Here is an 84,606-nt window from a genome sequence, read left to right on the forward strand (position 1 = left end):
ATGTTTTTCATATGAAGTGGAAGGGCGACAGTAAGCTGAGTAAACATAATATAGAAGAAAATCATGATAAAGGAAAACAGAAGGAAAAACTTGTTTTGTAAGATGGCCTGTATTCCTAATGTAATAGACGTGTTTTCAGTAGTGACTTGGAAGTGATTTTTAAGTAAGTAAAAGATAAAAGCAAATAACAGCATAAGAGATCCTGTTAGAGAGAAAGCGTAGAGTGGATCGAGTAAGAGTAAGAACCCTCCTGCAATTGGTCCGATTATTGCACCGCAATTAAAGCTAAGGTTTAAATATGTAAATAAATTTTTTCTCAAATGAGCTGGCTGTGAGCCAAATATAGCGCGAGCGGCAGGTTCGTAAAATGCAGTTCCGAAGCCAATAAGTGCAAAAGAAATAGAAATTGTATAGAAATCAGACCATATTCCTAAAGCGATAAATCCGATTCCTCTCAAAAATAAACCGGCTATCATCATAATGATATAGCCTATTTTGTCAGCAATTAACCCTGAGAATAATGGGATAACTCGTGATGTAATTGTCATAACCGTCAACACTGTTCCTACTTGGACAGCAGAAAAATGAAGAAAGGTTAATAGATAAATAGCTAAAAATGCGTATACTGCAAAATACCCAAAAGACATAAAAAATGAAGAAATAAGCATGAAACGTATCGGTGTTGAGAAACTTTTCATAGAAATCCTCCTAATTATGTAACCAGTAAAATTATTTGATGGTTAACTATTTTATACTATAATTATACATAAAGTCAGAAAAAAGTAAATTTTAAGAAGAAGGTGGATCGAATTGAATCAAAACGCTCCAAATGAACTAGAATATATTCGGGAATTTTTAAATACATGGAGAATACCAAACGATACGAGAGAGCCAATTGATTTGCTGCAAACAAAAGAAGATATAAAGCTCTTTATGAAAGAATATTTTGATGAAGAGTTTCCATTTCATACGATAGAGGAATTAAGAGGTTTTCGAGAAGATATTCGGATGACAATTGAAGGCAAAGGATCATTGCAAAAATGGTTAGAGAAATACCCATTTCATGTACATATAAAGGATGATATGAAAGGTATTACATATGAACCAGTATATGAAGAGAATGTGTATACAAAAGTGTTAAGCATTGTATTAATGTCAATTCAAGAAAATGTGTGGGGACGGTTAAAAGCATGTCCAGATTGTCGCTGGGTATTTTATGATCATTCGCGAAATGGAAGTAAAAGATGGTGCGGTATGTATGCTGGAGAAGAAGGAGGAAGAGCATGCGGTACGATTGCGAAAGTGAAAAACTACCGGGCGAAGAGAAAAGGGCGATCTGGTTATGATATGTAATTAATATTAGAGAAAGAAAAATGGATGGGGGAATGTAGAATATGAAAGGTACGCAAATGTTAGCTTTAAATAAAAAGTGTTGGGATACAGTTGCACCTTATTTCTTTCAAGTGGATTGTTTACCTAAATATGGTCCGTATACGGCGTCTGAAGATGAGATTCGTTTGTTTGATTCAATCAGAAAGAAAAAGGTTCTTGATATTGGCTGTGGAAGTGGGCATTCGTTGCAATATATGGCGGAACAAGGGGCAGAGGAATTATGGGGGCTTGATCTTTCGAGTACACAAATTGAAATAGCGAATAAGACGTTAAAGGAATGGAATCCAAAGTTAGTATGCGGAGCAATGGAAGAAGAAGGAGATATTCCGAAAGGATATTTTGATATTGTATATTCCATTTATGCATTAGGTTGGACTTTGGATTTAAGAAAAACGTTGGAACTGATTTATTCATATGTAAAGCCAGGAGGAAGTTTTATTTTTAGTTGGGAGCACCCGGTATATTCAAACTTACAGTATGGTACGGAAGAAGTTGCTATAAAGTCTTCTTATCATAAGGAAACGCCCATTACGTTTGAAACATTTAAAGGAGAAAATGTACAAGCGACATTATATAAGAGAAAAATAAGTACATACATAAATGAGTTAAATAGAGCGGGATTTAAAATTGAGAGAATAGAAGAGCCTGAACCATCAAGCTCGTTTGATGGAGAACTAGCTGAGCCGTCTACGAAGTATTATTCTTTATATAAAGCTAGAATGGTGCCGACTACTTTTATTATTAAAGCTAGAAAGTAAAGTGTTTTTATAAAAGAAGCCTATGATTTCAAATAGATGAAATGATAGGCTTCTTTATTTTAAAAAAATGAGGTCAAAGGTGTACTTTTCTTATAAAAATGCATTTCATATAAAAGGTGTAATTATTTTGGGGAAGGGGGATTGTTGTGCGTCATCATAGAAAGTGCAAAAAATTTGGAGTGGCACTGCCTCTTCCGTTTATAGGAGCAACGGGTCCGACAGGTAATAGTGGTCCAATCGGTCCAACTGGAGGGCATGAAGGTCCTGTTGGTCCTACAGGGGTGACTGGACCGACGGGAGCAACTGGGCCCCAAGGTCCTCAAGGTATCAGGGGAATACAAGGTCCCCAAGGGACAACAGGAGCACAAGGAATACAAGGGGCTATTGGTGATACAGGAGAGCAAGGTATAACTGGCCCGACTGGTCTCCAAGGTGCTCAAGGATTAATCGGTAACCAAGGTCTAATTGGTGATATTGGAGTACAAGGATTAGAAGGAATACAAGGAGCAACGGGTCCTGCTGGTAGTCAAGGTATACAAGGCACACAAGGAATACAAGGGGAAATAGGCGAGCGAGGACAAACAGGGGCACAAGGAATGCAAGGAGAGAGAGGCATAACTGGAGTCTCGGGTGTAACTGGTCCACAAGGCCCTCAAGGTGTTCAAGGAATACAAGGAGAGCAAGGGGCTATTGGTATACAAGGAGAAGACGGCTTCCAAGGTATACAAGGAATTACTGGAGAGGAAGGCCCGCAAGGAGCTCAAGGAATACAAGGGGAAGTGGGTCCAACTGGTTCTACTGGAATGCAAGGTGCCCAAGGTATAAGTGGAATAAAGGGGATAACAGGTGCAATAGGTTTACAAGGACCACAAGGTGTGCAAGGAATACAAGGTATAACGGGAGCAACAGGTTTTCAAGGGATAAAAGGAATAAGAGGTATAACGGGAGCGACAGGTAGCATTGGTATTCAAGGCTCAGAAGGACCACCGGGCGGTCCGACGGGAACAACTGGTCCAATTGGTCCATCTAGTGGGGTGACTGGACCAGCTGGACCACCCGGTCCACCAGGAGGTCCAACAGGTCCAACGGGTGCGACTGGTTCAACAGGTGTAAGCGGTGGGATAGGACCAATTGGAGCGCAAGGAGTGCAAGGTATAACCGGTCCAACAGGTCCTCAAGGTGTAAGAGGAGCGCAAGGTTCCCAAGGTGTAGTTGGAGCAGTTGGAGTACAAGGGGCACAAGGTCCTCAAGGTAACCAAGGTATAACCGGTCCAACGGGTGCAGAAGGTTCTCGAGGAATACAAGGTCCGCTGGGAGTAATCGGTCCAACAGGTGCAGAAGGCCCTAAAGGTATTCAAGGTATTCAAGGTGTAATCGGTCCAACAGGTGCACAAGGAATGGTGGGAATCCAAGGTGTAGCTGGTCCAGCTGGTGTTACAGGAGCGGAAGGAGCTCAAGGTGCACAAGGAATCCGAGGAGTAACCGGTCCTGCTGGATCACAAGGTATACAAGGAGTTCAAGGGATACAAGGAGAAACAGGAGCAGCTGGAATACAAGGTCCTCAAGGTGTTCAAGGGATACAAGGGACTACCGGATTGACAGGCACACAAGGTGCACAAGGTCCTCAAGGAGTGCAAGGAATAATAGGACCGACTGGAGCTATTGGCTTGCAAGGTTCTCAAGGATTACAAGGAATAACGGGTCCAACAGGAGCGCAAGGAGTGCAAGGAATACAAGGAGTGCAAGGAATTATCGGTCCAACAGGTGCACAAGGAATTAGAGGTCCCCAAGGAAGTGCAGGGGAAGTCGGTATAACAGGCCCACAAGGAGTCCAAGGAGCGCAAGGTAGTCAAGGCCCACAAGGCCCACAAGGAAATGTTGGAATTACAGGTGCAACGGGTGAAACTGGGGCTACTGGAGCAACCGGGGCAACTGGACCACAAGGAGTGCAAGGAGTGCAAGGGATTACGGGAATACAAGGAATAACGGGAACGACAGGCAATACAGGTGCAACGGGTCCGCAAGGAATACAAGGTATACAAGGGATTCAAGGGTTGCAAGGCCCAATTGGAGCAAGTGGGGTGACAGGTGCTAGTGGTAGTATAGGCCCAGTTGGAGCACAAGGTAGTCAGGGCCCAAGTGGTGTGGTGGGACCGACAGGAGCAACTGGTAGTGCAGGTTCAATAGGTTTCTTGGGAATAGCGGGAGCGACAGGAGCGACTGGCTTACCTAGCGGGGGGGGTTATTTCTTTTCTACTTCAACGAGTACAATTGCAGCGAATGCGTTAATACCAATTAATTCTGGATCTACAGTTTTTGGTTCTGATGTCAGTTTAACAAATGCAACAACTGTAACGTTAAGTACGCCGGGAATTTATTTAGTAAGCTATTATTTTCAAGGCGATCCAACTGGGGGGAATGAAACGATTTCAGTGAGGCTTACTTTAAATGGAACACAAGTCGCAGGGAGTTTTATTTTTTATGTTACAGGAGGTACTTTTATATTAGAACCAGCAGTTTCGAATACGATGGTCATTGAAGTTACTTCTTCAAATGCTACTTTATCTTTACAAAATGGCCCATTAGCTATTGGGCATGTAACGACATTATCTGGTGTGATAACAGCTAGTTTAAATGTATTAAAAATAGTTTGATACGTTAGTTATAACGGGGGGAGCTGCTTGTGAGGGATCAAGATAAGTGTAGTAAGTTTCAAGCACCTATTCCTTTTCCGGCGTCAGGTATTACGGGACCGACTGGTCCAACGGGTCCGACAGGTTCTTTAGGTGGACCAACTGGACCGCAAGGAATACAAGGCGTACAAGGGCCAATTGGTCCAACAGGTCCGACAGGAATACAAGGAGTGCAAGGGGTGCAAGGAGAGATTGGACCAACAGGTCCGACTGGTTTAACAGGACCACGGGGTGCTCAAGGTAATCAAGGGCCTATGGGAGAACGAGGCCCACAGGGAATACAAGGTGTTCAAGGAATACAAGGAGAAAGAGGTCCGACTGGTCCAACTGGTATTCAAGGGATACAAGGAATTCCTGGCCCAATCGGTCCGACCGGTCCAACAGGAATACAAGGCATACAAGGAATGCAAGGAGAAATCGGTCCAACCGGCCCAACAGGAGTACAAGGAATACAAGGAGTGCAAGGGGAAATTGGTCCGACTGGACCAACTGGAAATACTGGTATACAAGGTGTGCAAGGTAATTTAGGAGGTAGTGGTTTACAAGGTGTAACCGGAATACAAGGAATACAGGGTCCGATTGGTCCAACAGGGCCAACTGGTTCTCAAGGAATTCAAGGGGAGCAAGGACCAATGGGTCCACAAGGGGAAACTGGTGTTCAAGGTTTACAAGGTCCCCAGGGAGAAATGGGGCAGGTAGGTCCAACAGGAATACAAGGAATACAAGGAGTGCAAGGTGTAATCGGTCCGACTGGTCCAACCGGTTTACAAGGTGATCCAGGTCCAACCGGCCCAACAGGAGCCACTGGGATAACTGGTCCGACAGGTTCTGCAACTGGCCCGACTGGAGCAACCGGTCCAACTGGTCCACCAGGAGGTCCAACTGGTCCAACCGGTCCAGCAGGATCACCAGGGGGTCCAACGGGTCCGACTGGAGCAACAGGGGCAACAGGAGCGACCGGAGCAACAGGAGCGACTGGAATTCAAGGGGTACAAGGAATCCAGGGACCGACCGGAGCAACTGGTGTAACAGGTTTGCAAGGAGTACAGGGACCAATGGGGGCAACGGGTCCAACGGGTGATCAAGGCATTCAAGGTCCACAAGGGATACAAGGAGTAACCGGTCCGACTGGTCCGCAAGGTCTACAAGGAATCCAGGGACCGGCAGGAGCAACCGGTCCGACTGGTCCACAAGGAGTGCAAGGAGCACAGGGGCCAATCGGTCCAACCGGCCCTCAAGGTCTACAAGGCATACAAGGTGAGCAAGGAGTAAGGGGAGCGACCGGTCCAACTGGTTTACAGGGGCTACAAGGAATCCAAGGTCCGAGTGGTCCAACCGGTCCTCAAGGAGTGCAAGGCGTACAAGGTCCGAGTGGCATAACCGGTCCAACTGGTCCTCAAGGAATACAAGGTATTCAGGGACCACAAGGAAGTATAGGCCCAACCGGTCCTCAAGGAATACAAGGTGTGCAAGGTCCACAAGGCCCAACCGGTCCGACTGGTGCAACTGGTCCTCAAGGAATACAGGGAATTCAAGGACCACAAGGAGTAACGGGTCCACAGGGAATACAAGGTATACAAGGAATTCAAGGTGTAATCGGTCCAACCGGCCCAACTGGACCGCAAGGAATTCAAGGGATAACCGGTTCGACGGGTCCAACAGGAGCAACAGGAGCAACCGGACCTACTGGTGCAACGGGTCCCCAAGGTCCTCAAGGAATTCAAGGACCACAAGGAGAAACTGGTCCAACAGGAGCAACCGGAACTACTGGAGCAACGGGTCCTCAAGGTCCACAAGGAATCCAAGGTCCACAAGGGGTAACGGGGCAGGAGGGAGCGACCGGCCCTACGGGAGCAACAGGTCCACAAGGAATCCAAGGAATCCAGGGGCCACAAGGTGTGACGGGAGCAACAGGAGCAACCGGAGCGACTGGAGTGACTGGTGCAACAGGACCGACCGGAATACAAGGCATACAAGGAATAACTGGAGCAACAGGGGTAACGGGGATAACGGGCCCAACAGGTGCCACAGGTCCAACAGGCTTAACTGGAGCAACAGGATCATCTGCTATATCGACAGGTGGCGGATATTTCTTTTCTACATCAACAAGCACAATTGCAGCAAATGCCAACATCCCAATTAATTCTGGATCCACTGTATATGGAACTGGTGTATCTTTAACTAGTGCTACGACAGTCACAGTAACGACGCCAGGAATATATTTAGTAAGCTACTATTTTCAAGGGGATGCAAATGGTGGGAATGAGACAGTATCTGTTAGATTGCTATTAAATGGAACGCAACTAACAGGGAGTTTTATACAAAACGTAACGACATCAACTGTAGTAATCGAACCAGCCATTTCAAATACACTTCTTGTGAATGTGACGAGTGCCAATTCAACATTAATATTACAAAATGGCCCGTTAGGTGTAGGGCATGTGACTACTATAGCAGGTGCGATTACAGCAAGCTTAAATGTAGTGAGAATTTTATAAAGAATATAAAAAACACAAGGAATGTCTTTGTAAGACACACCTTGTGTTTTTTAATATTAAATAAACATTTTCTTTATCTTTTCGGTTGAAAAATATGCTGAAAGAAGTATTTGTGATGTAAGTTATCTACAACCTTATTTGCTTGATATGTGCGTTGTTTTTCAATTCGAAGTCTTTGCTCCATCATTTTAATTGCGTGATCAGATAAACGTAACATAATACATTCTCCTTTTCTATAAATATAGGTGACTATTTGATATCGATCCCATATTTATAATTAAGGAGGCAAAATGTGTAACATAGGCAAAAAGCACCTTCCTCTCCCATTACGCTTACGAGGTTAGCTGTCGGACTCGGGAAGTGAGAGTTTCCCTACTTAAAAAAGATTCGCCCCAAGTAGCATAGCTACAAAAATGGTTCCCCCGCTCCAAAATTTGGACTCAGCAAAAGGTTTTATAAAGTAAAAAATAACATAAAGGAGCGAACAAGTCAAATTATTTTGTGTATTCTGTCTTTTTTAATTGCGTAAGAATCATACCGTCAGGAAGTATTGTATCTGATACTGTAATGAATCCGTGTTTTTTATATAAAGTAATAGCAGGGGTATTCGCTTTACCTGTTTGTACAATATATGTCATTGGAGAGGGAAACATGTTAAATATATAAATTAGGAGTTTCGTTGCGATTCCTTTTTGAAAAAAATCGGGCGATACAACTAGCCTATGGATATCGATTAGTTTTTCTTCTTGTACAAAAGAAATAAAACCGACAAGTTTATTTTCAGAAAAATATCCATAGAATGTTTCAACGCAATTTTGAATATCGTTTACAGTATCATATAAACGAGGTATGGCAGTACTATTTAAGTAGTCTGCTTCAACTTTATAAGCTGGAATTTGAACCTGTAAAATGGATGTTGCTACTTCAAAAGAAGTGGAATTTAACTTAAGAATCATAGATAATGAAGCCTCCTTTAAATATGGTATATGAATATAATTGCTTTATGGGTGAGTTTGACAATATTTTTCTTTTTTGCATATAATATATGTATCTCCATATGTAAAATAGTAGTAAATATATTTCTATAGTGAAATATGATTAGCAATGATAAATACATATGTTTGTATTAAATCATACAAACTATAATAGAAATGGAGGACTAAAAATGGGATGGATTATCACATTAATAGTTGGTGCTATTATAGGTGCAATTGCTAGTTCTATAACGGGTAAAAATTTCCCAGGTGGTATGTTCGGAAATATTATCGCAGGTTTATTAGGTGCTTCATTAGGTGGTAAATTATTTGGAACTTTTGGGCCGTCTTTTGGTGGGATTCATGTCGTGCCAGCATTATTAGGTGCAATCGTGTTAATTTTTATTGTATCATTTGTAGTGAAAGCTGCAAAGAAATAGATATATAGATTATGATGAAGAGCCCTGAATAAGGGCTTTTCATCATTCGAAGAGGTGGTTTCGTTGGAGAAAATAAATATAAGAAAAAGAGATAAGTTAAGAAAGTTTTTTAGAGAACAAAATTATTTGGCGGTATTACTTGGATTTGCGTTATTGTTCATTAATATTTTATTGCTAACAAAAATATCATTTGTTTTTACACCGTTTATCGTATTTTTAAAAACAATTTTCTTCCCAGTACTATTAGCAGGCGTGCTATTTTATATTTTACATCCATTCGTTTCGCTTTTAGAAAAGAAAGGTGTTTCAAGAATCGTATCGATAGCTTCCATATATTTAATCGTACTAGGATTATTTGTGTTTTTAGTTGTAACGGTTATCCCTATTATTAAAGATCAAATTGATGCATTAATTGATAACTTACCGTATTTTGGCCATGAGATTGAACAAGCAGCACGTAGATTCGGGGAAAGTAATTTACTCGGTAAAATTCAGGAGAATTTAAATATTAATGTTGCGAATATGGTAAAAGAGTACACAGTTGATTTTACAAAGTCATTATCATCAGTAACTGGGAATGTAACTGGATTTTTGAGTACTGTTACAGAGGTTGTTTTGACATTTGTAATGGTTCCATTTATATTGTTCTATCTTTTAAAAGATGGTGAGCAATTGCCGAATCACTTTTTAAAGTTTATTTCAGAGCAAAGACAACCAGCAGCAATGAGAATACTAGATGATATGCATTATGCGATTAGCTCGTATATTAGAGGTCAAATTATCGTCAGCTTATTTATCGGTATTATGCTATTAATTGGTTATCTTATTATTGGTATTAAATATGCGGTATTACTTGCGATTTTAGCGATGATTGTAAATATCGTTCCGTACGTAGGACCAATTATCGCGATTACACCAGCGTTAATTATCGCATTTATCGACTCGCCAGCAATGGTGTTAAAAGTAATTATTGTTATGATGGTTGTACAATTAGCAGAAGGTAAATTTATTTCTCCGCAAGTTATGGGTAAAAAGTTAGATATTCACCCGATTACTATCATTTTTATCATTTTAACTGCCGGAAACTTATTCGGGATTATGGGCATTATTTTAGCCATTCCAGGATATGCGATATTAAAAGTGTTAGTTACACACGGTTATAGATTTGTTAAGTTGAATACGTGAAAAAAAGCGCTAAAACAGTGGGAACTGTTTTAGCGCTTTTTTATTAACAATTCATTTGCATATTGGCGCGCCCATTGATCCGCTTCTAATATAGCATCTAGTGAAGGATCTTTTACGTTATGATGAGCTTCAACTGTTTTGTAAATTGTTTTTTCAATATCGAAAAAGGAAATTTCATTTTTTAAGAATAGCGCATTCGCAATTTCATTTGCTGCATTTAATACAGCGGGAGTAGTACCACCGATTTTGCCACATTCATATGCGTATTGTAGACAAGGGAACTTCTCTAAATCTGGTTTTTCAAAATGTAAACTACCGATTTCTAATAAATTTAATTTTTCATAGGAAGAAGGTAGCCGAGTAGGATAGTGAAACGCATATTGAATCGGCATTCTCATATCAGGAGCACCGAGCTGTGCCATAACTGATCCATCAATAAATTCTACTAAAGAATGAATGATACTTTCTTTATGAATCATTACATTAATTTTTTCATATGGAATATCAAATAGCCATCTCGCTTCCATTACTTCGAACCCTTTATTCATTAATGTGGCAGAATCAATCGTTAGTTTTGCGCCCATTAACCAGTTTGGGTGCTTTAAAGCATCTTTTGCTTGTAATGTTTGCATTTCATCACGTGTTTTATCACGGAAAGCACCACCGGAAGCTGTTACAATTAACTTCTCAATCTCTTTATTATTTTCTCCGTTTAAACATTGGAAAATAGCTGAATGCTCACTATCTACTGGAATTAAGCGACATCCGTTTTGTTTCGCTAGTTCAGTTACGATATGTCCAGCTGCAACCAAAGTTTCTTTATTAGCAATAGCGATATCTTTCTTCGCTTTTAATGCTTCAATTGTTGGAAGTAATCCTGAAACACCTACAACAGAGCTTAATACAAGATTTGAATCAGGGTGAGTAGCTACTGCAATTAAGCCATCAGTCCCGTGTGTGATTTTTGTATTTGCTGAAATACGCGTACGAAGCTTGTCTGCTAAGTCTTTTGTCGCAACGCTTACAATACGAGGTTGAAACGTTTTGATTTGTTGCTCAAGAAGATCGATATTATAATTTGCGGTTAAACCGACGATTTTAAAATGTTCAGGATGAGCTGAAACGACATCTAATGCAGATGTGCCGATGGATCCTGTTGAACCTAAAATGGATATATATTTTACCATGAAAAAACCTCCAAAGTTGTTTCGAATATTTCTGCAAACCTATATAACATTAGACAATTGAAGTGGAAATTCCTGCTATATAAAATAGAAAATTAGTGTTTGTTTGGAAGTGAAATGTGATAAACTGTAAAAAATAACGAAAAAGCAATGAAAGAGAAGAGTACATATTCGAAACTTTTTAGAGAGCTGATGTGTGGTGGAAATCAGTAAGGGATGAATATGGAATGGGCTCTGGAGCTTCTAACTGAAATGAGTAGGTAAAGACGGTTACTTCACGTTATTGAAGTATGAAGTGAGCTAATGATAGCTAATTAAGGTGGTACCGCGGGAGTCTCTCGTCCTTTTTTAAGGATGAGGGGCTCTTTTTATTTTGAGAAAGGAGGAGTTAGTGTGAGTGAAAAAATAATGTTAACAGGAATTAAGCCGACAGGTTATCCACATTTAGGAAATTATATTGGTGCGATTAAACCTGCATTACAAATGTCAAAGAATAATGAAGGAAAAGCATTGTACTTTATAGCTGATTATCATGCATTAAATGCTGTGCATGATTCAGAAAAGTTCAGCAGTTATACGAAAGAGGTAGCAGCTACTTGGTTATCACTTGGACTTGGAGAAGATGTTATTTTTTATCGGCAAACAGAAGTACCGGAAATTCTAGAATTAGCTTGGATTTTAGCTTGCCTCACTCCGAAAGGTCTTATGAACCGTGCTCATGCGTATAAAGCGAAGGTGGAGCAAAATAAAGAAGCAGGGTTAGAGGTCGATGCGGGAGTGAACATGGGGTTATATACGTACCCGATCTTAATGGCAGCTGACATATTATTATTTCAAGCTACACATGTACCTGTCGGAAAAGACCAAATTCAACATATTGAAATCGCGCGTGATATTGCGACGTATTTTAATCATACATTTGGCACGACATTTACACTTCCAGAGTATGTCATACAAGAAGAAGGAGCTATTTTACCTGGTCTTGACGGAAGGAAGATGAGTAAAAGTTACGGAAATGTGATCCCATTATTTGCAGAGCAAGAAAAACTACGAAAGTTAATATTTAAAATCAAAACAGATTCTTCACTTCCAAATGAACCGAAAGAACTAGAAACCTTATTTACAATTTATAAAGAATTTGCGACAGAAGACGAAATACAGTCATTACGTGAAAAATATGAGACTGGAATCGGATGGGGCGATGTGAAAAAAGAGTTGTTTCGCGTAGTAGATCGAGAGTTAGCTGGACCTCGTGAAAAGTACGCAATGTATATGAATGAGCCGGATTTATTATATGAAGCATTAGAAAACGGTGCTGAGAAGGCACGCGCTATTGCAAAGGTAAATTTAGCGGAAATTAAAAAACGGATTGGATTTAAGAGGGAACGTTAAGCGTCCCCTTATTTTTTTTGATAATCTGTAATAATCCTCTCAATAACAGGGGGAAGATTATTAGGTAATTCATCAAGTGAAAAGAAGCGTAGTTCTTTTGATTCACTTTGATCGCATACAAGTTCACCATGAAATTCTCGGCAAATATAAACAACGAGTACACCGTGTACTTGATCGCCGTTTGGATAGATTTGAAAGTAATCTGGTCCAGAGTATGTACGGAATAGTTCTGGATTTTTAATAATAAGTCCAGTTTCTTCAAATACTTCTCGTTTTAAAGCATCTTCTAATGTTTCATTATATTCTAAGGCACCGCCAATAATGCCCCAGCGGTTAAAATCTGTACGGAGCTGCAGCAATACTTCATCTTTTTTATTTAATATAATGGCGTGTGATCCTATTAAAATAAGTGGATGAATTCCTACTAGATTTCTCATGTCTTCAATATAACCCATGTCATTGCTCCTTGTATTTAATAATAGTTAGGAAGTTCTTTTAACATTCTTTCTGTTTTACGTGCTGTAAAGGCTAAGTTATGGTCATCTTTCGTTCTGAAAAATAATGTGCGTAAAAAGGTTTTAATATTGGCACATAAAATACAATACTCATTAAGCGAAAGGCGTTTTCTAATTTGAGGAAGCCTTTTTATTTTTTTATGAATAATAGAAATTAAATCGTTCTGAGGAAAATCATGATACAGCATTGCTAGTAATGGAGTAACAATGCGTTCATCTTCGTTATTATGAAAAAGGTCAGATGGAATAAAGATTTTATTTAATAAACAATGAATTAATTCTTCGTACCATTCAAAAGTGGTATACGTATTATGAACAATTTCAGTAAAAGCATCAGATACGTGAGCAAGACAATGAGCCCATCCTTTATTTTCGATATAGCCCCGAAAATCCGTTTCTAAGTTTGTGTATGTAATGAGTTTATTTTTTATTTCTTCGATATCCTCCTCTGTACAAAAGTAGTGCGAATTAGCGAATTGGAGTATTAACGCAATTAACGAAACAGTGTAAGAACGTGTGAAAACCCCATCTGTATGTGGGGAGTAAATGTCACAATATAAATACTCATCACTTAAACAAGTTTGCAGAAGTAATTTCAGTTGATCATCCATAAGGAATTCATGATGAATGAAATGTGCAAAACATTTATATATAAGTTGGTAACGAACGTAGCTATCAGTCGTTCCGATATACTGAAGCATGTTCAAAGTTAACTCATTTACGTCTATATGTTGCAGTTGCGTATAGTCATTTTGTTGTATAAGCTCTAACTGTTGTTGCAATGCTGTAATATCCACTGGAGAACCTCCTCCGCACTTTAAAGATGCGATCTTTTCTAGTATTCTATATATTCAAGGACAATCCTGCTCATGCAAGGAGAACGATTAGAAATTCGAGTATGATATAGATGAGGGAAGAATATGACGACGATAGAACAGTTAGAAAAACATTTTAAAATAAGAAGAAGTGCTTCTTCTATTATGATAAAAGAAAATAATGCAGAGATTTTTACAGAAGAGCAATTAGAGGAAATGATGCAATATTGCGTTGCTGAAGCTAAAAAAGATGGATTAGAAAAACTACATTTTGAAATCTCTTCAAAAAGTCCAAATTATGATGTGTATAAAAGATGTTTTGAAACGTATTCATTTGAATATGTTACGGAAAACATGATTGTATTTAAAGATATATACGAAGTAGAAGATGTAGAAAGTGAAATTGATTTTAAGCTTATTGAAGAAGTTGGAGAAGAGGCTTTTTATTCACTGTGGAATGAAGCAACGGGAGAACCAGTCGCTCATGATCAATTTGTGCATATGATGCTACAAGAAATTGGTGAGCAATGGAAAGAACATTGCTTAACAGCGAATGTCGATGAAAAGCCGATAGGAATTGTAATCCCGCATATTGAAAGAGGTACGTTAGAAGAAGGGAAACTTATGTACTTCGCAGTTACTCCAAATATGCGTAATAAGGGATATGAAGCTGCGTTATTTGCAGGTGCAATGTTTGTCTTAAAGGAAATAGGTGCATCTTATTATATTGGTGAGACAAATGTACAAAATGAGTGGATGAAGGATGTTTTTGAAAAGAACGGATGTCAGCTGCTGAGTTGTACTGAGCGGTATGTGAGGAAGTTTTAGGAGGATGAAGGATGTATACTCTCGAACTCGTATAGCGGGAGGGGACTATATATGTTAAAGCAATCCATGCATTCATTCGTGTTACTGTATCCAAATGTATTGTTAGAAGGCTGGAATGTTGAAAAAGTTTCAGAACGTTATGAAGGTGAAAAGTGGGGAACTTTTTGGTTTCAGGTTGTTACTCCAACTAGGATGTTTCGAGTAAAGGAATTTTTTCTCGATATAATGGAACCAGTATTTCCGGATAGCTGTATTTCTCAAGCAAAAGGAGATTGTTTTCAATATAAAGGGCTTGTGTATTGGAAAGGTATAAATTATAAAGGAAAAGAAAGTTACGTTACATCTATATGGAAAACACAAGTTGAAATTTCTGTTGATCATGGATATGTAAAACAAGACGAAATGGAACGATTTCTATTTGAATTACAACCAGTAAATATGGAGCTTGGGAAAACGATATTACATACATCATTTCACTTATTAAGCTTTCAAGCGAAGAGAAGTGAAATGGGTGAGATAGGAAGATGTAGAGAGTGGAATGCTCCAGATGACGTATCCTATGTAAATTTGTTAATTCATGAAAAACTAAATTGGAAACTTGAATCGGTCGGTTTCGGAAATGACGAAACGCAGTATGTATACTGGGACGAAGTTAATAAACTATATGCACTTTGGGTTTGTAGACATAAAAACAAAGCGTACTATCCTATTTCTTCATGGACAATGAACTATGGCCCAAAACAAATTATAAACGGGTTAGAGTTTTATTCGCACCCTAATCGCGGAACAGTTGTATACGAAGATTTAGGTAAAGAACAAATCGCATACGTATTTCGCGGTAATCCATGTACAAATTTTGAACAAGTAAAAGAACTTTTCGCCTGTTTGTAAGATAAAAAGAAAAATGAGAACGACAAAATGGATATTCCCATAATACAATAGGGTAAGATTCAATTATAAGAGAAAGCGTTGGTGAAAGAATGGAGCAGCAAAGAAATTGGCTACAAGCAACTGTAGAAAGAATTGAAGATAATACGTTACAAATAAAGTGGGAAAATAATATAGAAGAAGTTCGTATTTATTGGAGTACTTCACCAGATCATATTGAAGAAAATGGAGAACTACTTGCAACTGTAAATGGAGAATTATCATATACAATTGAAAACCCGAGTGAAAATGAACGTCCATATTTTAGACTAGTAGGAAGTAATGGACAAGCAGTGACAGTAGCTGAGCGTAGATTGCCATTACAAGGTGCGTTTAACTTCCGTGATATGGGTGGATATGAAACGACAGATGGACGTAAAGTGAAATGGGGCAAATTATACCGTTCTGAAGAATTAGCAGGACTAACAGAGTGGGATATCGACTATTTACAAAAGTCTGGTTTAAAGTTAATTTGTGACTATCGTACAGACTTTGAGGTAAAGCATAAGCCAAATCCTGAGATTACAGGTGCTCGTCAAGTGTGCTTACCAGTTATGCAAGACTTAGCGAAAGACTTAAATATAAATGAGTTTTTCCAAGTTGGTGACCTTTCTATGTTAGGAAAACCAGGTGAGTATCTTGTGAAAATGAATCAAGATTTCGTAAGTGGCAACGAGGCATTCGTGAGCTTCTTAAACTTAGCGCAAAACCCGGAAAACTTACCGTTAGTAAACCACTGTACAGCTGGAAAAGATCGTACTGGATTTGGTTCAGCATTATTACTACTTTTACTAGGTGTACCAGAAAAAACAGTAATGGAAGACTACTTACTAAGTAACGGATTCCGTGAAAAGCTAAATGAAAAAATGATGGCCTTTTTAGGTGCGAAATTACAAAACGATGAGAGCAGAGCGATATTAGGTGCAATGTTTGAAGCACGTGCTGAATACTTGCAAGCTGCGATTGGTGAAATTCAAAAGCAATACGGATCAGTTGAAGCATACGCTGAAAGGGCTCTTGGCTTTACGAAAGAGTCGTTAGAGGAAATGCAAGAGTTATTACTAGAAGATTAATAAGTAAAAGGAGGCTGAGCGGATTAGCCTCCTTTTACTATTGTTGCTATAATTTTGTTAATGAGGATGTTGTGCACCGAGGAGAAAATGGATGAAAAGCGGGGGATAAAATGATTCATACACGTGTAAAAGCAGAGGGGTTAAGAGAAAAGCTGGCAACAATACTAAGTCAAGAGTATAAGGAACTAGCTATTCAAGATTTAAAGGTGATTGGAACGGGAGTGCAAAATATTGTTTTTCAAGGAGATTCAGAAAAGGGGTCTTTGGCATTTCGAGTACCGTGGGAAAGAGAAGTGGAAAATATAAATGAAGACTTATTTAACAGTCGGATTTCGTTGCAAAAGGAAGCGGAGCTGTCTAAGTATTGTCATTCAAAAGGTATTCCAGTACCAAGGATACACGGATTGCATCTTTCAACCGAACTTGATTTTTTAATTTCGGATTGTGTGTATGCTGATCATATGCCAATTTCCGCATGCAAAATAGGGGAGTTAGTGAGCAATCTTCATAGTATGCCAATTGATGGTTTGTATTACAAACAAAATATTAGAGAGCCCATTAGTAAGTATATAGCAGAACGAATTGTGAAACGGATAGAAGGGTTTAATACAATCACGAACTGCAAAATTAATCTTCCGGATACAAAAACAATTGAATATATTCTTAGTACAGCAGATCATGTAAAATGTTTATTACATATGGACATTCGACCAGCCAATTTAATCGGGTATAATGGAGAAGTTAAAGCAATAGTTGATTGGGATAATGCTTTAATTGGTCATCCATTGCTGGAGCTTATGAGAATAGTTGAAACAAATGAGGTTAGTTGGGATGAATTTAAAGATGGATATAAGAATGATAGTATCTTTAATGTTACTCCTCATATTGTTAGTTTATTTTATAGACTAGATACAGCAGTCATGCTAGCAAATTTATTTATAGCACATTTGAAAATAAAAGATAAAGGTGTATTCTATAAAGAGCGGGTTAAAGCGCTTCATCACGACATATATATAAACTTATAAGCAATGAGAACGAAGCTTTTAAAATAGGAATTGAGGAGAACATCATGAAATACAAATTTATATTATTCGACGTAGACGATACATTATTAGATTTCCCTGAAACGGAAAGACACGCATTACATAATGCGTTTGTACAGTTTGATATGCCTACAGGGTATAATGATTATCTTGCAAGCTATAAAGAGATTAGTAATGGATTATGGAGAGATTTAGAAAATAAAATGATTACGCTAAGTGAATTAGCAGTAGGTCGATTTAGACAATTATTTGCGCTTCATAATATAGACGTAGATGCACAGCAATTTAGTGATGTATATCTTGAAAACTTAGGGAAAGAAGTACATCTTATAGAAGGCGCAGTACAATTATGTGAAAATCTACAAGATTGCAAGTTAGGTATTATTACGAATGGATATACGAAGGTGCAACAATCAAGAATCGGAAATTCACCTTTATGTAATTTTTTTGAACATATTATTATTTCTGAAGAAGTTGGTCATCAAAAACCAGCACGTGAGATTTTTGATTATGCGTTTGAGAAGTTTGGGATTACTGATAAATCAAGCGTACTAATGGTTGGAGATTCGTTAACTTCTGATATGAAAGGCGGAGAAGATTACAGCATTGATACGTGTTGGTATAATCCGAGTTTGAAAGAAAACGGGACAGATGTTAACCCGACTTATGAAGTGGAGAGTCTGCTACAAATTTTAGAAATTGTAGAAGTGGCGGAAGAAAAGGTAGCTTCATTTTAATCGTGCTGATATTTGTCGAAAAATCGATATATTGAAAAAATCGTTGATATATTGTAAGTTGTGATAGATATATTGAAAAAATCGTTGATATATTGTAAGTTGCGATAGATATATTTGAAAAATCGCTCATATAAATTCATATACTAAGATATAGAACAAAAAAATAGAGCTACTATACAAGGTCATTCACGTGTTATAATGCGTGAATTAAATATGCGTATATAAATAGTTTCCTAGCGTGATGCGATGTCATGTATGATTAGTGTAACAACTAGAGGTGAATAAAGGATGTTAACGTTTTTATTTGAGTTAGACAAAAATCTCCCGCAGAAGGATGAGCCACGGTATGATGCTTATTCAAAGGGCTTTATCGAAGGAGATGTAACGATTTGCGCGAGTGACAGCGTATTTTTTCAAAAATCATGTATGAAGGTTGCAGAGCTGGGGATTTATTTAGGTCAGTGGATGGAACAAGTTCAACATGGGCAGAACGTGCCTATGAAATATGAAACGGCTGACCGTGAAGAGGTAATTCTTGGTTTCTTCTATGAAGAGGATCATAATCAATGGAATGTTTTTTCCAGCTGGCAAGAATTTGAACTTCAAGAGTGTATAGCTACTGCAACATTAATAGAGAGTGTTCAACGCTATTTGTATGAGCTAAATAAAGAACTGCGCATGATAGAATATCCTGTGACGTTTGATCAGTACTTAAGAGGAGAGCGAATGATGCAGCTCTCTTACAAACGACCGTGTGATAGCAAAGCAGATACGACACCGATAGAGGTTTATAATGGAAGTGAGCAAGTAGGTGTAGTAAGGGGCTATTATAAAAATACGCTGATGAGAGTGCTGGATTTCATTCCGAAAATTGGTAGTAATATTATTTATGAAATAAAGGATAGTAAGGACAATATTCGCGTCATTGCAAAGGATGTAAGTAGGCAGCGCCAAAGAAGGATTTTAGTAATGTACAAAGATAATCATGATGCAGAGCATGAAATACTTGTATGTGACGGAAAGTTATTGGATGCAAATTTCTTATTTACCTTTACATATAAGGCAGAAGAATATGTTGTTCATAAAACTTCATTTGGAATGGGAAAGTTATTACGAAAGGGCTATGTAATTGCAGATTGGAATATTCGTCTTGAGGAAGATATGTATTACATTGAGATGAATGTATATGATGAAGATTACATGCAGGATCAATACTTGCTATTAGGCGTATTTCATGCGGTTTTATATGGATAATCAATGAGAAATACCGTCATTCTTCTTGGAAAGAATGACGGTATTTTTTTATGTGATTCTTGTGACTGGACGTCTTTAATCAATCCTCAAAAATAAAAATCTCATCAATCGTACTATGTAATGCCTTCGCTATATCGTGAGCAAGTTGTAAGGAAGGATTGTATTTACCTTTTTCGAGATGACTAATTGTTTCACGTCGCACACCAACGCTCTTCGCTAAATCTTCTTGTGTCATGTTCAATTTGGCACGGTATTCTTTTATTCTCGTTACGAATGCCATGGTGCATCTTCCATTTCATCAATTGGTTTATCGAAAAAGAACATAGAAAAGCCGAATGTAAGAATGAGTGTGCCGAAAATAAGAGCGATATCAATCTCTTGTAGCGTAGGGTTTGGAAATAACATTTCAATAAACATAATGATTGTGGTAGTTAGTAACGTAACGATAAATGCATTGCGACACGATTTATTGACAATTTGTTCAAACAGTTCATCGTGTTGAACTGTTCTATACGATGTGAAAAAGGAGAAGAAACAGAACATAGTAAACAATCCTTTTTCATAAAAAAATCCGAGGAAACCGAAGAAACCGAGAAATCCTAAATATTTTATCCAAGTTGTTTTCATGATAGTTCCTCCTTATAGTGTTAGAAATAAATCACGTTATGTTATAAATATATCACATATGGATAGGAATGGTAATAATAGTTTTCCAGTTTGGTTCATAATAATAGTAAAAAGAGGAAATATGCTGCGAAATAAAGAGGATAATATTGTAAAATGGTTGTAAGGAGGGGGAGGAAGAAATGCTAACTTGGATCATGATCGTTGTATTACTTGTAGTGATTACTGTCATTGCGACGGTGTTAATTGGGCGGAATGGTGATGCAAATTATAGCAAAGCGACAAAGGGGAATATTAAACGCTTAACAATGATTTATATTATACTAGCTGTCGTTTTAGTTGTTGGATTAGGGGTGTATATTTATTTTAAAGGTTAAATATACTGAAAAATGTAAAAATCTTAAAATAGAACTATGCTATAATATCAATATAGTTATTTGGTAATTAAGGAAAGGATTGGATGAAATGATTGAAATTACGAATGTGTCAAAAAGTTATAATGGGTCTACCTATGCAGTAAAAGACTTAAGTTTATCTGTACCTAGCGGCGAAATCTTTGGATTTTTAGGACCGAATGGTGCGGGTAAATCAACGACAATTAAGATGATTACTGGTATTCACGGGGTGGACAAAGGGACTATTACGATTAACGGAAAAAATATTATGGAAGAGCCGATGGAAGCGAAGAAGACGTTTGGTTATGTACCAGATAGTCCAGATATGTTTTTACGATTAAAAGGAATTGAATATTTAAACTTTATGGCCGATATGTATGAAGTGCCGAAAGAAGTACGACAAGAACGAATAGAGTCTTTAGCGAAGAAGTTTGATCTTTATAATGCTTTATCTGATCAAATTCAAAGTTATTCGCACGGTATGAGACAAAAAATCGTTATTATTGGTGTGCTCGTACATGAGCCAGATGTATGGATTTTAGATGAACCATTAACTGGGCTTGATCCGAAATCTGCATATATTTTAAAAGAAATGATGAGAGAGCATGCGGATAAAGGAAAGATTGTATTTTTCTCTACACACGTATTAGAAGTGGCAGAAAAATTATGTGACCGCGTCGCGATTATTAATAAGGGAAACCTTCAGTTTAAAGGGAATTTAGATGAAATGAGAGATCATTTTAAATCCAATGAATCACTTGAAAAAATGTTCTTGGAGATGACGGGCAATGAGTAAAATTTGGACGTTAACGAAAGTATTATTGAAATTAAATTATGCAGATTTTATAACAGATAAGAAGAAGCGATGGGCGTATGTATTTTCATTTGCAGCTATTTTATTTGTCGGCTTTTTACTGTTTGGTTCTATCACGCATGCAATGTATGAGGGAATGATACATTTAGGGCAAGATCCAGGAATGATTATCGCAATGGGACTTGCGATTGCGAGTATATGGGTATTTTTAATGAGTATTACGAACATTTTAACTGTATTTTACTACAGCAATGACATTGAAATGTTATTACCATTACCATTAAAACCAGCGCAAATTATTTCAGCCAAATTTTTAACAGTATTAATTACACAATACGTAATGAGTTCATTTATTTTATTACCGATCTTTATTACGTACGGTTTAAAAAGTGGCGCATTTATTACATATTACATATATATGATTTTCATTTACTTACTCTTCCCAATTGTGCCGTTAGTACTAGCTTCGTTACTGATGACAGTTATTATGAGGTATACAAATATAGCGAAAAATAAAGACCGAGGAAATATATTTATTGGAATCGTAAGTATACTATTTATTGTAGGAATTAACGTATTTTTGCAGTGGAAAAATAAAAGTTCGTTTTCTGAAGATGCAATTGCGGATTACCTTGCAAACAACCAGTCTTCTCTTTTAGTACAAATGACAAACTATTTTCCAACTACATATTTTGGAGCAGTAGCATTAGTAGAAAATGCAAATTGGAAGGGACCTTTATATGTAATAATCTTTGCAGTTATTTCATTTGTCTTCTTTGTTTTGTTTTATTACATAGCAGAGCGTACATATTTAAAAGGGGTTATTGGACTTTCAACGAGTACAGCAAAGAAACAAGTTATTTCGGCGGAAGGTTTACAGAAATCAACAGTACAAAGTTCGCATTTAAAAGCGTATGTGAAAAAAGAATTTAAAACGTTATTCCGTACACCACAATTTTTCTTAAATTGCATTGTACAAACTTTCGTTATGCCAATTATGTTGTTCTTTATTTTATTTGTGCAAGATGGAAATTTAAAGTTTATTACAGAGTATATTAACAATTCAGAGACAACGGGATTTGCAATTGGTGTTGGCCTTTGTGCATCGTTATTTTTAATGGGTAGTAACGTCATTGCAACAACGTCATTTTCGCGAGATGGAAGCTCTTGGTTTGTGAATCGTTATTTACCAGTAAAGGCTTCGGATATCTTTTTTGCGAAAGCAATCACTGCTTGGTTAATTAATGTGATCATTTTAGCAGTATTCGGTATTACGATGGCAGTTGTAGCTGGGATTTCTCCAGTCTTTATGATACTGTGGTTTTTACTAAGTGCGAACGGGTTGTTATTAATTAATTTAATCGGAACACGCTGGGACGCGCAAACTGCAGATATTCATTGGGATACAGAGCAGAAACTATTTAAAAGTCGATATACAACTTTGTGGAATTTTTTAGCTAATATTTTAATAGCTTTAATTATTGTGGGGGGAGTAAGTGTATTATACTTCTTCCTTCATGTCGGACTGTGGGTTATGTTTATCGTTTTATTTGTAATGTTTACGATTGTAAATTATATCTTTATTAAAATGTTAAAATTAGGTGCTGAACGTATACTGTCAAATATTCAATAAGAAGATAGATCCTCTGTATTCATGCAGGGGATCTGTGTATAGATGGAGGAGAAAAAGGTGAAGAAAATAGCAATTGTAACAGGGGCAACTCGTCTGAATGGAATTGGTGCAGCTGTATGCAAGGTGCTTGCTCAAAAAGGGATAGACATTTTTTTCACGTACTGGCCAAAGTATGATAAAGCGATGCCATGGGGAATGAGTGATCAAGAACCCTTTTTGCTGAAAAAGGAAATTGAAAGTTACGATGTTCGATGTGAAATGGCAGAAATCAATTTATCGCAGTCTTATTCGCCAAATCGTTTGTTTTATATGGTATCAGAACGGTTAGGTGATCCATCTATTCTAGTTAATAATGCAGTATATTCTACTCATACGAGAATTGAGGAATTAGATGTAGAGCAGTTGGATAAACATTATACAGTTAATGTTCGGGCTACTATGCTATTAAGTTCATTGTTTATAAAACATTATTCACTTAAAACGGGCGGGAGTATTATTAATCTTACTTCAGGACAGTCAGTAGGTCCAATGCCAGATGAACTAGCATATGCAGCAACGAAAGGGGCAATTGAAGCATTTACAAAGTCAGTAGCACCAGTTGCGATGGAGAAGGGGATTACAGTGAATGCTGTAGATCCAGGACCGACGAATACAGGATGGATTACAGAGGAGCTGAAGCATCATTTAGTATGGAAGTTCCCGCAAGGTAAAGTAGGAGAACCGGTGGATGCTGCGCGCTTAATTTCTTTTTTAGTAAGTGAAGAAGCGAAATGGGTTACTGGGCAAGTCATTCACTCGAATGGTGGTTATTCATAAAAATATTATGTTAACAAATGTTGAGAAACAAAAAACGAAAGAAAATTTTATTTTTTTTGTATAAATAAAATGTCAAGAAAGATAAAAATTTGATAGAAGAGTATATCGTCATATGAAGATAGTAATTCTTAATGTGACAATATACTCTTTTTCTTTTACTTGCGAGTAGAAAAATGAAGTAGAAGAAACTCGAATATTAAAATGAGTTTATCAGTTTTTGTACGTATTATTATGAAGATTACTGTCGGAAAGATGATAATTCGTATGAAAAGGGATTTTTTAAGGGGGAATCGAATCGTAAAGGGGAGGATAAATTATGTAAAACATAGGGGGATTTATATGAAAATGAAAAAGGTCGCTATCGCATCGATAACAATTGGTACAATGCTTACTATGGCAGCTTGTAGTCCTTCAGCAGATAAAGAAACGGAAAAGAAAGAGCAAGTAACTGCGCAAAATGATGGAGAAGCAAAAACGACAAGTGCAGATGAAGCGTCAAAAACAACGAAAGATACTGAAAAAGAAACAAATACTTCTTCAAATGAAAAAACAGATAAGGATGCAAAAAATACGAAAGAATCATCAGGGACAGAAAGTAACGGCAAAACGTCAACTCAAAACGAAAATGTAAAAACAAAAGAAAAAGAGACGACAGGAAAAACGAATGATCAAACGACTAGCGGGAAAACAACAGATCAAAGCACAAGTACAAGCACAAACAATAATGGAAAGACAACGAAAGATCCGAAGAAAAGTGTTGCTGTGAAAACGAATGTTAAAGAAGTTGTAGCATTAATTGATAGCTTGGACAAGCAGTTAGCTGCTAATCCAAAATTGGAAACAGTGAATAAGCTTGGCAAACAAATTAATGAAAAGTGGGATGTGATTGAAAAAGAGCTAGAAGCATCACATCCGACGGATTCTAAAACAATCGGTCAAAGTATGTATCCGTTAATTGTAGGAGCGGAGAAAGAAAAAATCGATATTAATAAAATGAAATCATTAACGACGAAAACGAAAAAAGATTTAAATCAGTTATTGACGAAACTTTCATAGTTTCAAAAGCCTACTCGTGTGAGTAGGCCTTTTTTAGTTTGTTGTAATGTGCACAGTATAACTTATTTATTTTCATTTTCAATTACGATGCGAAAGGAACTGAATGCTTGTTGACTGATATAATCTTCTTCGCTAACTTTATAAGGAAATGGAAAAGCGACGAGTTGCAAATTACTTTCCTGATCCACTGAAGGCAATGTGAAATTAAAGATTTGTCTTGTTTCAGGTGCAACCTTAGTATAAACGACTTTTCTATTGTTAAATATTTCAACTTGTTTCCAATCTTTAAAAGCCACGATTGCGTAAGTCATTTCATCATTTGTTTCATTACCGTTTGATAAAATTAATTGCTTGCCTTCCTTTTCAAAGAAGACAGTTTGTAAGTTCTCTTCACGGTTCGTAAAGACCATCTTTTAAAATAGCATCTGGATTTATAAGGGAGAGTTTTATTTTTTCGTTTTCTTTCTGAAGAGGATGCATTGAATATCGCATACTTAGAATATCTTCTAAAATAACTGCTTTATTTAAGTTATTATCTTTTAATTTGTATTCAGGTTTTTTAATTATTAAAAAGGTTAATTCACTTGCATTAGGAGAAGTGCGTAAAGAGATTTTCGTAGTAATTGAACTGTTTGGTTTCATATCAAAAAAATAGTGTGATATTTCATTAGTAGTATCTTCTATTTTAAAAGGTTTTTGTTCGTAATCTTCTAGAACAATTAATCCATATTTTCGGTTTTCATTAATAGTATGTACGAATGATAATGTTACATTAATTTTATTATCCTCACTAGTAATTGTACTACCATTGTTAATATGTTGGCCTTGATTATCCTTCACTCCGTAAGAAATAGTATTGGTTTGTTGCTCTCGTTTATTTTCTATGGAAGGTGGATGAGGTTGTATGAATGAAGTATTGAACAAAATATAAATTGTAAGTAATGAAATAAGTAAAACACCGCTAATAATATATATTTGTTTCATAAATAGCACCTCAATATATGTAAAATATTAGAGAAAAAAGATATGCAAGATGCATATCTTTTTTCTCTTTCTTACCAGAAAGCTTTTGTTTCGTGATTCACATCATTATAACCACTTAATTTATAGGTATGATTACCGATAGCGTAATCATCTCCATAATAAATGCTTGTGTTGGTCGCTGTAGCACTTACAAAGGATGATTTTTTTGCACTATTACTTTTCGTATTCACTAATGAGCCATCGCCATTGAAAGTTCTTGCTTTTGCATAAACATAGTCTTCGGTCGTAGTTGATTTCGATTTAGCAACTGCATAGGGGTTACCAAAAAAGGGAGTATATACGCTAATGTTAGAGTCATTCTTAGGTGCAGCTGCAATAGTCAAACTAGGAACACTAGATGTTTTTGTTGATTGAATTGTATCAAAGTCAACTAAAACGGGCTGCTTGTCTACAGTATCGACCTCTGAAGCACTTGCGTTATTAGTAAAACCAAAACCTAAAACTGCTAACCCTAAAGTTGTCACCGATAAAGATTTTTTCATATTCACTAATTTTCCCACCTTTTTAAATTTTTGAGTTCGAACTCAATTCATACAATATATGAAAATTTCGAAACTCTCAATGGTTTATTCCATACTTAACTTTTCTTTTACTTTCGATTCAACATGTCTTCATTTGCAAAAAAGCGAATATATCTTCTAATGCTTAGCCAGCAAGGGATACAGGTTTAACTTTATGAAATTCGTGTAAATTTAAATCTATTCATGTCAGAATCTCTGTTATTTTTAAGTTCATATGGGAAACTTATTAAAAAAAGGATGGTGACAAAAATGACAATCGATCGAATTTGTACAATTGGACCCGCAAGTAATAATAAAGAAACGTTAGCACAGTTAATAAAGAATGGTATGAAAATTGTTCGACTGAATTTATCGCATGGCACGCATGAAAGTCATAAAGACATCATTCGTTTAGTGAAATCATTAGATGACTCTATTAAATTTTTGGGTGATGTACAAGGACCTAAAATAAGATTAGGTGAAGTGAAGGGAGAGCAAATTACACTTCAGGCAGGAGATTCTTTTATTTTACATACACAATCAGTTACAGGGAGTAATACAGAAGCGAGTGTTGATTATGAAGGAATTGCGAATGATGTAAAAGTAGGCAGTAGAATTTTAATTAATGATGGAGAAGTTGAATTAATTGTTGAAAAGATAAGTACGGACAAAATAGAAACGAAGGTAAAAACAGGTGGCAATATCTCATCTCATAAAGGAGTTAATTTACCAGATGCGGCTGTTCGTTTACCAGCTATTACAGAGAAAGATAAAAAAGATATTCAGTTTCTTTTAGAGGAGAATGTTGATTTTATCGCGTGTTCTTTCGTAAGAAAACCTAGTCATATAAAAGAAATACGAGATTTTATACAACAGTATAAAGAAACGTCACCTAATATAATTGCAAAAATAGAAACGATGGAAGCAATCGAGAATTTTCAAGATATATGTAAAGAAGCAGATGGAATTATGATTGCAAGGGGCGATTTAGGAGTAGAGTTACCGTATCAATGCATTCCGCTTTTACAGAAAATAATGATTCAGGAATGTAATCGAACGAATACATATGTCATTACAGCAACACAAATGCTTCAATCTATGGTAGATCATTCTATTCCAACAAGAGCAGAGGTGACTGATGTGTTTCAAGCTGTACTGGACGGGACGAATGCAGTTATGCTTTCAGCTGAAAGTGCATCAGGAGAGCATCCAATCGAAAGTGTGAGAACATTACGTCTCGTTTCAGAATTTGCGGAACATGTTAAAAAAGATGGACCTTTTGCGATGAAAGATGTACTGCAATTACTGCGTGAGTCTCTGGATGAGTAATAAATAAAAAGAGGGCGGATATGCATCCGCCCTCGTGTTTTTCATTCATACTATTCTTGCTCTTGCTCATCCAAAATCTTTTCAAACGCAGCAGATACTTTATCAAACTCTTCATCATTTTCAATGTATGAAAACTCATTATCTTCTTCTACTTTTAAAAAGAAAATATCAATGTCTTCCTCAGTTTCTGTTTGGATATCTTCAACAAAGGCAACAGCAATATATTCTGCACCTTCGACATCCATCGCTCCAAGTACTTCTACTTCTTGCTCTTCGTTATTCTCATCACTAAGAGTAAACACTTCGCCAACTTCAATATCAGACATATTCATTCTCCTCCTGTTCGACTCTAAAAATAGAGCACTCAAACTGTATACATACTAACATATCTTTCCATGAAAAACCAAATTCATACGTAAGAAAACAATTCATTCTTCTTTAGTATGAGTATACAGCTATTAGGAGCATTATTTGTCTGTGCTATATTACTTAATCCATTCAACAATTGTATCCATAGTCTGTCTTGTTTTATCACGCTTTGGCTCTTCTTTACGGTAACCAAAGGCAACCATAACTGATACTTCAAAGTTATCGCCTTGTATAATGCCTTCTTGACGAAGTAAAGAATCTACTTCCTCTTTATCAAATCCTTCTATTGGACAAGAATCAATACCGATTTGAGCTGCGCTCGTCATCATATTACCTAAAGCAATATAAGTTTGTTTAGATGCCCAATCAAATACAGCACGATCGGATTGTAATAAGTTAAAATCTGATTCCTGGAACTTTTTGAAGAATTCATATCTAATTTTTTGAGTGTCTTCAGGCAATCCAATAATATCGTTCATCATATATTTAATATACTCTGCATCATAATGCATATCTTTAATGTTTCTTGAAAGAACAATAACAAAATGACTAGCTGTTGCAAGTTGCCCACCAGCGCCCCATGAATACGGTTGTAGTTTTTCTCTTAATTCTTTATTTTGTACGACAATAAATTTCCAAGGCTCATATCCAAAAGAAGAAGGAGATAATCTGCCTGTTTCTAAAATGAATTTGAAATCCTCTTCTGAAATTTTGTGCATAGGATCGAATTCTTTACATGCATGTCTGAAATGAAAAGCCTCCATAATCTTTTCTTTTGTAATTTCATTTGTATTTGTCATAAAAGTTCCTCTTTTCATGAATTTATTTTTGTAAGTAAATTATATTTTTAAAGTAACACAGATACAAGTACGCACATTTATGTGGTATAGTATCAAAAAAGATACTATTGATAAGGGAAGGGATTTATTATGGATTGTTCAAATGAAAATAATATAAATTACCCATTTTTAAATAAATATTCTTGTCCAGTTGAAGCTATGGTTGAGGTGATTGGAGGGAAATGGAAAGGGGTAATTTTGTATCATTTATTAGATGGTACAAAGCGGTTTAATGAATTAAAAAGATTAAAACCAAATATCACACAAAGGATGTTAACACTGCAGCTGAGAGAACTTGAAGCTGATGGGATTATACATCGTGAAGTATACCGTGAAGTACCACCTAAAGTTGAATATTCGTTAACTGAGCTTGGTGAATCACTACGTCCAGTGCTTCTATTAATGATGGAATGGGCAACTCATAATATGGAGAAGGTTTTGGAGAATAGGAATACGAAAAATAATAGTTAAGAGTTGAAATTGATATAGACGAGTTATGTGAAATAGTTGTAGAAATAAAAGGTGTTTCCATACGTGAAAACACCTTTTATTTCTATATTTTTTACTTTTTAACTTCAACTGCTGAAGTTGGAAAGTTATTTAAGTTTGCAGTTTGACCATACCAATCAGCATGTTTAAAAACAACACCTTTTCCATATCCGTCAGTTGAAGTACGTTCCCATAGTGTTGTTGAGTAGCTAGCAGTAGGAGCTGCTGTACGTACAGAAACAATTTGATTTTGCCAACTAGCAGACAAGTTTTTATAACCGCTACTTAGAGAAAAATACTCGCTACCTTGATTTGTAAGTTTATAGAAGTCTGTACTACCAGGTCCGCTTCCTCCAACACCAAGGGGAGTGATTGAATGATTCAACCTTTGTTTATCTTTTTCAATAAAAGACTCTAAACTTTCTTTGCTCGAAAATCCATAAGATAACCAGTCTCCATTTTGATTTTGTTTCGGTAGAACTAACGTTATTTTTACGTCTTCCTTTGATGGAGCACTCAATTTGTTAAACGAATCAACAGTCTTTTCATCTACAGTTACATATTCGAAAGAGGAAATCGTATAATCTTTTTCGGTACTAGCTGATACTGATCCCAGTCCTCCAGTTAACGACGAGACAGTTAATAATGCACCTGCTACCAACTTTTTCAGCATGGATTCATCTCCTTAAAACTTAGATTTTTTACATAACTAAAATGTATGTTAATTTGAATGTTTTATAAATATTTAGAAATTTATAAAAATTAAACAGAATATTCTTTTATTATTCTGAAGTAAGGAAAGTAATTAAAAATGAAAAAAGGTTTACTTAAAAAGTAAACCCTTTTTGCTGACCTATTTCAAAACTCAATGGATGAAAGTTTCATTTTATCCATCTATGAATCATACACTTCTTTTGCATTCGTAGAAGCAGCATCTAATAAAAGGAAAATGGCTGCTATCATATGTAGAAAGATGTCTATATAAGGAAAGAAGGCAACTAGAGTAACGATAATACCGATATAATGAGGGTACGTATTCATGCCTTCTTTTTTAGCTAATAAAATAGTAGTGATATGAAAAACAATCAATAGTAGTAAAGGTAACCCATATAGGTTAACAAGACTTGGAAATACATAATAACAAGGAAGTAATAAAAGATGATAGATCCCTGTAGTCCGCTTTAGTGCTTGAATGTAGGTTTTCAAAGTTAATCCTCCTAAAACAATTCATATCTATATATTACCAAAAATAATAGGTAATTGGATATTGTTTATTTGTATTTTTAATAGATTATAATAATTTTATGTAAACTAATTGTTAGGTATCTATAAAATAGAAAAACCACCCAAACGAGGGTGGTTCGTATTATAAATAACTACTTAAAGAAGAAATCGGAACCTTCACTTCACTACCTTCCTTCATATTCCGCAGCATAACGGTTTCTGTACTAAGTTCGTCTTCCCCAATAATAAGTACATAAGGGATATTCTCTTTATTGGCATAATTAAGAGCACGTTTTAATTTGCGTCCCGCTAGTTCAAGTTCGACTTTTAAGGAAGTGGTGGAACGTAATTGCTGGGCAATTTGTAAGCATTGTAACTCTGTCCCAAGCGGGATGATAAATAGATCCGCTGTAGATGAGATTGTTTCTTTCTGCGATAGTGCTGTATAAATAACGTCTAAACCGAATGAAATACCGACTGTTGGATAGTTTATATTATCACCACGGAAAGCTCCGATAATGTTATTGTATCGACCACCGCTACCGATGCTAGATGTAATCGATCCATCTTTTAAAAAGATTTCATATACAGTACCTGTATACATTGTGAGTCCTCGCGCTAAAAACGGGTTGAATATCGTATTTTCATTTATTCCAAGGGCGATTAAATATTGCTGTAATTGTTGTAGTTCGTTTACTCCATCGGCAACGAGTGGATTATTGAAAGTTTCTTTAAAGTCAGCGATAGTAAGCTTTAGACAAGATAATACGGTATTACATATCGTATCAGCCATTTCTTCAGAAATTCCGCGCTCTAATACATCTTTTCGTACACCATCAATCCCAATCTTTTCGATTTTATCTAATGATAAAATGACGTCACTTGTTAACTCAGTAGGGATGTTAATGGCCTGAAGAATACCATTTAACAATTTTCGGTTATTATATTGGATCGTTATCTCTAAGTTTAACGTTCGGAACAGTTCAAACGCCATATCCATAAGTTCAGCTTCTGCCATGACAGACTCAACACCGACGATATCAACGTCGCATTGTATAAATTCACGAAATCTTCCTTGTTTAATTGGCCCATCTCGAAATACTTTCCCAATCTCATAACGTTTAAAAGGGAGGCGGAGGTTCGGATTCATTGCCACAACTTTTGCGAATGGAATAGTTAAATCGTATCGTAAGGCGAGCTCACGTTTCCCTTGATCCTGAAGTGTATATATTTCTTTTAATATTTCATCGCCACCGCCGTACTTGTAAGACATAAGCTCATACATATTTAACGTCGGCGTTTCTAAAGGTTTGCATCCGTATCGTTCAAACGTATCTTCACAAGCTCTTTTAATTTTATTTCGCAGCACTTGTTCTTCTGGTAAATAGTCTTTCGTTCCTTTTACATTTCTCATTTCCATCATAATCACTCCTTTTTTAAATTAAAAAAAGCTATGCAGGTATAAAAATACCCACATAGCTTTATGAACGCTTCGTGGGTCAACAGGAAAAACCCTGTACCCACGAAGAAAAATTTTTCTTCGGATACACGGCGTTACGTATGATGATAAAGTTGGAAAGAAGTATTAAAATTTCGCATTGCAAATCTCTCCTTAACGTAAGTTTTTCCAAATTATATCAGATGATTTTTGAATTATCAATATTTTTAGTTTTGAAAAATACGTGAAGTTATGTAGGAGAAATGGAAAAGGGTGTATAATAAAGGAAAACTTAATGATATGAAATAAAGTTTTAAGGAGAACGTTATGAAAAAAGATAAAACAAATGCGATGCGAATATTAGATAAAGAAAAAATTGAATATTCGATGATGTCATATGATCCAGACGATGGGAAAATTGATGGCGTATCAGTAGCCGAGAAAATTGGACGAGAAGTGAGAGAAGTATATAAAACGTTAATCGCTCAAGGGAATAGTAAAAATTATCATGTGTTTATTATTCCGGTAGATGAGGAACTAAATTTAAAAGCTGCCGCAAAAGCAGTAAGTGAAAAGAAAATTGAAATGATTCCTGTTAAAGATATTACGAAAGTGTCAGGATACATTCGCGGCGGTTGTTCACCAGTTGGAATGAAAAAGTTATTTTCTACATGTATCGATGAAAGCGCCCAATCACTTGAAACGATGATTGTAAGTGGAGGGAAAATCGGCGTGCAAATTGAGCTTAAAGTGGATGATTTGGTGAAAGTAACGAGAGCGCAATTTGGTGAAATAACGAAATAATGATACATAGGAAAAGCAGTTCTAGTTTTATTGAATTTAGATAATATTTTATAGGATAGTTAGTTCATTATGGGGCTGATTATCCTTTTTATTTACGTAATAATACATTATGTTAACCGATTATGTGTACAGTATTCAGCCGAAAACAAACAACATATCAACTCTCTAAAATGGTAAAATAGGGAAAAGGGCATCCTGAATATTACCTTTAGAAACCACTATTTATCACATAGGGGTTTTTAAAAAAGTAAAGGGGGGAGATAAAGGAAATATATTAATGGATTGTACATATCACTTATATTGATGGTGTTTATTAATTTGCTTAATTTTACAATTTTTGATAATAAATACTCAGGGATAACAATGTATCTTTCTTCCGTTATATTCATAATTGGGAGCGCATTTTTTGGAAGTGCAAAACGGCTTAAAATGAGTGAAAAAAAATAAACCTTTTAGGAGGTTATAATCATTAATGAAACAACAAGAACAAGTTATCTTTCGTGAGGTTCAGCGATCCCCAATTTGGGTATGGATACTCATATTAGGGATCTCCATGCTGATGTGGTATGGATTTATTCAACAAATTATTCTTGATATCCCGTTTGGAGATAAACCAGCTCCTAATGGTGTCTTAATTGTTATGTGGTTGTTGTTCGGGATTGCCTTTCCTGTATTAATGCTTGGAGTATTGAAACTGATCATTGAGGTCCGTGAAAAAGGTCTTTATGTCCGCTTTGTTCCTTTTCATTTTCAATATAAGCAGTACCTTTTCAAAGATATACATCATTATGAATGCATTACTTACAGTCCGATAAAACGATTTGGAGGATGGGGAATTCGTTTTAACCTTAAGAATGAAAAAGCCTATAACATGAATGGAAATAAAGGAATAGAGTTAAAGTTGCAATATAACACAGTAGTAATCGGCACTCAAAAATCAGAAGAATTAAAAAAAGCACTGGACTCAGTACAAAAGTATATTGAAAATTAAACTTCAACAAACGGGCACAATTCAACAATTTCTACTAGGTATACCTACTTTATAAATAACTTGAATTTACTTCCTATATCGAAAACTATGCAAATAAGCTGTTCACTAGATTCTCATAGAAAACTGTGGTGAGATAAAATTTTTGATTTTGCAGTACTTCAAAATCTTAACTAGAGTGCTAGTATCGGTACCCCACAATAAAAAGGCAGGAACATATCAAATATGTTCCTGCCTTTCATTTTAGAGAGATGTTTCCTAACAGTTGATTTTGTTAACGAAAGTCGACTTTAAATCCATATTTTGTGTGAAATAAAAGCATATAATAAAAGTATGAGGTGATGATGTGAAGGAGATAAACATTCATAAAATAATTGCGGATAAGAGAAAAGAAAAGGGAATTACGCAGGAAGAGTTAGCGATGTATATTGGTATTACGAAGGCATCTGTTTCCAAATGGGAGACAGGGCAGAGTTATCCGGATATTACATTTTTACCACTGTTAGCATCGTACTTTAATGTAAGTATAGATGAACTAATCTGTTATACACCGCAAATGGAACCGGAAGGTATTAGGAATTTATATCATCGACTAGCGGAAGCTTTTATTGAAGAACCATTTGATGAAGTAATGATAGAGTGCAGAGGAATCATCAAAAAATATTATTCTTGTTTTCCGTTATTACTTCAAATGGGACTACTTTTTATTAATCACCATATGTTAACAGAGGATACGGATAAAAGAATTGAAATGTTAGAAGAGGCAATGCATCTCTTTAGCAGAGTGCAAGAAGAAAGTAACGATGTTTCTCTTGTGAAAGAGGCGGTATCGTTTCAAGCAACTTGCTATCTTATACTCAATAAAGCGAATGAAGTATTGCAATTGCTTGGCGAAACGATACGTCCTAACGTTCCAGAGGAGGATTTAATTGCACAGGCGTATCAAATGCTTGGAAATAATGAAAAAGCAAATGAAATAATGCAAATTAGTATGTATCAACATTTAATACAACTCGTTGCGACAATACCGAATTATGTAGTAGTAAATGCTTCAAGCGCTGAAAAGGTAGAGGTAATTTTAAATAGAGCTTTTATGTTAATAGATATATATGAAATAGAAACATTACATCCCAATATGACTTTAAAAGTATACTATGCTGCTGCGCAAGTATATTGTATGCAAGGCAATTTTGAAAGAGCATTAGAAATGTTACGGAAATATGTAGCAGTTTGTGCGGCAAGCTTCACAGTAAATAGTCTGCATTTACACGGTGATTCCTATTTTGATGCGATTGATGGATGGTTTGCAGAGTTTCCGCTCGGCGCTAAAACAGTTAGAAATGAAGAGATTATAAAGCGAAGCATGTTACAAAGTATTGCAGAGAATCCAGTTTTCGCTCCAATGAAAGATGTAAGAGAGTATAAAAATATAATAACGAGTTTGAAATTTAAATTGGATATAAAAGAATAGGGGGACAAAATGATGACTTTTGACGAATATGAAGTAGCGATCAAAAGTGAATTAACGCTGCAAGGTACACTCACTAAACCGAAAGCTGACGGGAAGTATGCTGCGGTTGTCATCATCGCTGGATCTGGAGAGATTGATCGTGATGGAACGATCGTACCGCTAAAGCTTGAGGCGAACATATATAAAGATTTAGCGCATGTAATAGCGGGGCTGGGTGTAGTGACGCTCCGCTTTGATAAGCGCGGAGTAGGAAAGAGTGATGGAGAATTTCTGAAGACTGGAATGTGGGATTTAGTTAGTGATATAGAGTCTACGATTACGTATTTAAAAGAACAACCATTTGTTGATCCAGAAAATATCATTTTAGCTGGTCATAGTGAAGGATGTATGTTGGCAACAGTAGTAAATGCAAGAACACCAGTTAATGGGCTTATCCTTCTTACAGGGGCTGCGGAATCATTAGAAGAGGCTACGAAAAGACAAAGGGAAATTGCATATAAAGAACTAAAGGAGCAGAAAGGAATAAAAGGAAAACTAATGCGCCTTCTCAATGTAGAGAAACGTGGAGAGAAGCAAATGGAAAAAATAAAAGAGAAAATGATGAATACAGAAAAAGATACGATTAAAGTTGGTTTTAAACCGATGAACGCAAAGTGGTTTAGAGAGCATTTTCAGCATGACATTTATAAAGATTTAATGAAAGTAACGTGCCCGGTATTAGCAATCGCTGGTGATAAAGATATTCAGGCTGATCCTGAAAGAGCGAAGCGGATCGGTGATTATGTGAAGGGTGATTCTGAAGTACATGTAATAAAAAATATGGATCATAGTTTAAAAAGTTTTGAGGGGGAGTTCAAAGCTTTAGAGTTTAAAAAGAATTATGAAAAAGGAGCGGGAAAGCCCCTTCATCCAGAGTTGGAAGAAATAATTGTGAATTGGCTGGATACACATTTTAACTCGCAACATGCGGGTAGTAAGATTCCCGGCTCAATATTAGGCGAAAGTGAGGAAGTCGGAAGGAAGAGTAATTTTCTGTAAAAAAACGGTTGTTGTAGGTTGATTTAGTTTAGTATATGAATTTTTTTTTTTTTTTGCGAATTCATTCATTATAAAATGTTCGTTTTTATTAATTAACGAGATAAAAACGAACATTATTTTATTTTAAATAAATTGGGTAATTAGACTATAACATTAATGTTTATCATTGAATATAATAATAATATAATGGAGGTGGTGTTATATGGCTCTTACTACAGGACCAATTGAAAACGTAGGAAATCAACCTGCTAATGCAAATAAAGTTAGGGTGAAGATCCTTAACCGTACTGCGGGCCCACTTACTGGAGTAGCTAGAGTTTTTAGACTTGACGGTTCATTAGTATTAATTGAACAGGTAAACTTCAATGTGAATTCTAATGCTTCTACTTTTGCAACTCTAAGTTTAGTTCATCCTGCTCTTGGACAAGCATTTGAATATGAAGTTCAAATTGTTCCTAATCAACCTGGTGGACTATATAGTGTTTATGGACTAACAGCTGAAAATGTTATTATTACTGCACAACGTGTTGTGAACTCAGAATTGACACAGTTTCTTTAATTAAAATAGATTGGTGCCTACATGGTATCCAATCTATTTTTGTACGTATTATTCAGAGAAAGAATGGTTTTACACAAAAATAAAGATAGTTATGGAAAAGGGAAAAGTCGAGCTATCATCTTAATTTTTATTATTTCTGTCTTAGACCGTATCTGTTTTGTGGCACGGTTTTCTTTGAATGCATTTTATTCAAACTGTTTTTTAAAGTATTTATCAAATATGCATTATTGCATAAATAAATTTAAATTTATAAGTTAATATTAAACTACTTTTTAGTTGTAAAGAATATGTTAATAATCTTTATAAGAAAAGGATATTCCTTGTAAAAAGTGAAATTGTTTGGAATGTGAATAAACAGAAAGTTTAGAAGTGATACAGACTGGATAGAGTCTTGTATTAAATAAACAGAAAAGGGGTATGGGTTTCTAAAAGGTTTCGGGGGTTAGAAAGCACTTTTTAGTTAATAGCTTTAAATTATATTTTAAAGGGGAATGGGTATATGAAGTTTCGAAATACAAAGATTGCTATGGTTACACTATCTTCATTTTTTATTTTAGGTTCTGCATCTCTATCATTCACAGATACTATACACGGTGAAGTAGCTTCTGCATCAGCACAAGAGATTATTGTGAAAAATTATGATGATACATATTATAATAACGCAATAGGAAAAACGGGATTAGAATTAAAGAAGGAACTGCATAATATTATTGATAATCATACAAAGCTATCATACAGTGCGGTTTGGGAAGCAATAAGAGATACTGATGAAGATCCAAATAATAAAAATAATGTGATACTCTTATATACTGGTCGTTCGCAAGGGAAACTTACGAATGGATCAGGAGTAAATAACTGGAACCGAGAGCATGTTTGGGCAAAATCTCACGGTGACTTTGGAACGACTGCAGGACCTGGAACAGATCTACATCATTTAAGAGCGACGGATGTATCTGTAAATAGTTCACGTGGAAATCTAGATTTTGATAATGGTGGTGTGAATCATTCTGAAGCGACAGAATGTAAATATGATAGTGATTCTTGGGAACCTCGTGATAGTGTAAAGGGAGATATTGCTAGAATGCTGTTTTATATGGCTGTTCGTTACGAGGGAGACAACGGCGAAATAGATTTAGAACTAAATGAAAAAGTGAATAACAATAAAGATCCATACATGGGGAAACTATCTGTCTTATTAAAATGGAATGAACAAGACCCGGTCGATGATTTAGAGCGAAAGCGTAATGAAGTGATTTTTACAAAATATCAACATAACCGCAATCCTTTTATTGATCATCCAGAATGGGTAAATAAAATCTGGAACTAAGATTTTTAAAGGTATTATATTTTGATAAAAGGGATTGATCATTATGATCAATCCCTTCTTATATTTTTACTAGAATAAATGATTTTTATAGGACTAGTGAGGGAAATAGAATAGATATTTATATGGAACGATAGTACTTATTTATCTAGTTAAGTATTTAGTAAGGTCCCCACTCAATATTCACCCCAACAATAAGAAAAACAAGTCCAATGATAAACCAAATGAGTGCAAGTGGAGCCATGAAACGAATCCATTTTCCATAAGAAATCCCGCTTGCTGCGAGAACGCCCATTAAAACACCGGAAGTTGGATTTAAGCAGTTTACTACACCTTCTCCGAGCATAACAGCTTGTACTGTAACTTGGCGTGTAATGTGCATAAAATCAGCTAATGGAGCTAATATCGGAATAAAAATAACCGATTCTCCTGTCCCGGATGAAATGAGGAAATGTAATGCGGCACTACTCACATACATGCCGATAACACCAAATACAGGGTTTTGTCCTTCGAGAGCTTGTGCGAGTTGGTTAACAATTGTATCAAGCAATTTTCCTTGTTCTAAAATGACTGAAATACAGCGAGCCATTCCGACAATTAAAGCACCGTAGATAAGGTTTTGGCAGCCAGTTAGAAAAGTAGAAGCGATATCGTTTGCTTTCATGCCACCTATTATTCCGGCTGTAATTGCTATGAAAATAAAAGTAGCGGTCATTTCTGCGTCCGTCCAATGTAGACGAAAAGCGCCTATTAAAAATGCAATTAATGATAAAGCTGAAACGAGTAAAATTAATTTATGACGTATCGTCCAAGGAACTTCCTTTTTCTCTGCTTCTTTTTCGCTTGAAAGAGCGTTACTTGGAAACCAGTTGTCGCCAAGGATGCTTCCTTTATTCGATTTTTTCAAGCGCTTTACATACCAATTTATATATAGAATGGTAGCAAGTAAAAAAGATATATAAATTGCTGTGCGTAAACCAATTCCCGAAAACATCGGAAGTTCTGCGATCTTTTGTGAAATGCCTAAAGGTGAGGGAGATAAAATAGTAGCATTAAAACCAGCATAAGTACCTAAATAAATAATTGCTACACCGACGATAGCGTCCCATTTTAACGTGCGTGCAACGATGATGCCGATGGGGATAAAACCGATAACTGAGTTAACGATAATACCAGTCGTTCCAAGAATAGAAAAAAGCGCAGCAACTATACAAATGAAAAGTAATTGCTGATTACGAAATTTGTTAATAACATGATAGATTAAACCGTCAAGAGCACCTGTTTTTTCAAGAATTGCAATGGCTCCACCTGTAAATAAAATTAGAAAGATAATAGGAGCAGCAAGTGTCATTCCTTTTTCAATAGCGGTAAAAAAAGAAACAAATCCTACGGGTGATTGCGGAACAGAATGGTAGCTACCTGGTATTGTCGTTGTAACGGTCCCGTTTGTAACCCTTTTAAATTCTCCAGCAGGAACGAAGTACGTAGCAATGGCGCAAAGTAAGGCAATAAAAAATAGTAGTACGTACGCATCAGGCATTTTAAACTTTGGTTTACTAGGTTGTTTTTTTGCCTCAGTTTGTATTTGCATAAAATCCCTCCTTCTTTACTTGGTTAATTTTTAATATTCTGAATTTAATCTGTGAAATAGATTATAATAAAGGTAGCTTCTTAAGGCAATAGTTTTTGTATCCTTTCCCGTACATACAAATTATTGCAATATTAGACAGGGAAACGATAATAAGCCAAGAATATGTTATGTAGAAAGAAAAAGGAAAAGAGGGAACAAGATGTGGAAAACTACTGATCTATGTGATGAATTTGAAAAGGAATTACAAATATGTCGCCAGTCTTTTCGGTCTTTTGGGAAGAAAGAACAATTCCACGGGAAAATTGCAACTGTAAAAGTGAAAGATGATAATGTACTAGTGAAGGAAGGATTGCAAACATTACCAGAAGGAACAGTATTAGTTGTTGATGGCGGAGCGTCTACGAATTGTGCGTTACTCGGTGATAATTTGGCAGCTATTGCGGAAGAAAGAAAGCTAGCAGGAATTATTGTGAATGGGTATGTTCGTGATTCTAGTGAACTAAAGAATATTAATATTGGTATTTTAGCGTTAGGAACGATGCCAAATAGAAGTGTGAAAGAAGGAAAAGGAGAACGAAATATTTCATTGCACTTTGGACAAGTAGAATGGAATCCAAATGAATATGTCTATGCGGATGAAGATGGCGTCATTATTAGTGAAAAGAGTTTACATCGTTAAGAGTTAATAAGTTATTATTCTTAGAAAATAAATCCGATAAAGCATGGACAAAATTCTTTGTCAATAGTAAAATAATACAGAAATTTAAAATTTACAGAATGTATAGGTTTATCGTTTTACGATAACTTAAATGGGAGTAAGTTGTGCCAAGAAAAGTGAATGTTATCACAATGATACGTTCATAAACAAAATTATTTTTCCTATACAAATATAGCCGCGAATGATGCGGGTAGGAGGTGTTGTACATTTTTGTTCGACACTTACAAAAAGAGAGTGTCAATCGCACGCCCTTGAAGGGCCTTTTTTTGTGTAAATGGTAGTAAGGGAGGAAATTTTGGGATGGCAATGTTGAAAAAATGGCTGCTTACGTCGTTAATGGCAGTGACACTTGTATTTGTTTCTTTTGCGAATACAGTACATATTACGTTTGCTGAAGGAAATACAGCAAAACTTGCAATTATTGGGGAATCACAAAAAGGCATTATGTTATGTCCGAAAGAAGAGCAAATTAAAGATGGGGAAACAGCTTTAAGTTTGCTGCAAAAGGTCATGGGGGACAAAGTAGAATCTGAAACGATGTCGTTTGGAACATATGTAAAAGGCATCGATGGTTTAATGGCCGGGGCTACAAGTGCTTGGCTGTATGATGTAAATGATCAGTCTGCAGAAGTCGGAGCAGATAGTTATAAATTAAAATCTGGAGACGTTGTTGTCTTTCGTTTTGTTTCAGACTGGAGCAATATAAGCCAGGAAACATTGAAAGAAACGTTAGATAAGTTCGGAACGTGTAAAACAGAAGAACCTGACGGCGGCAAACCAGAAGAACCAAAATCAGAAGGTCAAGATGATAAAACGCCAGATGGGAAAAACCAAGGTGACCAAGACGGTAAAACGCCAGATGGGAAAAACCAAGGTGATCAAGATGGTAAAACGCCAGATGGGAAAAACCAAGGTGACCAAGACGGTAAAACGCTAGATGGGGAAAACCAAGGTGACCAAGATAGTAAAAAACCAGAACAACCAAAGCAAGAGAATGTTCAAATTCCAGCGAAGCAATTAGAGGAAGCAATCTCAAAAACATCTGAAAAAATGTTACAAGATGGAATTGAAAGTGACTGGGTAGCTGTAGCGCTTTCTCGTTCTGGAAAGAATGTGCCAATTGAGGCAAAATTAAATTATGTTAAGTCAGTAACTGAAAAAGTAGAAAAGCGCATTAATCGTTTTTCAGCGACAGATTTAGCTAGAACAATTATTATGATGAATGCAATGAGTGCAGACCCTAAAAATGTAGGTGGACATAATTTAGTTCAAAAATTGTATGAGTCAGATAAAGTGAATTCTGTTACAGGTTATGCATTTGCTTTACTTGCATTTGATACGAAGAAGTATGAGATTCCAGTTGAATCAAAATGGAACAGAGTTGCTCTAGTGGAAGCACTGTTAAATAATCAGCATACAGACGGTGGATGGACTTATAATAGTTCAGGTAGTAAAGATAGTGCTAGTAGCGTTGATGTAACAGGTATGGTTTTATCAGCATTAGCTCCTTATCAAGAGCGATCAGATGTGAAACCAGCTATACAAAAAGCTGTTGCGTATTTATATAACGAACAGCTGCAAAATGGTGGTTTTTCAGCTGATGGACAAGAAAATTCAAATAGTACTGCGCAAGCAATTATTGGATTATCGCTTGTTAAAGATGTAGATCAAAATCGTCTTCATAAGGCAATGCAAAACCTATTATCATATCAACTTTCAAATGGTGAATTTAAATGGTTACCAAGTGATCAAAATGGTAACGGAATGGCTACAGAACAGGCTCTTTTAGCATTACTTCAATTTAAGGAAATGGGAAAATCTATTTATGATTGGTCTAATGTAGACGCTGGTAATGTAATTAAGCCAAAACCGATTGAAGAGCCAGAAAAGGTCGTTGAACCAGAAAATAATGTAGTAGAAAAAGAAGTTACTGAAGAACCGAAAGAACAAAAACAAATACAACAAGAAACAAAAGATGAAAATCTAAAAGTAGTTGTAGATAACGAACCGGTTAAGAATAAAAAAATCGGAAACGGTAACAGTCTACCAAAAACAGGAGCATCTTCTCATGGTGCAGCAACAGAAGTAGGTATGGGTGTATTATGTATTGCTTCTGCATATGTATTATGGAGACGTAAAGCAGCTTAACAAAAAATTAGGAGCAATTATTTGCTCCTAATTTTCGTATGAAAGGTGAGAGATAGGATGAGTAAGGTGAAATGGTTCATTTCTTTACTGCTTTCGCTCGGGCTACTTGCCGGATGTGAAGAGGCAGCTGTAAAGCCTGAGAAGAAGGTAGAACCGAAGCAAGAAGAGGTAGCGAAACAAGAAGAACAAAAAGATGAAGCGAAGCCGGAAGAAAAAACAGAAGAAAAGCAAGCTGAATCAGAGCAAAAGCAGCAAGAAGAACAGAAAGAGAAACAAGAACAAAAAGTAGAAGAGAAGCCGAAAGAGGAAAAGCCGCAGGCACAACCAGAGGTAAAGAAAGAAGAGAAACAACAGGAACAACCGAAAGAACAGCCGGCTGTAAATAAGCAACCAGAGCAGCAACAAGCACAAGAAGAGAAACAACAACCGAAAGCACCAGAAGTAAAAGAAGAAGCAAAGGTTGTGAATCAGCCGAAAGAAACACCGAAGCAGGAGCAAAAAGAAGATCCGAATAAAGCGGAGAAAACGATACCGACTCCGACCGTTCCCAATTCTGAACAACGAAAACCAGATCCGGTTCCACCGCCTAAACCACAAGCAAAACAAGTAACAATCTCGGTAAAAGGAAATAACGGATATATAATGGGTGCGAAAAAGATGGATGTACAAGAAGGCGATACAGTGTATAAAGTATTGCAACGTACAGGATTAGATGTTGATGCAAGCGGATCTAGAGATAGTATTTATGTAAAAGGTATTAATGATTTATATGAAAAAGATATTTCGGATACTAGTGGTTGGAAATATCGTGTGAACGGTGCTTTTCCAAACCATAGTGCTGGTGTAGTTACGGTAAAACCAGGAGATACAATTGAGTGGGTATACGTATTACAATAAGAAAGGCATTCGGTAAAGGGCTATGAAAATAAGTTTTTTTTCTTTACATCCTTTTGTGAATTTTTTCTATTATATCGGGGTGATGATACTATGTACGATGTGTCTTCATCCTCTTTTTTTAATTGGAGCAATAGTATTAATTATTATGTTAAATGTGATGCAAGGAAATGGCGAAAAGATAAGAAAGATGCTACCGAGCACAATTGTTTTCTTTTTTATGGTAATTTTATTTAATTCGTTATTAACGCATAGAGGTCGAACTACGTTATTTTGGTTAGGTGATAGCCGTATTAAGCTTGAGGCGATTATGTTTGGAATAGTAATGGGGTTATTACTAGTTGCAGTTATGTTTAAGTTTGCGTCATACAATGATATTATTTCCAGTCATAAATTTTTATATTTGTTTTCAAGAATTTCACCGAAAGTTGCATTGTTAACGATGATTACAGTAAGATTTGTTCCTTTGTTTATAAGACGATTAAAGAAAATCACACTCGTCCAAAAAACGAAAGGTGTGCAGGTAGATTCAGGTTCGATAATTGAACGCGTCAAAAATGGTATGCAATTGCTGCAAGTATTATTAATTTGTTCATTAGAAGATGCACTGCAAACGGCAGATTCTATGCAAGCTCGTGGATTTGGTGTAACGAAGCGTACGACGTATATTCGCTATAGAATGGAAAGGCGCGATTGGTATACGCTCAATTATTTAATCATTTTATTTATAGCTGCTATTGTATGTAGTAATTATGGCGGAGGGAAATTAATTATTTATCCGAAAGTCGAATCTATTTTATTCCAGCAATACGATGGAATGATGTTTGTATTATTTACACTGTTTATTAGTTTACCAATCATAATGGAAGGGAGAGAATGGATATGGTGGCGCATGCAGAAATAAACAATTTATCATTTGTATATGCTGATGAAAACGAATACGCGTTACAGCATATTTCTCTTTCTGTTCAAAAAGGTGAGTTTGTTGCACTTGCTGGAGGATCGGGATCTGGGAAGACGACGTTATTAAAACATTTTAAAAAGGAGTTACTTCCAATTGGTATGCGTTCTGGAGAGATATTTTATGAGGGTGTTTTAATAGAGGAAGTAGCTGATTTGTTATCTGCCCAAGAAATTGGGATGGTATTTCAAAACCCAGAAAACCAGATCGTTATGGATACAGTGATTCAAGAATTAGCATTTTCTTTAGAAAATATCGGATTACCATCACATATTATTCAAAAAAGAATAGCAGAGCTTATTAGCTTTTTAGGATTTCAAGATTTATTGCATCAATCTGTTCATACGTTATCTGGTGGGCAGAAGCAGCTTGTCAATTTAGCTGCGGTATTAGTTATGCAGCCGAAATTGCTATTATTAGATGAACCGACAGCGCAGTTAGATCCAATCGCTGCAAAAGAGTTTTTAGGATTATTAAAACGGATTAATGAAGAACTTGGAATTACGATTATTTTAAGTGAACATCGTTTAGATGAAGTTATCCCGCTTGCAACACGCGTTGTTTGTATGGATAATGGCCGTATTATGTATGATGGTAGTCCTAAAATTGTTATTACGGATATGTGGGGAGTAGAAACATTCCGTCCATTTATTCCGCAAATTCCAAGGCTATTTTTAGAGTGGAATGTGAGAGATATTCCGTTTACAGTGCGAGAGGCGCAAATGAAAATGAATGATTTTGCAGCGATATCATATGTAAATGACCCAATAGCACAAAGTGAAAAGCAAGAGGTAATTTTAAGCGCAGAGCATATTTCGTTCCAATATGAAAAAAATAGTCCGCTTATTTTACGTGATTTATCAGTTTCGATTGAAAAAGGAAAATGGGTAGCGCTCGTTGGGAAGAACGGTACAGGTAAGTCTACACTGTTAACGATTTTAGCAGGATTACAAAAAGCGAGAAGAGGAAAAGTAAAGTGGAACGGAAAAGTGATACATAAAATCGATTCGAAAGAACGGTTTAAAAGTATTGGGTATGTATCGCAGCATCCGTATTACCATTTTACATTTGATACAGTATGGGACGAGGTTTATGAACGTGCGCGTGAATTATATGGAGAACAAGGAAAAGAAATAGCAGAAGATACGCTAAAACAGTTTTGGTTGTATTCGCTTAAAGAACGCCATCCGCACGATTGTAGCGGAGGAGAGCAACAATTACTTGCGTTATGTACGACGTTGTTATCAAAGCCGACTTTATTATTACTGGATGAACCGACAAAGGGATTAGATCCATGGAAGAAAGAAAGAGTAGGAGAGCTATTTAGGAAGCTACAAAAAGAAGGTACAACAATTGTAATGGCAACGCATGATATTGAGTTTGCAGCGAAATACGTGGATCAATGTATGATGTTATTTGATGGAACAGTCATTATGAATGATGCACCGAAAGAATTTTTTAGCGGCAACTTCTTTTATACAACATCTATTAATCGATTCATTCGAAAAGAATTGCCATATGCATTAACGTGGGAGGATGTGTACGAAGCTTGTCCAAACGATATGTTGCATTCATAATATGTATCTTTGCAGTAATAATCGGCACATTACTCTTTACGACACTTGTCATGGACGGTTATTACATGTTAAGTAGTTTGTTTATATTAGCGGTTATTATGTTACCTTTCTATATCCGTTTTGAAAGAAAGGCGTTTGTTTCACGTGAAATTGTTCTCGTTGCTGTATTAGCGGCAATTGCAGCAGTAAGCCGGGTACCATTTTCTATTTTACCAAGTGTACAACCAACTTCTTTTGTCATTATCGTTTCTGCAATTGTATTTGGAAGTGAAACTGGTTTTATGATTGGTGCTACAGCAGCAATCGTATCTAATATTTTTTTGGGACAAGGTCCATGGACACCGTGGCAAATGTTTTCGTGGGGCATGATTGGTTTTATAGCAGGTTTACTTCGTAATACATTTTTTATGAAAAAGCTATGGGGGAGACTTCTTTACGGAGTAATTGTTGGCTTTTTATTTGGCTGGATTATGAATTTCTGGGGCCTTCTCGGTTTTATACGAGAAGCAACATGGGAAACTGTCATTTCGTATTATATCGCAAGTTTTTACTTTGATTTGAGCCATGCGATTTCGAATGTTATTTTCTTATTACTATTTAGTACTTCATGGATTACGATTCTTACAAGATTTAAAAAGAAATACGGTATATTAGATGAGCATAACGTGACATAGAAAAGCATACTCATATAAGGTAGGGTCGCGACTTACATATTCGTTTGCCTCTTTCATGCTTCTTACATAATGTAAGGAGCATTTTTTTGTCAAAAAATCGATTCAATATGCATCCGCTATTATATAAAATTATTTGTATAATTGTAGGTGAGAACTTTTTTCAAAAGGGAGGTGTATAGTTAATGAAGTTAGTTATTCCGAAGCAACATGGTGCATGGGCTATGCTTGTTATTCCTTTTTTATTAAGTGTCATACTTGGGAAACCTACTATTTATCATATTCCATTGTTTTTAGCGTGGTTCTTTATCTATTTAGCCACGTATCCATTTCTTACGTACATAAAGCAAAGACGAAAAAAAGAGTTTTTACAAGCTGCCATTGTTTATTTTATTATTGCGTTCCTATTTGGGACGATTTCTTTATTATATGAGTGGCGAATTCTTTTATTCGTAATAGTAATGATTCCATTATTTATAGTGAATATGTATTACGCTCGTCAAAAAAATGAAAGAGCACTATTAAATGATATTTGTGCGATTATTGTGTTTTGTATCGGTGGGTTAATTAGTTATTACTTTTCAATGAAGCAAATCGATCATACAGCTATATTTATTGCACTTATTTCATTTTTATACTTTTTAGGTAGTACGTTCTATGTGAAAACGATGATTCGTGAAAAAAATAATCCGAAGTATCGTCTTATATCTTGGGGATATCATATCGTATTAACGATAATTGTATTTGCGATTAATCCGTGGTGTTCTCTTATTTTTATACCAAGTGTCATTCGAGCAATTGTGTTGTATGGCAAAAAAATTTCTATTATAAAAGTAGGAATTTTAGAAATTGCTAATTCTGTATATTTTTTAATCATAACGGCAATAATTATGAAGTATGCCATTTGAAAAAACTTCCCATCAATTGATGGGAAGTTTTTAATCTTTTTCTAAAATGTGAACGGTGTACTCGCAACGTTGAATAGCTTGTTCAACAGCATAAAGTGATTGTTCAATACGAGCGCGATTAAAATCTTTTTCAACTGTTTCGAGCGCTTCTTCTAAACAATTTTTAGCTTCTTGTAATGATTGAAAAGAATCTTGTACATATCCGCGAGCATTTTGATGCATTTCATAATCCTCCTTGCATGTTCGTATATGGGTAGTATGAACAGTAAGGAAGAAAATATAATTTGTTATATTTATTATATTTGTTTGACAATTAAAGTGGAATTACGTATAGTAAGAATTAAGTGAATATTTTCTTATCCAGAGAGGTGGAGGGACTGGCCCGATGAAACCCAGCAACCGCGATGCAGGTGCTAATTCCAGCAGAACATATTTGTTCTGGGAGATAAGACGAAGATATATACGTAACTTCTTCTTATCGGAGAGGTTTTTTTATTGCAAAAAAACCGATTACGAAAATTTATATTAAGAAGAAAGGGGTTGCGCATTACTGTGACACTCGAAAAATACGTAAAACTGCGTAGTACAGTTTATGAATATATGATAGAGCAAGATAAGCCGATATCATTGTTAGATATTCAAGAACATATCGTTTCGCATCATGAAGGAAAATTCACGAAAAAGATGTTGCATCAATTTTATTTATCAAGATTATTAGACGAACTAAAACTGGATGGGAAAATTACATTAGCTGATGAATATCTCTATGCTGAAAAAGGGGTATTGTATAAGGCGAGAAAAGGGAGCTAAGCTCTCTTTTTTCTTAAAATAACGGAGTATGTAGAGTAAAAGACTGCTAAAGCAGCCTGATACAGGGAATGGTGTTGAGTGTGTAGTGTCAAAAATTGAATGTGCCTGAAAGAGGCAATTCATATCGGCTGCAAATGAAAAGAGACACCTTCGCCGAATAGGTGTCAGTCGTTTTGTCACGTAGACTTGCTACTTAACAGTAATTAGAATAACATGCAGGATTTTTGAAGTCAAAAGGGAATTAAAGGAAGGAGTACAATTATGTACGCTTACTTATTAAAAGATATAACGAAATGGATCCCAAAGTACATTGTAGATAAGGGATATGAATATTATGAAGATGGGCATGTAGAAGATGTTGAAATACAAGATAAAAAAGTGTTTGCTTTCGTTACTGGAAATGCAGGGAGTTATGAAGTAGCTATCGATCTCGAAGATTTTTCAAAAAGTAGTTGCGAATGTCCGTATGAAAATTATTGTAAACATATGGCGGCAGTTGTTTATGATATGCAAGGTACTGGTGAGAGTGCAGTTAAAGAGAAACTGAAAGATTTAGAAAAAGAAGAGTTACTTACTGTATTAAATCGTTTATTACAAAGTTCGAAAAACATGCAAATTGTAGAGAAGATGTTAAAGAAGGAGAAACTTTAACGTATAGAGGGAGTTGTTATGTAGTGAACGTACTAATTGTATACGCTCATCCTAGTCCTTCAAGTTTTAATGCGGCGATTTTAAATCATGTGCAAAAAGGACTACAGGAAACAAATCATTCAGTTACCGTACTTGATTTATACAAAGAACAATTTGATCCAGTCCTCGTATTTAATGAAGAGAAGAAAAGACGTGATTTAGTAAATGAAGAAGAAACAGCTCGATACAGAACGTTAGTAGAAGAAGCAGATACAATTCTATTCATCTATCCAATATGGTGGTGGGGAATGCCAGCTATTTTAAAAGGTTTTATTGACCGTATTTTCGTAGCTGGATTTGCTTATAAATATGAAGGGGCTCTGCCGAAAGGATTATTGCAAGGGAAAAAAGCGTGGGTTATTAATACGTTAGACTCACCTCTATGGTACGTCGCATTGTTATATCGATCAGTAGATTGGATTATAATGAAGAGAGGTGTTTTACGTTTTTGTGGCATTCGCGATATAAAACGGTCAGTGTTTCAATCTGTGAAAACGAGTAAAGTATCAAAGCGTGAAAAATGGTTATTACAAATAGAAGAAAAGGCTCGTACATTATGAATGAAGTCGACCGTATTATAAATTGTGTTCAGTATGATGGCGAACTTTTTCGGAAGTATGTTACGTGTTTACTTCAATTGAAAAAATGCAGCGAAACATTTCAGCAAATTCAAATAGAGTTAAGAAATGATTATTTAATAAGAGGAATTTGTGAAAGAGAAGTTGATGAGGTAGTACGGGGAAGTAAAGAATATGAAATGCATTTTCTTCCTAAAGTATTACAGTGGAATTTTTTGAGGGGAAATCCACATCTAATTAAAAAAGTGTGCGAAGATTTTTTTGCATTTGAGTCATTACATCTTACGGAGTCAGAGTGGGAGAAGATTATAAATTGCGTGGGAAATAAGTGATTTATTATGTAAAAAAGCTAGTATAAAACTAGCTTTTCGTTTAAATAAATAAGAAACATAGACTAATGATAAAACCCGCATATAGTAAGTTCACAACACAAAATCCCATAATGTCACGAGCACCTAAACCAGCTATCGCTAATGCTGGTAATGCCCAGAAAGGTTGAATTAAATTCGTCCAAGCATCGCCCCATGCAATTGCCATTGCTGTTTTTGCAGCAGGTACACCAAGTTCAGCGCCAGCTGGAATCATAATTGGTGCTTGCACAGCCCATTGACCGCCGCCAGATGGAACGAAAATGTTAACAATGCCAGCACTTAAAAATGTAAAGAGCGGAAAAGTCGTTTCATTTGAAATGCTAATAAAGAAATTAGAAATAGCTCCTCCAAGTGAAAGTCCTTCACTATTTACTCCAATCATCATGCCCATAATTCCTGCGTAAAACGGAAATTGAAGTAAAATGCCAGAAGCACTTTTCGTAGAGTCTGAAAAAGCACGAATATACTGAATCGGAGTACGGTGGAAAATAAGACCTGCAATTAATAACATAAAAATCACGATATCGAGAGTAAGGTTAAAACCTTTCGTATAAAAGTAATTGAAAATATAAATGAGACCTAACAATCCAACGCAAAGTGTAATAATAATGCTATTTTCCATCTTTTCAGCGAACGTATTTTTTTCTACTTCTTGAGCAGCAGCTTCTTCATGGAACACGCTAGGATCTACTGTAATCGTATGTTTTTCATCTGGATGCATCGCTTTATTAATGAGAGGCATCGTAATGAGAAAAATAATAACTGGAACGAGAGCGTATGGTGAGAATAACGTTTCTGTTATTGGAATCGCCTCTTTAATACTTCCAGCAGTCGTTTTAATTAACGTTTCACCGCCTGTTGCTAACGTAAGAGGGATAGAGGCAGAAAGACCGGCATGCCAAATGAGAAATCCAGAGTAAGAAGAGGCGATTGCTAGTCTATAATCTAATCCGTCCAGCTGCCTTGCCACTTCTTTTGCGTATAAAACAGATACAACAATTCCAAAGCCCCAGTTTATGTATGCACCGAGTAAACTTACAATTGAAATGGCAATAATGCCTTGTCCAGTTGTTTTTGGTAGTCTGGCAGCTTTCGTTAATCCTTTTTTAATAAGAGGAGCATTTGCTAAAGCAGATCCAGTCACGAGTACAAGTGCCATTTGCATAGAAAAGGCGAGGAGTCCCCAAATTCCATTACCCCAGTGATTAATCATTTCTACAGGTGTTTGGTGAGTCGCAAACATACCAAAGAAGATAACGAAAACAGTTAGTAAACATGATAAAATAAACGGTTCTGGCAAGAAGCGTTGCACTAAGGCGACGCAACCATTTGTAAAGGAACGAAACAAAATAGATCAACCTCCTTATGTATATGTATTACAATTATTCGAGGTTGTTTAGGAGATAACCTTCAAAGTAAAGAAAATTCAGATATTTACAGAGTGTTAATTTATTGATAGATTGATATAGAGCCTCGTATCAAATTCTGCTTTTAATATACTAGAAGAAAAACGGTTGGAAATGGGGTAGCACTTATAGGGATAGTATAGAGAAAGGTTACTAGCTGGCTTCAAAGCAACTGTTGCAAAGGGAGAGGAGATTCAATACAATAGTGTTGCATTACATGAGAAATATGTTTTAGCACAAATCTAGCTAAAAATGTTTATACAAATACATTTAAAATTGATGGGGGAATTATGATCAAAAGTTTTTATCTTTTAAAGCCTAAAATGTTTACGGCAGATATATATTATAAAGTTTTTATTACAGGTGACTGTATATATTTTATAAAGATTGGCGGACAGTTTCATAGCCGACATGCTTATAAAAAACAATTACCTGGTATTTCAGAGCTATTGTTTTTGTTTTGGTTCAAAAAAATTGAGAAAAAACAATTAAACTTAGAAACTGAAATAGATGCAAAAATACATACTGGCGATGTACATGAACTCTTGCAATTAAAGAATAACTTTTCAATTGAAATAAATATAATTGAAGAGGTACTATTAAATAAACGAGGAACGTTTCATACAGGTTTTAATGATAATGGAACGATTTCCTTCATGTTAAAAAATGGTCAAAAAATAAAGTTCATCATCCCGGAAGAAACTTTATTTTCATCTATAGAAGAAATTTTCGACCAATATGAACAGACAATCTTTGTAAGGGAAGTGTTTTAAAGGAAACGATTAATTTATTATCTTTTTAATAAAGTGATAGAAAGCTTCATTAAAAAGATGAAGCTTTTTACTTATAAAAGATAACAAAAGTAATACATTCATTACTACATTTGTGTGTGAATTCAAGAAAAATTAAACCACCTAGCCCCTAAAGAGAATATAGGAAGCAGATGGTTTAGGTGTTTTGAGAGGTATCCTGTTTTCAGGATTTAGTTCAAATTATTGATTTGCATTTTTATATCGAGTAAATTTAAGTTTCTGGAATAATTGTAATAGCGACAGTCCGAACCGGAGTCTCTATTTCGTCGCCTTTACTTTGGCTATTGTAGTATTTAATCATTAATTCGTTAAGTTCGTTTTGAAATTTTCCAAAGTGTTCTTCATCTAGCTTTAATTCTACTACAGAAAAAGTAGCAGTATCTTCTTGACTGTTTTGTTCCTCTAATTTCTTAAGGTAACTTTGATATTGTGTCATAAGTGATAACTGATAATAGGAAATGTAGTTTAACTTTTCATCATCAGATAATCCTTTCCATTCACTTCCTTCAATTTTTGCATCTTCTTCATTGATTGCGTAATATTTTTCAGAAACAGATTTTACCTTTTTTTCTTTAATTACATGAACGATACCTGAATCAACCATAGTTTGTAGCTGTCTATATAGTGTTGCTTGTGGTACATTTTTAATGATTTTTACCATTTCTAATGGTGTTAACCCATCTTCTTTATTTCTCATTAACACTTGGCAAATTTTCATTCTTACCGGATGCATTAAAATTTCAACTTTATTACTCATTATATCACCTTATGTATTGTTTTTTATTCTCATTATAAATAATGAGAATAATGATTGCAATCCATCCGCTTTTGTTTTATCATTATCAATAATGATAATGAGATTTAAAAGGAGTGATGACAATGAAAATACATTATGGATTGAATGATCTTAAAGACATTGATATTATGGCTTTTCTACCCATTATATTACCAGTTATTGCAGTGGGAGCACTTTTAGTTTTAATTGCATTCATTGATTTATATCGACATAGGAAAACAAGAAAAAATGTACTTGTATGGACGTTAATTATTCTTTTCGTTAATATATTGGGACCTATCTTGTACTTTGTTATAGGGAGAAAGGACAGTGAGAAATTATGAAATTAGAGATTAAAAATGTAACAAAATCATTTAAAGGAAAAATTGCTGTGAATAATTTCTCGATGGAACTGCAAGCAGGGGAATGCGTCGGATTAATTGGACCAAACGGAGCAGGGAAATCCACATTAATAAAAGTAATTTCGGATATTACTAATCCAACTGCTGGTGAAGTTTTATTGAATGGGATAAAAATATCAAAAATGAAAAGTGAAATTGGTTATTTACCTCAATATCCTAATTTTTTTCATTGGATGACAGCGAGAGAAACGCTTACGTTTATGGGCCAACTTTCGGGGTTGAAAAAAGAAGAATTGTCAAAGTCGATTCCAAAAATGTTGGAGAAAGTTGGACTAAAGGAAGAAGAAAATGCAAAGGTTAGTACATTTTCTGGTGGAATGAAACAACGACTTGGTATTGCACAAGCATTATTGCATAAACCTTCGCTTATTGTCATGGATGAACCAGTATCCGCATTAGATCCGATCGGCCGGCGGGAAGTATTGAATCTGATTAAAGAAATAAAAAAAGATACAACCATTTTATTATCAACCCACATCTTAAGCGATGCAGAAGAAATCTGTGAACGATTTGTCATTATAAAAGATGGAACAAAAATAGAAGACACAACGATTACGGAGCTTTTACAACGTAATCGTGAAAATAAATTAATGATTGAAATAACAACTAAAGATCAAAATTGGATTGAAGTTGTAAAGAAATTACCGTATGTGAAGAATGTAGAAGTGGTTGGGCTTAAAATCAAAGTGAAGGTTGAAAGTATCGAAATAAACAAAAATATGTTACTGCAAAATGCACTCGAACATAAAGTGGACATTGTTAAATTTAAAATGAGCAACGATACTTTAGAAGAAATTTTCTTGAAATTGGTGGTGTAAAAATGAATAACTCAATGGTATTGATAAAAAAAGAATATGTTCAAATGTTACGTGATTTTAAGATTATTTGGCTACCAATTGTTTTTATATTTTTAGGTGCAACACAGCCGATAGTAACTCATTATTTGCCATCAATTCTAGAAGCATTAGGTGGAGGCCAGGGAATTACAATTGATCTGAGTATGGCAGCGCAAAAAGGGGGCGAAGTATTAGCGAGTACTTTAGGATCCCAGTTTGATCAGCTTGGACTTATGATTCTAGTGATTTCTATGATGGGTGCAATTCAAACAGATAAAGCTAATGGTATGTTGGCCTTTATTTTAACAAGGCCCGTTACTGTTACTTCATATGTAGGTGGGAAAATAGTGTCAAACTATTTAATGGTAGCGTTTAGTGTAACAATTGGATACGTAGCTTCTTATCTATATGTAAATTTTCTTTTTACTGCCGTTCCATTTGCACACCTAATTACTGGATTACTATTTTATCTAATTTGGGTTCTTTTTATCGTATCTTTCACAACAATGATAAGTGCTATTTTTCACAGTCAAGGTATGATTGCATTAATTTCAATTGTTTTCCTTTTAGCCTGCAGAGTAATCGTCGGTTTGAATCCAATAATGGATCAGCTTAATCCAGCCGGTATGAGTAAGTATGCAATGGAAACGTTAGTCACGGGGGTAGTAAATTCAAACGCAATAATTACTGGATTACTAACTATAGTGTGGATTTTATTGACACTCTTCGTAACGTATTATTGGATTGCTAATAAAAAGTTTCATTATGAATAACCGTGATGAGGGTAGTGGTTTCAAATAAAACAACGCAATAAGAAGAAGCTTTCACTACCGTGGAAGCTTCTCCAAATGATGTGCAATATCAATATACATATTTGAGTAAACCGAATGTATTTCATTACTTGGCGTTGCGTTAGAAGAGAAGTGAGCGATTACCATATTTGCTTTCGGATCGATGTAAAGTGTTTGTCCGTAACTACCTAACACTTCGAAAGCACCTTGTTCATTGTGGGGAATCCACCATTGATTATGATAAGAAATGGAAGCTCCAGGGCCAATTGCAAGTTCACCTTCTTGGACATTTTTTACACTTTCTGTAATAGAAGAAGGGAGAATTTGTTTTCCGTTATATTCCCCATTGTTTAATAGTAATTGCCCGAATCTCGCCATATCTCTAGCAGTTGCATTTAATCCAGCACTAGCTTGTTCTACTTTTGTTTCATCTGTAACGTAATACGCGTTTTCTTCCATACCAATTTGAGACCAAATTCGTTCGCTTACATTTTCAGCTAGTGATTTACCAGTAATAGTTCTAATAATCCAAGCGAGCGTTTCTGTTGATCCGTTATTGTAAGAAAAGGAAGAACCAGGCGGTGCAGTTTCTTCGGCTTCCCATAACATATCATAAATTTTCATCGGACCGTCGTAATTTTTGCCGCGGGGTAAAATATTGCTAGCTAAATATAATTGTGCATCTTGATTTTCTAGCCCAGGTTGCTCATATCCATGAGTAGGATATTCAGCTGAAACTTGCATGTCCATTAATTGCTGAAGTGTGGCATTACCGAACGGTGTGTTTTTTAATTCTTTTATGTAAGTGTCAGCTGTTTTCTCTAAATCGATACGATTCTCTTCAGCGAGAGATTGTATAATTGCCCCGGTAAAGACTTTTGCTAATGATGCCATACCATGAGGTTCATTCTGTTTATACCCATTGAAATATCGTTCGTAAACAAGTTGTCCATTATGTACAACGACAAAAGCATCTGTTTTGTTATCATCTAAAAGTTTTTTTAGAGGAGTTGTATTTCCGAATCTACGCTCCACAGCAAAATCGTCTAAGTTTTGCAATGCGGAAGGGAAGTGAGCAATTTGGTCAGGATTGTTTTTTACGTCATTAACTAAAGTGAATTCTTTCATGTGTGTGTACGACCAACGTAAGTAAGGGTCATTTAACCAGTTTTCTTTTGTCACATTATGTTTTGATGGGGTCGTTTTATTTTGTTTGAAGTAAGTAAACCCAAGCCCTGTAATTACAAATATGAATGTTAGTATAAGTAAGAGTAGGGGAGATTTTTTTAGTTTCATATATGGCCCTCCTTTTTATTTCTACTATAAGTATACGCTCCTCTTGAAAGAAATACAAAATAAGGAAAGTAAACGGGGAAGTTTACTTTCCTTATTAACGTTAAGCGGAAATTTTTCCGTCTGTAGGTTGTTTCTTGAATTTTTGTTTTCGTCCGTGTAATCCATAATATAAAAGTAAAGTGAACGCAACGATAATAGCTGCGATAAAATACATATTATGATAACTGGATTTCGCTGCGACAATACCTAAAATGAAAGAACCAAAACCAATACCACTATCAAAGAATGAGAAATACGTAGCTGTCGCAGAACCACGTCTATGGTTTGGAGCGGCAGAAATCGCAATCGTTTGGAAACTCGGAATTAATGTCCCGTAACCTAAACCGATTAGCATACCTGCGCCAAGGAACCAAAATGAAGTTTGTGCTTGGCTTAATATGAACATTCCGATTGTGAAAATAATGATAGCAGGGTAAACGAGTACATTTTCACCGAAGCGATCAAAAATCTTTCCTGTAAATGGACGAGAAATAACAACAACAAGTGCGTATAAAATAAAGAAGTAACTTGCAATTTCACTTAAACCGAGTTCTTTCGCATAAATAGGAATAAAGGATAAAATACCACTATAAGAAAAAGCTAAAACAAATCCTGTAAGTGCAATCGGAATAGAAGATGGTTCGATTAAGTCTTTCCATTTCATTTTTTCACGTTTTTGTTTGCTAACAGGTGCTTCGTGCGGAATATCTACAAGTAGTCCTAATAAAAATGCAAGTAATGAAAATACGGAACAAACGATAAATAATACAGTAAACGAAAAATGAGAAATAATTGTTAAACCTAAAAAAGGACCAATTACCATCGGCAGACTCATAAATACGCCGAAATATGCAAGCGCTTCGCCTCGTCGATGAGCTGGCGCAACATCAGTTACAATCGTACCAGTAGCTGTCGTTGCCATCCCGAACCCAATACCGTGCAAGAAGCGAAGGGCAAGTAATAAGAATAAACTTTGCGCACCGAAATACATAACAGTAGCGGCTAAAAATAATGAAAGTGAAATAAATAATATTTTCTTTCTTCCTAAATCATCGAGCCATTTTCCTGTGAATGGTCTACATAAAACAGAAGAAATAAGAAACACAGTTGCAACTAAACCAATTTCCTCAGGTTTTCCTTTTAGGCCGTCTATGACATAGACAGGCAGAGTAGTCATAAGCATGTAAAATGTTAAGAAAAGAAATAGACTACTAAAACAAGTTCCGAGGAAATCCTTCGTCCAAAGTTTCTCACTTTGCATCGTCATCCCTCCAATTTAATCTAAATTTTTAATAATTTGTTGTAACACTTGAAATGCTTGATGTAAATCATCTTCATTAATACCTTCTAGCGTTTTTTCTTCGAAAGTATCAACTTCTTCTTGCCATACTGGAATCATCTTTATCGCCGTTTCGGATAAAGAAATGAGCTTCTCGCGGCGATCTTTACCTTCTGTACGAATAATCCATCCCATCGTTTCCATACGTGTTAACGTACGAGTCATCGTTGGTGATTCAACATTTAAATACTGGCACAATTCTGTTTGCGTACAAGAACCAGTTTGATTAATGCGGAAAATAACAGCCCATTGCGCACTAAATAACCCTGTTGGAGATACACGTTCATTAAATTTCTTCGTAAACTTTCGAGAAGTCTGGCTGACGATGTGAAAAAAATGTTGTTTTTCGTCCATGTATTTTGATCCTTTCAAATTAGTTACCTAGCTAACTATATACTTTTTTATAATAATTGTCTAGTAATAGACATGTTGATTTATGTAAAAAATTCTTATAGGTTTTATGTTGCGAACGTATATTCTACGTGCTATTCTTTAATTAAGTAAAGAATTTTCTTTCTATTAAATAGAATGGGGGAACTTGTGATGATTAAGCCTGCAACAATGGAGTTTGTTTCACTATCGAACGGAGAAACGATTGCATATCAGGAAGTTGGAAGGCGAAATACAGATATTCTTGTACTCATTCACGGGAACATGACATCGTCACAACACTTTGATTTAGTTATTGAAAAGTTGCAAGATCAATACCATATTTACGCTCTTGATTTAAGAGGGTTTGGACAATCAACGTATAATCAGTCGATAGATTCATTACAAGACTTTGCAGACGATGTAAAATTATTTATTGACGAGTTAAAGCTAGAGAAATTTTCATTAATGGGCTGGTCAATGGGTGGTGGCGTTGCGATGCAATTTACAGCGAATCACCCAACTTTTGTAGAAAAGTTAATTTTAGTAGAATCAGTAGGAATGAAAGGATACCCAATCTTTAAAAAAGATACGAATGGGCAGCCGATTGTATCAAGTTTAGTAAAGACGAAAGAAGAAATTGCGCAAGATCCAGTACAAATCGCTCCAGTATTAGATGCGATAAAAAATATGAACAAACTATATTACCGTACAGTATGGAATCTATTAATATATACACATAATCAACCTGAACCGGATCGTTATGAAAAGTATTTAGATGATATGTTAACGCAACGTAATTTCGTAGATGTGAATTATGCGCTCATTACATTTAATATTTCAGATGAACATAATGGGGTTGTAGAGGGAAGTAAACAAATTCATCGTATTAAAGCGCCAACACTCGTCATACAAGGTGATAGAGATTATGTCGTACCGCAAGTAGTCGGTGAGGAATTAGCGAAACATTTGCCAAATGCAGAGTTGAAGGTATTAGAAGATTGCGGACACTCGCCGTTTATTGATTGTTTAGATGTATTTATAAAACATGTAGAGGATTGGTTAGAACAGAAATAATCCCCGAAATGAGAAGTGTTGCATATACTATAACATTTGTATGTATAAGGGGAGATTATCAATGCATAAACCATCCTTAATCGCTTATTCGCCATATAATCATCATATCTATACAAAAATAATGATAGATCCGATGTATATGCAAGTTTCACCAGCTGTAGTTCCTTTACAAATGCAGCAGCCACTAACAGCTCATATGCAACATTACTTATATGGACCTTCATTTTATGAAAATCCATATTTTAAACACTTTCATTACAATGTGAAAGCGCAAGTTTGGGAAGGGTAAGATAACAAGCTAAAAGGTTCATTCTTTTAGCTTGTTTTTTATTGCGAATATTCGTACACGCATTTGAAGAAACAGTTTATAATGAAAAGTGGAAGCGTGAGAAGGAGAGGGACAGAGGATGTCAATGCGTTTTACTTTTTGGATTATGGTTGGGATTGTAGCAATCTCGGGTTTGTCACAAGGAATGCTCTTACCGGCCATTGCAATGATTTTTGAACAAGAAGGGGTTAGTTCAAGTATTAATGGTATTCATGCGACGGCATTGTACATTGGGATATTAGTTATTTCGCCGTTTCTTGAAAAACCGATGCAAAGGTTTGGAATGAAGCCGATTATTGTTATAGGTGGGTTTCTCGTTATTATTTCATTATTCTTTTTTACACAAACATTTTCATTTTGGGTATGGTTTATCCTTAGATTTCTAGTTGGAGTTGGAGATCATATGCTTCATGTCGGAACACAAACATGGATTACGACGACATCAGACCCAAGTAAAATAGGGAGACAAGTATCGATATACGGTGTATTCTTCGGAATTGGTTTTGCCGTTGGTCCGTATTTAGCAAGCACTGTGCAGTACGGTCTTGCAACACCATTTATTATATCTACTATACTTTGTTTAATAGGTTGGCTTTTACTACTTCCAACAAAAAATGCATTCCCAGCGCAAGATGAAAGAGAAGTGAAGAGTGAATCATCATTTTCTCGTTATAAACAAGTTGTTGGATTAGGATGGATTGCACTGCTGGGACCACTTGCATATGGCGTACTTGAAGCAATGTTAAACAGTAACTTACCAGTATACGCACTTCGTAAAGGGTGGTCTGTTTCAGATGTATCCTTCTTATTACCAGCATTTGCAGTTGGGGGTATTATTACACAAATTCCGCTCGGTATATTAAGTGACAAATACGGAAGGGACCGTATATTAACGTGGACGTTTAGCATAAGTACGGGCATTTTTCTACTTGCCGCCGTATTTGATCAATATTACTGGATCGTCTTTGCCTGCATGCTTTTAGCGGGTATGGTTATTGGATCGTGCTTCTCTTTAGGGCTTGGATTTATGACTGATTTATTACCGAGACACTTACTACCAGCAGGTAATATATTATCCGGAATCGCTTTTAGTTTAGGAAGTATTATGGGACCTGTATTAGGCGGCGTATTTATAGAAAAAATACAGTATACAAGCTTTTTTATTGCGGTTATGATTATAATGGGAATTCTCGCAATGTTATATATGGTCTACATGAAAAATCAATTCGCATCAAGAAAAATAGAAAGTAGGTTAGGGCATGACAAAACAATCTAATAAAAAGAAATTTGAAGTACTTGAAAATGAAACAATTACAGACTGCTTAGCACGTATGGAACAAGAAGGCTACGCTCCGTCTCGTCGTATGGAAGAGCCAATCTTTCATGAAGTAAAAAAAGACGGCAAAACAGTAGTTGAACCGTGCGGTAGGAAGATTGTTTTTGAAGGGAAATTGAAGTAATCCAATAACAAATTCTTTTTATAGTATAGAGCCATCCAATAGTTGGGTGGCTTGTTTTTTTATTAATCAATGAAGGAATTGAATAGAATGAATCTCTCGTTCATTTCTCCTAATTGGCTTCTTTATATGGGGCAAAAGATTGCTACTTTTTTCGTATATTGGTAAAATAAGTTCTTGGGTCTTACTTATTGTTATCGGTATAATGTTTGTCGCTTGAATGAAAGAAATTAGTTGCAAAAATTTCGCACTATGTAAAGGGTTACAGCAACGATCCCTTTTTTGGGAGGCACCTTAAACATAAAGCGAGAGAAGAGGCTATATGAACGATTCTCCCATCTTGTTTAAATATTAAACGAGTTACTGCAATTGGAACAGGTATATCAAACTAGTCGACATCCTGATGGATTATGTCTTTCTAGCAATCTATCATTTCTGATGGAATCGATAGATTGCTAGAAAGCGGAAAACAATTATTAGTATATTCCGAAGCAGGTGTAACAGAGTGTCCTTCCATAATTAAGGGTAAAACCAAAATACGTTGTTGTAAAGAATGATTTGTTAGAACTGGTTATAAGGAATAAAACAGAAAAGAGGATCACATGTTAGATACTTTACAGAGAAGTAAAAAGTTTTTTTTAGTATGTCTTATTTTTTTAGTGCTTTTAACCGCTTGTGGTAATACAGATGTTAAGACATCTAAAGCTTCATTACCACCGGCTGAATCCAATATAGATACATCATTAAAAGCACCAAATTGGGTAGAGAAAAGTCCTATCCAACAGTCTCCTAATTTTACTGAAGATAAAAAAATACAATCGGTTGTGAATTTAATAGCAACGGGTGATAATTTATATCATGACGCAGTAATTAAAGATGGCAAACAAAAAGACGGTTCATATGATTATAATTATATTTATGAAAATATCAAAAAAGCTGTTAAATCAAGTGATCTTGCTATAGTGAACCAGGAGACTCCGATTGCCGGAAATAATTTAAAAGTACAGGGATATCCGACTTTCAATACACCTGAAGAAGTAGGCCAATCTTTAGTGGACACTGGATTCAATATAGTGACGCAAGCGACAAATCACGCTATGGATATGGGTATTAAAGGTGTTGCGAATACAAGAGAATACTGGAAGAAATATCCGGATGTTATCCCGTTAGGTATTAATGAGAGTCAAAACGAGCGTAATGAAATAAAAACGATTACAAAAAATGGTATTCGTTTTGCGTTACTAAATTATACATATGGTACGAATGGAATTAAAATTCCAGCTGATAAGTCTTGGGCTTTAAATTTAATTGATAAAAAAGCGATCCAAAATGATGTGGAAAAGGCAAAGAGTAGCTCTGATATGGTGATTGTTATGGTGCATTGGGGAGTAGAATATACCTCAACACCTTCAAAGCAACAAAAAGAAGTTGCTCACTATTTAACAGATTTAGGTGTAGATGTAGTAATTGGAAATCATCCACATGTAATTCAACCAATTGAGTGGAAACAAAATAAAGATGGACATGAAACGCTAATCTATTATTCTCTTGGAAATCTTATTTCTGCGCAAGAAAAATTAGAAACATTAGTTGGAGGATTATCTTATGTACAATTTGTTAAGTATGAAGATAAAACTTTTGGTATACGACAAGCGGCAATCGTACCGACAGTAACCGACTATGCTGATGGTAAGAAACAATTTAAAATTCAATTTTTAAAAGATTATTCGGATGAAAATTCTAAAAAACATGGAATTAAAAAGTTTGTCGGCCCCGTTTCTTTGAAGGATTTCAAGGAGATTCCTAGAGACGTGTTGGGAAATTGGTATAAAGACTAATAAACAAAAAGGGAATGAGATACAATTAAAAAATTTATAATTTTAGCATTGGTATTGGCAATGGGATGGAGTCTTGCTGCTTGTAGTGGAAAGCAAACATCTCAGGCAACTACTAATAATAACGATAAAAATAAAAATGAAATACATGCGAAGAAAAAAGATGTTTTACCTATCTCTGATGTTAATGATTGGAGAATTATCCTTGTAAATAGAGAGCATATGTTATCAAAGGAACTAGGAATTGAATTAACAAGTATCACCCAAAATGCGAAGCCAAATATGAAAATAGATAGTAGAATTGCAACTTCCTATCAGGATATGGTAGCAGCTGCAAAAAAAGAGGGAATCAATCTTTATTTAAGATCAGGTTATCGAGCTATAAAATTACAACAAACTTATTATGATGCTTCAGTTAAAAGCTATAAATCTCAAGGTTTGTCGGATAAAGAGGCTAGTGCTAAGGCATTGGAATATCTTCAGTATCCTGGTGCAAGTGAACATCATACTGGATTAGCGTTAGACATTATTTCAGTTGAATGGCAGAATACTGTAGAAGATTTAAATGCAAAATTTGAAACTACCGATGCATTCAAATGGTTAGATAAGAATGCTGCAGAATATGGATTTACTCTCCGCTATCCAAAAGATAAAGAGAATATTACTGGCATTAAGTATGAGCCATGGCACTATCGTTATGTAGGAAAAGAAGTTGCTGTTTATCTAAAAGAAAAAGGGTTAACTTTAGAGGAATATAACGAAAAAATTAAGTCTGGTAAGTAAAAATATGTTTTAATTTTATTAAACATTATGCACTGCTACAGGAAAAGGTGAATCTGAGGATGTGTTAACCTTCCGCCTAGTATTGTAAAAACTGAGTATGATAATTTGAGCACGTATGAACCAGTTATCGTGTAAAAAGATGTATGTATTAAGAAATTAAAGTTAAGGATCTGATATTCATATCAGATCCTTTTTCTATCGTTCTCTTAAGCGCGACTGAGCCAAAATATTGGAATGAATATAGAAATAAAACAGCCTAAGGAATAGTATAACGAATCAGGGAGCCTACTCGTACGCTTCATTGGGATTATCCAGAAATAGTTGTTGATGAAATAAGAAAGAACTGGTCTTACTCTCAAGCAAGGATTTAATACGAATGAATTGGATAAAAGGTAGTAATAAAAAACACTGCGCTTGGCAGTGTTTTTTATTATTTCTGCACATAAATACATAGTCATATTGATTAAAGTTTCACTTTATTGAAGAAAAATGCGAAAGCCATTCATAAAATATGGAAATGTTAAAATCCCTTTGATAAAATAACAATATGTAAAAATAATTATTTGTTAATTCTTAATGTAATGAATATTCATGTTTAAATATACGAATTTAACTACATAGTTATTGTGCTAAAGGGGGAGAAAGATGTTAGATGAATTGTACAATGCTTTTTTAAATGCGTCTGGTTTTACAGAAAGTGCGAGGAAACGAGATCGGTATGATGATTTACATGATTATTTAAAAGATAAAGAAAGAGAGTTAAAGCAATTCATTCAAGAGGCTGAATCAGCGAAGAGAGAGTATGAGAGTAAAAGTAATGGCTTAGAAGCTAATAAAATTCCGGCAGTTGAATTTGAACAAAAACGTCATGAAAAGGATGAAGACTTAAATACAGTATTATCCTATTTTAAAAGTGCATTAAGCGATATTGGATCTGCAAAAAGTACAGCTTATGCAAAGTATTTGGAATATAAAGCGAAAGCAGAATCGGAGAAAGCGTCAGCATACGCCGCAGCGACCAAGGCTTTTGAAGAAAAGAAAAAGGAATTTGAAAACTTTATCCATTAAGCATACAAAGAATGGAGGGAACCAACATGAGTGGTAAAGAGGTTGAAATTATAGGAAGTAACACTGCAAGTGCCATTTCTTACGCACAAAACATTGAAAATGGTATGAAGGATTCTTTAAACCAAGCGAAAGACTTAAAAGCATATGTCACAGGTGCGAAATGGAATGGAAAAACGCGAGATGCTTTTTTAAGTTATCTTGATTTGATCATTCAATATAATTCAGAAATGGTAGAGGCATTTGAAGGGCATACGAAAGCTTTGAAAGAGTTAGATAAAAGCATTCAAACGTACGGAGATAGATCGGAAGTAAGGGCGATAAAACAATTGTGATGGAGAAACGAGGGATAAAAGAATGGGGAAAGAAATGAGTTTTGCACCTGCTGAATTATATGTTCTCGCAGGTGCAGCTGGGGTTACCGATATATTTGGATTGCCAAACCGTGACGCAATTATTTTACTTGATGCAGAATGTGTCACGAAAGCAACTACGAGTTTAAAAGAAAAAGGCCTACTTACAAGTGAAAATGGAATTACCCCTGCAGCTTTTCAAATAATTGAACTATTAAAGGAATATGAAAGTTGTCATGAATACACGAGAATGAATAATGTATTAATTGGCTTTTTGAAAGAGGATAAAGACCGAGTGGCTGTATTAACGGAAATAGAACCAAATAAAAAATACGAGATCGACTACATACCAAAGCCAGACGTATATTTTTCCTTATTAACACGCATCCCTTTTTTATTGAGAGAACCGAGGGAAATAGAAGATACATTTTTCTCAAAGAGAATGACAGAAGAAGAACAACAAACATTTGAGGAAAAAGATTTATCAAATAAAAACGTTATAGCGATAGAAACGTATACGAGGCCTCGAAGTAATAGAGGAGGAAAATGGGAATGTTTCTTATATTTCACTGAAGGAGAAGATTTCGTTCAAATAGATGTAGATCGTAATCAATATGACTGGGTGAGCCTCTATGCGGTTAATAAGAAATTGTATGACGTGTTAAAAATGCCGTATAAAAAATTAATTGACCCGAGACAATTTTCGTTAGGAGGTATTGAATAATGCAAGTATCAATGGGAGATGGTGGTTCTGGTGGTGGAGAAGAAGTATTAGTTAATTTTCAAGAACTACTTGATATAGTAATGAAATTAGAAAATATATATAAAATCCATGTAGACGTCATTGGAACGAATATTGAGAGTTTATTAAGCTGTGATTTTTATCAAAAAGGTGAAGCGATGAGAGTAATTGAAAAATATCCTGATATATTACACAAAACACTTGAATTGTCTGAACACTATTTGAGGTCGGCGAAAGTTGTAGGAAATGTATGTGTAGAAATGCTTGAAAAGGACGAACAATTACGTGAAATATTAAGTAAGTTGTAGAAATCACCATACGGCTGGGGGATGAAAACGAGATGGATGTGAAATATAGACCTGAACCATGGCAAAACATGGGAGATGGTATGAATCGAATTACAAAAGATGCACTCATGAAATTACGGGAAGCAAATGAGTCATTAAAAAGAATTGATGGAAGAATACGAGATTTAGACTCGGATGGTAGTATACATTTTAATCCTAAAGATCAATCGCAAAAAATCAGTGAATTACTTGATAGTTATACGACATTACAAAAATATTGCGGAGAAGTAGGGCGAATAGTCTCTGAACATATAGATAAACCTTTTTTAGTAGAAATGGATAAATTCGCTCAAAAAATGAGAGATACATCTATTCTCAGTTTCGAAACAAATAACCGAATTGGCTCTACAACAACGACAGTATTACCAGGTGCGCATGCAGGCTACGGAAGTGTACCACAAACAATACAGAAGAAGAAAGATAAAATAACAGTAGAAGATATTTTTAGAGATTCACCTGCATTTGATAACGTACTGAGAGGGGAGTACAAAGAACTAAAAAAACAAAATCCAGATGCAAAATTAAATTATGAAGAATACAAGAAAGTAGTCCCATCCACACGAGGATTTGAATACAAATCGATAGAAGATGAACAGAAAAAACTAGAAATGGTGCGAGACATAGGAATAGGCGTAGGAATCATCATCACAACAATCCTTTGTCCACCACTCGGGGCCGCTGCCGCAGTAGTATACGGAGGTGTACAAATAAAAAGCGGTATCGACGGAGAAGACTGGGGAACACACCGGAAATTGAGCCAAGAAGAGCGGGTAGGAAACATCATTTTTGGCGGATTAGATGCAATCCCAGTTGTTGGAGCGGTAGGAAAAGGAGTAAAAGCATTCAAAGGGACGAGTGAATTAGCTGATTTAGCCAAATTATTAAAATTCAAAGAAGGAATGCCTGGTTTTAATCCAAATTTGGGTAAAAATGTGGTACAATCGCTTAAGGAAAATAAGACTTTAAAAAATGCACTAGATGCTATGAAAAATACTCCTATTCCAGTAGCAGTTAGGACGGTGGATACTGGAATAGGAATGAAGCTTCCTTATATAGAATCTTCAACTGTTGGAGAAGTAGCTGGAAAGTTTTCAAAGGCAAGTACGGCAGCTAAGGATGACGCTTATCAACTTGCTAAGGGTAGTGGAGGGGTTAAGGGTACGGGTAACACTGTTCATAGATCAGAAATTGACGAAGTAATTAAAAACGACTACGATATAGACGGGAATTTGGTTAATAGGTCAATTGTGCCTAAAGGTTATGATAGTGTTGAAGACTTTTTAACAAAAGTAGATGATACTACTATTAAAGAGTTTGGATATGATAGTGTTGAGGAATTTAAAGCGGTAGTAGGGTATGTTGATGCTCATTTAAATGCTTCACCAAAACATAATATAATTAATAAAGGGCTAGCAGGTGGCACACATATGAAAGGTATAGATTACGATGTTTTAGGTTTTCCGATTTTTAAAGGTGAGGATGTTAAGTTTACTCATAAGTTAGATGAAAGTTTATTTATAGCTAAGGATGATGCACAATTTGAAGAGTGTACAAGGCAATTGAAGGCAGCCATAAACAAAGGAGAGATACCGAGAGATATTTTTACACCTAAGCAATTAAAAATGATAGAGTTGGAATTGCCACGAATTGTAGATTTAACATGGCATCATCATCAGGTGCCTGGAAAAATGCAATTAGTTGTTTCAGCAAAGCACAGTGTAAATCATTTAGGTGGTAATAAATTATGGGGAGGCGGAATTAGATGAGAAAAGATTTAACATGGCCAGTACCAGATGAGCCGGTTTCAGCAGAATATATATATGAAGTGGGTAAGCAGATGGATTTTATATTTCCAAGTGATTATGTAGAGTGTGCTACTACTAATAATGGTTCAGCGGTATTACCATATAAGTTTGAGGTGGATGGAGTAACAAGAGTGTTTGGGACATTGCTCTCTTATGATACGGATAGTAGCGAATATATTGTTAAAGTATATCGTACTTATGCCCCTACTATACCTAAAGAGTTAGTTCCTTTTGCTTTTGACCCAGCAGGAAATTTAATATGTTTTGACTATAAAAATGACAAAAATAACCCTGTTGTGGTATTTTGGGAGCATGAGAATGCTGGCGAAAAAGAAATGTTAATGCGTCAAGAAGGTTTAACAGAAGCACAAGTAGAAGAACTGGCAAGAGAAAATGTATTTTATATTGCAGATACATTTACTGATTTTTTAAGTAAATTACACGATTAAAAAATATAATGATGAATGAAAAATAAAGTTTATGTGAAATGGATAGAAAAAATAATAGGGTGTTTGAAAATATATACTCCATGATGGTTGTACCATCATAGAGTAATATGTGCAATGATAGAATAGAAAACGAAGTACGAGCTTAGGCGATATGACATTTTACATGGCGATGAATATAAACACATGGAATGTATATTAAACTAACGAACTCGTACAAACTCGTAAGTTTTAACGTAGTAGTTGTCACAATATATAAAAGGTGTCAAACTGCACTACAAAAATTATAAAATTATCCATAATTAAAAACATATTAACTTAAAGTACTTGATTGCCGACTAAAGGCAACAAGTGCTTTTTTAATTGAAAGGTATACTATAAATTTATAAAAGTTATTTTTATGAATTAAAGCTAACAGAAACTATTAGTATTATATAATTGAAAATACATTAGCAAAAGGTGTGGACTCTGTAATTCCATTCGTTAAAGGTGCAGAAATACTGCCAGATGGAAGTGTCGCTAGAACTGGAACGAACTATAGCGGGAAATTCCAAGGAGCCCATGATACCTCAAAGGCGAGTATTCAGAGTAGAATCTCGAATTTGGAGAGTGGTGGGGTTAAGGGTACTGGTAGTAACGCAAACCCAAACAAAATTAAACTAACCCCGGAAAGAGAAAAATACTATCGAATAAAAATAGATGAAGCCAAAGCACGGGGGGATTACAAGGAAGCAGATAACATTAGGTATAATCGTCATTGTGAAGAAACAAAAGAGCCTTTAGAACGTAAAGAGTGGGATGTTAAGCGTGAAAATTTAAGGAAAAGTCAAGAGCGTGGAAGAGAAGAAGAAATAAAAGGAAGAAAAGCTTTGGGAGAACACCTAAATCGTACATTAGAGGACAATAACTCCGGCAAGGTTGTTACGTATACATCCAGTGAAGGGCATCTTACGCGTCCAGATAGTATAGGTCGTAATGCTAAGGATGAAATCGATTTAGTTCATGATCACAAACACAAAATAAGTGACAAAGAACACGTTATTCATAATGACAGTCAAATGCGAGCTGAAAGAGAGATGCTCGAAGATAAAAATGGAAGTCATATTGTGACAATATCAAGCGATAAACCCGATTTGAATGGGATTCCTCCTCATCCAAGACCAAGTGGGCCTTTGGGTAAGGATAGTGATGTTTACTACACTGATCCAAATAGCGGTAAAGTGACTCATAAATGGGAGAACAATACACGTTTACCTGGTGGAGGTAGGTGGAAAAAGCTGTGAATAAAAATTATTATGTGACTATATTTTTTAATATTAAGGGGGATATACATGAAACCAGATTTTTTCACAATTACAATGTATCCTACAGTATCTTTTAACGAAGAAGAATTATTAGGTCGTCTTTTGGATGTGTTTGAGTCAAATGAAAAATTTGCTCCTACTCATTGGGGCAACTGTGAAACGGTACGGGTAGAATATAACCGTCAGGAAATTCTGGAAAAAGTAGTTTCAGAGCGTATAGTATCAGAAGTTTACCTGTATCGTGATAAATCTGTGAACTACACAGGACGTTTTCAAGTTAACTGGAGCCATCGTTCATTTTTAGAGTTTGAGTTTCATAAATCAATACCTAAAAAATTATGGTCTGCTTTTTTTGAGTTATCTGATCAAATCGCAGAAGCTGCGAAACCAAGTTACGGAGTAACTCAAATTTTTTGGCCTTTATCATATCCGTGGAATACCGACCGTGAACGTTTACAGATGTGGATGGAAATATCTTCCCAGCCAATACCGGTTAGGTTTCTTCCTAACGGTCCCTTAGGGATAGGCGCTAGAACATACTTTAGTGGTCATATTTTAGAAATGTTTGATAAGGAATTATTACAAAATAGTCCAGCTGTGGTATCTGAGCTAGATTGGGGTGGGCTTTGTATTGATATTTTAAATAATCCATTAGGGAGTGATAGTGATACATTACTTGATAATTGGCTACAAGTAATGAAGTATTTGGAACCAGCACAAGTAATGGCTATACCAAGTTTTGATGAAGATCAAATGGGTGTAACTTATTCTCCAAATATTGCTTGGAAGGACTATCTGAAAAGCTAAATGAAAGGAGATCGTAATAATGAATGAGAATGGTAATGATAGAATAAGAGTCATGGAAATATTAAATAGATCTCAATACAATGATGAGGTTATAGATGGACTAGATATGAGTGATTTAGATCTTACTTTTTCAGATTTGTCAGAGGTGATGGCAGAGGGTATCATGGCAAAACAAGTCCATTTAAGAGCTTCTTCACTAATGAGAGCATCTTTTTTTGATTGTGATTTTGAGTTTGCTGATTTCAGGAGCTGTAATTTAGAGGAAATACATATTGCAGATTGTAGATTTGGTGAAGCTAATTTCTCTAAAGCTAATATGAAATATGCAAAGGTAAATATAAGTAGTTGTTTTGAAACATGTTTTGATGAAGTTGATTTTTCATATGGAGAATTAGTTGGAACGATATTAAATCATGCTACTTTTCGACAAGCAAATTTATATAAAATAGATGCAAAACAGGCCGACTGTACGGGAACGGATTTCAGCAACGCGAATCTTACAGAAGGTAACTTTGAAAAAGCATATTTAGAAGATGCTAATTTATCAGAAGTAGATGCTAGAAATACAGATTTTACAAACGCGGATTTAACAGGAGCGAACCTTTTAAATGGGAATTTCACGGATGCGAATTTTACCGGTTCCAAACTAGACAATGTAGTTTGGAAGGGAGCACAGGTAGAAGGAGCCAAGTTTGACGAAAATGTGAAGGAACAAATCTTAAAAATGATTTAAATATGATGGGAAGTATATACATTTGAGCACTCGAAAACCTATTATTGGTAGCGAGTGCTTTTTTCGTAGAGATATTAGAGATTACTAAATTAGTGAAAATCAATATAGATTATTTTTAAGGATTATTAGATAGATTAAGTCGGGAATATTATATAATTGAAAATACATTAGCAAAAGTTGCGGACTCCGTATCCCCAATCTTTAAAGGTGTAGAAATACTGCCAGATGGAAGTGTCGTTAGATCTGGAACGAATTATAGCGGGAAATTCCAAGAAGCCCATGATGCCTCAAAGGCGAGTATTCAGAGTAGGATCTCGAATTTGGAGAGTGGTGGGGTTAAGGGTACGGGTGATATTGATAATCCTATTAGAACATATCGTGGTGTAGAACTTCAAAATATAGATCCAGTTTATATTGCAGATCAACGTACAGTCGTTGAGATGCCTTTTGTTGGGAAAGGCGAAAAGTACACTAATGCAGAAGGATGGAGACGTGATTTAAAGTATTTTTGGAGTGAACTCCTTGATCGACATCCAGAAGCATTCAGCCCGAATAATAGAGCAATAATAGAAGGTAGGAATCCTTTTACTGATAGTCCTGTTAAAGATAAGGTGTTTAGGGAGTATTTCTCTCAATATGATGTTAAAGGTGTTAGGGGGGACAAATTAGTTCATCATCATATTGGTGGAGGTGGACAAGCATTTCCAGTGCCCCAAAAACTACACCCAGGCTCCGGTGGAATTCATAATATAGAAAAAGAGGCAGGGATATGGGGGAAAGATAAAATTTATTCAGAGTTACTACAGAAACTTATTAAGGAGTGATTTCTAATATGAAAGAGGTTATGAAAGACTATTTTGAAAAATTTATAGATAAATGGATGGAGTACAACAATTCCTTACCGCAAATAGCATGGAATGAAGATGTAGATGAATTTATATATTCGGGTGAAGAAGATGAATATGGATATATTTCTTGGAAACCAATAGAGAAGGGAGTGGAATTTTCCTTTGATGAAATTGAAAGTCAATATAACGTTCAGTTACATGATTCGGTGAAGCAGTATTTCAATTCATATTGGTTTTTAGAATTAACGGGATGGGTTTCTTCTTATAATATTAATTTGCACCCCGTTATTCCAGGGATTGAACCAGATTATTTTATTTCACTTGTCAAAGACTATGCAGAATCTAAAGAGGATATTTTTAAATTTATCCCAATTGGTTTTGAATCAAATGGCATGTTAATAGTGCTAGACAACAATACAGGTGAAATTTTAGTTGAAGATTTTGAATTAAATGAGTATAAACGAATAACTAATAGTTTAGAAAGTCTCATTTCACAATTGAAATTTAAGGATGAACAATAGAAATCTATGGTTGAACTTTAAGTACGACAAAGTGTTTAACCTATTTTTGTTTCTTGTGGGAACTGGATTGATTTAGATACAAGTACTGAAATTGTTATGAACTGTATTAATAATGAGAGTCATTTACCTATTCCTGTTAGATTAGCAGATTTAGAAACACATAAAATGAGGAAGAAGTTAATAGGAGAATAAAACAATGTATTCTATATTTATTAAGCAATAACTACAAGTAGAATGCATTTATATAAACTTGTAAGTTTTACCTAGGATTTGTCACAACATGTAAGGCTGTCGAACTGTTACTAAAAAACTTACAAATTTAATACTACTTAAAAACATATAAATTTAAAGCACTTGATTGTCTACTAAAGGCAACAAGTGCTTTTTTATAGATAGGCATGCTATAAAATTTTAAAAATTATTTTTGTGAATTAAGGCTAACCCAAATTACTGGTATTATATAATTGGAAATACATTAGCAAAAGCTGCGGACTCCGTATCCCTATTCGTTAAAGGTGTAGAAATACTGCCAGATGGAAGTGTCGTTAGATCTGAAACGAACTATAGCGGGAAATTCCAAGAAGCCCATGATGCCTCAAAGGCGAGTATTCAGAGTAGGATTTCGAATTTGGAGAGTGGTGGGGTTAAGGGTACGGGTAAAAATCCAGAAATAGTAAAGTTTACAGAGGAACAATTATCTACTAAACCCTTATATTCTAGGGATCCTGAAAAATGGCAGAAAAAAGGTGGGAAAATCGAAATTAGTGAGGAAGGAATATGGACTTATATTGATTGGTATATTCTTCCAAATCGAGTTTCTTATCCTGGAGGTTTTCCCGACTTTAAATCTGCTGGGTTGGTAAGACAAGAAGTTCCGATAGGTGAATTTAATAGATATGACATTGATTTTGCTAAGGCTGATGAATTAGCTCCAAATGGACCAAAATTAGATGAAAACACATGGCACCATCATCAAGATTTAACAACAATGCAAGAAGTTAGTAAAGAGATGCACAGAAGATTTCGACATATGGGTGGAATGTCATTAGCTAAGAAGTTAAAAGATTAAATAGGAGTGAAATAAATGAATTTAAATGCTTTTGGTAAAGCAACTGAAGAATCAATTGAAGAATTAGAAGAGTTTTTAGGATTTTTACTTCCGGAAGATTATAAAAAATTTTTAAGTAAATATAACGGAGGTACTTCGAAAGTTAGGTATAGTAAATTTTTTGTTAAAGAATTAAATCAGGAAATCCCTTTAGATGTTTTGTATGGTATAGGTGTAAAAAAAACTTTTGATTTAAGTGAATGCTATGAAGAGTTTGAAGAAGATATGTTACCGACCAGTTTAATCATAGGAGATGATCCGAGTTCAGGGTTAATTGTACTTATTACAGATACTGAAAACCATGGTGTATATTATTGGGATCACTCTTTTTATTTTCCACAGTCTAGTGAAGAAGAAAATACGTATAAAATAACTGATAGCTTTAAGGATTTTATTAATGGATTGAAGAATCCTTAATTACCAACTTTTATATGTTGTAATTAATAATTTAAGATATTAAGAAAATATACGAAATGGATTACAGTAACTTTATAAATGCTAAAACTATACTTTATATATGAGAATGCTAAAAAATGTGGTGCTTGGTTAAAGATAACAATCATATATGTAGATGAATAGAAAATAAAGTGTATTTGCAGTGGAAAAAAAGAGTAGGCTATTAAAAAGTGCATACTTCAAAACACATGGAATGCATATTAAACTAACGAACTGATAGAAACTCGTAAGTTTTAACGTAGTAGTTGTCATGACATATAAAAGGTGTCGTACTGTTAATACCAAACTTACAGATCTTATAAATCTTACAAATTTATGCTACTTAAAAACATATGAACTTAAAGCACTTGATTGTCTACGAAAGGCAACGAGTGCTTTTTTAATAGATAAACATGCTGTAAATTTTTAGAAATTATTTTTTATGAATTCAGGCTAACAAAAATTACAAATATTATATAATTGAAATTAAACTAGCAAAAGGTGTGGACTCCGTATCCCCAATCTTTAAAGGTGTAGAAATAATGCTCGATGGAAGTGTCGCTAGAACTGGAACGAACTATAGCGGGAAATTCCAAGAAGCCCATGATGCCTCAAAGGCGAGTATTCAGAGTAGGATCTCGAATTTGGAGAGTGGTGGGGTTAAGGGTACGGGTGATATTGGAACACCGCCTCGATACGGGGAAAGAAGAATCTCAAAGGAATTATATGATGAATTAAGAGATGGAACGCCTGACCCTGCTTTACCTGGTAAGTATATTACAGATAGACTTCAAGCTGATCATATCGTATCAATGAAAAATATAGCAAAGATGAAAAATTTCGATAAATTAACGAAAGAACAACAACTTAAGGTTTTAAATAATGAAGAGAATTTTCTAGGATTAAGTGAAGAAGCCAATAAATCCAAGGGGTCTAAATCTTATTCTGATTGGACAATTTATAAGAAAGAAAAAATTGAAGTTGATCCTAAGTTTAGAGAAGAAATGATAAAGAAGGAAAAAGAATTAGAAATGAAATTACAAAAACAAATTGATGATTTTGTTGAAGAAAATAAAAAGGATATAGATAAATAAAGGAGATAGAATTATGGAACAAAAACTTGGTTTTTTAAGAAAATATAAAAGAAATGCACAACTTATATCATGCCATGAGATTAATAAACTTGATAGTGGGAAAATACCAAATTCATGGTATGAATTGTTTCAAGAAGAAAATGTAGACAAGAGAGTTGAGAGTATTTTATCGATATGGAAAGAGCAAGTAGGAGTGGAATTAAGAAACACTATTACTTATTTGTCTAGGCACCTTGAAGAAGTAGAGCTTATGAACACAAATGGTAGATATTCAATTTTATACACTATTAAAACAGATAATGGGGAAATTCTATATTATGAAGGGGGAAATCCCAAAGATGAGTTTAATAATGAAGAATTAGAAAAATCTTGGGATAAGATTCCTTCAACAATACGAAATTTTTATCGAACTGTTCATAATGGTTTCTATTTTTATGCGAGTCAATCTATGGGTTTAGTTCCTTTAGAAAATGTAACTTTTTTTGATGATGATGAATGGGGTATTATTGAGGAGTTAGAAGAACCTTTACAAATTGATTTACAAACTACTTTTGGTTTCTTTAAAAGTGGTATGGGTGGTTATGTTGCAGTAGATTATAAGAATTCTAATAATGATAATGCGACTTTATGGTGGACGAATAAAGAGCCTAGATATAATATGAATTTTTGGGACATTGTTGATGAATGGATAGTAATTGGATTTGAAGTTTAGTTTAAAGGTTCTGTTGCAAAGTTTTTATATAAACAAAAAAATCCTAATTTAGTAGGTAGAGTTTATACAACTTTGAATAGATTCTCTAATTCATTGTACGTCGAAAAAACGAAGTACGAGCTTAGGTGAGATGACATTTTACTGGGTGATGAATATAATCACATGGAAAGTATATTAAACTAAGAACCCGTACAAACTCGTCAATTTTAACTTAGTAGTTGTCATGGCATGTAAAAGGTGTCGTAATGTTAATACAAAACTTACAGATCTTATAAATCTTACAAATTTATGCTACTTAAAAACATATGAAACTTAAAGCACTTGATTGTCTATTTGGGACAACAAGTGCTTTTTTAATTGAAATGTATACCATAAATTTATAAAAGTTATTTTTATGAATTAAAGCTAACAGAAATTACTAGTATTATATAATTGAAAATACATTAGCAAAAGGTATGGACTCCGTAACCCCATTCGTTAAAGGTGTAGAAATGCTACTAGATGGAAGTGTCGCTAGAACTGGAACGAACTATGGCGGGAAATTCCAAGAAGCCCATGATGCCTCAAAGGCGAGTATTCAGAGTAGGATCTCGAATTTGGAGAGTGGTGGGGTTAAGGGTACGGGAGAATCCAGATTAGAATATTTGAGAGGGAAATATGGCGAATTAACTTCTGAACAGCTCCATGCTAATATTAATGAAAGGGCTGGTATTGCATTTCCGCAAAGGTCCACTAGGAGTCAACTTAAAAATGGAGGTTATATTGTTGAAGATGTTGACTTGTATAAAAAAATGAGTCCAAATAAGAATCGTGCTCTAGGTTTTCGGAATACCAAAAATGATGGATTGGTACAAGCGCATCATGCAATACAAGATGAATGGGCTAAGATATGGGATAAAACAAGCGGTAATAATTATAGCAGTCGACAAGCACCATCAATATTACTCAAATCTACCTCTGGTGAACCACATGCTATAATATCCGCTCTTCAAAGAGCTAGAAGAAGGAATGAAGGTTTTAGTACGGATATAATATACGAATTTAATATTAGCTATAAAGAAATGATTGAAGTGGGTGTAGATTTAAAAGTAGCAAAAAAAGTAATGCGAGAAGCATATAGATATTTTGATGGATTAGGAGGATTTAAATGATAAATGTTCAAAAATTGTCGACTTATGAATTATATTCTCCAGTTGATGAAAATGAAATTAAAAAAATTGAAGAGGAAATGGGATTAATACTCCCTAATGCTTATAAACAATTACTAAAGCATACAAATGGTTTTGTGTCCGATAATGGAGTCGTTATATTTGGAGTGGATATAATAGATGAAATGAATAAAACATATGAAGTCCATGAATATGCAAAGGGTTATGTTGCTGTAGGAAGTAATGGTGGAGGCAAAATACTGTTAATGACTGCAAATGAAAACGCAACAGAGTTAGTACAAGTTGATTCGGGGATTATGGATCCGAATTATGCAACCACAGTAAGTGAGAATTTAATACAGTGGATAAATGACGGAGCGATAGATATTGACTGTGTGGACGAAGAACAGGAAGTGTTTAAGGAAAAACTGTGTAATCTTATATTGGTAAGTCCACCAGTAGGAGGGGCTATGGATTTAAGGAAAATACAAGAGGTATTTATCATCAAAAAGGGATTGTTTGACTTATTAAAAGGATCAAAACAATTACCATTCGTGCTAATGAAAGACATACCTGTTGAGTTGGCTTTAAAAAACATAGAACTGTTAGGCGAATTAGGGGATATATTGAAAATATCTAGTACTGATTAACTGATTTTAGGGCTTAAAATAGAGGGTATTTGAATTAAGAACCGTTTAATACAATTATTAATTCAAAATAATATTGTTGAAAAATTGCTATTGGTTCCGTGTGTGTCTTATATAATCAATAAATTAAACTCTTAGAAAATATTATTTGAATTTAGAGTGCTTGATTGCCGACTAAAGGCAACGAGTGCTTTTTTATTAGATAGACATGGATCATCAAGTACCTGGTAAAATGCAGTTAGTAGTGTCTAAAACGCATAAAGTTAACCATTTAGGTGGAAATGCATTATGGGGGGATGGAATCAGATGAGTAAGGTACAATGGAGATCACCAGATGAACCTATTATACGAGAAGATGTAAAGAATGTTGAACAGGAATTGAACATTAATTTTCCTTTAGATTATATAGAATGTGTGATGAATAATAATGGAGCGCATGTTAGTCCAGAGGTGTTTGAAGTTGAAGGGAAAAGAAAGGTTTTTGGAACGTTATTAAGTTACGATATGGAAGATGATGAAAATATTATGGAAGTATTTGATGATTACAAGGATACACTACCAGCAGAATTAGTTCCTTTTGCTTTTGACCCAGCGGGAAATTTAATATGTTTTGACTATAAAAATGACAAAAATAACCCTGTTGTGGTATTTTGGGAACGTGAAAATGCTGGTGAAAAAGAAATGTTGCTGCGAGAAGAAGGATTAACAGAAGAACAAGTGGAAGAACGTGCAAGAGAGAATGTATTTTACATTGCAGATACATTTACTGATTTTTTAAATAAATTACATGATTAAAAAAATAAAGTTTATGTGAAGTGGATAGAAAAAATAATAGGGTGTTTGAAAATAGATACTCCATGATGGTTGTACCATCATGGAGTGTTACGTACAATGATAGAACAGAAAAAGAGGTGCGAGCTTAGGCGAGATGACATTTAAACGCATGGAAGAGACATAAAACTAACGAACTCGTACAAACTCGTAAGTTTTAACGTAGTAGTTGTCACGACATATAAAAGGTGTCAAACTGTTACAATAAAATTTAAAAATTTAATGTTACTTAAAAACATATGAACTTAAAGCACTTGATTGTCTACTTGAGGCAACAAGTGCTTCTTTTTTGCATAGAAATTTAACAGATCACTATAATTTTATTATGTAAACTTTTTACATAGTTTTCTATATAACTAACGAGAAGAGAAATGTTTACTATTACTTTCATTTCTGTTATGAAAATTCTACAATAGAAGACAGAACGTATATTTGGTATAATCAAAACATACTATATGAAACGATGTACATGAGTTTGAGATTTATGAAAAAAGGTAAGTAATACATAATAATAAATACGCTATAGGATTCAGTTCATGTTATACAAATTAATCGTTAGAAAGGAAAAGATGTAATGAATCAAATTTCATTTGAAGATTTATTTGAAGAAGAAAAAGAAAAGGTGGAGGTAGCTGAGGTATGTAAGGTACCAGCCCCTTTATCACCATTACAAAAAGATATTTTAGAATTAATTGATTCTGAAGAAATAAGTGCGCTTGAGCTATGTGAACGATTAATACGATCTGGTAAAATACCCGATGAAAGATTCACTACGAATAAGCCTAAAGCATATGGACAAGTATGTTTACTATTAGAAGGTTTTGTTACAGAAGGAAAACTTATTTTTATCAAAGATGATGAGAAAAGAGATAGGGTATATAAGTTGAAAGAAGAAGGTTGAGATGTATAGCGGGAGATGAATGATTGGTTCCCTTTAACTTGCAGCTCCGTTAGTCTAGTAATGTCCACAAAAAAGGTGTCAATCTCTCCTAGATTGACACCTTCATATTTTTAACACCTTACATACTTACGCTTGAAACCAAGTCTTCCTCTATCAAGTTCTTTCTGAATACTTTCAGAAGCATTTAACAAACTGCTTTTTTTATTATCACGTTTGACTTCAACTATACCAACTTCTTTTGCAATCTCGACTGCTTTTTCGTGTAGTGGTACATATGAAATTGCCACGGTGTTTAGGAAATTATTCATAGCGGATTTTGTTCGTTCTGGAGAATGATGAATTGTATCTTTCATCATTTCAAGCATATCGGAAATTTTATTTTCGGAAAATTCATTGTCTTTGCGATTTCCTAATAGCCAACAGTAGCAACTCCAGCCGGCAGACATTTTAAGCTCGTCCCCACTTGCAATCCATTTATCAGCAACGTCTTGCGCAATATTTGACTCCGATAAAGTTACTGCCACTACATAATCAGATAGCATATAAAAATATGCCCCGTCTATCCAGCGATCAAAATCAGACTCACTCATAGCTTTTGGATCGGCAATAATACCTGCAAAGTACATAACATCGTAGTTACCTGTGGCATAAAGTTCTTCAGCTAACTCTTGATTTAATTTTATTTTTTTAGCGATTGGTTTCATAGCACCTGTAGCTACTCCGAAAACCGGTTCGTGCGCACCGTTAGATATGTATATTTTTTTCGTTCGTTCCTTACCTAGAGCTTCAAGTTCTTGCATAACTGTTTTAAAATCCATAGCTGTGCACTTCCTTCCTTCATGTAAGAGCCTTTTTAAGTCTTTCATATTTCTTATTTTAATACTAATTGTATTTAAGAGGTATGTCTACTTTCTAAAGGTATCGAAACTTGGTTTGAATTTTAGATGAAATAAAGAGCTAATTAAAAGGGTGGTATAATATAGAAAAAGTGAATGATGAACATCAAATAGGGGGTATTCAATTGGAAATAAAATTGAATCGATTATATAGAGAGATAGCGGAAACGGTTCATGCCATGATTCCAGAAGAATGGGAGAAATTTTATTTTTATGCACAAATATCAGAAGCTGGAGGGGGAACTTACTTTTTCTATAACAACTTCAGAAATAAACAAAATTATAAGTATAGTGTAGAAATTCCTTTTAAATACGAAGTTAATGAAGAGGAGTTTGAAAGGAAAGAAGATTCTTTATATAAATTGAGTAAGGAATTAAGAGATGTTTTTAAAGATAATCAGCAAGAGCTTTGGTACTCTTTTACAATGTCTCTGGAACATAGTGGGGAATTTAACATGCATTTCGATTATACCAATTGGCTCGAAAAAGAATATAGTTTTAGTGATCAAATGATTATTTGGAAACGTAAATACTTAGGTGAAGTACCAATTAATGAAAATGATAAAGCGCTAATTAATAAGTATGACAATGAATTTCCGAATAATCCTATTTGACTGAAAGGAAAGAAGAAATGGTTTTTATAAAAATCATGAATTTTAAAGCGTAAGTTGAATGAGAATATATATTCATAATGGAGGACGCTATTAATGGAAGTACACGGAATGGTTTCAATATGGTTCGGTAATATGCAAACGCAAGATCAGTTGGATACACATATAGATGTTACGTATGATGAAGAAGGAGACTCTATACCAGCAAGATTTTTTGTTGATTTTAATATTGATATGATTGATGTAGATGAAGATTTTATTGAAAAGGAAGTGTTAGAAGAAGCGAGTGATGACATTTCTATGTTATTAACGGGATGTTCATATGATGATAAAATACTTTCTCGAATTAAGGAAGTAGTTAAATTAAATAAATCCTATAATTCTATCGTTTTAATTTATAATTTTCAATATGACAATTCAGTAAGTAATTGTGAAGGTTTTAATTTTGTAACTGCTACAAGCTATCTATAGTTAGAAGCAAAGTATAGTAGAATAAAAAATACATTTGTATAGTTTTTCCAATGAATATTTGGTATGATGGTGAATGGGAAAAATATACAAGTTGTTAGTGGTTCATAAAAGGGGGATTGAATTGAAAAGAACGCCTGAATTTGTATTAGGTTTAATTGGTGGCATTTTGGGAATTATTATTTCCATAATATTAATAGTTGTAGCGTTTAATATTATGGAAGGTGTTGATTACGAACTTTTAGCTTATTACTCTATTATTTTAACGGTTCAAATAGGGTTGTTCATTTTATCGTGTTTAGTAAACAAGGTTAATAATAAAGTTTATGGAGTTTGTATGATTGTGATTCCTATAGTTATGTTATTTATGTCATTATTCTTTTTACTTATTCCGACAATTTTACAAATTATATCTGGTTCATTTGCATTTAGAACATTAAAGTTAGAATCGAATGTAAGCTAAATGTAATTATTAACGTCTGAATATTCGGTTTTTTAAACATTTTCGTTTGCAGTTCAAATTAACATAAAGTACAAAGTTGTACGCTTTAGGAGGAGAAATAGATGATTATTTGGTCTGGTTGGGGTTTTTTAGTCGCAATTATTGTAATTATTAATACTCTTTTGGGTAAGGCTATCTTTGGATCTATAACGGGGGACGCTACATATTTTCAAGACCATAGTTGGCCAATGGCGGTAATGTTTATTATATCAGGGATTATGTCTTGGTATTTAGGTAAATATATTAATAAGCCAGATGGGAAAGTTTATATAGATACCGAAACTGGTGAAAAAGTTATGTTTAACAAAAAGCACTCATTATTTTTTATAAAAATGGAATATTGGGGACCGATTCTAGGAGTTATTGCGATTGTAACTTTAATTACAAGATAAAAAAAGAGGATGGGTATAGCAAGAGTAATCTATTCAAGTAGAAGGAGAAATCAGTCATGAATGCAAAGAAACTACTAGGGGTAGCAGTTCCGGTCATGTTGTTATTTGGTTGTGGAGTTTCTGAGAAAACGAACACTTCTAAACAGGAGAAAACGGAAGAGTCTAAAGTAAAAGAATCGAAGTCTAATAGTAAGAAAGAAAAAGTTTCAAAGGAAGACTATCCTAATAAAGTGTATAAATTAGGGGTAGAGTTTGATAAGTTGTTTGCGGAGCATAACAATATTACAAGAGAGGTTTTTGACGGTAAGAAAAAGAAATCAGATATAGTAGATAGTGTGAAAGAATTAAATAAAGTGTTAGATAAATTTGAGTCGATAGATCCCCCTACAGAGTATGTAAACCAACAAAAAGATTTTGAAAAAGCAATTAGTTATTTTAGAGAGTCTTTTTCTTTAATAAATGAAGTCTTCACCAGAAAAGAAAAAAGAGAAAAAGGTGATAAGACTGATAAAGAGTTAATAGAGAAATCCGAAAAGTTAGTGAAAGAAGGAGATATATACTGGCTTAAGGCATTCAAAGATCTTGAAGGGGATATTAAAATCGGTGACGGTACAGTATCAATGAAAGATTTGAAAGAGTTAGATAAGAAAGCTGGAATTAATACAGATAACGTTATGAAGAATGTGAAAGATGGTACGGAATTAATCGGTAATTGGGGATTCCAAGGAACAGACGGTTTCAATATGTCACTCATTTTAAAAGGTGATAAGACATTTGAAACGTATGGTAAAGGTGAGTATCCAAATAAAAAGAATTATATTGAAGGCACTTGGGAATATGATAAGGAAGCTTTTACAATCTATTTACATCTCAATAAACGTTTAGTAGACGGTGTAGAAGATACAATTCAAAAAAAGAAAATAGCATATAAAGTTCAAGATTATGATGGGGAAAACTTGCAATTATTTAATGAGACGTCATTTCATACAATTAAGTATGTGAAGCAAAGTTAAAGTTATGGAGGACTAGGTTTAAATGGCCTGGTCCTTCATTAAAGTGTGGGTATGTAAATAATATGTTATCTTTCGTTCTGTTTACTTAGTATCATGTTATTCTTTAATAGAAGTAATAAATGGAGTTTTACATTAAATATATGAGGTTGGTTACAAATGATAAAGAAATTTACTAGATTAGTATTAATAGTGGTTATGCCAATCAGTCTTATTACAGGTTGTAGGGCTGCTGAAAAAACTGAAGCACAAAAGCCGAAAGTGGTACAATCTGAGAAAAAGGACTATAGGGATTATTCATATGGTAGCAAAGGTATATTAGTAAGTGGCAAAGCGAAAGAACGGCAACAATACGAGATTGGATATATGGATGATAATAAGTTAATTGGGATTGGCGAAAATATTGAAGACTGCATTATTTTAGATAATAAAGATAAAGCAGGTCTCATTTGGAAACAAATAGAGCGAGGATCTATTATTGAAGTGCAATACGGTAAGGATCGCAATGATATCGTAGGCGTGCAATTCGTAGGAGATCGTGAGTCATATGAAATTAGTGATAAGTTTGATCGGAATACGATAAATGAGATTGTTGAAAACGTTAAAGGGAATTTGTAATAGATGTATGTCGATAGTATAGGATCTCTTATTATGAAATTGTATGCCAGTTATTTGTCTAAGTTTAAATTGATTATTTTGACGGTATTTGTAATTAGTTGTAAAATAATGTTTGTTGATGAATTTTATAAAAAGTATGTTAGATGAAATTCATCTGTAGGGATGACATATAAATATTTTCTTAATGGGTATAAAATATGGTAATTTAAATATATAAATAAAAAGAAAATATATTAGGAGTACATAGTAGATTCATATTTTTAAAAATTAATGTGACAATAAAGGGAGGTTGAGATACATACACGGTGGGAGTGTGTA

The 84,606-nt window shown here is 35.0% G+C and carries 94 protein-coding genes, 5 pseudogenes, 2 riboswitches and 1 other annotated feature (1 of these 102 only partly in view); of the genes and pseudogenes, 76 read left to right on the top strand and 23 right to left on the bottom strand.

What is annotated here, in order from left to right; translation table 11 throughout:
• A protein-coding gene (locus tag DN404_RS07420; protein WP_149214908.1) for an MDR family MFS transporter crosses the window boundary here: on the bottom strand, nucleotides 1-698 show its 5' portion. 484 nt of this gene lie to the left of the window's left edge; the window shows 698 of its 1,182 coding nt (coding positions 1-698); its start codon is at nucleotides 696-698; its stop codon lies beyond the left edge, outside the window.
• Nucleotides 699-810: 112 nt separating this feature from the next.
• Between DN404_RS07420 and DN404_RS07425 the strand changes: the two genes are divergently transcribed.
• From DN404_RS07425 to DN404_RS07440, 4 genes are all read left to right on the top strand, one after another.
• Nucleotides 811-1,353, top strand: a complete 543-nt coding sequence (locus DN404_RS07425; RefSeq protein ID WP_049108501.1) for a CGNR zinc finger domain-containing protein — start codon at nucleotides 811-813, stop codon at nucleotides 1,351-1,353.
• 41 nt (nucleotides 1,354-1,394) lie between these two features.
• The gene (locus DN404_RS07430) at nucleotides 1,395-2,150 is read left to right on the top strand and encodes a class I SAM-dependent methyltransferase (RefSeq protein WP_025708778.1); all 756 of its coding nucleotides are present in this window, start codon (nucleotides 1,395-1,397) and stop codon (nucleotides 2,148-2,150) included.
• A 146-nt stretch (nucleotides 2,151-2,296) separates the two neighbouring features.
• On the top strand, nucleotides 2,297-4,804 hold the full coding sequence (locus DN404_RS07435) for a collagen-like protein (protein ID WP_061113583.1): 2,508 nt from the start codon (nucleotides 2,297-2,299) through the stop codon (nucleotides 4,802-4,804).
• 23 nt (nucleotides 4,805-4,827) lie between these two features.
• Nucleotides 4,828-7,341, top strand: a complete 2,514-nt coding sequence (locus DN404_RS07440; RefSeq protein WP_370512799.1) for a BC_3345 family exosporium-associated protein — start codon at nucleotides 4,828-4,830, stop codon at nucleotides 7,339-7,341.
• 73 nt (nucleotides 7,342-7,414) lie between these two features.
• Here the strand turns inward: DN404_RS07440 and DN404_RS30445 are convergent, their stop codons facing one another.
• Together DN404_RS30445 and DN404_RS07445 are read right to left on the bottom strand one after the other, a co-directional pair.
• Nucleotides 7,415-7,558 (bottom strand): hypothetical protein, encoded by a 144-nt coding sequence (locus tag DN404_RS30445; RefSeq protein ID WP_000945243.1) that lies wholly within the window; start codon nucleotides 7,556-7,558, stop codon nucleotides 7,415-7,417.
• A 96-nt stretch (nucleotides 7,559-7,654) separates the two neighbouring features.
• A riboswitch (cyclic di-AMP (ydaO/yuaA leader) is annotated at nucleotides 7,655-7,797 on the bottom strand.
• Between the two features lie 38 nt (nucleotides 7,798-7,835).
• Entirely contained in the window at nucleotides 7,836-8,297 is a 462-nt protein-coding gene (locus DN404_RS07445; protein ID WP_000601226.1) for a GNAT family N-acetyltransferase, read from the bottom strand.
• Nucleotides 8,298-8,506: 209 nt separating this feature from the next.
• On the opposite strand from DN404_RS07445, the gene DN404_RS07450 reads away from it, so the two are divergent.
• Together DN404_RS07450 and DN404_RS07455 are read left to right on the top strand one after the other, a co-directional pair.
• Nucleotides 8,507-8,755, top strand: a complete 249-nt coding sequence (locus DN404_RS07450) for a GlsB/YeaQ/YmgE family stress response membrane protein (protein ID WP_000539727.1) — start codon at nucleotides 8,507-8,509, stop codon at nucleotides 8,753-8,755.
• Between the two features lie 63 nt (nucleotides 8,756-8,818).
• Entirely contained in the window at nucleotides 8,819-9,940 is a 1,122-nt protein-coding gene (locus tag DN404_RS07455) for an AI-2E family transporter (RefSeq protein ID WP_000411484.1), read from the top strand.
• A gap of 29 nt (nucleotides 9,941-9,969) precedes the next feature.
• On the opposite strand, the gene DN404_RS07460 is transcribed toward DN404_RS07455, so the two are convergent.
• Nucleotides 9,970-11,127 (bottom strand): 1-deoxy-D-xylulose-5-phosphate reductoisomerase, encoded by a 1,158-nt coding sequence (locus DN404_RS07460; protein ID WP_149214910.1) that lies wholly within the window; start codon nucleotides 11,125-11,127, stop codon nucleotides 9,970-9,972.
• A 138-nt stretch (nucleotides 11,128-11,265) separates the two neighbouring features.
• Nucleotides 11,266-11,473: a binding site (T-box leader), on the top strand.
• Between the two features lie 44 nt (nucleotides 11,474-11,517).
• Here DN404_RS07460 and DN404_RS07465 point away from each other — a divergent pair.
• Nucleotides 11,518-12,516 carry a tryptophan--tRNA ligase gene (locus tag DN404_RS07465; RefSeq protein ID WP_016122880.1) on the top strand — a complete coding sequence of 333 codons (999 nt, stop codon included), beginning with the start codon at nucleotides 11,518-11,520 and terminating at the stop codon, nucleotides 12,514-12,516.
• Nucleotides 12,517-12,524: 8 nt separating this feature from the next.
• Here DN404_RS07465 and DN404_RS07470 read toward each other — a convergent pair whose 3' ends face one another.
• Together DN404_RS07470 and DN404_RS07475 are read right to left on the bottom strand one after the other, a co-directional pair.
• Nucleotides 12,525-12,971 carry an NUDIX hydrolase gene (locus tag DN404_RS07470; protein ID WP_006922536.1) on the bottom strand — a complete coding sequence of 149 codons (447 nt, stop codon included), beginning with the start codon at nucleotides 12,969-12,971 and terminating at the stop codon, nucleotides 12,525-12,527.
• A 17-nt stretch (nucleotides 12,972-12,988) separates the two neighbouring features.
• Nucleotides 12,989-13,828 carry a DUF2785 domain-containing protein gene (locus DN404_RS07475; RefSeq protein WP_000355451.1) on the bottom strand — a complete coding sequence of 280 codons (840 nt, stop codon included), beginning with the start codon at nucleotides 13,826-13,828 and terminating at the stop codon, nucleotides 12,989-12,991.
• A gap of 123 nt (nucleotides 13,829-13,951) precedes the next feature.
• On the opposite strand from DN404_RS07475, the gene DN404_RS07480 reads away from it, so the two are divergent.
• From DN404_RS07480 to DN404_RS07510, 6 genes are all read left to right on the top strand, one after another.
• Nucleotides 13,952-14,674 (top strand): GNAT family N-acetyltransferase, encoded by a 723-nt coding sequence (locus DN404_RS07480; RefSeq protein ID WP_149214911.1) that lies wholly within the window; start codon nucleotides 13,952-13,954, stop codon nucleotides 14,672-14,674.
• A gap of 51 nt (nucleotides 14,675-14,725) precedes the next feature.
• The gene (locus tag DN404_RS07485) at nucleotides 14,726-15,565 is read left to right on the top strand and encodes a hypothetical protein (RefSeq protein ID WP_149214912.1); all 840 of its coding nucleotides are present in this window, start codon (nucleotides 14,726-14,728) and stop codon (nucleotides 15,563-15,565) included.
• Nucleotides 15,566-15,654: 89 nt separating this feature from the next.
• Nucleotides 15,655-16,674 (top strand): tyrosine-protein phosphatase, encoded by a 1,020-nt coding sequence (locus DN404_RS07490; protein WP_149149814.1) that lies wholly within the window; start codon nucleotides 15,655-15,657, stop codon nucleotides 16,672-16,674.
• A 110-nt stretch (nucleotides 16,675-16,784) separates the two neighbouring features.
• The gene (locus tag DN404_RS07495) at nucleotides 16,785-17,699 is read left to right on the top strand and encodes a phosphotransferase family protein (RefSeq protein ID WP_149214913.1); all 915 of its coding nucleotides are present in this window, start codon (nucleotides 16,785-16,787) and stop codon (nucleotides 17,697-17,699) included.
• A gap of 44 nt (nucleotides 17,700-17,743) precedes the next feature.
• Nucleotides 17,744-18,454, top strand: coding sequence for a YjjG family noncanonical pyrimidine nucleotidase (locus tag DN404_RS07500; protein WP_149214914.1), 711 nt, complete (start codon nucleotides 17,744-17,746; stop codon nucleotides 18,452-18,454).
• A gap of 288 nt (nucleotides 18,455-18,742) precedes the next feature.
• Entirely contained in the window at nucleotides 18,743-19,708 is a 966-nt protein-coding gene (locus DN404_RS07510; RefSeq protein WP_149214915.1) for a tubby C-terminal domain-like protein, read from the top strand.
• Between the two features lie 79 nt (nucleotides 19,709-19,787).
• On the opposite strand, the gene DN404_RS07515 is transcribed toward DN404_RS07510, so the two are convergent.
• Nucleotides 19,788-19,988, bottom strand: a complete 201-nt coding sequence (locus tag DN404_RS07515; RefSeq protein ID WP_000896323.1) for a helix-turn-helix transcriptional regulator — start codon at nucleotides 19,986-19,988, stop codon at nucleotides 19,788-19,790.
• Nucleotides 19,976-20,335, bottom strand: a complete 360-nt coding sequence (locus DN404_RS07520) for a DUF3796 domain-containing protein (protein ID WP_000859224.1) — start codon at nucleotides 20,333-20,335, stop codon at nucleotides 19,976-19,978. Before DN404_RS07520 ends, DN404_RS07515 begins: the two co-directional genes overlap by 13 nt.
• 179 nt (nucleotides 20,336-20,514) lie before the next feature.
• Between DN404_RS07520 and DN404_RS07525 the strand changes: the two genes are divergently transcribed.
• The 5 genes from DN404_RS07525 (at nucleotide 20,515) to DN404_RS07545 (ending at nucleotide 25,046) form a co-directional block, all read left to right on the top strand.
• Nucleotides 20,515-20,709 carry a hypothetical protein gene (locus DN404_RS07525; RefSeq protein WP_000958863.1) on the top strand — a complete coding sequence of 65 codons (195 nt, stop codon included), beginning with the start codon at nucleotides 20,515-20,517 and terminating at the stop codon, nucleotides 20,707-20,709.
• Between the two features lie 88 nt (nucleotides 20,710-20,797).
• Entirely contained in the window at nucleotides 20,798-21,523 is a 726-nt protein-coding gene (locus DN404_RS07530; RefSeq protein WP_000570206.1) for an ABC transporter ATP-binding protein, read from the top strand.
• Nucleotides 21,516-23,174: a putative ABC transporter permease subunit gene (locus DN404_RS07535; RefSeq protein ID WP_000036886.1), complete on the top strand. Its 1,659-nt coding sequence runs from the start codon at nucleotides 21,516-21,518 to the stop codon at nucleotides 23,172-23,174. Before DN404_RS07530 ends, DN404_RS07535 begins: the two co-directional genes overlap by 8 nt.
• 57 nt (nucleotides 23,175-23,231) lie before the next feature.
• Nucleotides 23,232-23,990 carry an SDR family oxidoreductase gene (locus DN404_RS07540; RefSeq protein ID WP_000716965.1) on the top strand — a complete coding sequence of 253 codons (759 nt, stop codon included), beginning with the start codon at nucleotides 23,232-23,234 and terminating at the stop codon, nucleotides 23,988-23,990.
• A 339-nt stretch (nucleotides 23,991-24,329) separates the two neighbouring features.
• Nucleotides 24,330-25,046 carry a hypothetical protein gene (locus tag DN404_RS07545; protein ID WP_000782545.1) on the top strand — a complete coding sequence of 239 codons (717 nt, stop codon included), beginning with the start codon at nucleotides 24,330-24,332 and terminating at the stop codon, nucleotides 25,044-25,046.
• Nucleotides 25,047-25,108: 62 nt separating this feature from the next.
• Here DN404_RS07545 and DN404_RS07550 read toward each other — a convergent pair.
• Both DN404_RS07550 and DN404_RS07555 read right to left on the bottom strand, forming a co-directional pair.
• Nucleotides 25,109-26,030, bottom strand: a pseudogene (locus tag DN404_RS07550) (hypothetical protein).
• A 71-nt stretch (nucleotides 26,031-26,101) separates the two neighbouring features.
• Nucleotides 26,102-26,578: a hypothetical protein gene (locus DN404_RS07555; protein WP_001056353.1), complete on the bottom strand. Its 477-nt coding sequence runs from the start codon at nucleotides 26,576-26,578 to the stop codon at nucleotides 26,102-26,104.
• A gap of 282 nt (nucleotides 26,579-26,860) precedes the next feature.
• Here DN404_RS07555 and DN404_RS07560 point away from each other — a divergent pair, with 282 nt between their 5' ends.
• Complete coding sequence (locus tag DN404_RS07560) at nucleotides 26,861-27,919, top strand: pyruvate kinase (RefSeq protein ID WP_000151083.1); 1,059 nt, start codon at nucleotides 26,861-26,863, stop codon at nucleotides 27,917-27,919.
• Nucleotides 27,920-27,969: 50 nt separating this feature from the next.
• Here DN404_RS07560 and DN404_RS07565 read toward each other — a convergent pair whose 3' ends face one another.
• Both DN404_RS07565 and DN404_RS07570 read right to left on the bottom strand, forming a co-directional pair.
• On the bottom strand, nucleotides 27,970-28,251 hold the full coding sequence (locus tag DN404_RS07565; protein ID WP_002005464.1) for a DUF1292 domain-containing protein: 282 nt from the start codon (nucleotides 28,249-28,251) through the stop codon (nucleotides 27,970-27,972).
• A 153-nt stretch (nucleotides 28,252-28,404) separates the two neighbouring features.
• Entirely contained in the window at nucleotides 28,405-29,088 is a 684-nt protein-coding gene (locus DN404_RS07570; protein ID WP_060851896.1) for an NAD(P)H-dependent oxidoreductase, read from the bottom strand.
• A 129-nt stretch (nucleotides 29,089-29,217) separates the two neighbouring features.
• On the opposite strand from DN404_RS07570, the gene DN404_RS07575 reads away from it, so the two are divergent.
• Nucleotides 29,218-29,598 carry a winged helix-turn-helix transcriptional regulator gene (locus tag DN404_RS07575; protein ID WP_149214916.1) on the top strand — a complete coding sequence of 127 codons (381 nt, stop codon included), beginning with the start codon at nucleotides 29,218-29,220 and terminating at the stop codon, nucleotides 29,596-29,598.
• Nucleotides 29,599-29,689: 91 nt separating this feature from the next.
• On the opposite strand, the gene DN404_RS07580 is transcribed toward DN404_RS07575, so the two are convergent.
• From DN404_RS07580 to DN404_RS07590, 3 genes are all read right to left on the bottom strand, one after another.
• A complete protein-coding gene (locus tag DN404_RS07580) occupies nucleotides 29,690-30,289 on the bottom strand; it encodes a hypothetical protein (protein ID WP_000914421.1) in 600 nt (199 codons plus the stop codon).
• Nucleotides 30,290-30,510: 221 nt separating this feature from the next.
• A complete protein-coding gene (locus DN404_RS07585; protein WP_149214917.1) occupies nucleotides 30,511-30,822 on the bottom strand; it encodes a hypothetical protein in 312 nt (103 codons plus the stop codon).
• A 160-nt stretch (nucleotides 30,823-30,982) separates the two neighbouring features.
• The gene (locus DN404_RS07590) at nucleotides 30,983-32,260 is read right to left on the bottom strand and encodes a histidine--tRNA ligase (RefSeq protein WP_149214918.1); all 1,278 of its coding nucleotides are present in this window, start codon (nucleotides 32,258-32,260) and stop codon (nucleotides 30,983-30,985) included.
• 345 nt (nucleotides 32,261-32,605) lie between these two features.
• Here DN404_RS07590 and ybaK point away from each other — a divergent pair, with 345 nt between their 5' ends.
• The 6 genes from ybaK (at nucleotide 32,606) to DN404_RS07620 (ending at nucleotide 38,465) form a co-directional block, all read left to right on the top strand.
• Nucleotides 32,606-33,082 (top strand): Cys-tRNA(Pro) deacylase, encoded by a 477-nt coding sequence (gene ybaK, locus DN404_RS07595; RefSeq protein ID WP_016122872.1) that lies wholly within the window; start codon nucleotides 32,606-32,608, stop codon nucleotides 33,080-33,082.
• 472 nt (nucleotides 33,083-33,554) lie between these two features.
• Nucleotides 33,555-34,073: a DUF6141 family protein gene (locus DN404_RS07600; protein ID WP_000813118.1), complete on the top strand. Its 519-nt coding sequence runs from the start codon at nucleotides 33,555-33,557 to the stop codon at nucleotides 34,071-34,073.
• Nucleotides 34,074-34,416: 343 nt separating this feature from the next.
• Nucleotides 34,417-35,541 carry a helix-turn-helix domain-containing protein gene (locus DN404_RS07605; protein ID WP_149214919.1) on the top strand — a complete coding sequence of 375 codons (1,125 nt, stop codon included), beginning with the start codon at nucleotides 34,417-34,419 and terminating at the stop codon, nucleotides 35,539-35,541.
• Nucleotides 35,542-35,553: 12 nt separating this feature from the next.
• Nucleotides 35,554-36,579 carry an alpha/beta hydrolase family protein gene (locus DN404_RS07610; RefSeq protein WP_149214938.1) on the top strand — a complete coding sequence of 342 codons (1,026 nt, stop codon included), beginning with the start codon at nucleotides 35,554-35,556 and terminating at the stop codon, nucleotides 36,577-36,579.
• A 202-nt stretch (nucleotides 36,580-36,781) separates the two neighbouring features.
• Nucleotides 36,782-37,138: a hypothetical protein gene (locus DN404_RS07615; protein ID WP_001229415.1), complete on the top strand. Its 357-nt coding sequence runs from the start codon at nucleotides 36,782-36,784 to the stop codon at nucleotides 37,136-37,138.
• Nucleotides 37,139-37,637: 499 nt separating this feature from the next.
• Nucleotides 37,638-38,465: an endonuclease I family protein gene (locus DN404_RS07620; protein WP_000672188.1), complete on the top strand. Its 828-nt coding sequence runs from the start codon at nucleotides 37,638-37,640 to the stop codon at nucleotides 38,463-38,465.
• Between the two features lie 157 nt (nucleotides 38,466-38,622).
• On the opposite strand, the gene DN404_RS07625 is transcribed toward DN404_RS07620, so the two are convergent.
• Nucleotides 38,623-40,053: a YfcC family protein gene (locus tag DN404_RS07625; protein WP_001166965.1), complete on the bottom strand. Its 1,431-nt coding sequence runs from the start codon at nucleotides 40,051-40,053 to the stop codon at nucleotides 38,623-38,625.
• Nucleotides 40,054-40,252: 199 nt separating this feature from the next.
• Between DN404_RS07625 and rraA the strand changes: the two genes are divergently transcribed.
• The 7 genes from rraA (at nucleotide 40,253) to DN404_RS07660 (ending at nucleotide 47,930) form a co-directional block, all read left to right on the top strand.
• Nucleotides 40,253-40,732, top strand: coding sequence for a ribonuclease E activity regulator RraA (gene rraA, locus DN404_RS07630; RefSeq protein WP_000266039.1), 480 nt, complete (start codon nucleotides 40,253-40,255; stop codon nucleotides 40,730-40,732).
• A 339-nt stretch (nucleotides 40,733-41,071) separates the two neighbouring features.
• Nucleotides 41,072-42,919, top strand: a complete 1,848-nt coding sequence (locus DN404_RS07635; protein WP_149214920.1) for a DUF4430 domain-containing protein — start codon at nucleotides 41,072-41,074, stop codon at nucleotides 42,917-42,919.
• Nucleotides 42,920-42,976: 57 nt separating this feature from the next.
• Complete coding sequence (locus DN404_RS07640) at nucleotides 42,977-43,816, top strand: DUF4430 domain-containing protein (RefSeq protein ID WP_149214921.1); 840 nt, start codon at nucleotides 42,977-42,979, stop codon at nucleotides 43,814-43,816.
• 22 nt (nucleotides 43,817-43,838) lie between these two features.
• Nucleotides 43,839-44,717 (top strand): energy-coupling factor transporter transmembrane component T, encoded by an 879-nt coding sequence (locus tag DN404_RS07645; protein ID WP_149214922.1) that lies wholly within the window; start codon nucleotides 43,839-43,841, stop codon nucleotides 44,715-44,717.
• Nucleotides 44,690-46,351, top strand: a complete 1,662-nt coding sequence (locus tag DN404_RS07650; protein ID WP_149214923.1) for an ABC transporter ATP-binding protein — start codon at nucleotides 44,690-44,692, stop codon at nucleotides 46,349-46,351. The genes DN404_RS07645 and DN404_RS07650 overlap by 28 nt, the downstream gene beginning before the upstream one ends.
• Nucleotides 46,324-47,025, top strand: a complete 702-nt coding sequence (locus DN404_RS07655; RefSeq protein ID WP_000044901.1) for an ECF transporter S component — start codon at nucleotides 46,324-46,326, stop codon at nucleotides 47,023-47,025. Before DN404_RS07650 ends, DN404_RS07655 begins: the two co-directional genes overlap by 28 nt.
• Before the next feature lie 182 nt (nucleotides 47,026-47,207).
• On the top strand, nucleotides 47,208-47,930 hold the full coding sequence (locus tag DN404_RS07660) for a YwiC-like family protein (protein WP_000779976.1): 723 nt from the start codon (nucleotides 47,208-47,210) through the stop codon (nucleotides 47,928-47,930).
• A 30-nt stretch (nucleotides 47,931-47,960) separates the two neighbouring features.
• Here DN404_RS07660 and DN404_RS07665 read toward each other — a convergent pair whose 3' ends face one another.
• Nucleotides 47,961-48,152 carry a hypothetical protein gene (locus DN404_RS07665; RefSeq protein ID WP_000554032.1) on the bottom strand — a complete coding sequence of 64 codons (192 nt, stop codon included), beginning with the start codon at nucleotides 48,150-48,152 and terminating at the stop codon, nucleotides 47,961-47,963.
• 131 nt (nucleotides 48,153-48,283) lie between these two features.
• Nucleotides 48,284-48,382: riboswitch (SAM riboswitch) on the top strand.
• A 100-nt stretch (nucleotides 48,383-48,482) separates the two neighbouring features.
• Between DN404_RS07665 and DN404_RS07670 the strand changes: the two genes are divergently transcribed.
• From DN404_RS07670 to DN404_RS07685, 4 genes are all read left to right on the top strand, one after another.
• Entirely contained in the window at nucleotides 48,483-48,740 is a 258-nt protein-coding gene (locus tag DN404_RS07670; protein WP_000171476.1) for a hypothetical protein, read from the top strand.
• Between the two features lie 261 nt (nucleotides 48,741-49,001).
• Nucleotides 49,002-49,391, top strand: a complete 390-nt coding sequence (locus DN404_RS07675; protein WP_016122865.1) for an SWIM zinc finger family protein — start codon at nucleotides 49,002-49,004, stop codon at nucleotides 49,389-49,391.
• Between the two features lie 23 nt (nucleotides 49,392-49,414).
• Nucleotides 49,415-49,990 (top strand): NAD(P)H-dependent oxidoreductase, encoded by a 576-nt coding sequence (locus DN404_RS07680; RefSeq protein WP_149214924.1) that lies wholly within the window; start codon nucleotides 49,415-49,417, stop codon nucleotides 49,988-49,990.
• Nucleotides 49,987-50,340 carry a hypothetical protein gene (locus DN404_RS07685; protein ID WP_001006474.1) on the top strand — a complete coding sequence of 118 codons (354 nt, stop codon included), beginning with the start codon at nucleotides 49,987-49,989 and terminating at the stop codon, nucleotides 50,338-50,340. The genes DN404_RS07680 and DN404_RS07685 overlap by 4 nt, the downstream gene beginning before the upstream one ends.
• A 40-nt stretch (nucleotides 50,341-50,380) precedes the next feature.
• Here the strand turns inward: DN404_RS07685 and DN404_RS07690 are convergent, their stop codons facing one another.
• The gene (locus tag DN404_RS07690) at nucleotides 50,381-51,727 is read right to left on the bottom strand and encodes a short-chain fatty acid transporter (RefSeq protein WP_000490031.1); all 1,347 of its coding nucleotides are present in this window, start codon (nucleotides 51,725-51,727) and stop codon (nucleotides 50,381-50,383) included.
• A 348-nt stretch (nucleotides 51,728-52,075) separates the two neighbouring features.
• On the opposite strand from DN404_RS07690, the gene DN404_RS07695 reads away from it, so the two are divergent.
• Nucleotides 52,076-52,558, top strand: coding sequence for a hypothetical protein (locus DN404_RS07695; protein WP_000597307.1), 483 nt, complete (start codon nucleotides 52,076-52,078; stop codon nucleotides 52,556-52,558).
• Between the two features lie 250 nt (nucleotides 52,559-52,808).
• Here the strand turns inward: DN404_RS07695 and DN404_RS07700 are convergent, their stop codons facing one another.
• Nucleotides 52,809-53,354 (bottom strand): transcriptional regulator, encoded by a 546-nt coding sequence (locus DN404_RS07700; protein ID WP_049108471.1) that lies wholly within the window; start codon nucleotides 53,352-53,354, stop codon nucleotides 52,809-52,811.
• Nucleotides 53,355-53,476: 122 nt separating this feature from the next.
• Here DN404_RS07700 and DN404_RS07705 point away from each other — a divergent pair, with 122 nt between their 5' ends.
• Genes DN404_RS07705 through DN404_RS07715 form a run of 3 tightly spaced genes read left to right on the top strand, consistent with a single transcriptional unit; the run spans nucleotide 53,477 to nucleotide 55,403 of the window.
• Nucleotides 53,477-53,716: a PLD nuclease N-terminal domain-containing protein gene (locus tag DN404_RS07705; RefSeq protein WP_000690914.1), complete on the top strand. Its 240-nt coding sequence runs from the start codon at nucleotides 53,477-53,479 to the stop codon at nucleotides 53,714-53,716.
• Entirely contained in the window at nucleotides 53,713-54,612 is a 900-nt protein-coding gene (locus tag DN404_RS07710; protein ID WP_016122861.1) for an ABC transporter ATP-binding protein, read from the top strand. The genes DN404_RS07705 and DN404_RS07710 overlap by 4 nt, the downstream gene beginning before the upstream one ends.
• A 2-nt stretch (nucleotides 54,613-54,614) precedes the next feature.
• On the top strand, nucleotides 54,615-55,403 hold the full coding sequence (locus DN404_RS07715; protein WP_016122860.1) for an ABC transporter permease subunit: 789 nt from the start codon (nucleotides 54,615-54,617) through the stop codon (nucleotides 55,401-55,403).
• A 54-nt stretch (nucleotides 55,404-55,457) separates the two neighbouring features.
• Here DN404_RS07715 and DN404_RS07720 read toward each other — a convergent pair whose 3' ends face one another.
• The 3 genes from DN404_RS07720 to DN404_RS07730 form a co-directional block, all read right to left on the bottom strand.
• On the bottom strand, nucleotides 55,458-56,717 hold the full coding sequence (locus DN404_RS07720) for a serine hydrolase domain-containing protein (RefSeq protein ID WP_149214925.1): 1,260 nt from the start codon (nucleotides 56,715-56,717) through the stop codon (nucleotides 55,458-55,460).
• A 100-nt stretch (nucleotides 56,718-56,817) separates the two neighbouring features.
• Nucleotides 56,818-58,017 carry an MFS transporter gene (locus DN404_RS07725; RefSeq protein WP_001190318.1) on the bottom strand — a complete coding sequence of 400 codons (1,200 nt, stop codon included), beginning with the start codon at nucleotides 58,015-58,017 and terminating at the stop codon, nucleotides 56,818-56,820.
• Nucleotides 58,018-58,032: 15 nt separating this feature from the next.
• Nucleotides 58,033-58,449, bottom strand: a complete 417-nt coding sequence (locus DN404_RS07730; RefSeq protein WP_000343680.1) for a MarR family winged helix-turn-helix transcriptional regulator — start codon at nucleotides 58,447-58,449, stop codon at nucleotides 58,033-58,035.
• Nucleotides 58,450-58,638: 189 nt separating this feature from the next.
• On the opposite strand from DN404_RS07730, the gene phaZ reads away from it, so the two are divergent.
• The 29 genes and pseudogenes from phaZ (at nucleotide 58,639) to DN404_RS07870 (ending at nucleotide 79,791) form a co-directional block, all read left to right on the top strand.
• Complete coding sequence (gene phaZ, locus DN404_RS07735) at nucleotides 58,639-59,541, top strand: intracellular short-chain-length polyhydroxyalkanoate depolymerase (RefSeq protein ID WP_006920435.1); 903 nt, start codon at nucleotides 58,639-58,641, stop codon at nucleotides 59,539-59,541.
• Between the two features lie 61 nt (nucleotides 59,542-59,602).
• Nucleotides 59,603-59,830 (top strand): hypothetical protein, encoded by a 228-nt coding sequence (locus DN404_RS07740; protein WP_000549500.1) that lies wholly within the window; start codon nucleotides 59,603-59,605, stop codon nucleotides 59,828-59,830.
• Nucleotides 59,831-59,948: 118 nt separating this feature from the next.
• Nucleotides 59,949-61,145, top strand: coding sequence for an MFS transporter (locus tag DN404_RS07745; protein ID WP_149214926.1), 1,197 nt, complete (start codon nucleotides 59,949-59,951; stop codon nucleotides 61,143-61,145).
• Nucleotides 61,129-61,329 carry an NETI motif-containing protein gene (locus tag DN404_RS07750; RefSeq protein WP_149214927.1) on the top strand — a complete coding sequence of 67 codons (201 nt, stop codon included), beginning with the start codon at nucleotides 61,129-61,131 and terminating at the stop codon, nucleotides 61,327-61,329. Before DN404_RS07745 ends, DN404_RS07750 begins: the two co-directional genes overlap by 17 nt.
• 599 nt (nucleotides 61,330-61,928) lie before the next feature.
• A complete protein-coding gene (locus DN404_RS07755; protein WP_149214928.1) occupies nucleotides 61,929-63,164 on the top strand; it encodes a CapA family protein in 1,236 nt (411 codons plus the stop codon).
• A gap of 48 nt (nucleotides 63,165-63,212) precedes the next feature.
• On the top strand, nucleotides 63,213-63,944 hold the full coding sequence (locus DN404_RS07760; RefSeq protein WP_000241986.1) for a M15 family metallopeptidase: 732 nt from the start codon (nucleotides 63,213-63,215) through the stop codon (nucleotides 63,942-63,944).
• A 645-nt stretch (nucleotides 63,945-64,589) separates the two neighbouring features.
• Complete coding sequence (locus DN404_RS07765; protein WP_000883462.1) at nucleotides 64,590-65,012, top strand: hypothetical protein; 423 nt, start codon at nucleotides 64,590-64,592, stop codon at nucleotides 65,010-65,012.
• 26 nt (nucleotides 65,013-65,038) lie between these two features.
• On the top strand, nucleotides 65,039-65,344 hold the full coding sequence (locus tag DN404_RS07770; protein WP_000014538.1) for a WXG100 family type VII secretion target: 306 nt from the start codon (nucleotides 65,039-65,041) through the stop codon (nucleotides 65,342-65,344).
• Between the two features lie 22 nt (nucleotides 65,345-65,366).
• Nucleotides 65,367-66,086, top strand: a complete 720-nt coding sequence (locus DN404_RS07775) for a DUF5081 family protein (RefSeq protein WP_149214929.1) — start codon at nucleotides 65,367-65,369, stop codon at nucleotides 66,084-66,086.
• Complete coding sequence (locus tag DN404_RS07780; RefSeq protein ID WP_006920453.1) at nucleotides 66,086-66,412, top strand: hypothetical protein; 327 nt, start codon at nucleotides 66,086-66,088, stop codon at nucleotides 66,410-66,412. The genes DN404_RS07775 and DN404_RS07780 overlap by 1 nt, the downstream gene beginning before the upstream one ends.
• Nucleotides 66,413-66,444: 32 nt before the next feature.
• Nucleotides 66,445-68,217, top strand: coding sequence for an HNH endonuclease (locus DN404_RS07785; RefSeq protein WP_149214930.1), 1,773 nt, complete (start codon nucleotides 66,445-66,447; stop codon nucleotides 68,215-68,217).
• Nucleotides 68,214-68,705 carry an SMI1/KNR4 family protein gene (locus tag DN404_RS07790; RefSeq protein ID WP_001224283.1) on the top strand — a complete coding sequence of 164 codons (492 nt, stop codon included), beginning with the start codon at nucleotides 68,214-68,216 and terminating at the stop codon, nucleotides 68,703-68,705. Before DN404_RS07785 ends, DN404_RS07790 begins: the two co-directional genes overlap by 4 nt.
• A 458-nt stretch (nucleotides 68,706-69,163) precedes the next feature.
• Nucleotides 69,164-69,985: an ADP-ribosyltransferase gene (locus DN404_RS07795; protein WP_149214931.1), complete on the top strand. Its 822-nt coding sequence runs from the start codon at nucleotides 69,164-69,166 to the stop codon at nucleotides 69,983-69,985.
• Nucleotides 69,986-70,033: 48 nt separating this feature from the next.
• A complete protein-coding gene (locus DN404_RS07800) occupies nucleotides 70,034-70,813 on the top strand; it encodes a hypothetical protein (RefSeq protein ID WP_000801403.1) in 780 nt (259 codons plus the stop codon).
• A 19-nt stretch (nucleotides 70,814-70,832) separates the two neighbouring features.
• A complete protein-coding gene (locus DN404_RS07805; protein WP_149214932.1) occupies nucleotides 70,833-71,546 on the top strand; it encodes a pentapeptide repeat-containing protein in 714 nt (237 codons plus the stop codon).
• 152 nt (nucleotides 71,547-71,698) lie between these two features.
• The gene (locus DN404_RS07810) at nucleotides 71,699-72,370 is read left to right on the top strand and encodes a hypothetical protein (RefSeq protein WP_149214933.1); all 672 of its coding nucleotides are present in this window, start codon (nucleotides 71,699-71,701) and stop codon (nucleotides 72,368-72,370) included.
• Nucleotides 72,371-72,378: 8 nt separating this feature from the next.
• Nucleotides 72,379-72,915: a SecY-interacting protein Syd gene (locus DN404_RS07815; protein ID WP_000665915.1), complete on the top strand. Its 537-nt coding sequence runs from the start codon at nucleotides 72,379-72,381 to the stop codon at nucleotides 72,913-72,915.
• A 39-nt stretch (nucleotides 72,916-72,954) separates the two neighbouring features.
• Nucleotides 72,955-73,107: pseudogene (locus DN404_RS30910) on the top strand (endonuclease V); the annotation flags it as partial.
• A gap of 238 nt (nucleotides 73,108-73,345) precedes the next feature.
• Nucleotides 73,346-73,984 carry an HNH endonuclease gene (locus DN404_RS07825; protein WP_124749672.1) on the top strand — a complete coding sequence of 213 codons (639 nt, stop codon included), beginning with the start codon at nucleotides 73,346-73,348 and terminating at the stop codon, nucleotides 73,982-73,984.
• Between the two features lie 15 nt (nucleotides 73,985-73,999).
• Entirely contained in the window at nucleotides 74,000-74,440 is a 441-nt protein-coding gene (locus tag DN404_RS07830) for an SMI1/KNR4 family protein (RefSeq protein ID WP_149214934.1), read from the top strand.
• A gap of 521 nt (nucleotides 74,441-74,961) precedes the next feature.
• Nucleotides 74,962-75,123, top strand: a pseudogene (locus tag DN404_RS31280) (hypothetical protein); the annotation flags it as partial.
• Between the two features lie 147 nt (nucleotides 75,124-75,270).
• Nucleotides 75,271-75,552, top strand: coding sequence for a hypothetical protein (locus DN404_RS31285; protein WP_065212284.1), 282 nt, complete (start codon nucleotides 75,271-75,273; stop codon nucleotides 75,550-75,552).
• A gap of 13 nt (nucleotides 75,553-75,565) precedes the next feature.
• Nucleotides 75,566-76,264: an SMI1/KNR4 family protein gene (locus DN404_RS07840; protein ID WP_065212276.1), complete on the top strand. Its 699-nt coding sequence runs from the start codon at nucleotides 75,566-75,568 to the stop codon at nucleotides 76,262-76,264.
• A 455-nt stretch (nucleotides 76,265-76,719) separates the two neighbouring features.
• Nucleotides 76,720-77,415 (top strand): hypothetical protein, encoded by a 696-nt coding sequence (locus DN404_RS07845; protein WP_124749671.1) that lies wholly within the window; start codon nucleotides 76,720-76,722, stop codon nucleotides 77,413-77,415.
• Entirely contained in the window at nucleotides 77,412-78,062 is a 651-nt protein-coding gene (locus tag DN404_RS07850; RefSeq protein ID WP_113303744.1) for an SMI1/KNR4 family protein, read from the top strand. Before DN404_RS07845 ends, DN404_RS07850 begins: the two co-directional genes overlap by 4 nt.
• Before the next feature lie 211 nt (nucleotides 78,063-78,273).
• Nucleotides 78,274-78,369 (top strand): annotated as a pseudogene (locus DN404_RS07855) (HNH endonuclease); the annotation flags it as partial.
• Complete coding sequence (locus DN404_RS07860; protein ID WP_113304802.1) at nucleotides 78,366-78,854, top strand: SMI1/KNR4 family protein; 489 nt, start codon at nucleotides 78,366-78,368, stop codon at nucleotides 78,852-78,854. The pseudogene DN404_RS07855 and the gene DN404_RS07860, both read left to right, overlap by 4 nt.
• A gap of 159 nt (nucleotides 78,855-79,013) precedes the next feature.
• Nucleotides 79,014-79,221, top strand: a pseudogene (locus tag DN404_RS31290) (hypothetical protein).
• Between the two features lie 243 nt (nucleotides 79,222-79,464).
• Nucleotides 79,465-79,791, top strand: a complete 327-nt coding sequence (locus DN404_RS07870) for a DUF3895 domain-containing protein (protein WP_001071908.1) — start codon at nucleotides 79,465-79,467, stop codon at nucleotides 79,789-79,791.
• Nucleotides 79,792-79,901: 110 nt separating this feature from the next.
• Here DN404_RS07870 and DN404_RS07875 read toward each other — a convergent pair whose 3' ends face one another.
• A complete protein-coding gene (locus DN404_RS07875) occupies nucleotides 79,902-80,609 on the bottom strand; it encodes a DNA alkylation repair protein (protein WP_113302792.1) in 708 nt (235 codons plus the stop codon).
• A 203-nt stretch (nucleotides 80,610-80,812) separates the two neighbouring features.
• On the opposite strand from DN404_RS07875, the gene DN404_RS07880 reads away from it, so the two are divergent.
• The 6 genes from DN404_RS07880 to DN404_RS07905 all read left to right on the top strand — a co-directional run bounded on the left by DN404_RS07880 (nucleotide 80,813) and on the right by DN404_RS07905 (nucleotide 84,288).
• Entirely contained in the window at nucleotides 80,813-81,301 is a 489-nt protein-coding gene (locus DN404_RS07880) for an antitoxin YezG family protein (protein WP_113302793.1), read from the top strand.
• Nucleotides 81,302-81,394: 93 nt separating this feature from the next.
• Complete coding sequence (locus DN404_RS07885) at nucleotides 81,395-81,769, top strand: immunity 22 family protein (protein WP_063536870.1); 375 nt, start codon at nucleotides 81,395-81,397, stop codon at nucleotides 81,767-81,769.
• Nucleotides 81,770-81,890: 121 nt separating this feature from the next.
• On the top strand, nucleotides 81,891-82,229 hold the full coding sequence (locus DN404_RS07890; protein ID WP_000831724.1) for a DUF4064 domain-containing protein: 339 nt from the start codon (nucleotides 81,891-81,893) through the stop codon (nucleotides 82,227-82,229).
• 101 nt (nucleotides 82,230-82,330) lie between these two features.
• Nucleotides 82,331-82,660, top strand: a complete 330-nt coding sequence (locus DN404_RS07895) for a hypothetical protein (protein ID WP_017674154.1) — start codon at nucleotides 82,331-82,333, stop codon at nucleotides 82,658-82,660.
• Between the two features lie 56 nt (nucleotides 82,661-82,716).
• Nucleotides 82,717-83,673 (top strand): DUF3994 domain-containing protein, encoded by a 957-nt coding sequence (locus DN404_RS07900; protein ID WP_063246250.1) that lies wholly within the window; start codon nucleotides 82,717-82,719, stop codon nucleotides 83,671-83,673.
• A 156-nt stretch (nucleotides 83,674-83,829) separates the two neighbouring features.
• Entirely contained in the window at nucleotides 83,830-84,288 is a 459-nt protein-coding gene (locus DN404_RS07905; protein ID WP_149214935.1) for a hypothetical protein, read from the top strand.
• Nucleotides 84,289-84,606 lie beyond the last annotated feature (318 nt).

It is taken from the genome of Bacillus sp. TE8-1 (assembly GCF_008368855.1).
Classification (GTDB): Bacteria; Bacillota; Bacilli; order Bacillales; family Bacillaceae_G; genus Bacillus_A; species Bacillus_A cereus.

Excerpts from the sequence above, each read along its gene's own strand:
- DN404_RS07730 (WP_000343680.1), bottom strand. The coding sequence starts at position 58,449 with ATGGACGAAAAACAACATTTTTTTCACATCGTCAGCCAGACTTCTCGA.
- DN404_RS07715 (WP_016122860.1), top strand. The coding sequence starts at position 54,615 with ATGAATAACTCAATGGTATTGATAAAAAAAGAATATGTTCAAATGTTA.
- DN404_RS07525 (WP_000958863.1), top strand. The coding sequence starts at position 20,515 with ATGCTAACTTGGATCATGATCGTTGTATTACTTGTAGTGATTACTGTC.
- DN404_RS07650 (WP_149214923.1), top strand. The coding sequence starts at position 44,690 with ATGGATATGGTGGCGCATGCAGAAATAAACAATTTATCATTTGTATAT.
- DN404_RS07575 (WP_149214916.1), top strand. The coding sequence starts at position 29,218 with ATGGATTGTTCAAATGAAAATAATATAAATTACCCATTTTTAAATAAA.
- DN404_RS07460 (WP_149214910.1), bottom strand. The coding sequence starts at position 11,127 with ATGGTAAAATATATATCCATTTTAGGTTCAACAGGATCCATCGGCACA.
- DN404_RS07895 (WP_017674154.1), top strand. The coding sequence starts at position 82,331 with ATGATTATTTGGTCTGGTTGGGGTTTTTTAGTCGCAATTATTGTAATT.
- DN404_RS07860 (WP_113304802.1), top strand. The coding sequence starts at position 78,366 with ATGAGTAAGGTACAATGGAGATCACCAGATGAACCTATTATACGAGAA.
- DN404_RS07450 (WP_000539727.1), top strand. The coding sequence starts at position 8,507 with ATGGGATGGATTATCACATTAATAGTTGGTGCTATTATAGGTGCAATT.
- DN404_RS07775 (WP_149214929.1), top strand. The coding sequence starts at position 65,367 with ATGGGGAAAGAAATGAGTTTTGCACCTGCTGAATTATATGTTCTCGCA.
- DN404_RS07580 (WP_000914421.1), bottom strand. The coding sequence starts at position 30,289 with ATGCTGAAAAAGTTGGTAGCAGGTGCATTATTAACTGTCTCGTCGTTA.
- DN404_RS07500 (WP_149214914.1), top strand. The coding sequence starts at position 17,744 with ATGAAATACAAATTTATATTATTCGACGTAGACGATACATTATTAGAT.
- DN404_RS07600 (WP_000813118.1), top strand. The coding sequence starts at position 33,555 with ATGAAACAACAAGAACAAGTTATCTTTCGTGAGGTTCAGCGATCCCCA.
- DN404_RS07640 (WP_149214921.1), top strand. The coding sequence starts at position 42,977 with ATGAGTAAGGTGAAATGGTTCATTTCTTTACTGCTTTCGCTCGGGCTA.
- DN404_RS07685 (WP_001006474.1), top strand. The coding sequence starts at position 49,987 with ATGAATGAAGTCGACCGTATTATAAATTGTGTTCAGTATGATGGCGAA.
- DN404_RS07590 (WP_149214918.1), bottom strand. The coding sequence starts at position 32,260 with ATGGAAATGAGAAATGTAAAAGGAACGAAAGACTATTTACCAGAAGAA.
- DN404_RS07485 (WP_149214912.1), top strand. The coding sequence starts at position 14,726 with ATGTTAAAGCAATCCATGCATTCATTCGTGTTACTGTATCCAAATGTA.
- DN404_RS07885 (WP_063536870.1), top strand. The coding sequence starts at position 81,395 with ATGGAAGTACACGGAATGGTTTCAATATGGTTCGGTAATATGCAAACG.
- DN404_RS07740 (WP_000549500.1), top strand. The coding sequence starts at position 59,603 with ATGCATAAACCATCCTTAATCGCTTATTCGCCATATAATCATCATATC.
- DN404_RS07535 (WP_000036886.1), top strand. The coding sequence starts at position 21,516 with ATGAGTAAAATTTGGACGTTAACGAAAGTATTATTGAAATTAAATTAT.
- DN404_RS07645 (WP_149214922.1), top strand. The coding sequence starts at position 43,839 with ATGAAAATAAGTTTTTTTTCTTTACATCCTTTTGTGAATTTTTTCTAT.
- DN404_RS07615 (WP_001229415.1), top strand. The coding sequence starts at position 36,782 with ATGGCTCTTACTACAGGACCAATTGAAAACGTAGGAAATCAACCTGCT.
- DN404_RS07560 (WP_000151083.1), top strand. The coding sequence starts at position 26,861 with ATGACAATCGATCGAATTTGTACAATTGGACCCGCAAGTAATAATAAA.
- phaZ (WP_006920435.1), top strand. The coding sequence starts at position 58,639 with ATGATTAAGCCTGCAACAATGGAGTTTGTTTCACTATCGAACGGAGAA.
- DN404_RS07660 (WP_000779976.1), top strand. The coding sequence starts at position 47,208 with ATGAAGTTAGTTATTCCGAAGCAACATGGTGCATGGGCTATGCTTGTT.
- DN404_RS07565 (WP_002005464.1), bottom strand. The coding sequence starts at position 28,251 with ATGAATATGTCTGATATTGAAGTTGGCGAAGTGTTTACTCTTAGTGAT.
- DN404_RS07755 (WP_149214928.1), top strand. The coding sequence starts at position 61,929 with ATGTTAGATACTTTACAGAGAAGTAAAAAGTTTTTTTTAGTATGTCTT.
- DN404_RS07490 (WP_149149814.1), top strand. The coding sequence starts at position 15,655 with ATGGAGCAGCAAAGAAATTGGCTACAAGCAACTGTAGAAAGAATTGAA.
- ybaK (WP_016122872.1), top strand. The coding sequence starts at position 32,606 with ATGAAAAAAGATAAAACAAATGCGATGCGAATATTAGATAAAGAAAAA.
- DN404_RS07510 (WP_149214915.1), top strand. The coding sequence starts at position 18,743 with ATGTTAACGTTTTTATTTGAGTTAGACAAAAATCTCCCGCAGAAGGAT.
- DN404_RS07515 (WP_000896323.1), bottom strand. The coding sequence starts at position 19,988 with ATGGCATTCGTAACGAGAATAAAAGAATACCGTGCCAAATTGAACATG.
- DN404_RS07700 (WP_049108471.1), bottom strand. The coding sequence starts at position 53,354 with ATGAGTAATAAAGTTGAAATTTTAATGCATCCGGTAAGAATGAAAATT.
- DN404_RS30445 (WP_000945243.1), bottom strand. The coding sequence starts at position 7,558 with ATGTTACGTTTATCTGATCACGCAATTAAAATGATGGAGCAAAGACTT.
- DN404_RS07720 (WP_149214925.1), bottom strand. The coding sequence starts at position 56,717 with ATGAAACTAAAAAAATCTCCCCTACTCTTACTTATACTAACATTCATA.
- DN404_RS07635 (WP_149214920.1), top strand. The coding sequence starts at position 41,072 with ATGGCAATGTTGAAAAAATGGCTGCTTACGTCGTTAATGGCAGTGACA.
- DN404_RS07665 (WP_000554032.1), bottom strand. The coding sequence starts at position 48,152 with ATGCATCAAAATGCTCGCGGATATGTACAAGATTCTTTTCAATCATTA.
- DN404_RS07675 (WP_016122865.1), top strand. The coding sequence starts at position 49,002 with ATGTACGCTTACTTATTAAAAGATATAACGAAATGGATCCCAAAGTAC.
- DN404_RS07875 (WP_113302792.1), bottom strand. The coding sequence starts at position 80,609 with ATGGATTTTAAAACAGTTATGCAAGAACTTGAAGCTCTAGGTAAGGAA.
- DN404_RS07495 (WP_149214913.1), top strand. The coding sequence starts at position 16,785 with ATGATTCATACACGTGTAAAAGCAGAGGGGTTAAGAGAAAAGCTGGCA.
- DN404_RS07840 (WP_065212276.1), top strand. The coding sequence starts at position 75,566 with ATGGAACAAAAACTTGGTTTTTTAAGAAAATATAAAAGAAATGCACAA.
- DN404_RS07545 (WP_000782545.1), top strand. The coding sequence starts at position 24,330 with ATGAAAATGAAAAAGGTCGCTATCGCATCGATAACAATTGGTACAATG.
- DN404_RS07785 (WP_149214930.1), top strand. The coding sequence starts at position 66,445 with ATGGATGTGAAATATAGACCTGAACCATGGCAAAACATGGGAGATGGT.
- DN404_RS07620 (WP_000672188.1), top strand. The coding sequence starts at position 37,638 with ATGAAGTTTCGAAATACAAAGATTGCTATGGTTACACTATCTTCATTT.
- DN404_RS07695 (WP_000597307.1), top strand. The coding sequence starts at position 52,076 with ATGATCAAAAGTTTTTATCTTTTAAAGCCTAAAATGTTTACGGCAGAT.
- DN404_RS07625 (WP_001166965.1), bottom strand. The coding sequence starts at position 40,053 with ATGCAAATACAAACTGAGGCAAAAAAACAACCTAGTAAACCAAAGTTT.
- DN404_RS07745 (WP_149214926.1), top strand. The coding sequence starts at position 59,949 with ATGTCAATGCGTTTTACTTTTTGGATTATGGTTGGGATTGTAGCAATC.
- DN404_RS07850 (WP_113303744.1), top strand. The coding sequence starts at position 77,412 with ATGATAAATGTTCAAAAATTGTCGACTTATGAATTATATTCTCCAGTT.
- DN404_RS07725 (WP_001190318.1), bottom strand. The coding sequence starts at position 58,017 with ATGCAAAGTGAGAAACTTTGGACGAAGGATTTCCTCGGAACTTGTTTT.
- DN404_RS07800 (WP_000801403.1), top strand. The coding sequence starts at position 70,034 with ATGAAACCAGATTTTTTCACAATTACAATGTATCCTACAGTATCTTTT.
- DN404_RS07470 (WP_006922536.1), bottom strand. The coding sequence starts at position 12,971 with ATGGGTTATATTGAAGACATGAGAAATCTAGTAGGAATTCATCCACTT.
- DN404_RS07830 (WP_149214934.1), top strand. The coding sequence starts at position 74,000 with ATGAATTTAAATGCTTTTGGTAAAGCAACTGAAGAATCAATTGAAGAA.
- DN404_RS07710 (WP_016122861.1), top strand. The coding sequence starts at position 53,713 with ATGAAATTAGAGATTAAAAATGTAACAAAATCATTTAAAGGAAAAATT.
- DN404_RS07430 (WP_025708778.1), top strand. The coding sequence starts at position 1,395 with ATGAAAGGTACGCAAATGTTAGCTTTAAATAAAAAGTGTTGGGATACA.
- DN404_RS07780 (WP_006920453.1), top strand. The coding sequence starts at position 66,086 with ATGCAAGTATCAATGGGAGATGGTGGTTCTGGTGGTGGAGAAGAAGTA.
- DN404_RS07705 (WP_000690914.1), top strand. The coding sequence starts at position 53,477 with ATGAAAATACATTATGGATTGAATGATCTTAAAGACATTGATATTATG.
- DN404_RS31285 (WP_065212284.1), top strand. The coding sequence starts at position 75,271 with ATGAAAAATATAGCAAAGATGAAAAATTTCGATAAATTAACGAAAGAA.
- DN404_RS07805 (WP_149214932.1), top strand. The coding sequence starts at position 70,833 with ATGAATGAGAATGGTAATGATAGAATAAGAGTCATGGAAATATTAAAT.
- rraA (WP_000266039.1), top strand. The coding sequence starts at position 40,253 with ATGTGGAAAACTACTGATCTATGTGATGAATTTGAAAAGGAATTACAA.
- DN404_RS07530 (WP_000570206.1), top strand. The coding sequence starts at position 20,798 with ATGATTGAAATTACGAATGTGTCAAAAAGTTATAATGGGTCTACCTAT.
- DN404_RS07845 (WP_124749671.1), top strand. The coding sequence starts at position 76,720 with ATGGACTCCGTAACCCCATTCGTTAAAGGTGTAGAAATGCTACTAGAT.
- DN404_RS07905 (WP_149214935.1), top strand. The coding sequence starts at position 83,830 with ATGATAAAGAAATTTACTAGATTAGTATTAATAGTGGTTATGCCAATC.
- DN404_RS07520 (WP_000859224.1), bottom strand. The coding sequence starts at position 20,335 with ATGAAAACAACTTGGATAAAATATTTAGGATTTCTCGGTTTCTTCGGT.
- DN404_RS07870 (WP_001071908.1), top strand. The coding sequence starts at position 79,465 with ATGAATCAAATTTCATTTGAAGATTTATTTGAAGAAGAAAAAGAAAAG.
- DN404_RS07480 (WP_149214911.1), top strand. The coding sequence starts at position 13,952 with ATGACGACGATAGAACAGTTAGAAAAACATTTTAAAATAAGAAGAAGT.
- DN404_RS07900 (WP_063246250.1), top strand. The coding sequence starts at position 82,717 with ATGAATGCAAAGAAACTACTAGGGGTAGCAGTTCCGGTCATGTTGTTA.
- DN404_RS07765 (WP_000883462.1), top strand. The coding sequence starts at position 64,590 with ATGTTAGATGAATTGTACAATGCTTTTTTAAATGCGTCTGGTTTTACA.
- DN404_RS07790 (WP_001224283.1), top strand. The coding sequence starts at position 68,214 with ATGAGAAAAGATTTAACATGGCCAGTACCAGATGAGCCGGTTTCAGCA.
- DN404_RS07750 (WP_149214927.1), top strand. The coding sequence starts at position 61,129 with ATGACAAAACAATCTAATAAAAAGAAATTTGAAGTACTTGAAAATGAA.
- DN404_RS07445 (WP_000601226.1), bottom strand. The coding sequence starts at position 8,297 with ATGATTCTTAAGTTAAATTCCACTTCTTTTGAAGTAGCAACATCCATT.
- DN404_RS07770 (WP_000014538.1), top strand. The coding sequence starts at position 65,039 with ATGAGTGGTAAAGAGGTTGAAATTATAGGAAGTAACACTGCAAGTGCC.
- DN404_RS07610 (WP_149214938.1), top strand. The coding sequence starts at position 35,554 with ATGACTTTTGACGAATATGAAGTAGCGATCAAAAGTGAATTAACGCTG.
- DN404_RS07570 (WP_060851896.1), bottom strand. The coding sequence starts at position 29,088 with ATGACAAATACAAATGAAATTACAAAAGAAAAGATTATGGAGGCTTTT.
- DN404_RS07815 (WP_000665915.1), top strand. The coding sequence starts at position 72,379 with ATGAAAGAGGTTATGAAAGACTATTTTGAAAAATTTATAGATAAATGG.